Source organism: Flavobacterium sp. LC2016-01 (genome assembly GCF_009711135.1).
In the GTDB taxonomy this organism is placed as follows: Bacteria; Bacteroidota; Bacteroidia; order Flavobacteriales; family Flavobacteriaceae; genus Flavobacterium.
The window spans coordinates 346,028-461,370 of the sequence record NZ_WMIC01000004.1 but is presented as its reverse complement, the minus strand read 5'-3'; the positions used below and the strand labels follow the sequence as shown (position 1 = coordinate 461,370).

80 protein-coding genes (2 of these 80 running past the window's edge) are annotated in these 115,343 nt (G+C 34.8%); 25 read left to right on the top strand and 55 right to left on the bottom strand.

Annotation, left to right across the window (positions count from 1 at the left end):
* Positions 1-1,649 carry the 5' portion of a glycoside hydrolase family 2 TIM barrel-domain containing protein gene (locus GKZ88_RS11195; RefSeq protein ID WP_155102462.1) on the bottom strand. It extends 1,468 nt beyond the left edge of the window, so only the first 1,649 of its 3,117 coding nucleotides appear in the window; the start codon lies at positions 1,647-1,649; its stop codon lies beyond the left edge, outside the window.
* A gap of 411 nt (positions 1,650-2,060) precedes the next feature.
* On the opposite strand from GKZ88_RS11195, the gene GKZ88_RS11190 reads away from it, so the two are divergent.
* A complete protein-coding gene (locus tag GKZ88_RS11190; protein ID WP_155102461.1) occupies positions 2,061-2,582 on the top strand; it encodes a GNAT family N-acetyltransferase in 522 nt (173 codons plus the stop codon).
* Positions 2,583-2,602: 20 nt separating this feature from the next.
* On the opposite strand, the gene GKZ88_RS11185 is transcribed toward GKZ88_RS11190, so the two are convergent.
* The 8 genes from GKZ88_RS11185 to GKZ88_RS11150 form a co-directional block, all read right to left on the bottom strand.
* Positions 2,603-3,727 carry an ABC transporter permease gene (locus GKZ88_RS11185; protein WP_155102460.1) on the bottom strand — a complete coding sequence of 375 codons (1,125 nt, stop codon included), beginning with the start codon at positions 3,725-3,727 and terminating at the stop codon, positions 2,603-2,605.
* Entirely contained in the window at positions 3,724-4,830 is a 1,107-nt protein-coding gene (locus GKZ88_RS11180) for an ABC transporter permease (protein WP_155102459.1), read from the bottom strand. The genes GKZ88_RS11185 and GKZ88_RS11180 overlap by 4 nt, the downstream gene beginning before the upstream one ends.
* Position 4,831: 1 nt before the next feature.
* The gene (locus GKZ88_RS11175) at positions 4,832-5,575 is read right to left on the bottom strand and encodes an ABC transporter ATP-binding protein (protein ID WP_155102458.1); all 744 of its coding nucleotides are present in this window, start codon (positions 5,573-5,575) and stop codon (positions 4,832-4,834) included.
* Complete coding sequence (locus GKZ88_RS11170) at positions 5,565-6,515, bottom strand: ABC transporter ATP-binding protein (RefSeq protein WP_155102457.1); 951 nt, start codon at positions 6,513-6,515, stop codon at positions 5,565-5,567. The genes GKZ88_RS11175 and GKZ88_RS11170 overlap by 11 nt, the downstream gene beginning before the upstream one ends.
* A gap of 9 nt (positions 6,516-6,524) precedes the next feature.
* A complete protein-coding gene (locus GKZ88_RS11165) occupies positions 6,525-7,427 on the bottom strand; it encodes an HlyD family efflux transporter periplasmic adaptor subunit (protein WP_155102456.1) in 903 nt (300 codons plus the stop codon).
* A gap of 12 nt (positions 7,428-7,439) precedes the next feature.
* On the bottom strand, positions 7,440-8,681 hold the full coding sequence (locus GKZ88_RS11160; protein ID WP_155102455.1) for a TolC family protein: 1,242 nt from the start codon (positions 8,679-8,681) through the stop codon (positions 7,440-7,442).
* A 29-nt stretch (positions 8,682-8,710) separates the two neighbouring features.
* A complete protein-coding gene (locus GKZ88_RS11155) occupies positions 8,711-9,340 on the bottom strand; it encodes a TetR family transcriptional regulator (protein WP_155102454.1) in 630 nt (209 codons plus the stop codon).
* A gap of 137 nt (positions 9,341-9,477) precedes the next feature.
* Positions 9,478-10,488 carry a hypothetical protein gene (locus tag GKZ88_RS11150; protein ID WP_155102453.1) on the bottom strand — a complete coding sequence of 337 codons (1,011 nt, stop codon included), beginning with the start codon at positions 10,486-10,488 and terminating at the stop codon, positions 9,478-9,480.
* A gap of 325 nt (positions 10,489-10,813) precedes the next feature.
* Here GKZ88_RS11150 and GKZ88_RS11145 point away from each other — a divergent pair, with 325 nt between their 5' ends.
* Positions 10,814-11,584 carry a DUF2490 domain-containing protein gene (locus GKZ88_RS11145; RefSeq protein WP_155102452.1) on the top strand — a complete coding sequence of 257 codons (771 nt, stop codon included), beginning with the start codon at positions 10,814-10,816 and terminating at the stop codon, positions 11,582-11,584.
* 170 nt (positions 11,585-11,754) lie between these two features.
* Here the strand turns inward: GKZ88_RS11145 and GKZ88_RS11140 are convergent, their stop codons facing one another.
* From GKZ88_RS11140 to GKZ88_RS11085, 12 genes are all read right to left on the bottom strand, one after another.
* Positions 11,755-12,750, bottom strand: coding sequence for a N(4)-(beta-N-acetylglucosaminyl)-L-asparaginase (locus GKZ88_RS11140; RefSeq protein WP_155102451.1), 996 nt, complete (start codon positions 12,748-12,750; stop codon positions 11,755-11,757).
* 76 nt (positions 12,751-12,826) lie between these two features.
* Complete coding sequence (locus tag GKZ88_RS11135; RefSeq protein WP_155102450.1) at positions 12,827-13,729, bottom strand: ROK family protein; 903 nt, start codon at positions 13,727-13,729, stop codon at positions 12,827-12,829.
* A gap of 63 nt (positions 13,730-13,792) precedes the next feature.
* Positions 13,793-15,253, bottom strand: a complete 1,461-nt coding sequence (locus tag GKZ88_RS11130; RefSeq protein WP_155102449.1) for a glycoside hydrolase family 125 protein — start codon at positions 15,251-15,253, stop codon at positions 13,793-13,795.
* Between the two features lie 4 nt (positions 15,254-15,257).
* Positions 15,258-17,540 carry a GH92 family glycosyl hydrolase gene (locus GKZ88_RS11125; RefSeq protein WP_155102448.1) on the bottom strand — a complete coding sequence of 761 codons (2,283 nt, stop codon included), beginning with the start codon at positions 17,538-17,540 and terminating at the stop codon, positions 15,258-15,260.
* Positions 17,541-17,673: 133 nt separating this feature from the next.
* On the bottom strand, positions 17,674-19,950 hold the full coding sequence (locus GKZ88_RS11120) for a GH92 family glycosyl hydrolase (RefSeq protein ID WP_155102447.1): 2,277 nt from the start codon (positions 19,948-19,950) through the stop codon (positions 17,674-17,676).
* Positions 19,951-20,160: 210 nt separating this feature from the next.
* Positions 20,161-22,152, bottom strand: coding sequence for a glycoside hydrolase family 2 protein (locus tag GKZ88_RS11115; RefSeq protein ID WP_230392504.1), 1,992 nt, complete (start codon positions 22,150-22,152; stop codon positions 20,161-20,163).
* A gap of 430 nt (positions 22,153-22,582) precedes the next feature.
* Positions 22,583-24,100 carry a SusD/RagB family nutrient-binding outer membrane lipoprotein gene (locus tag GKZ88_RS11110; protein ID WP_155102446.1) on the bottom strand — a complete coding sequence of 506 codons (1,518 nt, stop codon included), beginning with the start codon at positions 24,098-24,100 and terminating at the stop codon, positions 22,583-22,585.
* 16 nt (positions 24,101-24,116) lie between these two features.
* Positions 24,117-27,206, bottom strand: a complete 3,090-nt coding sequence (locus GKZ88_RS11105) for a SusC/RagA family TonB-linked outer membrane protein (protein WP_230392503.1) — start codon at positions 27,204-27,206, stop codon at positions 24,117-24,119.
* A gap of 291 nt (positions 27,207-27,497) precedes the next feature.
* Complete coding sequence (locus tag GKZ88_RS11100) at positions 27,498-28,508, bottom strand: LacI family DNA-binding transcriptional regulator (protein ID WP_155102444.1); 1,011 nt, start codon at positions 28,506-28,508, stop codon at positions 27,498-27,500.
* A 194-nt stretch (positions 28,509-28,702) separates the two neighbouring features.
* The gene (locus GKZ88_RS11095) at positions 28,703-29,671 is read right to left on the bottom strand and encodes a type I phosphomannose isomerase catalytic subunit (protein WP_155102443.1); all 969 of its coding nucleotides are present in this window, start codon (positions 29,669-29,671) and stop codon (positions 28,703-28,705) included.
* A gap of 14 nt (positions 29,672-29,685) precedes the next feature.
* Positions 29,686-31,788 carry a glycoside hydrolase family 97 protein gene (locus GKZ88_RS11090; RefSeq protein ID WP_155102442.1) on the bottom strand — a complete coding sequence of 701 codons (2,103 nt, stop codon included), beginning with the start codon at positions 31,786-31,788 and terminating at the stop codon, positions 29,686-29,688.
* A gap of 142 nt (positions 31,789-31,930) precedes the next feature.
* The gene (locus GKZ88_RS11085; RefSeq protein WP_155102441.1) at positions 31,931-33,160 is read right to left on the bottom strand and encodes a PQQ-dependent sugar dehydrogenase; all 1,230 of its coding nucleotides are present in this window, start codon (positions 33,158-33,160) and stop codon (positions 31,931-31,933) included.
* A gap of 215 nt (positions 33,161-33,375) precedes the next feature.
* Here GKZ88_RS11085 and GKZ88_RS11080 point away from each other — a divergent pair, with 215 nt between their 5' ends.
* From GKZ88_RS11080 to GKZ88_RS11055, 6 genes are all read left to right on the top strand, one after another.
* A complete protein-coding gene (locus GKZ88_RS11080) occupies positions 33,376-34,269 on the top strand; it encodes a dienelactone hydrolase family protein (RefSeq protein WP_155102440.1) in 894 nt (297 codons plus the stop codon).
* A gap of 91 nt (positions 34,270-34,360) precedes the next feature.
* Complete coding sequence (locus GKZ88_RS11075; RefSeq protein WP_155102439.1) at positions 34,361-35,071, top strand: ATP-binding protein; 711 nt, start codon at positions 34,361-34,363, stop codon at positions 35,069-35,071.
* 101 nt (positions 35,072-35,172) lie between these two features.
* Complete coding sequence (locus GKZ88_RS11070) at positions 35,173-35,979, top strand: SDR family oxidoreductase (protein WP_155102438.1); 807 nt, start codon at positions 35,173-35,175, stop codon at positions 35,977-35,979.
* A 13-nt stretch (positions 35,980-35,992) separates the two neighbouring features.
* Positions 35,993-36,298, top strand: a complete 306-nt coding sequence (locus tag GKZ88_RS11065) for a hypothetical protein (protein WP_155102437.1) — start codon at positions 35,993-35,995, stop codon at positions 36,296-36,298.
* Positions 36,299-36,323: 25 nt separating this feature from the next.
* Entirely contained in the window at positions 36,324-37,238 is a 915-nt protein-coding gene (locus GKZ88_RS11060) for an AraC family transcriptional regulator (protein WP_155102436.1), read from the top strand.
* A 3-nt stretch (positions 37,239-37,241) separates the two neighbouring features.
* Positions 37,242-37,565, top strand: a complete 324-nt coding sequence (locus GKZ88_RS11055; RefSeq protein ID WP_155102435.1) for a MazG-like protein — start codon at positions 37,242-37,244, stop codon at positions 37,563-37,565.
* A 327-nt stretch (positions 37,566-37,892) separates the two neighbouring features.
* Here GKZ88_RS11055 and GKZ88_RS11050 read toward each other — a convergent pair whose 3' ends face one another.
* The gene (locus tag GKZ88_RS11050; protein ID WP_155102434.1) at positions 37,893-38,282 is read right to left on the bottom strand and encodes a helix-turn-helix transcriptional regulator; all 390 of its coding nucleotides are present in this window, start codon (positions 38,280-38,282) and stop codon (positions 37,893-37,895) included.
* A gap of 235 nt (positions 38,283-38,517) precedes the next feature.
* On the bottom strand, positions 38,518-38,922 hold the full coding sequence (locus GKZ88_RS11040; protein WP_155102432.1) for a hypothetical protein: 405 nt from the start codon (positions 38,920-38,922) through the stop codon (positions 38,518-38,520).
* A 356-nt stretch (positions 38,923-39,278) separates the two neighbouring features.
* Here GKZ88_RS11040 and GKZ88_RS11035 point away from each other — a divergent pair, with 356 nt between their 5' ends.
* The 3 genes from GKZ88_RS11035 to GKZ88_RS11025 are packed head-to-tail and all read left to right on the top strand — an operon-like array spanning position 39,279 to position 40,489.
* Entirely contained in the window at positions 39,279-39,770 is a 492-nt protein-coding gene (locus tag GKZ88_RS11035; RefSeq protein WP_155102431.1) for a hypothetical protein, read from the top strand.
* 14 nt (positions 39,771-39,784) lie between these two features.
* Positions 39,785-40,183, top strand: coding sequence for a hypothetical protein (locus GKZ88_RS11030; protein WP_155102430.1), 399 nt, complete (start codon positions 39,785-39,787; stop codon positions 40,181-40,183).
* Between the two features lie 36 nt (positions 40,184-40,219).
* Positions 40,220-40,489: a PrgI family protein gene (locus GKZ88_RS11025; RefSeq protein WP_155102429.1), complete on the top strand. Its 270-nt coding sequence runs from the start codon at positions 40,220-40,222 to the stop codon at positions 40,487-40,489.
* A gap of 230 nt (positions 40,490-40,719) precedes the next feature.
* Here GKZ88_RS11025 and GKZ88_RS11020 read toward each other — a convergent pair whose 3' ends face one another.
* The 7 genes from GKZ88_RS11020 to GKZ88_RS10990 form a co-directional block, all read right to left on the bottom strand.
* Positions 40,720-41,094: an STAS/SEC14 domain-containing protein gene (locus GKZ88_RS11020; RefSeq protein WP_155102428.1), complete on the bottom strand. Its 375-nt coding sequence runs from the start codon at positions 41,092-41,094 to the stop codon at positions 40,720-40,722.
* A 221-nt stretch (positions 41,095-41,315) separates the two neighbouring features.
* Complete coding sequence (locus tag GKZ88_RS11015; RefSeq protein WP_155102427.1) at positions 41,316-41,807, bottom strand: hypothetical protein; 492 nt, start codon at positions 41,805-41,807, stop codon at positions 41,316-41,318.
* Between the two features lie 38 nt (positions 41,808-41,845).
* On the bottom strand, positions 41,846-42,496 hold the full coding sequence (locus GKZ88_RS11010; protein ID WP_155102426.1) for an outer membrane beta-barrel protein: 651 nt from the start codon (positions 42,494-42,496) through the stop codon (positions 41,846-41,848).
* A gap of 537 nt (positions 42,497-43,033) precedes the next feature.
* The gene (locus GKZ88_RS11005) at positions 43,034-44,803 is read right to left on the bottom strand and encodes a RagB/SusD family nutrient uptake outer membrane protein (RefSeq protein WP_155102425.1); all 1,770 of its coding nucleotides are present in this window, start codon (positions 44,801-44,803) and stop codon (positions 43,034-43,036) included.
* 9 nt (positions 44,804-44,812) lie between these two features.
* Positions 44,813-48,097: a TonB-dependent receptor gene (locus tag GKZ88_RS11000; RefSeq protein WP_155102424.1), complete on the bottom strand. Its 3,285-nt coding sequence runs from the start codon at positions 48,095-48,097 to the stop codon at positions 44,813-44,815.
* Positions 48,098-48,172: 75 nt separating this feature from the next.
* Positions 48,173-49,096 (bottom strand): FecR family protein, encoded by a 924-nt coding sequence (locus GKZ88_RS10995; RefSeq protein WP_155102423.1) that lies wholly within the window; start codon positions 49,094-49,096, stop codon positions 48,173-48,175.
* An 83-nt stretch (positions 49,097-49,179) separates the two neighbouring features.
* Positions 49,180-49,704 carry an RNA polymerase sigma-70 factor gene (locus GKZ88_RS10990; protein ID WP_155102422.1) on the bottom strand — a complete coding sequence of 175 codons (525 nt, stop codon included), beginning with the start codon at positions 49,702-49,704 and terminating at the stop codon, positions 49,180-49,182.
* 267 nt (positions 49,705-49,971) lie between these two features.
* On the opposite strand from GKZ88_RS10990, the gene GKZ88_RS10985 reads away from it, so the two are divergent.
* On the top strand, positions 49,972-51,030 hold the full coding sequence (locus tag GKZ88_RS10985; protein ID WP_155102421.1) for a phosphatidylinositol-specific phospholipase C1-like protein: 1,059 nt from the start codon (positions 49,972-49,974) through the stop codon (positions 51,028-51,030).
* A 441-nt stretch (positions 51,031-51,471) separates the two neighbouring features.
* Here the strand turns inward: GKZ88_RS10985 and GKZ88_RS10980 are convergent, their stop codons facing one another.
* The 8 genes from GKZ88_RS10980 to GKZ88_RS10945 form a co-directional block, all read right to left on the bottom strand.
* A complete protein-coding gene (locus GKZ88_RS10980; RefSeq protein WP_155102420.1) occupies positions 51,472-53,397 on the bottom strand; it encodes a metallophosphoesterase in 1,926 nt (641 codons plus the stop codon).
* A 257-nt stretch (positions 53,398-53,654) separates the two neighbouring features.
* Positions 53,655-55,295 (bottom strand): glycosyl hydrolase family 18 protein, encoded by a 1,641-nt coding sequence (locus GKZ88_RS10975; protein ID WP_155102419.1) that lies wholly within the window; start codon positions 55,293-55,295, stop codon positions 53,655-53,657.
* Positions 55,296-55,478: 183 nt separating this feature from the next.
* Positions 55,479-58,127, bottom strand: coding sequence for a beta-1,3-glucanase family protein (locus GKZ88_RS10970; RefSeq protein ID WP_230392502.1), 2,649 nt, complete (start codon positions 58,125-58,127; stop codon positions 55,479-55,481).
* Between the two features lie 114 nt (positions 58,128-58,241).
* Complete coding sequence (locus GKZ88_RS10965; RefSeq protein ID WP_155102418.1) at positions 58,242-62,198, bottom strand: family 16 glycosylhydrolase; 3,957 nt, start codon at positions 62,196-62,198, stop codon at positions 58,242-58,244.
* 424 nt (positions 62,199-62,622) lie between these two features.
* The gene (locus GKZ88_RS10960; protein ID WP_155102417.1) at positions 62,623-65,550 is read right to left on the bottom strand and encodes a triple tyrosine motif-containing protein; all 2,928 of its coding nucleotides are present in this window, start codon (positions 65,548-65,550) and stop codon (positions 62,623-62,625) included.
* A gap of 305 nt (positions 65,551-65,855) precedes the next feature.
* Positions 65,856-66,506 (bottom strand): HAD family hydrolase, encoded by a 651-nt coding sequence (locus tag GKZ88_RS10955; protein WP_230392501.1) that lies wholly within the window; start codon positions 66,504-66,506, stop codon positions 65,856-65,858.
* A 76-nt stretch (positions 66,507-66,582) separates the two neighbouring features.
* Positions 66,583-67,047 (bottom strand): NUDIX domain-containing protein, encoded by a 465-nt coding sequence (locus GKZ88_RS10950; protein WP_155102416.1) that lies wholly within the window; start codon positions 67,045-67,047, stop codon positions 66,583-66,585.
* A 47-nt stretch (positions 67,048-67,094) separates the two neighbouring features.
* The gene (locus GKZ88_RS10945) at positions 67,095-68,015 is read right to left on the bottom strand and encodes a nuclear transport factor 2 family protein (RefSeq protein WP_155102415.1); all 921 of its coding nucleotides are present in this window, start codon (positions 68,013-68,015) and stop codon (positions 67,095-67,097) included.
* A gap of 331 nt (positions 68,016-68,346) precedes the next feature.
* Between GKZ88_RS10945 and GKZ88_RS10940 the strand changes: the two genes are divergently transcribed.
* Complete coding sequence (locus GKZ88_RS10940; protein WP_347343868.1) at positions 68,347-69,516, top strand: DUF4861 family protein; 1,170 nt, start codon at positions 68,347-68,349, stop codon at positions 69,514-69,516.
* 123 nt (positions 69,517-69,639) lie between these two features.
* On the opposite strand, the gene GKZ88_RS10935 is transcribed toward GKZ88_RS10940, so the two are convergent.
* Complete coding sequence (locus GKZ88_RS10935) at positions 69,640-70,647, bottom strand: LacI family DNA-binding transcriptional regulator (RefSeq protein WP_347343870.1); 1,008 nt, start codon at positions 70,645-70,647, stop codon at positions 69,640-69,642.
* Between the two features lie 467 nt (positions 70,648-71,114).
* On the opposite strand from GKZ88_RS10935, the gene GKZ88_RS10930 reads away from it, so the two are divergent.
* The 10 genes from GKZ88_RS10930 to GKZ88_RS10880 all read left to right on the top strand — a co-directional run bounded on the left by GKZ88_RS10930 (position 71,115) and on the right by GKZ88_RS10880 (position 86,221).
* Positions 71,115-71,564 (top strand): YhcH/YjgK/YiaL family protein, encoded by a 450-nt coding sequence (locus tag GKZ88_RS10930; RefSeq protein WP_155102414.1) that lies wholly within the window; start codon positions 71,115-71,117, stop codon positions 71,562-71,564.
* Between the two features lie 2 nt (positions 71,565-71,566).
* Positions 71,567-72,232 (top strand): bifunctional 4-hydroxy-2-oxoglutarate aldolase/2-dehydro-3-deoxy-phosphogluconate aldolase, encoded by a 666-nt coding sequence (locus GKZ88_RS10925; protein WP_155102413.1) that lies wholly within the window; start codon positions 71,567-71,569, stop codon positions 72,230-72,232.
* Between the two features lie 8 nt (positions 72,233-72,240).
* Positions 72,241-73,053 (top strand): SDR family oxidoreductase, encoded by an 813-nt coding sequence (locus tag GKZ88_RS10920; RefSeq protein ID WP_155102412.1) that lies wholly within the window; start codon positions 72,241-72,243, stop codon positions 73,051-73,053.
* Positions 73,054-73,176: 123 nt separating this feature from the next.
* Positions 73,177-74,361 (top strand): mannonate dehydratase, encoded by a 1,185-nt coding sequence (gene uxuA, locus GKZ88_RS10915; protein ID WP_155102411.1) that lies wholly within the window; start codon positions 73,177-73,179, stop codon positions 74,359-74,361.
* 140 nt (positions 74,362-74,501) lie between these two features.
* Positions 74,502-76,091, top strand: coding sequence for a right-handed parallel beta-helix repeat-containing protein (locus GKZ88_RS10910; RefSeq protein WP_230392500.1), 1,590 nt, complete (start codon positions 74,502-74,504; stop codon positions 76,089-76,091).
* Positions 76,092-76,221: 130 nt separating this feature from the next.
* On the top strand, positions 76,222-80,331 hold the full coding sequence (locus GKZ88_RS10905) for a two-component regulator propeller domain-containing protein (protein ID WP_155102409.1): 4,110 nt from the start codon (positions 76,222-76,224) through the stop codon (positions 80,329-80,331).
* Between the two features lie 666 nt (positions 80,332-80,997).
* On the top strand, positions 80,998-82,176 hold the full coding sequence (locus tag GKZ88_RS10895; RefSeq protein ID WP_155102407.1) for a glycoside hydrolase family 88 protein: 1,179 nt from the start codon (positions 80,998-81,000) through the stop codon (positions 82,174-82,176).
* Positions 82,177-82,280: 104 nt separating this feature from the next.
* The gene (locus GKZ88_RS10890) at positions 82,281-84,701 is read left to right on the top strand and encodes a glycoside hydrolase family 2 TIM barrel-domain containing protein (protein WP_155102406.1); all 2,421 of its coding nucleotides are present in this window, start codon (positions 82,281-82,283) and stop codon (positions 84,699-84,701) included.
* A gap of 314 nt (positions 84,702-85,015) precedes the next feature.
* Entirely contained in the window at positions 85,016-85,579 is a 564-nt protein-coding gene (locus GKZ88_RS10885; protein ID WP_155102405.1) for a DUF2911 domain-containing protein, read from the top strand.
* A gap of 162 nt (positions 85,580-85,741) precedes the next feature.
* Positions 85,742-86,221 carry a DUF1203 domain-containing protein gene (locus tag GKZ88_RS10880; RefSeq protein WP_155102404.1) on the top strand — a complete coding sequence of 160 codons (480 nt, stop codon included), beginning with the start codon at positions 85,742-85,744 and terminating at the stop codon, positions 86,219-86,221.
* 117 nt (positions 86,222-86,338) lie between these two features.
* Here the strand turns inward: GKZ88_RS10880 and GKZ88_RS10875 are convergent, their stop codons facing one another.
* From GKZ88_RS10875 to GKZ88_RS10865, 3 genes are read right to left on the bottom strand one after another with little or no spacing between them, the layout of a single operon-like run.
* On the bottom strand, positions 86,339-88,543 hold the full coding sequence (locus GKZ88_RS10875; protein WP_155102403.1) for a xanthine dehydrogenase family protein molybdopterin-binding subunit: 2,205 nt from the start codon (positions 88,541-88,543) through the stop codon (positions 86,339-86,341).
* 7 nt (positions 88,544-88,550) lie between these two features.
* Positions 88,551-89,531 carry a xanthine dehydrogenase family protein subunit M gene (locus GKZ88_RS10870; protein WP_155102402.1) on the bottom strand — a complete coding sequence of 327 codons (981 nt, stop codon included), beginning with the start codon at positions 89,529-89,531 and terminating at the stop codon, positions 88,551-88,553.
* Complete coding sequence (locus tag GKZ88_RS10865) at positions 89,528-90,166, bottom strand: 2Fe-2S iron-sulfur cluster-binding protein (protein WP_155102401.1); 639 nt, start codon at positions 90,164-90,166, stop codon at positions 89,528-89,530. Before GKZ88_RS10865 ends, GKZ88_RS10870 begins: the two co-directional genes overlap by 4 nt.
* 336 nt (positions 90,167-90,502) lie before the next feature.
* On the opposite strand from GKZ88_RS10865, the gene GKZ88_RS10860 reads away from it, so the two are divergent.
* Positions 90,503-91,639 (top strand): cysteine desulfurase family protein, encoded by a 1,137-nt coding sequence (locus GKZ88_RS10860; RefSeq protein ID WP_155102400.1) that lies wholly within the window; start codon positions 90,503-90,505, stop codon positions 91,637-91,639.
* A 108-nt stretch (positions 91,640-91,747) separates the two neighbouring features.
* On the opposite strand, the gene GKZ88_RS10855 is transcribed toward GKZ88_RS10860, so the two are convergent.
* Positions 91,748-92,350 (bottom strand): nucleotidyltransferase family protein, encoded by a 603-nt coding sequence (locus tag GKZ88_RS10855; RefSeq protein ID WP_155102399.1) that lies wholly within the window; start codon positions 92,348-92,350, stop codon positions 91,748-91,750.
* A complete protein-coding gene (locus GKZ88_RS10850) occupies positions 92,340-93,464 on the bottom strand; it encodes an XdhC/CoxI family protein (RefSeq protein WP_155102398.1) in 1,125 nt (374 codons plus the stop codon). Before GKZ88_RS10850 ends, GKZ88_RS10855 begins: the two co-directional genes overlap by 11 nt.
* A 224-nt stretch (positions 93,465-93,688) precedes the next feature.
* Between GKZ88_RS10850 and GKZ88_RS10845 the strand changes: the two genes are divergently transcribed.
* Positions 93,689-94,021 carry a YegP family protein gene (locus tag GKZ88_RS10845; RefSeq protein WP_155102397.1) on the top strand — a complete coding sequence of 111 codons (333 nt, stop codon included), beginning with the start codon at positions 93,689-93,691 and terminating at the stop codon, positions 94,019-94,021.
* A 71-nt stretch (positions 94,022-94,092) separates the two neighbouring features.
* Here the strand turns inward: GKZ88_RS10845 and GKZ88_RS10840 are convergent, their stop codons facing one another.
* The 11 genes from GKZ88_RS10840 to GKZ88_RS10790 form a co-directional block, all read right to left on the bottom strand.
* Positions 94,093-94,584, bottom strand: a complete 492-nt coding sequence (locus GKZ88_RS10840; protein WP_155102396.1) for a hypothetical protein — start codon at positions 94,582-94,584, stop codon at positions 94,093-94,095.
* 189 nt (positions 94,585-94,773) lie between these two features.
* Positions 94,774-96,711 (bottom strand): family 43 glycosylhydrolase, encoded by a 1,938-nt coding sequence (locus tag GKZ88_RS10835; RefSeq protein WP_155102395.1) that lies wholly within the window; start codon positions 96,709-96,711, stop codon positions 94,774-94,776.
* A gap of 232 nt (positions 96,712-96,943) precedes the next feature.
* Entirely contained in the window at positions 96,944-99,496 is a 2,553-nt protein-coding gene (locus GKZ88_RS10830; protein ID WP_155102394.1) for an alpha-L-arabinofuranosidase C-terminal domain-containing protein, read from the bottom strand.
* On the bottom strand, positions 99,496-100,866 hold the full coding sequence (locus tag GKZ88_RS10825) for a glycoside hydrolase family 27 protein (RefSeq protein WP_155102393.1): 1,371 nt from the start codon (positions 100,864-100,866) through the stop codon (positions 99,496-99,498). The genes GKZ88_RS10830 and GKZ88_RS10825 overlap by 1 nt, the downstream gene beginning before the upstream one ends.
* Positions 100,867-101,025: 159 nt before the next feature.
* Positions 101,026-103,401, bottom strand: coding sequence for a sugar-binding domain-containing protein (locus GKZ88_RS10820; protein ID WP_155102392.1), 2,376 nt, complete (start codon positions 103,399-103,401; stop codon positions 101,026-101,028).
* A 146-nt stretch (positions 103,402-103,547) separates the two neighbouring features.
* Positions 103,548-105,131, bottom strand: coding sequence for a glycoside hydrolase (locus tag GKZ88_RS10815; protein ID WP_155102391.1), 1,584 nt, complete (start codon positions 105,129-105,131; stop codon positions 103,548-103,550).
* 121 nt (positions 105,132-105,252) lie between these two features.
* Positions 105,253-106,890 (bottom strand): glycoside hydrolase, encoded by a 1,638-nt coding sequence (locus tag GKZ88_RS10810; RefSeq protein WP_155102390.1) that lies wholly within the window; start codon positions 106,888-106,890, stop codon positions 105,253-105,255.
* On the bottom strand, positions 106,891-108,492 hold the full coding sequence (locus GKZ88_RS10805) for a RagB/SusD family nutrient uptake outer membrane protein (RefSeq protein WP_155102389.1): 1,602 nt from the start codon (positions 108,490-108,492) through the stop codon (positions 106,891-106,893).
* Between the two features lie 11 nt (positions 108,493-108,503).
* Positions 108,504-111,515, bottom strand: a complete 3,012-nt coding sequence (locus GKZ88_RS10800; protein WP_155102388.1) for a TonB-dependent receptor — start codon at positions 111,513-111,515, stop codon at positions 108,504-108,506.
* Positions 111,516-111,558: 43 nt separating this feature from the next.
* Positions 111,559-112,956, bottom strand: coding sequence for a hypothetical protein (locus GKZ88_RS10795; RefSeq protein ID WP_155102387.1), 1,398 nt, complete (start codon positions 112,954-112,956; stop codon positions 111,559-111,561).
* 642 nt (positions 112,957-113,598) lie between these two features.
* Positions 113,599-115,343 carry the final stretch of a hybrid sensor histidine kinase/response regulator transcription factor gene (locus tag GKZ88_RS10790; RefSeq protein ID WP_155102386.1) on the bottom strand. The gene runs 2,296 nt beyond the window's last position, so the window shows 1,745 of its 4,041 coding nt (coding positions 2,297-4,041); its start codon lies off the right edge, out of view; it ends in the stop codon at positions 113,599-113,601.

The window sequence follows — 115,343 nt, the reverse complement described above, 5'->3', positions numbered from 1 at the left end:
CCACCGCTGTTCCCCATTGCATGCGCATATTCACACATAATATAAGGACGCTTTTTATCTGCAGTTGCATAACTTTTCATGCTTTTTATTCCTGGATACATTGGGCAAACAATATCTGTATTTCTATTTTCACCAGCCTGCTCAAATTGAACTGGACGAGTTGAATCAACTTGTTTTAACCAATCGTAAGCATCATAAAAAACAGGTCCGTTTCCGCATTCATTTCCTAACGACCAAATAATAATCGAAGGATGATTTTTATCAAATGCAAACATTCTTTTGATACGGTCTAAATGTGCCGGCGCCCATTCTGGCAAATACGCAGGATGTTTTTTCTGGTCAAACCAATTCTGCCATTCCGCTCCCATCGCGTGTGACTCGATATTCGCTTCATCAACTACATAAAAACCATATTCATCACATAAATCATAAAAATGCGTGTCGTGCGGATAATGACTCATTCTGATCGCATTGATGTTGAATTCCTTCATTAACTGTAAATCTTTCAACATCAATTCAGGACTTGGCACGTGTCCGTTTACATCATCATGTTCGTGAATGTTTACCCCTTTTACCATCACCGCTTTTCCATTAACCAAAAGTTGTGCGTCTTTGATTTCTACTTTTCTGAAACCTGTTTTTTTAGAAACCGCTTCAAGCACATTTCCTTTATTATCTAATAATGTAATAGTGTAACGATATAAATTTGGTGTTTCAGCATTCCATTGTTTTACGTTTTCAATTGTTTTTGAAAAGCTGATTTTCTGTTCTTTAGCATTTACTTTTTTGCTTTCAGAATAAACTGTTTTTCCTTCTTTATCAAACAATTCAACTTTAACCGATGGATTTTTAATTTTGTTATTTTCAAAATATTTCAAAGTAACATCCAGATCAAAAATTCCATTTTTGTATTGATTGTCCAAATCGCTTTTTACAAAATAATCCCAAACGGCAGTTTTAGGCATTGCCTGCAAATAAACATCACGCTCAATACCGCTTAATCTCCAGAAATCCTGATCTTCTAGATAACTTCCGTCGTGCCAGCGAAAAACCTGAACTGCAATTAAGTTTTCTCCTTTCTTTAAAAAAGAAGTAATATTAAATTCAGCTGGCGTTTTAGACGCTTTGGTCATTCCAACTTCTTTTCCGTTTAAAAACACTCTGGCGTAACCAGAAATTGAACCAAAATGAAGTATAATTTCTTTATCATTCCAAGAATCAGCAACTGTAAAATTGCGTCTGTAACTTGCTACCGGATTATAATCTCCTGCAATAAAAGGAGGATTTTTTGGAAATGGATAAGTGATATTCGTATAAATAGGAATATCATATCCTTGCAATTCCCAATTTGAAGGCACCTGAATCTCTTTCCATTTGCTGACATCCAAGCCAGCTTCGAAAAAATCCGTAGGTCTTTGTGACGGTGTTTTTACAATATCAAATTTCCAAGTTCCGTTAAGGCTTTGATACAATGCTGATTTTTTAGGATTGTTGTCCTTCAATTCATCTGCATTGCCAAACAAAAGAAACGAACTACGTCCTAATTCTTTTCCTCGGTCTAAAACTTGCGGATTTTCCCATTCATTGGTTTGTGCGAAATTAATCTGTGCACTTAAAAACAGCGCAGCTGCTAAAAAAATTTTCTTCATCTAACTATTTTTGATTGTCTAAATTTTACTATTGGAAACAGAAAAAAAATTGTCATTCCAAATTGGTTTAAGGCATTTCTTTATAACAAAATCATAAAAAGAACCTTCCTAACACTAACCAAATTTTAAAAACGTGTACCTCAAATAAATAAGGAATGACAAATTCTGGAACACAAATTTAGATAATCAGTTAAAAGACATGAGGGACATTTAGATATACTAGAAGGGGCATTTTAGTATGTAGAGCAGTTTTGTACAAATTTACCCCCTCTATTAAGGCGTTTTTTGCATTTCTTTATAAACAAATAGCATTTTATATCCTTTATCTTTGTTAAAAATTAAAATGATGGCAGAATAAAAAAAGCTTCAAAAAATTAAAGAATAATCAATTTTAAAGCATTAAAAAAAATAATGGATACAGTAAAAATTACTAAAGCCACGCTAGAAGATCTTTCAAAACTGCAGTTTATTGGCAGACAAACTTTCTCTGAAACTTTTGGTGATGTGAATACAGAAGAAAATATGATCAAATATTTGGATGAAAGTTTTTCAACTGAAAAATTAACTTCGGAACTTAAAAATGAACTTTCATCATTTTATTTAGCTGAAATAGATGAAAAAGTTATTGGTTATCTGAAATTGAATACAGGCATAGCACAAACAGAAATTCAAGAAAACGATGCACTCGAAATAGAACGAATTTATGTTGCTAAAGAATTTCACGGCAAAAAAATTGGACAGGAACTTTATAATCAGGCTTTGCTAACAGCAAAAGAAATGCATGCAGCATTTATATGGCTAGGTGTTTGGGAAAAGAATTTTAGAGCTGTACATTTTTATAGCAAAAATGGTTTTGTGCAGTTTGACACACATATATTTAGATTAGGTAATGACGAACAGACTGATTTAATGATGAAAAAAGTTCTCAACTAAAATATTTTAATCTCCTTAATTTAACTTGTTTTCCTATAATTATAAATTGCAAGTGCATTCAAAACAACAGCAAAAATAATCAGATACAATAACTCTTGTCCAACTTCTTTTAATCCGCTTCCTTTGAGAACAATAAGGCGAACGACTTTAATAAAATGTGTTACTGGAGTAAATTCAGACATGGTTCTTGCCCAATCTGGCATACTGTCGGTACTGGTAAAAAGACCGCTCATCAACATGAAAATCATCATAAAGAAAAAGGCGATAAACATAGCCTGTAATTGTGTATCAGCAAAAGTGGAAATCAAAAGTCCTAATCCTAACACCGCAATTAAATAGACTCCCGCAAAAAGATAAAGTACGGCAAGACTTCCTAACGGAAAAATGCCATAAACCAAATACATTACAGTGAGACCGACTGTAAAAACAATAATTCCGACAATCCAAAATGGTATAAGTTTTCCTAAAATAAACTGCCATTTTTGAATAGGCGTTACGTTAATCTGTTCGATGGTTCCTATTTCTTTTTCTTTTACGATGTTTAGCGAAGTTATAAATCCTCCAATTAATGTTAACAGCAAAACTAAAATTCCAGGAACCATATAATATTTATATTTGGCTCGCGGATTGTACCAATTTGTGCTTGTCAGCGTAATTAAGGAAGGCGATATTGAAGCCGACTGCTGTGGCAATTTGAACCGAATATCGAGATCACGGCTAAAATCATTCAATACAACATTTAAATAAGCATTTCCAATGTTTGATTTTGTTCCATTAATGGCATCTGCAGCAATATTAACTTTCTGACTTCCTTCTCGAACCAAGTTTCGTTCAAATCCAGAAGGGATTTCTAAAATTAAATCGGCATCACCGGTTTCAATCGATTTTAAACCTTCTAAATAAGAAGCTGGAGTGGCTTTAATATGAAAATATCCAGAAGAACCAATTTTGTTTATCAGCTTTTGAGAATACGAACTGTGGTCATGATCAACATAGACCACATTCACATTTTTAACCTCAAAATTAGCTGCCAAAGGCAAAATAATCAACTGAATAGTTGGAACAAAAAACATCATTGCCAAAATAGTTTTGTCACGAAATATTTGTCTGAACTCTTTCTGCAATATAAAACGAAGTACTTTCATGACAATCTTATTTTAAATTTTTTCAAAGCAATCGTCAATAAAAGCAGTGCCATTCCGGCCAATACCAGTGTTTCTTTCCACACATACGAAAATCCTAAACCTTTCAGCATAACAGCTTTGACAATAATATAATAATAGTGCGAAGGAAGTAAATGCGAAATCGCTTGAAAAATCCATGGCATATTTTCTAACGGAAACATAAAACCCGTGAGCAATAAAGTGGGCAGCATCATTCCCATCATTGAAATTAACATCGCTGTCTGCTGTGAATCGGTAACATTTGAAATCAGCAGACCTAAAGAAAGACAGGTAATAATAAACAAGATGCTTTCGGCTAAAAGCAGTAAAAAACTTCCTTTTATTTCAACGTCAAGAAGATATACGGAAAGAAATATGATGATTACAAAATTAATTAAAGACAATACTAAATACGGAATTGCCTTTGCAATCAAAACCATTATGGGCTTGAAAGGCGATACAAGCAAAATTTCCATTGTACCGAGCTCTTTTTCCCTAACGACAGAAACAGAAGTCAATGCGGTACAGACAATCATAAATATCAGTGCAATTACACCGGGAATAAAATTGAGTGAACCATTTTGCTGTTCGTTGTAAAGCTGTCGCAATTCGGGAACAATTTGGTAATTTGGTTTAACTGACGGGTTTAATTCCCGCTGATAATCAGTAACAATTGCATTTAAATAATTGGTGACTATTGTTGCTGTGTTTGGATCAGAAGCGTCTGCAATCACTTGAATTTTTGCTCCGCCAATGCGCTGTAAATCAGAACCGAAATTTGCTGGAAAAATAACCGCACATTTTATGCTTCCGTCCTTAAAACGATTCTCGATATCTTTATAATCAAGAATTGGAGCAGCGGTATTAAAATAAGAACTCGACTGAATTTTTCTGATAATCTTCTCCGTATGAACATCATGAGAATTATCCTGCATCGCAATTCCGATATTTTTGACTTCACTGCTCAATGCATATCCAAAAAGAATAATCTGCGCAACGGGAAGTCCAAAGAGAATCAGCAGTGTTCTTTGATCCCTGAAGACATGATAAAATTCTTTCCGAATGAAAACTAACAATCTTTTCATACTAATCTGCTGCTCTTTTGGCATTTCGTGCCAGTTCATAAAAAACTTCATCCATAGAACCCGTATTGAAACGATTTTTCAATGCAGACGGCGAATCTATTGCTTCAATTTTTCCGTCAACCATAATACTGATTCGGTTGCAATATTCGGCTTCATCCATATAATGCGTAGTTACAAATACCGTTATTCCATTGGCGGCAGCCTGATAAATCATATCCCAAAACTGTCTGCGGGTTATAGGATCAACGCCTCCTGTAGGTTCATCCAGAAAAACAATTTTAGGGCGATGAAATACAGCCACTGAAAAAGCCAGTTTTTGTTTCCAGCCCAAAGGCAGTCCGCCCACTAATTTTTTTGCTTCTTTTTCTAAACCTAAAGTCGACACCAATTCATTGCTTCTTTCTTTTATTTCAGGTCGGGAAACTCCATAAACACCGCCGTAAAATTCAATATTCTCAAGAACCGTCAAGTTGTCGTACAATGAGAACTTCTGACTCATATAACCAATATTCTTTTTGATTTTCTCCTGCTGTTTATAAACATCAAATCCCGCAACACTGGCTTCTCCCGAAGTGGGATACGAAAGTCCGCATAGGATTCGCATTGCAGTCGTTTTTCCTGCTCCGTTAGCGCCCAAAAAACCAAATATTTCACCTTCGTTGACTTCAAAACTAATTTTATCAACAGCTTTGAAATCACCAAATTGCTTGGTCAAATCTTTGCAAACTATTGCTTTATTTTCCATTTGACATTTCTTTTGGTTCTTTTAAGTCATTTTGTTCCCGCATTAAACGAATAAAACTGTCTTCAATAGTCGGCTCTATTTTTTTTACTTCGAAATTTTCAGGATGGTATTTTTCTGCAATAGAATGAACCATTTCTTCATTTGCTTTTTCTGATACAAAAGTTACATGAAGAAATTCTCCAAATGCATCACAGCTCTCAATTGCTGCGTCGTTTCTTAGATCTTGAAGCAGTTTATAAATATTTTTCGCTTTGACGGCAAAAAGCGGTTTCGGAAAACTTTTTATAATTTGCTGTGGCGTATCGACAGTCATTATTTTTCCGTTTTGCATCAGCGCAATACGATCGCATAATTTTGCTTCATCCATATAAGGTGTTGACACAATTATGGTAATATGCTGTTCTTTAAGCTTGCCCAGCATTTCCCAAAATTCGCTTCTTGAAACTACATCAACTCCGGTTGTAGGTTCATCTAAAAACAAAACTTCAGGTTTATGAATCAAGGCGCAACAAAGTGCCAATTTTTGCTTCATTCCACCCGAAAGTTTTCCGGCGCGTCTGTTGCTGAAAGGTTTTATCTGATCATAAATATCTTTAATCAATTCATAATTTTCCTCAATTGTGGTTCCAAAAATGGTTGCAAAAAAATTGAGATTTTCCTGTACAGTCAAATCCTGGTACAGCGAAAATTTTCCGGGCATATATCCTACTTTGTTCCGAATTTCCTGAAATTCTTTTACAACATCATGTCCCTGAACAGTTGCGGTTCCGCCATCTGCAAGAAGGAGTGTTGTCAAAATTCGGAAAATAGAAGTTTTTCCAGCTCCGTCAGGACCAATCAATCCGAAGAGTTCTCCCTTCTGCACTTCAAAAGATACGTCATCTACGGCAACAAAATCACCATATTTTTTAGTACTATTTTTTAGTGTAACTGCAGGCATAACATTATTTTATTTTGACCAAAGAACTTCTCCATACATCCCAATTTTCAAATAGCCATCATTCTTCACCTTTACTTTTATGGCATAAACTAAATTTGCTCTTTCATCTTTCGTTGGAATTGTCTTTGGCGAAAACTCCGATTTATCTGAAATCCAGCTAATGGTACCCTGATATTCTTTGTATTTCTTTTCCCCTTGATCAATTCGCACTTTAACTTGCTGTCCTATTTTAATTTGAGGCAATTGTGTTCCCGTAATGTAAGCTCTAAGATTCAACGATTCGAGATTTGCAATTTTGTAGAGCGGTTTTCCCACCATAGCCATCTCGTATTGTTCAGCATATTTTGTCAAAACAGTTCCTTTAATCGGGTTTACGATTATGCTTTTATTTAACTGATCCTCTACTCCTTTTAACTGAACGCCAACCGTATTTCCCTGTTCTGTCAAATTTTCGTTTGTAATTTCCAGAGAATTTTTCTGCGCGCTTATTTGAGATTGCAGCGTTGCCACTTTTGCATTGGCATCGTCTAATTGTTTTTGAGAAGCCACACCGCCTTTTACTAATTTCTCAGTTCGGTTGCGGTCAAGAAGTGCATTTGCAAGCTGTTTTTTTAAAGCGTCAGTCTGAATTTGTTCCTGTGGTCTTCCGCTTAAGATTGCTTTTTTGTTTTGTTTCAGCTGCATTTTATTAATCGCCAGCTGTGTGCTGTCAATATATCCCACTTTTTGTTCAGCTTCTAACTGCTGTCCTTCCTCAACATTTAATTGCAAAATCTGACCATTTGATTCTGCTGCAACAATAGTTTCTACAGCTTCAAAAGATCCTGAAGCATCAAAATCGTTTTCTTTATTATGACATGAAAACATACAGATCATTGGCATAAGAAAATAGAAAAGCTTTATCTTTTTCATAATATATGGTAATTAATTTCCTTTGATTATTTGGTACTCATAGGCCGTCATGAGCAATTGAACTTCGTGCAGTGCTTTCTCTGCACGTGCCGTTCCTTCTTTTTCAGTGGCATTCAGCAAATCTATTAATGGACCGGCACCTGTGTCATATTTTAACTGATAACCTTCACGTATGGTCTGGCGAAGTTTTACAAGAGTATCATCATCTTTCAAGATTGCCGTTTGTCTGTCGATATCGGTTTTTTTCTGATTCATTTGAAATCTGGTATTGAATAAAAAAGTTTCTTCCTGAACTTCAATTTTTTTCAATTCCTGCTGTGTCAGCTGTTTTTCGTTTGAATTTTTATACAACCCTTTTATATCCCAGCCTACGCTTACTCCGGCAACTCCAATAGTAGAAATTTTATTTGGTCCAAAATTAACTCCAGGTGCCAATACAACACCAGCGCCAAGCAATCCTACTTTTGGCATAAGATTGACTTTCTGCATATCAGATTGTGCATTTACCAAATTTCGCTGGCTTTCAAAGCGTTTCTGCTCCGGCCGATTGATCAAGGTGTCAATTCCCATAACATTTATAGGTTTCTCCAGTTGAGTATGGCTGATATTTTTGCCTGTCAAATAAGAAAGCATAGTTTGATACCCCTTTCTGGTATATTCAAAATCTGTTTTTTGCCTGCTGAGATTTAATTGCTCCGCTTTTATTTCATCGACATCCGTTTTGTAGGCGAGGCCATTTTCATGAAGTTTTTTTACCTTATCGATATTGTTTGCAAGAATCTTATTTTGTATTTCCAATTGTTTTAACTGTTCATCAATCAAAAGCATTCCAAAATAAAGCTGATTCACTCTTGAACGCAAATCGTAAAGCGAAACTTCGACAGAAGCCTTATCAACATTTGAAGATGCTTCGATGATCTTTTTTTGCGTTTTAGTTGCACCGCCATCCCAAATTACCTGATTTACTTGTCCCAAACCAATAAATTTAAATTTACTGTCACTTCCCGAACTTCCCATACTCGGGAAATCTCCAAAAACATAACCTTCAATAGCAGTAAGGCTTACTTGTGGCAAATAAGCTTTATTGGCATTGCTCAAAGTATATTCTTTGGTTTTTTCGATCAATTCGTATTGCTTGATTAAAGGATAATTTTCAACCGCCATCTGATAACTTTGATCTACTGTCAATATCTGAGCCTGGACATTTATAAAGGATAGAATTCCTATATATTTAAGTAAGTATAACTTTCTCATGTTGTACAAATAATTAAACTTCTGAATTATTATACAGCGCTAAACATCATATTGATCCACAGCGGGATTTTTTTCTTGCGCTCTTGCATCAAATGGTTAAATTGCTCCATCTGCAAATTTCTGCTTCCCATAATAATAGGTTTTGCAATAAATGGAAAAACCACTAATCCTAAAAGATTCATCAAAAAATGAAGCGGATTGGGTTCTGTTATTATCTTCTTCTCCACCAATTCCTGAAACTGTTTGATGAAAACCGAGTCATTTACAATTTCTTTGATTGGCAGTCTTTTTAAAAGACCATCAGGATTATTTCGTATTTCAGTCAGAATAAAGGTTGGAATTTCTGGTTCTACAGTAATAAAATCAATGTATCGATCTGCAATAATTTCTACTTTTTGCTGTAATGAGGTATTTTCGTCATTCAGTATTATTTTCATACTGCCGATAAACCCAGCAAAAGTTTCAGACATTATTATTTCAAAAAGCTTAGCTTTGCTCCTAAAATAATAATTGAGCAAAGCAAGATTCAAACCTGCTTCTTCGGCAATATCTCTAGTTCTGGTTGCCGTAAAACCTTTTTTATAAAAGACTGTTTTTGCCGCAGTTTTTATTTTTTCTTCTGTACTTGTATCCTTCTTTTTAGACTCTGAAACACTCATCTTTAATAATTTATATGCAAATGTAAAATATTTTTTAATACGTTAATCAAAATATTTAATCAAATGATTAAATATTTTGATTAATACTTACTTATAAAAAAAACGCTGTTATTCTTTTTGAAATAACAGCGTCCTTTTTATTTTGTCTTAACTTCTTTTACTTTCTTCATTATCTCAATAAATCTGTATTGCATAACTTCTTTTTTTCCGTCAGGCATCTCATTATAAGCTCCGTAAAAAATTTTGGTTTTTACTTTATCAAGTCCATTAAACGCTTTAGCTGCTTCAATTTTGACTTTTTCATTTTCAACCTTCAAAGCAACAGTGTCAGCCAATTTAATACTAGAAATATAACAAATCTCTGGCATGAAGCCATCTTTTGTCATTTGAGGAAAAATTCGAAATACTTTTGGTTTGCTTTCAATGTTTTCTAATGTAAAAGGCAAAGTAAATTTTGAGCTGGCTTCTTTAAATACTTTATCGCTAAAATCGTTTATTTCTTGTTCTTTCTGATATTTGAAGAATTCACTGGCCGGCTTTAAACATTGTTTCGCCACAGTCATATAATTTACAGCGTCAATTAAATAGCCTTTTTTATAGCTTTCCTGAGCCAATTTATAATAATCTGGCGCTGTTTTTTTCAATAAAGTATATTGTCCAAACTGTAAAATATTAATCTTCCACTCATTGCCGTACTTACCATAAATTACTGTTATCAATGCATCATTGTATTCACTAGTGGGCATCCATAATACAGTATACATCTCTTTATTTAATGCTTTGTAACCAATAGTATAGTCATTGTCTCCCGAAACTCCCGATATCAAAGTATTCGGAATATCCACAGATGAATTTGAAACATAATATTGATCAAGAATTGTATAGCTTTTAGACTGATAATTACTGCTTACTGTACCAACTAGCTTATCTAGATCAGAATTTACAACTGTAAGAAGTTTGTCTGACAGCAGTGCTTTTACGCCAGGAATATCATTATTCATTATCGCTTTGAATAATTTATCATTTAAAACCTTAATTTCCTGCACTTTACTTGCTTCAATACTTTCATTTTTCTGTGTTCCGTTGGTTCCAAAATTACAGCTTTGAAAAATTACCGCTGATAGAATAATTAGTAAAATTTTACGCATTTGCTTTAATTATTTGAGAATTTTTAATTTTTAAAACATCTTATTTTCCTTAATAAAGGAATAACGAATATAGCTTTTATTGAAAACAAATAAGTGTTTAAGGAAATTAATTTATTGGAAACAGAAATAGCTATTAGTACAAAGTCCAATCAAAATACCACTTTAAAAACAACATCTAAAACACTTATAATAAACAAATTACACATTCATAAACACTATAATTTTCACAAAAAAAGAGTACATTTACTTTATATTGTTTTGAATTACTGCCTTTTATCGATTCTAAAGAAATTTACTGATTCAACTAATTTCTATCGTACCCTATATGAAGAACAATTTTACGTGGATTTTAATCCTTCTTTTTCCAATTGTGGTTATAGGACAAACCGGCCAAAAAAAGGAAATTAACCAGCAGCTTCAAACCTGGGTTTCTATAAATACGGTAACGAAATTTTCAGATCACTGGGCTGTTATTGGAGATTTTCATATTCGCCGAAACGATTTTGTATCTGATCCCAGTTTTTACTTTGTGAGAGGAGGATTTAGTTATATACCAAATTCAAATGTTTCCTTTATTGCTGGATATGCACATATGTGGCTGGCACCTTCAAATGAAGACTGGAATACTTTTTCTGATGAAAACAGAATTTATCAGCAGGCGCAGTTAAATGCTAAAGTGGCAAATGTGAGTATTTTGCAACGCTTGCGAAATGAACAGCGTTGGCAAGAAAAAATTATTAACGATGAACCCACCGGAGACTGGCGTTTTACGAATAGAATACGGTATTTAATGAGTTTTACTTTCCGAATTTCGGATAAAAAATCATGGCCTCAGATGGTTCTTTCAGATGAAATTCTATTGCAATTTGGCCAAGAAGCGGTCTACAATACCTTTGATCAAAACCGGTTTTTCATCGGAATAAAAAAAACAATCAACCCAAAATGGAGTTACGATTTTGGGTATATGAATGTTTATCAGCAAAAATATTCCGGATATCAATATGATATGAATCATACCATCAGACTGTTTTTTTACTTGAGTACGAGTATTCGAAAAAAAGCACCTTCAACGACCGAAAATTCAGGTGATGAATGATTATTTTTTTAAACACATAGAAACATAGATTTTGGGCGCGTAAAAAAGGCGTTTCACTTATTTAAAACAAACATAGTTGGCTATGTGAAAGAAACTGGTTTCTTTTTTGTCCTCTTTTTTAAAAATAAAATCTATGTTTCTATGTGTTATAATTAATTACGCACAATAGGTTATTTCAAGAAATAATCAGCATCAATTAAACGGTTTCCTGTTTCGTCATAAACAGCATAATTAAAACCGCCCTGAACACAATACGAACCGTATTCGCCATTTTTATTCAAAGCAATAAAACCTACCTGAATATCTTTTAAATCTTTATTTCTGTTTTTGGTCAATTTCACAATTCTGGCTACTGCTTCCTCACAAGCTTTTTGAGGCGATTTCCCTTGACGCATCAATTCAACAACCAAATGACAGCCCGCAATTCTGATTACTTCTTCTCCGTGTCCAGTTGCAGTTGCAGCGCCAATTTCGTTATCAACATATAAACCTGCCCCAATAATTGGCGAATCGCCAACGCGTCCGTGCATTTTAAATGCCATTCCGCTTGTGGTACATGCGCCAGAAAGATTTCCGTCTGCATCTAAAGCAATCATTCCTATAGTATCGTGATTTTCAATATTTGCAATTGGCTTATATTTACTGTCTTTCAGCCATTCTTTCCATTCTTTTTCCGACTCTTCTAATAGGAGATTTTCTTTTTTAAAGCCTTGTTCCAATGCAAATTGTAAAGCACCATCACCAACAAGCATGACATGAGGTGTTTTTTCCATCACGGCTCTGGCAACAGAAATAGGATGTTTTATGTATTCCAGACAGGCAACTGAACCAATATTGGCATTTTCATCCATAATACAAGCGTCGAGTGTTACGCGTCCGTCTCTGTCTGGGCGTCCGCCGTAACCAACGCTTCTTTCTTTTGGATCAGCTTCCGGAATTTTTACACCAGCTTCAACAGCATCTAAAGCTTTTCCGTTTTTCTTCAAAACTTCCCAAGCTGCTTCATTTGCTGGTATTCCAAATCGCCATGTCGAAAGCACTATAGGTTTCTTTCCTTTTTTAGAAATTGTCTTTTCTTCTTTTTCTGACTTAGATTGAAAAGACTGCAATGCTACAGCAACTGAAGCTATTGCGGTTGTTTTTATAAAATTCCTGCGGTTTGTCATAACTTATATTTTTTTTAGCCATTCCCTATGGCCATTAGAAGCGACATAATTTATCTCTAATGTAAATTTAGAAAAACTATGCTTCATATAGCATACTTGCCGCGCCTAATAAAGCTGCAATTTCATTATCTGTAGAAACAGAAACATTAATTTCAATTCCTGATTGTTTTACTCTTTTATTGAAAGCATCCAAGAAAAATTCGCTTGCATTGGCAATTTTTCCGCCAATAATAAATCCGTCTGCTTCAAATTTTTTCAGCCAAGGAATTACCACTTCGGCTAAATCCTCTCCCATTTCTTCAAAAACTTTTTTTGCGATTTCATCATCGTCCAGAGCAAGATTGTAAAGTTCTAATCCGCTGTTGCTTTCTTTTCCTGCCAAAGTTTTGTAGTTAGCCAAAAGACCTCGTGCTGAAACATAATCTTCCGCAATTCCGTTTTTAAAAGCAAGATTCCAAATTTCTCCATCTTGAGGAACTGATTCTCCCAATGAAATTGAAATTCCTTTATCAATAAAACAAGCGCCAAGTCCAGTACCTAATGTAACTGCCATTACTTTTTTAGAAAGATTATCGGCGTTTTTAAACACTTCGCCTTTTCCAAAGCAAACGGCATCATTTTCAAAAAGAATAGGAAATTCACTTGAAAGATTTAAAGTTCCCTGAAATAAATAACGCACATTTAGACCATAAAAATGTTCATATTTTGACTGGTCTTTTATCCAGCAAAGCCCGTTAGTGTAATCAAAAGGTCCAGGCATACATATTGTAAGTCCTTTTATTGCTTCAACTTTTGAATTTTTAACCGATGTTCGGATCACTTGCTCCCAAATTAACATAACCTCATTTACAGGCAAATTGGAGTTAAAAGTTTCTTTATGCACCGAAAAATCAATTACTTTCATGCTTAAAAGATCTATAATTGCTGCAGTGATATGTGTTCCTCCTATGTCAATTCCAACGGCATATTCTTTATTCATTCTTTTGTATTTTGAACCATACGAGTGTAAATAATCTCTAATGGTATATTTTTTATTTTTATTTTAGATATTCTTGTCTTTTAAAATCTGCGGATATTTAATGCTTGTATGAACAATCATTTCTCCAAAAAGCGTGTTAGCCCATGCAAACCATTTTCGGGTAAATTTTGCAACATCATCTTTATGAAAAGATTCGTGCATGAAACCTGTATCGGCGTTTGTTTTAATCAAATTGCTGATACATGATTTGATCTCATTTTCATCAACACTTGTAATGGCTCTCAAAACAATACTCATTGGCCAGATCGTATCGGCTCCGGTGTGTGGACCGCCAATTCCTTCTCCTGCTTTTCCTTTGTAGAAAAATGGATTATTTTCTGAAAGAACTACTTTACGTGTATTCAAATAAAGAGGATTGTCTGGTGCAATTGCTCCTAAATAAGGAAGCGACAATAAAGAAGGTACATTTGCATCATCCATCATATGAAAACTGCCGTATCCATTAACTTCAAAAGCAATTATTTTTCCGAATTTTGGATGTTCAATTATTCCGTTTTCTTCTAATCCTTTTTGAACTTGAGCTCTTAATTCAGTGGCTTTGGCAACTAAATCTTTGTCTAATAAAGCCGGCAACGAGAAGATTTCGATTAAATAACCCAAAACTTCAATCGCAAACATATTACTCGGAATCAAATAACCAAATAAAGTGCTATCGTCGCTTGGTCTAAAAGTCGAAACTATTAAGCCACAAGGTTTTACTGGATAACCGTAACCGCTCAACGGAACTCCATCTGTCGCCCAAGCAGTTTCTCTTTGAAAGCTGTAAGGCCCTTTTCCGTTAAAACGCTGTTGTTCTTTAAAAGTCTGCAATACTAAAAGCATTGCTTCTTTCCATTTGCTGTCAAATAAACTTATGTCTCCAGTTTCTTTCCAATATCCATGTGCCAAACGAATTGGGTAACATAAACTGTCAATTTCCCATTTGCGTTCGTGAATTCCCGGCTGCATTTTAGTCAAATCATTTTTCCATTCACTTATTTTGGTAAAATCTTTATAAAAAGCATTGGCGTATGGATCAAGCAGAATACATTTTGTCTGACGGTTGATAACACCTTTTACCAATTCGGCTAATTTTTTATCTTCTTTTACAAACGGAATGTAAGGCCAAATCTGTGCGGTACTGTCGCGAAGCCACATTGCATCAATATCTCCGGTAATTACATAAGTATCCGGTTTTCCGTCGATAATTTCAAAATCAACTGTAGTGTCCAGGGTATTTGGAAAACAATTTTCAAACAGCCAAGCCAATTCTGGGTTTGCAATTTGTTTTTTGATTCTCACAATCGCAGCTTCAATCGCTGGACTGGTAAATTTTCTTTCTTTTAAAGGAGGTCTTTTGCTGATAAAATCTTTAAGAACAAAATTAAAACTGTCCGATTGCATTGCAAAAACATCTGTTTGAAGTGCTAATAATCCAGCTGAAAAAATGCCTGTATTTCTTATAAATTTTCTACGTGACTGCATAGTATTATTTTGAAGTTGAGTAAGAATATGGAAAAGCGTCTTTAGAAGTTCCTCTTTGTAAATTAGGTTCTGCCGACATATCAAAATTTAATTCGCCTCCTTTTAAAACATCAAAATGATTGATGTAATTTTTTGAATAAGAAGCGTTGTTCCATTTTAAATCATTTACATATTTGTTTATTTCCGAATTTTTTGAAGCGTTGATGATAAGCTGTTTTCCGTTTTCTAAATTCAGAGTCAGTTTTTTAAACAACGGTGCACCCAAAACATATTCATCTGTTGCTGGACAAACAGGATAAAATCCCATTGCCGAGAAAATATACCAAGCCGAAGTCTGTCCGTTATCTTCATCACCGCAATAACCGTCTGGAGTTGGTTTGTACAAACGATTCATCACTTCTCTCGACCAATACTGCGTTTTCCAAGGTTCGCCTGCATAATTGTATAAATAAATCATGTGCTGGATTGGCTGATTTCCGTGCGCATATTGTCCCATATTCATGATCTGCATTTCGCGAATTTCATGAATAACGGCGCCGTAATAACTGTCATCAAAAATTGGAGGTGTTGTAAAAACGCCATCTAACTTTTCGGTAAATTTCTTCTGTCCGCCCATTAAATCAATCAAACCTTGAATGTCATGAAAAACACTCCAGCTGTAATGCAATGCATTTCCTTCTGTAAAAGCATCTCCCCATTTTAACGGATTAAAATTCGCAGGGAAACTTCCATCTTTATTTCTGCCGCTCATCCATCCAATTGAAGGATTATAAAGATTTTTGTAATTCAGCATTCGTTTCTCGAATAAACTGATTTCTTTCTTCGGACGATTTAAGGCTTTCGCCAATTTCCAAATCGCAAAATCATCATAAGCATATTCTAAAGTTCTTGCCGCATTCTCATTAATTTTCACATCATAAGGAACGTAACCCAATGTATTGTAATAGGAAACTCCTTTTCTTCCAACTGCTTCTAGAGGGCCTTCATTATTTGCTCCGTGAACTAGAGCTTCATACAACGTATTGATGTCGTAACCGCGTAATCCTTTAATATAAGCCTCAGAAACTACAGAAGCCGAATTATTCCCAACCATTACATTTCTAAAACCAGGACTTGACCATTCTGGTAAAAACCCGCCTTCTTTATAATCGTTGATCAAACCTTCCTGCATTTCTTTATTTATGGAAGGATAAACCAAATTCAATAGCGGATATAAAGCTCGGAAAGTATCCCAAAAACCAGTTCCTGCATACATATATCCCGGCACAACATTTCCGTTGTACGGACTGTAATGTACCGTTTCTCCTTTGGCATTTATTTCATATTGTTTTTGCGGGAAACACGTAGCACGATATAAACAAGAATAAAATGTTTTAAGCTGCTCTTCATTACTGCTTTCTGCTGTAAGTTTTCCTAAGACTTTATTCCATTCGTTTTTAGAAGCCGCAACTGTTTCATTAAAAGAAGCATTTCCTAATTCTTTTAAATTAAGTTCTGCCTGTTCTGGGCTAATAAAAGAGGAAGCCACTTTTACGTTGACAATTTCTCCTTTTTTAGTTTTAAAACCTACAACTGCTCCTGCGTGATTATCCTGCAACTCCAGTTTATCTTTTTCTAAACCTTTATCATTCCAAGTCGAATTTGATGCAAAAGGTTTGTCGAAAACCAAAACAAAATAATTCTTAAAATTAGCTGGAACGCCACCGCTGTTGCGTGTTGTATAACCGATAATTTTATTTTCTGAAGGAATAATTTTGATGTACGAACCTTTATCAAAAGCGTCAATTACGATAGAAGATTGCTCATTTTCTGGAAATGTAATTTGAAAATGTGCTGCTCTTTCTGTTGCTGTAATTTCTGTTGTAACATCATAATCAGCTAAATAAACGCTGTAATAATAAGGTTTTGAAACTTCCGCTTTATGACTGAACCAGCTTGCTCTATCCGCTTCCGCGAAAGCCAATTTACCCGTTACCGGCATAATCGAAAACTGACCGTAATCGTTCATCCAAGGCGATGGCTGATGCGTTTGCTTAAATCCTCTAATTTTCTCGGCAGTATAAATGTAAGCCCATCCATCGCCCATTTTTCCGGTTTGCGGTGTCCAGAAATTCATTCCCCAAGGTCTGCAGATTGCCGGATAAGTATTTCCATTCGAAAGACTGTGCAATGATTGTGTTCCTATTAACGGATTTACATATTCTGCGGGATCTAATGCTTTAACCTGTGCATTTACAAAAAAGCAAAATTGAAAAACTCCGACGAAAATTAAACTCTTTATTTTCATAATTATATTTTATATGCTTTAAGCTTTAGGCAATAGCCTTTAAGCTAAAAACTGTGACTCAAGAATAAATGATTCTATACCTGCAAGATCTCAAAGCCTTGCCTGAAAACTGTAACTGAAAACTGAAAACTCTCTAAAGAGGTCTATCCGATTTCTTTACTCCAAAAGTTGCAGATGGTTTGCTTCCCATAAACAATTTCAGCTCTCCTCCTTTTACAATCATTTCTTGCGTGATATATGATTTTGTATAAGGTTTTCCGTTGAATTCTGCTTTTTGAATATAGATATTTGTTGCGCTGTTATCAATTGCTTTTATTGAAAATGAAATCCCTGCTTTATGATGAATTACTGCGGAATTTACAAGAGGACTTCCTAAAACGTAAACGCCATTTGCAGGATTAACCGAATAAAATCCCATTGACGACAATACATACCAAGCCGACATTTGTCCTAAATCTTCATTACCACACAATCCGTCTGGTTTTGTTGAGTAAAATTTATCATCAATTTCTCGAATTAATTTTGCAGTTTTCCAAGGCTGTCCAGCAAATGCATATAAATATGGAATATGATGATTTGGTTCATTTCCTTGCGCATATTGACCAATCAAACCACTGATATCTGGAGAAATTTCTTCGCCTTCTACTTTATCTGTGATTAGGAAAAGCGAATCTAATTTAGCCAAAAATTTACTTTCGCTTCCAAATAATTCAATTAAACCATAAGGATCTTGAGGAACTAGCCATGTATATTGCCAAGCATTTCCTTCTACATAATCATCTTTACGGTGCGCCGATGAAAGCGGATTAAATGGTGTTCTCCAATTTCCGTCAGTCAATTTACCGCGCATGAACGTTGTTTCTTTATCAAAATAAAGTTTGTACAAATTGGCTCTTTTTGTGAAGTAATTATAATCTTCAGTCTTATTTAAAGCTTTTGCCATTTGTGCAATACAATAATCATCAATCGCATATTCTAATGCATTTCCAACAGTTTCCAGCATTTTATCAGCAGGAATATATTGTAGTTTTTGAACGTAATCCATTCCGTCACGAGTCTGCATGGCTGTTTTTTTCATTGCTTCATAAGCCAATGCTACATCATAATCGCGATATCCTTTTAAGTAGGCATCAGCAATTACAGCGATGGAATGATTTCCATTCATTGTATTGGTTTCGTTGCCCATTAAATGCCAAACCGGTAATCTACCCTGCTGTTGATAAATTGCCAAAAATGATTTTACAATATCATTAATTTTATCAGGCTGTGTAATTGTATATAATGGATGAAGTCCGCGATACGTATCCCAAAGTGAAAAAGTCGTGTAGTTGGTGAAATTTGCTTTTTCGTACACTTTTTTATCCGTTCCTCTATAATCTCCATTGGCATCATTAAAAATAGAAGGCGCAAACATCGTGTGATACAAGGAAGTATAAAAAACTTTCATTGTTTTATCATTTCCCGTAATCTGGATTTTATTTAGTTCTTTGTTCCATTTTGAAGAAGCCGTTTTAGCCGTTTGATCAAAATCCCAATTCGGAATCTCCGCTTTTATATTTGCAGCAGCGTTTTCAGCACTTACTGGAGAAATTCCAACTTTTACTAAAACTTGTTTGTTTTTTAAAGCTGCAAAATCAAGAATTGCTTTCATTTTCAAACCTTCTCCTTCGTTACCGTTTACAGCAGTTTTATCATCGTATAAAGCTAAATTCGAAATTGGTTCAGAGAATTCGATCGTAAAATACACGCGCTGATCTGTCGCCCATCCAGCGGAAAAACGATAACCCGCAAGTGTCGTTTCATTTATCTTTTTGATGAATGTTTTTACAGGTTTATCCCATCCAATTCCGTCAGCAAGGTCTAATAAAACGTGATTATCGTTGGCCGTATTAAAAGTATATTTATGGAAACCAACTTTTTCGCTTGCTGTTAATTCGGCTTTGATTTTGTATTTATCTAATAAAACACTGTAATATCCTGGTTTGCTTACTTCATTTTCATGCGAAAAATAAGAGCCATAACCGTTTACCATATCTTCTTTTGTACCTTTAAACAAAGGCACTTTTCCTGAAACTGGAAGCAACAAAATATCATTTAAATCCCCAATTCCAGTTCCGCTTAAATGTGTGTGTGTAAATCCTAAAATGGTATTGCTTACATAATTATAACCGCTGCACCAATCCCAACCTTCAAAAATATTTACAGGACCTAATTGAACGGCTCCAAAAGGCACATTGGCACCCACAAAAACGTGACCGTGACCTGCTGATCCAATAAACGGATTTACGTATTTTGTGTAATCAGAAATTGCTTTTTTTGCTTTCTTTTCCTGTGAAATTACAGGATTAGCAAAAAATAGATTTAAAGCTAAGAAACCGCTAAAAGCTATTTTGTTGTATTTTGTAATCATATTTTTTTATTTGACTTGCGTAATTGCCCACGGATGAAACGGGTTGAACTGATTTACGCTGGTATTTTTTTATTTTAGAACTTTAAAACTTTGAGGAGACGCACTACTGTACGTCTCTACGGAAAGCCTTTGTCTCTTTGTCTCTTTGTCACTTTGTCTCTTTCTCAAAAACCTTAGAACCTCAGTAACTTAGAACCTTAGCACCTTTTTTTAGTTGTATCTTTGTAAAACCTCATAAAGCGAATAAACCTTCAAAACTGGTTTCTCCATTTTTCCTTCAAAAGTGATTGTTTTTTCTTCTCCGGGTTTTAAATCGAAATAATTATCGCTCCATTTTCCTGTATAGCCTTTTATGGAAACATTTACATATTTAGCCAACTTTGATGCTTTTAAAACTACTTTATTTCCTTTTATCTCCCAAGTGATTTTTGGGTCTTCCAATTTTAAATTAATAGGACGTGTTAAATCTATTTCCGGTGTTTTATCATCTCTGTAGGCTTCTTTCATAGCGTACCAAGCTGCTTTTGGCTGACGGTCATAATAATCCGTTACACTCCAGCTTGCTACCGGCCAGCAATCATTAAGCTGCCAAACTAAAGTTCCCATATTATATGGTGCTTTTGAGCGATGAATTCCGATAATATTTTTCAGAGAATAATATTGTAGACATTGTGTGAGGTACGTATAATCCTCAACATTCATCTTTTTTATTTTGGTCGAATCAATAAAATAACGATTCAAATACGAATCTAATTTCATGAATCCTTTACCTGCTTTTTGATGCGCTTCTAAAATATCTGAATATAAATATCGGTCTTCTGGCAACGTAATTCTTTCCATAGAAGAATAATTTGGCATTGCCTGCATTCCGTATTCGCTCACAAAACGGCCTGTTTTTTTCTGAACGGCTTCTACATCTTCTAATCCCCACCAAGTTCCCCAATAATGGCTGTCGCCTTCTGTTAGACTTTCAGGTCTTGACCAATGAAATCGTGGCGAAGAGCTAATATACGGACGTTTAGTATCGACTTCTTTTACCCATTTTGGAATACTGTCTTGAAACAAACGAACATAATCTTTCCACAAACGAATCGAATCTTGTTTAGACATGTTCATGCTCTTTTGCCATCCCCAGTTTTTAAAAGCTTCATCGGCTTCGTTGTTGCCGCACCATAAAACAATACTTTTATGATGACGAAGGCGTTTTACCTGATACTGAACTTCTTTTTTTACATTGTCAAAAAAGGCATCATCTCCTGGTACCATTGTCCCAGCGAACATAAAATCCTGCCAGATGTAAATTCCGTTTTTATCACATAAATCGTAGAAATAATCATCTTCATAAATACCGCCGCCCCAAACACGAAGCATATTCATGTTGGCATCTTTGGCCATACCGATTACTTTTTCATATTCTTTTTTAGTTACTCTGGAAAGAAAAGCATCTGACGGAATATAATTTGCCCCTTTCATATAAACTGGCTTTCCATCAATTTTAAAAAAGAAAGTTTTTCCGAGATTATCTGGCTGTTGCACTAATTCTATTTTGCGATCCAGAACATACGGTTTTTCTGGCGCTTTTTCGTCATAAACTTCTAAACGAGGCGTTTTCCAGATACCGCAGGTAGTGAATTTTGGTCCCCAATCCCATCCAAAATGATATTGCGCTTTACGTACATAAGCACGAGGATTGTCTGGAATTACAAAAGGAAGATCTTTTTTTGCCAAAGAATCCACAACATTTTGTGCCGATTTAAAAACGATAACCAAATCATTGTTTCCAGATTTAATCAGTTTCTTAACATCAACTCGCCATTGACGAAACATATTATCAGCTTTTAAAACCAATTGATTATTCAGATAAACCGTTGCGTACGTATCTAATCCGTCAAAAACTAATTCGGCATTTTTCTTCTTTAATGCTGCAGGAGTTACTTGAAAATTGGTTTTGTATTCCCAATCTTTTTTCTCAATCCAAACCAATTTTTTTTCATTGTCTCTATAAAATGGATCTTCTATCATCTTATTGTTCAACAAATCGGTATGGACTTCACCAGGAACTGTTGCCGGAAACCATTTTGCTGTTTTGGTTTCGCGAAATTCCCAGCCTGTTTTTATATTTATATTTTGGGCATTGGCAACAAATGAAAAACTTGCTGCACAAATGCCCAAACACCAATAAACTCTCTTTAAATGTTTCATTTTTGCTGAATACTAAATTATTATCGAATCAAATTGATCGCCGGCAGAGCGAGAAGTGCAATTGACCGCAATTGCTCTTCTCTTTTAGGTTTGCATTTTAGAATAAAAGTAACTAACAAAATATCCAGAAATAATTTCCCTTTTTACGGCTGCCAAGCTTAGTTTTTTTTTAGATTTTAGGTTTCTGTTTTTTAGATTTACAATTCTTAAAAATCTTAATCCTCCTAATTATATTCTTTTGAAAATAATCTCATCTTTTTCAGCACACGCCTTTTATCGTCTGCGAAAAAAATGATTTTGAAAACTGGAAAATAAATGGGTGATAAAATTCTTCTAATTTAATGAAAATCAAAATAGAAATTAAAAAATAAGCCGGGCGGTACAGGTATTCTACCCGGCTTAATTCAACTAACTAACCAATATTTAAAAACTATTGCTTATCCCACCAAATTCTGGTTGTCATTAAATCCAACCCTTGGCGTGAAATTGCTTCTTTATAATTTGCAGCGTTTGTAATTAATTCTGACTGATCATAAATTAATCTTCTCGGAATTGTTCCTTTAGTTTCTCCAGCAGGATCATTTACAGGAACTAAAACAGGAAATCCAGTTCTTCTGTATTCAGAAAATGCTTCAAAACCATTAAATAATAATACAATCCATTTTTGAGTAATAATCTGCTCAATTTTTTGTGCTTCAGTTCCAGCAGCATTAAACGGATTTGCTGTTATGTAAGTGTTGTATTCAGCAAGTGAAACAGCAGGCACTTTGTCTCCAAAAATTACCAAAACTTCCATTGCCGCTCTAACACCGTCTTCATATAATTTTTGTGCAGTTCCGCCAACATTCCAGCCTTTTACTGCTGCTTCTGCCAAGATGAATTTTACTTCGGCATATGACATAATCAAAGTTGGAGCGTCTAAACGCAATACTGTAGAAGTATTTGGATCTGAAAACAGTTTTTTGTCTCCTCCAGGAAATTCTTTTGCATCATTTGCAAGACCTTGCTGACTAGCAGGATTATTGTTTCCTGTCGCTTCCAATTTTGCATAAATTCGCAAACGAGGGTCATTACTGTTTTTCAATAAATCAATAAAGGTTTTGCTGTATTTTGTATTTGCATCTCCTCCATTCAAATCATTTCTAACCCAAGATGAAGTAATTGGATTTGTTTTAACTCCCTGTGGACCTGCATCATGTTTTAAAACAAGACTGTCATCATTTGAAGTAAAAACACCTTTTGCAACTGCTTTTTCAACATATTGTTTTGCTTTTGCAGGGTTCACTTTAGACAAACGCATTGCTACTCTTAACATTAAAGAATTGGCAAGTTTTTTCCATTTTGCAACATCGCTTTGGTAGTACAAATCGGCGTTGCCTACAAATGCTTTATTAGCATCTAAAGCATCTCCAGCTTCATCTAATTCTTTTAAAAGGTCATTGTAGATAGCTTCTTGTGTGTCATATTTTGGGGCAAAAATATTTCCGTTGTATCCTTTTCCGGCTTCGAAATAAGGAATTTCACCATAAGTATCTGTCAATTTTTGGAACAAGAAAACCTTCATGATTCGGCAGGCCTGAATTGCATTTGTGTTTTCTGGAGTGTCTTTAATAACCGACATCAATTGAAAAATTTGATTTAGTCCTTTTCCATATGATTCGCCAAAAAGAGAACCTGAATATTCCGAAGAATAAGTGTATTTAGAACCTGGTCCTCCTAGTGACGAAAAGTGCTGTACGATTTGAGCCGCATAGGCATTGTTTCCTCTTGTATTTGAATAATCTTGACCGTCAACATAAATTTCAGCAAGCGTAAACATTGATTTTACAGCCGGATCAGTCAAAGCATTAGGATTCGTATTCATTTCTTCGAATCCTTTATCGCAGCCTGCTAATGTCATTGCACTAACAATTGCGATACAAAATATTTTTATATATCTATTTTTCATCTTTCAATTTTTATGATTAGAATTTGACATTAAGCGTTAAGCCATAATTTCTTGTCAAAGGCATAGAAGCTCTTTCAAGACCTTGAGCATTACTGTTAGAGTAGTTAGACTCAGGATCGATGTTAGGCACTTTGTCATAAATTGTCCATAAGTTATGTGCAGAAAATGCTAAACTGATAGATTGAAATGGTGTTTTTTGCAAAGATGTTTTTGGGAAATTGTAAGCAAAAGAAATCGCTCTAAGCTTAACAAAATCAGCATCGTAAACAAAATTTGACGTTACATCACTGTAGCTTCTCCAGTAATCGTAAGCCGAAACTGTTGTGTTTACAGCATTTCCGTTCACATCTTTACCACTTACTGCAATTCCGCCTTCACGACCTGGAAGCGTGATTTCTGATAATCCGTAACGAGTTCCTAACTGATTTGTAGCCGAATAGATTTCGCCTCCAAATTTCGCATCAACAAAAACTGAAAGTGTAAAGTTTTTATAAGAGAAATCATTTGAAAGTCCCATTGAAGTTGGCGCAACACCTTGACCAGCAATAATTAGATCTCCTCTCATGAATTTACCATTTGTATCAAGAACAATATTTCCATTAGCATCTCTTAAATAATCATACGCTTTGATTACTCCAAAAGGCTGTCCTTTTTCTAAAACTACAGACGCTCTAGAATCTCTGTTTCCTTCTAATGATTTTGTTGTAATTTTATCAGAAAGACTAATTACTTCACTATCATTGTAAGCAAAATTATATCCTACGCTCCAAGAGAAACTTGGTGTTTTAACTGCTTTTAAATTCACAGCAAACTCCACCCCTTTGTTAAGGATTTCTCCAACGTTGATTTTAGTAGTTCTATAACCAGAAGCTTGAGAAATATCAGCATCAGCAATATCGTTTGTTGTTCTTTTTTGGTAAAAAGTCAAATCTGTACTTAATCTGTTATTGAAGAAAGTATTTTCGAAACCAAATTCGATTGTACTAACATTATAAGGTTTCAGGAATTTATTTGGTACTGTTTCTCCGTTAACACCTAAAATTGGCTGACCTTGAGAATCTGTTTGTCCATCTGGTGCAGTGTAAGTTAATGCCAATGCATAAGCATCTGGCAATGCACCTCCTACGTTACCCCAACCAGCTCTGAATTTACCGTAAGACATCCATTCTGGCATATCAATAACTTCAGAATAAATGAAACTTGAACTTACAGAAGGATAAAAAGTACTGTTGTTTGATGGATCTAAAGTAGAAAACCAATCTTCACGACCTGTTAAACTTACGTATAAGAAATCTTTGTATCCAATATCAGCAGAATAGAAAAGAGAGTTTACTTCGCTTTCAGAAAACAATTTTTCTGTTTTATCTGGCTGTGTATTTCCGTAGAAATATTTGAACGGAACAATGAAATTATTTCCTTTCATTTTGATACCGCTGTATCTGTTATGCTGACGGTTTGCTCCAACAAAAGCATCTAATGAAAGATTTTTTGCAATATCGCCTTTGTATCCTAAATAACCAGAAGCATTGTACTCTGTACGGCCTTCTACTCTGTTTTCATAAGATCCGCCTGGGTTATAGTTTATTCCAGTAGGCTCGATTTCAGTATACTCATAATTAATATCGTCAATACCAATAACACCTTTAGCATAAATTCTTTCAGTAATGTTATAATTTACTTTTGCAGAACCAATGAAACGTTTTCTAAGATCATCATTTAAAGGCTCTTGAGTAGCAAAATATGGATTTGTTTGATACGTGTTTGCACCAAAATAATCTGCCTCGCCTCCGTTTTCATCATAAGCATTATTGATCCATCTGATGTCTGTTCCCGGAGTCATGAAAGTAGTTGGGAAAGAAGCATTTCTAGGAGAGTCATTCAAATAAGGTCTATTATGACTTTTCTCTGTAATATACTGAGCATTAGACTCAACGCTTATTTTTTTGTTTGGAGCCGAATTTAAGCTTAATGCCACGTTGTTTCTTGCGAAATTTGTTCCCGGCATAATAGACTCATCTTTAGTGTTTCCGAAAGATAATCTGAAATTCGTTGTTTCATTTCCTCCTGAAAGTGCTAATGTATTGCTGAAAGAATACCCGTTTCTGTAGAAATTTTCAACATTGTCTTTTCCATATGCTTGGTAAGGTCTTGTTTTTCCGTCAAGCGAAAGAGAAGGCGTTCCGTCATATTTATCTCCCCAGGCAAAATAGTAAGAATCTCTAAGTTCCTGCAAATCGCTGAATCTTGTAGCAACGCCATTTACAGGCGCTCCAGCTCCATATTGATCCTGCCAGTGCAAAAGACTTGCCGGTGTATTAAAAGTAGAATTTGTACTGAAATCTACTCCTAAACCTGTTCCATTTTTACCTTTTTTTGTGGTAATCAAGATAACACCATTTGATCCTCTGTACCCATAAAGAGCAGAAGCGGCACTACCTTTTAATACTGACATCGACGCGATATCATCTGGATTGAACGAAGACATTCCGTCTCCTTTATCAGCTCCACCCCACATATTCGCATTTCCTTGCTGGCTGTTATCAATTGGAATACCATCAACAACATACAAAGGCTGATTTAATCCTGAAGCCGAAGTTGCTCCACGAATTACCACACGGCTCGATCCAGATGGACCTGTAACTGGTGCAGAAACGTTAACCCCAGCAATTTTTCCCTGAAGGGCGTTTCCTAAGTTAATTTCTTTATTCTTTGTAAGGTCATCTCCTTTCAGTTCTCCAACTGCGTAACCTAAAGCTTTCTTTTGTTTTTTAACTCCAAACGAAGTCACAACAACATCTTTTAACTCTTGTGCATTTTCGATTAATGCAACCGAAATTTTGTTTTCATTTTCCTGAAGCACTACTGATTTTGATACAAAACCTATAGAAGATACATTAAGCGTAACTTTACCTGCAGGAACGTTCATTTTAAATCTCCCTTCAGCATCGGTAACGGCGCTAAATGGTTTTCCTTGAACCTCAATGGACGCAGCAACAATTCCCTTGTTCTCTGCATCAGTAACTATGCCTGTTATTAATCGGTTTTGTGCCACAGCTCCAAGACTGCTCAACAATACCATTGCTAACACTGCTAAAATTCGTTTCATAAGCATTTTTTTTGGTTATTTGTTTTGATTTTTGTTTGTTTTAACGTGATTGTTTTTAAATAATTAATAATAAATTCGAACTCAATTGTAATATGGCACTTAAAGATCTCCACCTTTAAATACTATGCTTTTTTAATTTTTTGCTACTCTCCAAAAAATCAATATTTTATCTCGAAAAAATAAATTCTACTCTTATCTTTTTTTCTAAAATTTTACTAAAACGATTTAGTAAAACAGGTAAAAAAAAACGAAAAACGTTTTCTTTCTTTTTATTCCTTATTAACGTAAAAATTAAACCGACTCTCTAATAATCAAGTTTCCTTTTTTTAGACTTTTTTCAACTTTAAAGTTATCCATATCTGTCATCTGGCTCATTAACAATTGTATTGATTTAATTGCAATATCTTCAATTGGCTGTGCAACAACAGTAATTGTAGGTGTATGCAATTTAAAACTGTCATGATCATCAAAACAAATTACCGAAATATCTCCAGGAATATTGATTCCCATTCCTCTAAAAGCCTGAAGACCCGCAAGTCCCATATAATTCGCTAAAAACAAAACTGCATCAATACTTGGATTTTTTTCAAAAAAATTCACAATTGCAACAATTCTAGCTTCTTCATTACTATGATAATCAATATGAAGAACAAGCGCTTCATTATAATTTCCGTTTTCTTTTAAAGCATCTCTGTATCCGTCCTCCCTCAGTTTCATCTGAACCATTTCAGAGCTGCTGTTAACAACGGCAATATTTTTACAGCCTTTGTTAATCAAGAATTTTGTTGCCGAGTTTGCTGCTTCATAATTATCTACTACTACGTGACTTACTCGCTGTCCAGGAAAATATCTGTCAATTAATACAACCGGTTTTTTCAGTTTTAAAAGAAGATCGATTTTCTCTTCTAAATTTTGAGTCGGTGTAATAATAAAACCGTCAACATTTGCCTGCAATAAACTATGAATCAATTCTTCTGAGCGTTCATCATCATCACCTGTACTGCAGTAAAAAACTCTGTAATCAATATTTTTGGCTTCATCTTCAATCACACGCGCCAAATCAGAAAAAAACTGATTCGAAATGTCTTCTACTATAAGTCCAATTGATCTCGTTTTTCCAGTTCTTAAACTGGTCGCAATCATACTTGGTCTATAATTAAGACTTTCAGCAACATCCTGAACTTTTTTAATAACAGCAGCACTGATTCCCATTTTCTCGCCTTTTCCATTAATCACAAAAGATACCGTAGATATAGAAACTTCAGCTTCTGTAGCAATATCTTTAATTGTAATTTTTTTCATTTAGCGAGTTAATTTTTTATTAAGCTGTTATTAATTATTTCACAAATATATATTAAAAAGTATTACTAAAACGATTTTGTAAATATTTTTTTGAACGAATCATTTTTTTAGAGTTAATATAGCATACATTCCTCAGTATTTACAGGGATTATATGCTATATTAATTTTTTCTATCGGAAATTAAATGCCTTTTTTTATGAAATAAATACTTCTAAAATTGAAGCTGTTCCCTTTAATACCAACGTTTTTACCGCCGCGGGAATCAAAACTGTATCTCCTTTTATATACGAATAAATTTCCCCCTCTATTTCAATTTTAAAACCGCCTTCTATACACATATAAACGGTAAAAGTTTCTCCAGTTTTTGATAAATCAAGTTCTCCGTCAAGCGGAATGATATTGGTGGTAAAATAAGGGCAATCAACAATAACATTTGATTTATTTTCGACTTTCTCGTAATTTTTATACGTATACACTTTATTGTAGTTAATGGCGTCTAATGCCAAATCAACATGCAATTCACGTTTGTTTCCCTCTGCGTCTGTCCTGTCAAAATCGTATAAACGATACGTTATGTCTGATGTCTGCTGAATTTCGGCTACAACCAAACCTGCTCCTATCGCGTGAACTGTTCCTGTTTCTAAAAAGAAAACATCGCCCGCTTTGGCTTTTACATCATCTAAAATCGAAACCAATGTTTTATTGTTTAGATTTTCAAGATATTCCTCTTTACTTGAATCTTCTTTAAAACCAACAATAATTCGGGCATCTGTATCGGCCTGCATTACGTACCACATTTCCGTTTTCCCAAATGAATTATGACGTTTTTTAGCCAATTCATCATTTGGATGCACCTGAATTGAAAGATCTTCTCTGGCATCTAAATACTTAAATAACAACGGAAATTGTTTTCCAAATCGGGCATAAACAGCCGTTCCTAAAATTTCGTTTGGAGCATCTTCAATTAATTCGGTTAATGATTTTCCTTTTAGACTGCCGTTTGCCACAATGCTCACATCGCCCTCTACAGTAGATAATTCCCAACTTTCACCTGTAATCGAAGAAACAATTGGTTTATTAAGAATTGTTTTTAATTTTTCTCCTCCCCAAATTCTTTCTTTCAGAATTGGCTCAAATTGTAATGGATAATTTATAGTACTCATATCTAAGTTTTTATTTATTTTATTGAAATAGCCACTCCTCCGCTAGGAGCAAGTTTTTGTTTTAATTTACTTTTACTGTTTACGGTTATTTTTCGAATACTATACGATTGCGGATTTGTTTTATAATCAGCTGTTTTGCCGTCTTCATAAATAATGGCTGTAAATGATTTTCCTGCCGGAAGAAAACTAAAATCGATCAAAGCTGTACGTGAATTTTCATCTGTAATGCCTCCCACAAACCATTCTTGTTTTCCTTTTGTTTTTCTTGCAATAGTGATATAATCACCAGGTTCAGCTTCCAAAATATACGTTTCATCCCAATCTAAAGCAACGTCTTTTATAAATTGAAAAGCATCTTTAAATCGGATATAATTTTCGGGTAAATCAGCCGCCATTTGCAGTGGACTGTACATCGTAACATACAATGCCAATTGTTTCGCAAGTGTGGTGCTCAATTTATTTTTCTTAGATCCATAAACCGATAAATCACCTTGAAATATTCCTGGCGTATAATCCATTGGGCCACCCATTAATCTCGTAAATGGCAAAATAGTAGTGTGATCAGGATGAATTCCTTCCATTGATTCAAACTCAGTACCGCGCGCTGATTCCTGTGCAAACCAGTTTGGATAAGTTCTGTGCAAACCCGTCGGGCGAACCGCTTCGTGCGAATCGACCATAATTTTATGTTTTGCTGCTTCAGTGGCTACATAAGTATAATGATTCACCATTTGCTGACCATCATGATGTTCTCCTCGCGGAATAATAGGCCCAACATAGCCCGTTTTTACAGCATTATAATTATTTGCAGTCATGAAATCCAACGCGTCTTTTAATTGTCGCTCATATTCAGCAACCGAAGATGTAGTTTCATGATGCATGATTATTTTCACATTTTTCTGATGCGCATATTTATTCAGTTCTTGAACATCAAAATCTGGATATGCTTTTGTAAAACTGTAAATACGTTCTTTTTTAAAAGCAGTATTATCTTCCCAGCCTTCATTCCAGCCTTCGACTAAAACGGCATCAAAACCATTGGATGAAGCAAAATCAATATATTCTTTTACATGTTTGGTATTCGCACCGTGCGTATTATTTGGCTTTAACTTTGAAAAATCAGTTTTGCCAATCACAACATCCGCATTGTCAGAATACGCCCAAGTTGATCCTACACCTGTAAAATATTCCCACCATACACCAATATATTTTACAGGCTTAATCCAGGAAACATCTTCATATTTACAGGGCTCATTAAGATTTAATATCAGTTTTGATGCTAAAATATTTCGGGCATCATCGCTTACAACCACCGTTCGCCAAGGTGTAAAACTCCCCGTCTGGATATATCCTTTATTGCCGACTGCATCTGGAACAAGATGCGAACTCAGTGAAAAAGTTTTATCGTTCACATTCAAGCACATTGCTGGATAATTTTTTAACGCAGCTTCATGAATATTAATATAGAGTCCGTTAGTGGTTTTTATCATTAAAGGAGTTTGTGCCGCTAAGTTTTTAATGGTCGACTGCGCCGCCAAAGGAACATGTGTCGCATTATAAACCAAAGCCTGCATCTCTGATATCTTTGATGTTGTATAACTGTATTCATTTGTGTCATAATCTCCCGGAATCCAGAAAAGTTTATGATCTCCAGTTAAATTGAATTCGGTGGTTTCTTCCTGAATTATAAAATGACGCAAATTTTCCTGCACCGGAAATTCATATCGAAAGCCCAGTCCATCATTAAATAAACGGAAATAAATAGTGACTTGCCTTTTGCTTTTTTCCTGCAAAAGCACAACTTTCAATTCATTATAATTATTCCGAATTTCCTTTTGCTCGCCCAAAACTGGTTTCCAAATACTATCCTCGGACTGAAATTTGGTCTCGCTAATCTTAAAATCAGCATTCAGAAAAATATCTGATTTCAAAATAAAGCCCATTTTGCTGTCTTCAAGCACCTTTATTTCTTTAAAATTTAAAGAATATATTGGTGTTCCCTTCGTATCCAAATGAAATGTCAGCTTTAAATTTCCATCGGGAGATTTCAGTTCCTGAGCATTCGAATAGAGATTAAAAATGAACAAGAACAAGTAAGCAAAAACTATATTTTTCATAAATCAAATTAAATAAAACAATTCCTAAATCGATTTAGTAAAAATAGTAAAATTTATAAAACTCAAAAACTTTATTTTAAAAAAGATGATTTTAAATAAAAATGCGCTATTAAATTTTTATTCCAATAGCGCATTATAGATTTTATTTCTTGTCAATTTTATAAAGTCGGCCTTGATCTGTAACGGCATAAAGAGTGCCGTCATTTCCTTGTGTAATATCTCTGAAACGTTGATTTTCAGAAACCAGAAGCCTTTCTTCACCAATAACTTTATTATTTTCAATCGCAAGTCTTACAATATGCATACCGCTTAAAGCCCCTATAAATAAATTATTCTCCCACTCTGGAACGCGATTACCACTGTAAAAAGTCATACCGCTTGGCGAAACTACCGGATCCCAATAATAAACAGGCTGTTCCAGTCCGTTTTGTTGCTGAATTCCAGCGCCCACTTTTTCTCCGCTATATTCAATTCCGTATGTGATCGTTGGCCAGCCAAAATTTGCGCCTGCTTTTAATCGGTTTATTTCATCTCCTCCACGCGGACCATGTTCACTTTCCCAGATTTCTCCAGTAACTGGATGAAGCGCCAGTCCCTGTGGATTTCTATGACCAATAGAATATAATTCTGCCAAAGCGCCAGTTCCCGTAAAAACAGGATTTCCAGATGCCGGCTGTCCTTCTTTTGTTAATCGTACTACTTTTCCAAGGCCAGAAGAAACAGATTGTGCCAATGGTCTGGTTTCTAAAACTGAACGTTCCCCTGTACTTACAACAAGATTTCCTGTTTTATCAAAAAGAATTCGGCCTCCATAATGAAGATTGCTTGGATTTGCAGGTTTTGCACGATAAATTACCGTTGCACCTTCAATTGTTTTTTCGTCGGTTGAAAGTTTTCCTTTGGCTACAGCCGTATTATTGCCGCCTGTTGTCGCTTCAGAAAAAACCCAATAAATCATTTTATTTGAGGCAAATTCGGGATCAAGACATAAACCCAGCAACCCGCCCTGCCCTGAAGCATTAACGGCAGGAATTCCAGTAATTGGACTGCTGACAACTCCTGCAGTCGTTACAATGCGCATTTGTCCAGCTTTTTCTGTGATTAAAAGTCGGCCGTCAGGAAGCGATTTTACTCCCCAAGGAGCTGCCAGAGCACTTGTAACAACAATGCCTTGGTAGCTGGTATTAGTTTTAATTCCGTTAATTCTTGTCTGGCCTTCAAATGCAGGCTTATATGCACTATTTGGAGCATTTGTTTCTACTGGATCAGTTACTGTTCCGGGATCCACTGGTGAATCTTTGTCATTATTGGAACAACTAAAAGACGTTAAAAGTAAAGCAGAAAATGCGAGAAAGCAGGTTGTATTTTTCATCTTATTTGATTATTTAAAATTAAAAAACAGTTTGGGTTATGGTAATCAAAGTTCAGAAATAGAAATCATGTTAAATTACATAATTTCTATTTGATCTTATAGAATTATCTCTTATAACGCTGAAAGTGTGTACTGTATTTCAAAAACACATATAAATTCAAATCCTTTTACAAGTAATCGTTTTATTTTCTAAATTAGATTTAAAATTAAAAGCTATGGACAAACTAACCAAAGAAGATATAAGTCAGGAAGTATTTGATTTGTATGATGATTATGCACACAATAAAATCGACCGTCGTATATTTATTGAAAAATTATCCATTTTCGCGGTTGGAACATTGACGCTTCCATCGCTTTTAAGTTTTATGACACCAAATTATGTCGACAGTATCTTGATTCAGCCGACAGATCCACGATTGAAAACAGGTTATATTAATTATGATTCTCCAAAAGGCGGCGGAAGCATTAAAGGTCTTTTGTCACAGCCAGCAGAAACTAAAAAGAAATTGCCGGGAATTATTGTTGTTCATGAAAACCGAGGCTTAAATCCATACATTGAAGATGTAGGAAGAAGAGCTGCTGTTGAAGGTTTCATTACACTTGCGCCAGATGCACTGTCACCTTTAGGTGGTTATCCGGGCAATGACGATGCTGGAAGGGAACTTCAGAAGAAACGTACCCGCGAAGAAATGCTTGAAGATTTTATTGCCGCATACGAATACTTGAAATCACATAAAGATTGTAACGGTTATATAGGCGTTGTTGGGTTTTGTTTTGGCGGCTGGATTGCAAATATGATGGCCGTAAAAATACCATCTTTATCTGCTGCAGTTCCTTATTATGGAGGACAGCCAACAAAAGAGGAAGCAGAAAAAATCATTACACCTTTAATGTTGCACTACGCGGGTCTTGATACGCGCGTAAATGATGGCTGGCCAGCCTTTGAAGAAGTCCTTACAAAAAATAAAGTCGAACATACTGCTTATTTTTACGCCGGCGTCAATCATGGTTTTCATAACAATACTACACCCCGATATGATGAAGCTGCAGCAACTTTATCTTGGACAAGAACTATTGATTTTTTTAAATTAAAACTTAAGAAAAAGTAATTATAAAAATCTCTAAGTCAATTTTTAGGAAAGGAAATTAGGTGCGAATTATTGCAGAATAAGCTTTAATTTTACACCAAATAATTTTCAGATGAATCTACACGAGCTTATCATACACGACACCGAAAAAATTGCGATTGAAAATCTTTTTTTCAGCGAAGAAAATAAAGCCATTTTAGAGCAGACAATCAAAGAGCATAAATATATTGAGGAATTAAAAAAGTACAATCTTCCTGTAGATAATAAGATTTTGCTTCACGGTCATTCAGGCTGTGGCAAAACTACCACGGCAAAAGCAATCGCAACCGCTCTGAACAAAGAAATTATTATTGTAAACCTAAGCACGATTATAAACGCGAGAATTGGTGAAACGTCTAAAAATGTAAAAGCACTGTTTGATAAAGCGGCGAGAGAAAATGCTGTTTTGTTTTTAGATGAATTTGACCAAATTGCCAAAAGCCGTGAAAATGATGATAAAGATGTTGCCGAAATGAAACGTCTGGTTAACACCATTATTCAATTAATAGATTATTATCCAACGAATTCGCTGTTGATTTGTGCAACTAATTTTTTCAATAGTATCGATACGGCTTTACTGCGAAGATTTCAAATTAAGATTAAATTTGAAATGCCTGACGAAAAACAATTGGATCTTTACTACGATAATATCTTAAATACATTCCCTATTCATTTGCAGGATATTCCGAGAAAATATACCGTTTCCTACGCCGAAGCAAAAGATTATGTTCATACCACAATGAAAGGACTTATTATTGCGGAATTAGAAATTTTAAACAACTAAAATAGTATTCTCGTCATTTTGGCTTACACAACTTCCAAATTGGCTAAATAACACTTTACATTTCGGCAGACTTTTGCATTATAATTTTAAACAATTAAAAAATGCAAAAGACAATTTTTATTACAGGCACCTCATCAGGATTAGGAAAAGCAACAGCACAATTATTTCAAAGCAAAGGCTGGCAGGTTATTGCGACGATGCGAAATCCAGAAAAAGAAATGGAATTAAAGAATTTAGAAAATGTAATTCTGCTTCCGCTTGACGTTTCTAATTCCGAACAAATTAATTCTACTATTCAAAAAGTAATCCAAAATTATTCTGTAGATGTTGTCATGAACAACGCAGGTTACGGATTAATTGGTGCTTTAGAATCTCTGAGCGATGATCAAATTCAACGTCAAATTGCTACAAATTTACTTGGTGTTATTCGAGTTTCAAAAGCTTTTACATCTCATTTTAGAGAGAAAAAAAGCGGTATTTTTCTAAATATAAGTTCTACATTTGGATTAATTGGTTTTCCTACTTGTTCGATTTACAGTGCGACAAAGTTTGCTGTAGATGGCTTTTCTGAAAGTATGGCTTATGAATTGGCACAATTTGGAATTCAGGTAAAAGTAGTTGCGCCGGGTGGTATGCAGACTGATTTTGCGATTCGTTCTATGGAAGTGGGCCAGCACAATGCGTACGAAAAATTAACTGCAGAAGTAAGCAAAGGTTACAGCGCTGAACAAATCGCAAATTATTCAAAAGTGGAAGATATTGCGCAAATTATTTACGAAGCTGCGACAGACAGTAAAAATCAATTGCGATATGTTGCAGGAAATGACGCCAATACTTTGTACAATGAAAGAATAGAATTGGGAACTGAAACTCAAGTTCAGAAAATTAAAGAAATGTTTACTTTTTAAAAACTAAATCTTTATGAAAAACCAAGCTATAGAATTGACTACCTTTAAATTAAAAGGTTTTACGATTTCGCAATTTATTGAGGAAAATAAAGAAATAGATGCTTTTTTGAAACGTCAAAAAGGATTTCGTTCCAGAACTATTTCTGAATTAAAAAAAGGCGTAATTTACGATATGCTGTTTTGGGACAGCGTTGAAGACGGAACCGTAGCAATGCACCGATTAATGAGCGAACTCAGCGATTCGATCGTGCACGATATGATTGATCAAAGTACCGTGAGCTGGAATATTTCGGCAGTAGAACATTTCGTAAGTTTGTAAAACCAAGAGCAGTTCAAATTCAATTATGAAAAAACAGCCAAAAATATTCGATTCACTTTCAGAACTGCATAAAGCGATGGGACAGCCAAAACCAACGCATCCGTTAATTAGTATTTTAAATTATGGTGAAGCCGTTTTTGATCCAAAAGATTTTGAACAAGGAATTATTCTAAATTTCTTCAAAATATCTTTTAAAACTCATTTCTCTGGAAAACTGCGCTACGGACATGGTTTTTATGATTTTGAAGAAGGCGGAATGTCATTTGTTTCACCAGGACAAATTTTGCGAATGCAAGACGAAGAAGCTGATTATAGCGGTATGTCGCTGCATATTCATCCCGATTTTATTCGGCCTTATTCTTTAAATACTAAAATCAAGCAATACGGTTTTTTTGGCTATTCTGCTGCTGAAGCTTTGTATTTGTCTGAGAAAGAAAAAGAAACGATTCTGAGCGTTTTTGACAGTATAAAAAATGAATTAAACGAACGAATTGACAATTTTAGCCAAGATGTTATCATATCGCAAATCGAACTTCTACTAAATTACAGCAATCGTTTTTATAACCGTCAATTCTTGACTAGAAAAGCGATTAACCATGATGTAATCAGTAAATTAGAACGTCTTTTAGAGAATTATTTCAATAATGAAAAAGCGATAGAAAATGGAGTTCCAACAGTTCAATTTATTGCAGAAGAATTACAGCTTTCGCCGAGATATCTCAGTGATTTATTGCGCAATGTAAGCGGACAAAATACACAGCAGTTCATTCATGATAAATTGATCGAAAAAGCAAAAGAATATATTGCAATTGGAACTTTATCAATAGCAGAAATCGCTTATAAATTAGGATTTGAGCATCCGCAGTCCTTCAATAAATTATTTAAGAAAAAAACAAACCTTACTCCTGTCGCGTTTAAGGAATCATTTCATAAAAATTAAATTATGCCAAAAATAGATTTTGAACAATTGAAACAGCGTTCTCTAAAAATAAGAGCCGTTTACCACGAATTAGAGCGCGCGCATCACGGCAGTGAATGGACCGTTGAAGAAGATGCTTTGGCATTCTTGACCGATGCCGGTTTGGTAGGACGTCACACCATGTCGCAACAAGGAAGATGGCCAAAAGAAAATACAAAAGAAGAATTACAGCACAAATTGGGTGAATCGATTTGGTGGCTCACAGTTCTTGCTTCTAGAATGGATCTTGACATTGAAGACGCAACTGAAAAATTCCTTGCCAAAACTGAAAAATTATTAGGTCAATAAAAAACAACTTTAAACACAAATGATCTGATAATCAATAGCTCATTTGTGTTTTTAGGTTTTAAATCAAATCTCTTTTTTTGGGTTTTTAATTTTATTTCCTTTAAAAATTAAAACAATATTATATCACAATTTAACCCAAAAAATTGAATTAAAATAAAGCCGTTTTTCATCCAGTTTCATTTTTCAACAATATGTTTTTTTCTCTTTTCATAAGTGGCAAAAACTATAATTCGAATAAATTTTACACATCAGTATAAATAGTGATTTTTACTCTAAGGAATAATTTGCTTTAAATGTTTATTACTGAATTTTAATCTTTCAAAAAAATTAAAGCGGACCGTGTTTTTCTTTATAACGTTCCAGCTCAGATTCGGTTTTAGCGAGCAGTTTTTCCAAGAGTGTGATTTTATCTTCGTAAAGCAGTTTTAATGTCGTCGAATTTTGTTCCGTATTGATTAAGATGCTTCCGTTGTTGTTTCCTATTACTTTATTAAAACTGTTGAAATATCTTTCACTGTCAAAACTTATTATATCTTCTACGCTAACTTCTAGAATACGGGCAATTTCAACTAATTTTACATAGGATAAAACAGTTTTGCCTTTTTCAATTTTACTGTAACCTGCCTGAGTCACGCCAAGTTGTTCTGCCATATATTCCTGAGTGTAGTTTTTTAATTCTCGTATGCTTTTAATTTTATTTTTAATCGAAGTGGCCATATTGTTGATTTGGGGATCTGGTTTAGCGAATATAGCCCAATACTAAATTTTAGTATTGCAGCTAAACCGAATTTAAAATGTATTCTAACACAGCTTCAATAGAAGTGATTGATGAAGCCGTTTTTCGTTATTTTTTTTTAACCGTTATAATAAACCCATATACGATTGCAATAACGATAAAGGCCAAGTCGTATTGGGGAATTCCAAAAATTCTCATTTGCAAAGATTAAAAAAATTATGCTGTTTGCATTGTCATGCGCTCAAACTGATGATTAAAAAATTCGTCAATTTGTTTGCCCATATTATTTTTATCTTTGTTCTTAATTTTTACGATGATTTCTTTTTCATAACAATCTCGAACGAAGACATAATAATCGAATTCTGCCGGGTTATGAAGCCGTAAAATAATAAGAACGGTATAGGCTAAAAGTGCCGGAATAATATAATAAAGATCAGTCATTTTTGTAAAAATCATACAATAATAGGCAATTGCGGTGACAGCGATAAAAGTCGCATTTAGCAGAAAATAGTTTTTCTTTTTTCGAATTAAGCCGAGTTCGATTATTTCATCGAAAGCATAATTCCATCTCTTTTTGCGATAGCAAAAATGAACTTGAGTTGAAGTAAGTGTAAGGAACATAAAAATAGTAGGTAAAAAAGATTTAGGGATATTTTTTAAAGCTATTTGTCAAAATAAAAAGCTCAAACGCAATATTAAGCAAAACCTTCTTTTTTTTCTTACAATCTTTCTAATACAATATAACTGAGAGTTATAATTCATTACAAAAATGTAAAACATTCCTTATAATCTATTTTGAATCAATACAATAACTCATACTTTTCTACTGAGTTTCTATTTCCTTTAAAACTGGTTTTAATTTAAATAACTGTTAATTATGCAACTATAATTATCTTTCATGTAAGACTTTCCTTTGATTTGCTTGGTAAATTTGTAAAACACAAACTTTTAATTGAATAACTTAAAAGAGAAACGTTATGAAAAATGAGCAAAACCTAGATAATTATCAGAACGATCCTGATTATATCGATCAAAATATTCTTGTTGATGGAACTTCAAATGAAGATCAATTCAAGCAAGACATAAGGCTTCAAAAAAATCGTGAATTTGGCGAAAGCGATCCAGATTATATCGAACAAAATACATTGGTCGACAATGACAATTATGCGAGAGACGAAGATCCTTATCAATATCAAGAAGAATTTATAGAAGATCAAAAATACCCTGTAGGCGATTTTGAGCGCAAAGAAAGCGTACGTTTTGAAAATATTCCAAACCAAGAACGCATTATAAACGAAGACGATGCGATTACAAACGACGATCGAAAAGACGACTTTGACGAAGATTCTGATCCCGATTTGGATTATGAAAATGATGTAGAAAAAGATGGTGATCTAGACGATGATGACACTAAAGATTTAGATGATTTTGAAGCAGAACATTATCCGGAAAATCATCCGAGAGAATAATCAATTTCCTGCACATGGATTTAACCTCACAAATTATCTGGCTTTTTGTTTTAGCTGTTCCAATTGCCTGCATCAGCTGGACCGTTACACATGAAGAAATTTTTAAGGAACCCAGAGAATGGTGTGTCAAACACTCAAAATTTGATAAGGCAATTTTATCAAGAAAAGTATTTTATCTCTTTACGTGCGAATATTGTTTCAGTCATTATGTCACAATCGCATTTTTAGTGCTTTGTGATTATAAACTTTTGTTAAATGACTGGCGTGGCTACATTTTGGCAGGATTCTCGCTGGTTTTTATGGCAAATGTTTACATGAGCCTTTTTGCTTTGTTAAGACAAGCCATCAAGAAAGAAAAAGCAGAAATTGAAAAAATAGAAAGTGACACAGACCACGAAAATTCATTAAATTAGATACAAATAAGTATAAACAAATAAATTATAATAATTATGGAAAATTTGAATTTTATAGACCCTTTATTACATGGAATAACGCCAAACCCAGCGTCAAAATTATCAGTTAAAAATTTAGTTTGTGCGGGACTTGGCGCATTGCTTGTTGGTGCAGTTTTGAAAAAAACTGGACATAACAAAACTGCTGCGGTAGTTGGAAGTTTAGCAGTGCCTTTATTAACCACAGCATGCTACAAACAAATCTCAAAATCATACAAAGCAAAAAAAGAAAAAACAGACAGCAGCGGTATCGAATATAACCACTAAGAAGCCTTTTTGTTTCAGGTTTCAGGTTTCAGGTTTGAAGTTGAAATGCGACTTGGCTTGAGCTGATTTTTTAACGCAAAGTTCGCAAGGTTTTTTTACTCAGATTGTGTTTACAAACGCAAAAGAGTGCAAATCTTTGCGAACTTAGCACTTGTAAACATTAGCATTGATAAAAAAACCTTGCGAACTTTGCGTTAAATTTGCGACAAACTGCAACCCTGAGACAAAAATCAAGAAAGATTAATATTCCCCTCAACCCAGTTCAAGGCTTTATTGAAGTTTTCTTTTTTAAATCCGTGGAATTCTCCTGGAACAACAAAACTGAAGCCGTTTGTGAACGTAATAATTTCTTCGGAATCTGTAATTATTGCGGCGCGGTTCCATTTTCCCAAATGTTTCAAACCAAGCAGCGCATCTTCAAGCCACGCCCCTGAGGTAAAATTTTCAAGATCAGTATCGAGAACTAACAAAAAATTGATTTCGTGAGTCTGATTTACCAAGTGTTCAACCGCCGGAACGACCACTTTTAAAAAATCATCTTTTGTTACTTCTGCCAATGCTCTAAATGCGACTACATTATCTGTGGTGTCAATTTGATGTATCATGATAGTATTAATTTTGAATGTTATTTAATATTGAGATTATACAGAAAAAAAGTCTGCATAAAACTCCAATCAAAAATACTTCTTGAAGACCATTTAAGTCTTATAGCATCTGTTAGTATTTTTACAAAATAACAATGTTATTCTCCTAAAAATTAATCAATTGAAAAACTATCGAAGACAAGAAAGCGATAATTCGTTATGTGAATTATCGCTTTAAAATATTATATCTTACTATTGATTTTTGTTTTATCAATTTCATCAATAAAAGGAATTGAATTTTGAATTTCACCTCTTATTGTTACTTGCAGATATTGTTCTAACTGAACAAATTTTGCTGCATTTCGGCCACCAATTACTTTTTTTACTTTGCCGTAAGTTTTAGTCAGCAGTTTATCATAATCGGTTACGTTTTTTAAACTTGCTTCGGTCAATGCTGCCGCTTTTGTATCATCAAGCGTTGCATAATTGTTTCCGTAATCATTTATTATTTGCACTTTTTGCTGTCCTAATGCTTTACGTGAAACCTCATATTCATCGTATATCTTTTGAAATTCAGTTGCTTGAGGTTCTGACAAATTCATATATTGGCGAACTAAATCGGCTTTAGACTTGCCATAAATAGACTGTATAACTTCTACATCTTCTTTTAAAGTCGATTGCGCAAATGATTGTCCAGAGAAAATTATAAGTGCAAATAAAATTATTTTTTTCATGATTTAAATTTTAAGGTTAAAGTTGCTTTATCGCGATTTTATTTTTTAAAATCATAGCTTAAAACAGCTCCTATACCAAATTGAAAAGTAGAGGCATAATCAGTAACTGCCACAGGTCCCCAGTAGTAATCCCAATAGTAATCATATCCAACAGCCGCCGACATAGATTGCAAATAAGCATTAATATTAACTGAGAAAGCTGAATCTGTTTTTATTTTTACACCACCTTTAATTTCCCATGCAAAATAAGTACCACTGCCACTTTGTGGTGATTCAAGAATCGCAATACCGGCACCAGCTCCTAGAAATGGAACTGCTTTTTGAGAACTTGACCCGAAATAATACGTATAATCTGCTAATATATAATTAATAGCACCTTTATCATCTCCGGCATTAACTTGGCCTCCAGCAGGAATACCAAAACCAGGTAATGCAACCTTTGTGTATAAAGGCATATTTGTATCAAGTCTGTTATATTTTAATTCTATAGAAGCGTTTTCCATTATAAAATATTCCAAACCTGCACCATACTCAAAACCATCTTCCACTTTTGCGTATGAGGAATCAAAATCTACTTTGTCCGAAAAGGTATAACCTCCATATAAATTAAGTAAAAATGAACCTGTACTTTGCGCTGACATTGTCAGAGAAAATAAAAAAACAACGAATAATAAGTGATACTTTTTCATAATTTGATTCTTTTAATTTGTTTGTAATTTGGTTTCTTAACTCATAGCATTTCAGATAAAATAAAAAGTCCTGCACATCTTCTCTTCTTACAAGAGTATCTTCTTATTTATCAACAGTATAAACTGCTTTTTTTGATTAAGGTCAAAAGTATTCAAATTGACAAAGGCGGCCTTTAAAATGGAGTCCTATAATGGTTTCAAATTATAATTTGAAACCAAAAAATACTACAAAAACAAAATATGAAGAAAGTTTTTCTAATGGCTTGATGTGATTTTTAACGCAAAGTCCGCAAGGTTTTTTCATCTCAGTTTGTCTACAATAAACGCGAAGTTCGCAAAGCTTTGCGTCCTTAGCGTTTGTAAACACAATCAGAGTAAAAAAACCTTGCGAACTTTGCGTTAAAAAATCAGCCCAAACTGAGTATCATTTCAACTTGAAACCTGAAACTTGACACATCTAAAAAATAGAAGCCTGTCTTTTTCAAGACAGGCTTTTCTAATAAAAAATAAATAAAAAAATAAACTAACTAACACAACTTAGTTATAACCTTGATTCTGTGTAAATTGTTTCGTTACGTCGATTGTTGACTGTGGAATTGGAAACACTCTTCTAAATGGCTGTGAAGCTGATTTAGCAGTTCCTGGTAAATCAAATTTTCCAAAACGAATCATTTGTGGTCTTCTGTATAATTCCCAATACAATTCGAAACCAATTTCATTATATAATTGCGTCGCATCAAGTGATGTAAGTGCTTTTCCTGGTACACTTCCAAACAAAGCTTCTCTCTTTCTGCTTGTACGTAATTTGTTTAAATCATCCATTGCTAATCCTGTACTTCCTTTTCTGAAGTAAGCCTCAGCTCTCATTGTGTAAATTCCACCTAAACGGAATAACGGAATATCAACATTACTGTTTCCATTTCCTCCTTCTGGATCAAATTCATATTTAAAAATACGAGCACCTTGGTTAATTTCGTTTTGAGCAAAAACTGCCTGAGCTGGGTTTTTAAATGTTAATGACGGAGTAAAATCCATTCTTGTAGTTGTACTTTTTTCCATATATAATGGAGAAACTTTAATACGTCCGTTGATCATTTCTAAAGAACCTGATGATAATAAAATTGGTCCGTATTGAGGTCCGTATTCAATTCCTCTATTGAAATGGAACCAAGGCAAATTAGCGCTTTTAGGAACAATATCAGTTGCTGGAACACTTACATCTGTACCATCATTTTTAAACCATGTTCCATCTGCATATTGGTATTTTTGCTGAAATCTTGGGTCATCGTGATTTCCATCCCATGTGGCAAAAAACTCTGGAGTTGTACACGCTGCGTTTGTTCCTCTATTTGCTGCAGAAGTTCTCTGATTACGCTCCATACATACATAAGCAAAACTGTTTGAACCGTTTCTGATGTAATCTATTTTTTGAGAAATTGCAAAAATCAACTCTTTTCCATTGTCATTATCTCTTGCAAAGTTTTTGAAATAATCACTTTCTAAAGAATATTTTCCAGAATTGATCAACAATGAAGTATAATAAATTACACGATCCATATCCGTTCCATTTCCTGAAACTGCAGCTTCGCTAAAATTAAAATTAGAGTTTGCATTAAAACGATCTTTAAAAACAGCACGGTTCAAATACATTGTTGCTAAGAAACCATAAGCTGCTTCTTTAGTAAAACGTCCGTGGTGCGTTTGCTGTTCTCCCATACTTGCTAAATCTGGAATTAAAGCCTCAACATCTAAAATTAATTTATCGATTTGAGTATCTGCTTTTAAAATTTCCAAAGGCGCATTTGGGTTCATCGGATCTCTATACGGTGCTTGTCCAAACACATCTAAAGTCGTATATAAATAATAGTCTAAAAGTCCTTTAGCTTCAGCCAAAAACAATTTTTTCTGCGGAATTGAACTTTCTTGAACCGACTGAATTGCTGTTAACGAACGTGTAATTCCGTTTGTCAATTTATTCCAGTTGTCACCCACAACAGCATTATCTGATTTCCATGTAAACTCATGCATATCTCTCCATTTTCCACCATCTCCCCAGTCACTTCCTCGTGTTGGCAAAATAGCTTCATCAGTTGTATATTCCTGCAAAGAGAACATGCATCCGTGATCCGTAAAAGTTCCGTCTCCTAGTCTATCATAAGCTGCAGCAAGTGCTCCGGCAGGATTTGATGCATTGTCTCCCAAAACCTCGTCTAAAACAACTTCATCAAGATCTGTACAGCTTGCAAACAGCCATATAAACGAGAACAATGCGATTAATTTTATACTAAAAAATGTATTTGTCTTCATAATAATAAATTATAGTTTTAAAGTTGCTCCAAAACTGAACGTTCTAGAAGTTGGGTAAGCAGCATAATCAATACCAATTGACTGGTTTCCACCGTTTGATTTTGGACTGTTGATTAACGGATCAAAACCTGTATAATTTGTAATTGTAACTAAGTTTTGTCCTGTAACATAAAGTGTCAAACCATTAATCCAGTTGATTCCTTTTAAGTCAAAATTGTAACCTACACGCGCTGTATTCAATCGGATAAAATCAGATTTCTCTAAGAAAAGTGTCGATAAAATTGGTGAATTTGTTGCGTTTGCTCCAGACTCATAATAACCTGTTGCTACGTTTCTATCAGAAGCCAAGTTGTTTATGTTTAAAGCATTTAATCCTGTATTATTCAATAAATAACCACCTGTTTGTCCAATGATTGAGAAAGAGAACGTAAAGTTTTTGTATCTCATATCACTGTTGAAACCGTAATAGAATGTTGGCAAAGCACCCTCAATGATGATTCTGTCACTATTGTCAATTTTTCCGTCTCCGTTTTGATCTTTAAAAATATTTGCTCCGTTTGCATCAAAACCAATGTGCTGTAATAAGTAGAAAGATCCAGCTGCATAACCGCTTTTGTAAATATTCGCGTTAACTCCAGATTGTCCTGGTCCTGAAATAGTTCCTGTCAAAATTTCTGAAACTGGCAAGTCTTCAATTTTATTATTCAAAGTCGCACCGTTCAAATCAACATTCCAAGAAAAATCTTTTTTGTCAATCAATTTTGAACCTAACATAAATTCAAAGCCTTTATTGATGATTTTCCCGTCAATATTTGTCCAAATTGTAGTTGTTGGACTCAAAGCCTGAGATGGAACATTCAAAATCGCATCCGTTGTAGTTTTATTGAAATAATCTACTGTTCCATACAATTTATCTTTCCATAAATTGAAATCTAAACCTAAATTGTATTGCGTTACAACTTCCCATTTCAAATCAGGATTTGGTGTTCTGTTTACAGAAACTCCGTTTACCAAATTTAAATCGTTGTATAAATAATATCCATCAGCACCAGAAAGTGAGTAACTTGCCTGTGTAATTTTGTTTTCAACTTCTTGATTTCCTGTTTGTCCCCAGCTCGCTCTTAATTTTAAGTTGTCTACTGCAGTTACATCTTCTAAGAATTGTTCTTTAGAGATATTCCATCCTAAGGCTGCTGACGGGAAATAACCGTATTTGTTGTTTTTTCCAAAACGAGTCGAACCATCCGCTCTCATCGAAGCTGTCAAAAGATATTTATTGTTGAAAGTATAATTTACTCTTCCAAAATAAGACTGAAGCTCATTTTCCTGTGCATATCCTGAAACTCCAGATTGTGTTCCTGCAAAACCAGGATTAATTGCTGGCGGTACACCAACTCCTTGATTTGTGATTCCATCAACACTGAAAGCAGTTCCTGATCTTTCAAATTTTTGATATGAAAATCCGCCTAAAGCTTCAAGTTTATGTTTATCTAAATTCAAGTTATAGGTCAAATAATGCTCAATCAAAGAGTTTCTTGAATCTAAATTATTCTGAACATATTTCCCTTTTGGATTCAAATCGGTTAAGTTTGGAAAAATAGTCGTATTTCTTTCTGATGCAGAACGGTCAAAACCAATGTTTAATTTATATTCCAATCCGTTAACAATTCGTAACGAAGCTTCTAAATTTCCTAAAACTCTCAACGTACGCGTTACATCGTCATAAATGCTCAATAAATAAGCTGGATTATAATGCGCATTCATATTAAAGTTGGTGTAATTCCCATTTGCATCAAAAACAGATCTTGTTGGGTTTGCCATCAAAGTATGAACAATAAGCTGTCCGTTAGAACCTCCGTCATCACTTGTAGGAACTCCATTATCTTTCGTTTCACTTGCCGTAAGATTCATTTTTACTTTCAGACGTTTGTTATCCAAAAACGATTCTGCAGCATTAATTCTTCCCGACATACGTTTGAAATTACTCGTATTGATAATTCCTTCCTGGTTCATCTGTGCAATCGAAGCATAATAATTTCCAGTCTCCGTTTGTTTTGAAAAAGCCAATGAATTATTTGTTGTAATAGCTGTTCTAAAAATCACATCTTGCCAATCTGTATTTCCGCCGTGATCAAAAGCTGGATCTTTAATTGCTTTTCTATATTGGTCAGCATCTAAAACGTCTAATTTGTGAGCTACATTTGAAACTCCTGTGTATGTATCAAAAGTTAAAGTTCCTTCGCCTTTTGAACCTTTTTTAGTCGTAACCAAAACAACTCCATTTGATCCTCTAGCACCATAAATTGCTGCTGCCGAAGCATCTTTTAAAACTGTAATCGATTCAATATCGCTTGTATTCAAAAAGTTCAATGGATTTTTAGCCGATGAATTTCCGAAACCAACATTACTTCCTGACGGACTCACGTCATCATTTGACAAAGGCACACCATCAACAACAAACAAAGGCGTACTTCCGCTTCTGATTGAACCAACTCCTCTAATCGTAACATTTACTCCTGCTCCAGGCTCACCGCTTGTGTTAACCACACGAACTCCGGCGATTTTTCCCTGCATTAAATTATCCACAGAAATATTTACACCTTGCTTAAAACTTGCAGCTTCAAGCTGTGTAACAGCTCCAGTAACATCTTTTTTAGATTGTTTTCCGTAACCAACTACTAAAACTTCACTTAATTCAGCAGTATTTGGTTCTAACTGAATCGTCATAAAAGTTTTTTGTACAGCAACGACTTTATTTTTGTATCCTAAATAAGATACTTCGATTGTTTTTCCTTCTCCAACAGTAATTTCAAATTCACCGTCAAAATTAGAAACCGTACTGTTTGATGAACTTGTTTCAGTGATTGTTGCACCCGGAATTGGCAATTTGTTTTCATCAATTACTTTACCTTTTACTTTAACTCTGTCTACAGCTATATTTGTTGCCACTTTTGGCGAAGCTGTTTTCTGAATCAAAACTAATTTTCCGTTAATGTTGTAATTAAAATTTGCTTTTTTTGAAAGATCGTTCAAAATTGCCGAAACTGTTTCGCCTGCAAAATTTACTGTGTACGTTGTGTTATCAGCAATTACAGCTTGTCCGTAGCTGAATTTATAATCAGTTTGCTGACTTAGTTTTGAAAATATAGAAACAAGAGTTGCTTTTTCTATTTTATTTTCTATTTTTGATTTTTTTACTAAAACTGTTTTACTGTAACCTGTCTGTAAGGTCAGTAAAGCCAGAACTAAAAAGAAAAGACTCTTTAGATTTAAATAAGAAGTTTTAAAATACATGATTTAAGTTATTGGTTTTTTTTACGATACTTAATTTATTCAAAGGCAGTTGTTCTCAGCAGCTGCTTTTTTGTTTTAATCCACTTTTACTATTTCGCCATAAACTTTGAATTTTAGGTTTGTGATATAATTTATTTGCTCTAAAACATTCTCTAATGTTGCGTCTTTCTTGATAAATACCGTTAACGGCGTTGCTAATACGCGCTCATTATCATATTGAAATGAAACTCCATATTTATATTGTAAAATGGTAATAACTTGCTTCAGAGTAGTTTGATTTAAAGTCACATCGGTTGTGTACCAATTCACTAAAAGCGATTTATCGGCCAATTGTTTTGTCAGTTTATTTGATTCGAATAAAGCTTCGTCATTCGGAACCAAATCCACACTCTGTCCTTTCGAACTCACATTCACTTTTCCTGTTACCACGATCACTTCACATTTTGATTTTGACAACTGAATGTGAAATGAAGTCCCTACTACCCTAGTTTTAATTTCTCTTGAAGTAATTATAAAGGGATTTTTTTTGTCTTTAGTGATTTCAAAAAATGCATTTCCTTTTAAAAGAGTAACTTTTCTTTCATCTCCCTCAAATTTTTCAGGATATTGAAATAATGAATTTGCTGCCAGATAAATTTTCGAGCCATCACTTAACTTGATAGATTTGGGAATTGATGATGTTTTAAACGATAATTGCTTTTCGACAGCAATTTCTGGTTTAAGCCAAAAGCCTAAACCGGCAAGAACAAGAATACTGGCAGCTGCTATATATTTTAAATAAGGATTAAAGGTTTTCTTTTTTCCTATTCGAAACTGAATATTATCATATATATCTTGAGAAACTTCTTGAGAATTTCCCATCGAAAGCTCATCCCATTTCGATTTTTGATATTGTGTAAAAGCAAAATCATTAAGCAGATTTTCCTCGGCAATTGAAGTTTTATTTTGTGAACTTTTATCGATAAGATGTTCTAAACTATGTTTAATTCTTTTTATCATAATACTTATTGTTACCTATAAGTACCAGAATCTTGAAATCGTACTATCCAGAAATATTATGAAAACGTCAACAGAAAGTTATCTTAAAAGTTTTTATGAAAAATAAATAAAGGCGCCAGCCAGGCCAAGTCTTTCAAGCCTTCGCGCAATTGTTTTATTGCCGATGAAATTTGGTTTTTCACCGTTTGTTTCGAAATTCCAAGTTCATCTGCAATCTGATCGATTGACATATCCTGAAATTTGTACATTAATAAAACTTCTTTTCTTTTCTCCGGAAGTTGATCCAATAAGGCATAAAGCAAATCCATTAATTCTGGATCAATCGACGCAAAATTGTCAATAATGTAATCTTCAAACTGATCTTCCAGAATCGTCTTGTCAAACCTGTTGTTTTGATAATGCTTAAAAACCTGATTTTTTACCGCGCGAAATAAATACGGTTCAATTGCATTGATGTTCAAATCGTCTTTGCGTTCCCATAAATCAATAAAAACATCCTGCACTATATTCTGAGCCAAGTCTTTATCCTGAGTCATCGTATACGAAAAAGCATTAAGTTTTTTCCAGTATTGCGTATACGTTTGTTCAAAAATTTCAGGGTTCTTCATGGTATTTTTTGGTAGTATTTGGTGATGTAAATTAATAAAATACAATACCAATACTTTTTGTCTGAAAGTTATCTTTAAATTAAATTTCGACTCCACTTGTTTTATTAATACTACTATTTTCGACTAAAGATGACATTTGTTTTGCGATTTCTTTTACTTTAGCTAACACAAAAACCAAGTGCCAAGTTTACTTTAGTAACCTCTAAAAAAAGCAATTCTCTTTTGCTGCGTCCCCTTAATTCAATAATCCTAATTTCATTCAAAATCATGAAACAAATTTTGTTTACATTATTATTTGCTGGAACTTTTCAATTGAGCCATGCGCAAGATGACAATTTAAAAATCAACCAGATACAAGTTATCGGTTCGCACAACAGTTACCGCCACGCCATTGAAACTGATTTATACAATACCATTCAGGCAAAAGATACTACACGTTCGCTAAAAGGATTGCAATACACACACATAAGCCTTACAGACCAATTAAATAAAGGTTTGCGCAATTTAGAAATTGATGTTCAAGGTGATGTTCAAGGCGGAAAATTTGCACATCCAAAAGGTCTTGACATTGTAAAATCACAAGAAGCTTACGACCCAAATGGAGAAATGAAAAAGCCGGGTTTTAAAGTTTTTCATATGATTGATATCGATTTTAGAACTTCTTGCTACACGCTTCAAGGCTGTCTTGCTGAACTAAAAAAATGGTCTGACGCAAATCCTGATCATATTCCTGTTTTTATCACATTAGAACCAAAAGATGATGACAGTTATTTGGGTACAAAAGCAGAGAAATTTACACCTGAACTTTTTGATGCTTTAGACAAAGAGCTTCGTAAAGGACTAGGAAATAAACTAATTACGCCCGACATGGTGCGCGGAAAATACAAAACACTTGAAGAAGCTGTTTTAAACAATAACTGGCCAACGCTGAAAAAAGCAAGAGGAAAATTCTTGTTTCTTCTGGATAATAACGGCGCAAAAAGAGATTTGTACGCATTAAATCACCCGTCTTTAAAAGGACGCGCCGTTTTTATAAATGCTGAACCTGGAAAACCAGAAGCAGCGTGGCTATTTAAAAATAATTCTGAAGATCCAACAATCGCTGATTTGGTTAAAAAAGGTTATTTAATAAGAACCAGAGCAGATTCTGATACAAAAGAAGCCAGAGCAAATGATTATTCTCATTTTGAAGCAGCTAAAAAATCAGGAGCGCAAATCATTTCGACAGATTATTATTTACCGAGTACTTTCTTTAATTCTCCTTATCAAATTAAATATGATGACGGAACTTATGTGAGAGTTGACCCTGTGAATGGTACAAACTAGTTTCAAGTTTTATTTTGTTTCAGGTTTCAGGTTCTTATTGGGACTTGAAACTTGAGATTCAATTTAGTCCCTATGGGACAATTCTAGATGGACGTATATTTTTCCTACCAATATTCGACTCCTAACGGAGTATACCTCGGAGAGGTTTTATATTGGTAGAAATATTATACAGTAACATTTCTAAATTGTCCCATAGGGACTACATTTTTATATAAAGTGTGAAATAAAATTTAACCGCAAAGAACGCAAGTTTTTTTTTCAAAGATTGCGCACATAAACGCGAAGTTCGCAAAGCTATATGGATAAAGCTTTGCGAACTTTTTATATCATAAATCACGCTTAAAAAAACTTTGCGTGCTTTGCGTAAATCTTAGCGTTCTTTGCGGTTAAAATCATTTCATTATAAAACTGAAAACTGCGACTGTGACTGTGACTGAAAAACTATTTAACGCTAATAACTTCACCTGTTTTCAAATCAACCGTAAAATGATCTGCAGGAACTTCATGCATAAATTTATTGAAGATGGTCAGGAACAATTTCATCTGTTTTTGAAGAAGCGTATCATTTGAAGCAACAGCATTTTCTAAAAACATTTTCGATAAAACTTTATATTGTTTTGCTCTTTTCTCTCCAACATCGGCAAGAGCCAATTCATCGGCACTTCTAAAACGGTAAAAATCAATTAAAAGATCATTTCCTGTCCAATTGAAATCTTCTTTTTTGAGATTATTTTGTGCCAAAATTTGTTCCGATTTTGCTTCAGCTTCATTCCATTCTTTTTGAAATTCTGTTTTATTTTTCAGAATAAAATCAAAATCTTTATCGGATTTAATATTTGCTAAAACCAATAAATCCTGAGCCGAAACATTCAAAATAAAAGAAGCAAAATCAGCAGGCCAATCGTCTTTTAAAAAACGAAGACGCACTAATTCTTTCAAATGAAAATCGGTAAAATCATGGTAATTCTTTGTTTTCAGGATATCAATATTCCAAATATCTTTTGTGTTCTGACTTGCTAAAAACTGATATTCCATTTTATACAAATCAAAAAGTTCATCAAATCTCGGAACATCATCAATTGTAATCGTTTGAATATCGACCAAATTATCTTTTTGAATCGTCAATAATTTATAAGCCGGAATATACGCTGCAAGCGACGGCGTTTGAATATTGACTAAAGTATTGCCTTTTGCAGTCGTGCGCATTCCCGTATCATTGATATGCATATGGCCTCCAAAATGAATTTTCAATCCGGCATCGGCAAAAACCTGCGCCACTTCTTCAACAGGTACTCGGTTTAACTGCCATTTGTTTGGACCTAATAATTCTTTAATTTCCGCGGAAGCGTCATCATTAAAATCAATCATCGGAAAATGACTGAAAGCAACTAAAGTTTTTCCGCGAAGTTTGGCTTCCGCCGAGATATCCTGAACCCATTTTATAAGATGTTTTTTATTCGAAAGGACATTATTATAACCCGTACTCGCTTCCGAATAATTTTTAGAATCTTTAGGATCGCCATCGGTTTTCTTCGGAATATAAACATTCCCGTCAATGGCCATTAACCAAAGCCCGTCAATTGGTTCTACGACATAACTCACATCTGGAACTTCAAATCCAGGTGCAACATTATAAACTCTTTTAGTTAATTGCGAAGCTTCGACCGCTTTTTTGAAATCGTAATTTTGAGAAGTGTAATTGGCGAAAGGTGTCGACCAGAATTTGTATTTTTTATTGGGATAAAAACCAAAATTTTTAAGATCTTCTGTGATGCCAAAATAACCCATTTTAGCAATATCGGCTGTTATGACAACTGGCTGTTCGATATTCATGTTTGGCTTATACATGCCGTCTTTGCTAAAAATGGGTTGGCTTTTTCCTTCTTTACCTAAAAAATCTTCTTTACCCGATTCCTGAGCAAATGGTCCAACCGGATCATGATTTCCGGTGGTTATAAAAAATTCAATTCCGTATTTCTTTTGGTACTGATCTAAAATTTTCTGGAGTCCACGCACGTGAATTGGCTGTCCGTCATCCGTGTAATCGCCAGGAAGCGCAACGTATTTTATCTTTCTTTTTGCAATATCTTCAAGAGCGGCGATGAAGGCAAAATAATTTTCATTGAAAATTCTCGTCGAGTGCAACTGCGAGGCCATCGTTCTTATTAACGCATATTTTCCGGTTTTGGTATTCAAAATTCCTTTAAAATCGTTGTCTGAGAATGTTCCGAATAAATCCTGCAAATGAACATCGGATAAAAAAGCAACTTGAACACCTTCTAAATTCTTTTGATTTTGAGCTGAAATTGCATTATTGAAGAGTATTATAAAGAGTATAATTATTGAGGAAGTAAATTTTAAATTCATAGGTTTTAAGCTTTTTCAAAATGGGGAATTTATTAAAAGTAATAAGCAGCAATTTTATCGATTTAATGATGAAATGAGTTTATGTTATTGTTATCGAATGATAATGTTTTTATTGAGATTCTTTTTTACCGCAATCCCGATAACTATCAGGATTGCCGTAAAATTTTCATTATAAAAAAAGGCTGTCATTTCTGACAGCCTTTACATTAAAACCTAAAATTCAATGTATATAAAACCATTATGGTGAATGGTTATTATTATTTTTTAATAAAACGTCTTACTGTTTTTATTCCATCTTTCTCCAATGAAATCAGGTAAATTCCGCTTTTTAAATTAGAAACATTGATGCTGTTATTATTTACTGTTTGTGATGAAACTGTAGCACCGCCTTCAGAATTGATAACGCTTACATTTGCTCCAGAAACTTCTGAACTAAAGAAAAGTGTATCTTCCGTTGGATTTGGGTAAATAGTAACACTTGCAATATCTGTAGGAGTTTCGGCAGTTGGAGCAGCAGATTTTGCAGCTAAACCTGAAGCCGATTTAGTAATTCTAAACCAGTTGATATTTGCTCCTGAAGCTTGAATATAGATTCCGAAGTTATACGTTCCTGCATTTACGTTTACTGTTTGCGAAATAGTCTGCCAGTTTTGCCAACCGCCTGTATTTGGTACATTCACCGCACCAAGCTGAATTGTTCCTGCATTTAAATCAGATGAAATTCTGGCTCCGTTAACAGCACTTGCCACTCTGTATTCAATAACATAATTACCAGATGTTGGAAAGTTAATGTTGTAATATGCCATCCAGTCTCCTGTGTCACAGTAACCTACGTTTAATCCTCCGCCAGTATCGGTAGTAGCTTCTGTTTGAACACCGCTCATTGTATTGTAACTTTCAGCCTGAATTAAAGTTCCGGTTCCTGGAGGATTACTTCCTGTAATTACTTGATTAATTGCAGTTAGTAATGATTTAGAACCTGTTGCATCCTGAGATAATTCCCAAATCATAACGCCGCCTGCGTTTTGAATCGCAAAAGTCGTTTTTGCTTTAATTGTTGGAATTCCGTTATAATAAATCGTGTTTCCAACCTGATCCTGATTTTCTGCTCCCGGATATTGCGCTACGATATTAGCATAAGAAATTCCCTGATTTGCAGATGCTCCAAAACCGTATCCATAAAATGGTAATCCGATAATGGCTTTACTTGCAGGTAAACCTCTTCCTGTCCAATAATTAAATTGATTTACAGCCATACTGTATGGAGAATGCTGTCCCGGATTGTTTGGCTGCCATGGCCCAGTTGCATCATAAGCCATGATATTAATCCAGTCATAAGCCGCAAAAGTAGATGCAGGTACATTTGCACCACCATATCCTTCTGAAAGCGCTGCTGAAATCAGTTTACCATTGGCATGCAATTTATTCGCCAAAGCAATAACAAATCCGCCGTAATCGCCATTGATTGCCGGACCTTCTAAATCTACATCGATTCCATCAAAGTTGTGCGCCACAACATAATCGTAGAGTTTTTGAATAAAAGCCGTTCGGTTTGCGGGAGTAATTAAGTTAAAATAATTGTCGCGAATCGCGCCGCCTTCTGAAACAGAACCTCCTCCAAGGGAAACAAAAACTTTAATGTTTTGAGCATGTGCAGTATTAATAATGGCATTATTTCCAGAATTAAAACTTAGATACCCGTTTGCATCGGGATTTTCGAACGCAATATTAATGTGCGTTAATTTACTGTACTGGATAGTGCCTGCTAAAGCATTTAAATCGACCCAGTTCGGAACGTAAGCGATTACTTTTTTCTGCTGAGCTGCAGCTAAATTAAAAACGCTCAAAACTAAAATAATCATGCATTTCTGCAGCATTCTTCGGTAATTGTTTTTCATAATAATTGTTTTAATAGATTAATAAACTCGTAAATATTGGGGACGGTTATTGAGTTATTTTTTTTTATTTTAGATTTCAGACTTTAGATTTTAGATTTGACTGTTGATGCAATCTAATTTCGTAGAACTAACACTACCTAATTATTATCTAAAAATCTAAAGCCAGAAATCAGGTTTTTAAAACTATTTCTTTATGAAACGTTTGATCGTTTGTTTTCCATCTTTTTCAAAAACAATAAAATAGATTCCTTGTCTCAAATGCGAAACATCAAAACTATTATTATTGATTTTTTGAGATGCAACAGTAGATCCCGTTTGTGAATCGACAATTTTTACACTTCCGCCAGAAAGATCTGTAGTTACATAAAGTGTATTTTCAACTGGACTTGGATAAACATTTAAAACTGTTTCTACTGGAGCTTCTTCTGGAGCTTTCGCTAAAGCAGTTTTTGCTGCTGAACCTGTTTTTGTAATTTTTATCCAGTTGATGTTCATTCCGGTATTCTGAATGTAGATTCCGAAATTATAGGTTCCAGCATTTACATTTACCGTTTGAGAAACTGTCTGCCAGTTTTGCCATCCGCCTGTGTTTGGAATATCAACATTTCCTAAAAGAATTGCTCCAGCGTTTAAATCAGAAGATAATCTTCCGCCAGTCACTGCACTTGCCACTCTGTATTCAATTAAATAGGAACCTGTTGTTGGAAAATTGATGCTGTTATATGCTAACCAATCGCCAGTTTCTGTGTAACCAACATTTGAACCTCCGCCAGTATCTGTTGTTGCTTCAACCTGGATTCCACTCATTGCTGAGTAATCTTCTGCCTGAATTAAAACTGAAGTTTGAGAACTTGTAGCTGGAATTAATTTCCATTGTCCGCAAGTTTGGTTGTTGTTGTCCCATTGCTGAATAATGGCTCCTGAAGCTGTACTTGCTCCGGCAACCTCAACAATTCTTCCGCTGTGACGGGCTACAATTTTATAATATCCATCTCCAGTTGAAACTAAAATAAATTGTTGATTTGTAGTTGCATTGTATGGATATTGCTCTAAACGTGCTCCATTTGCTTTATTGAAATTGTTGATATCTAAAGATTGTCCGCTATGATTAGCGATGATTTTATACAATCCGTCACCTAAATGTGTAAACACAAATTTTTGGTTGTTTCCAGAATTCAATGCTCCTTGATTGATTCCCGCAGCATTTGCCATACTTGAATTCCAAACATCCATGTATAAACCGCTGTTTCTGTTTTGTAAAAAGAAAGTCTGGTTTCCTAAAGTTGTAGTTCCGTTTGCAATAACTCTTATCGAACTTACTTTATCATTCCAAGTTGTATTTAAACATGAATTATCCGAATTTATTACGGTTGAAGCTCCGGTAAAATTATCATCTTGATATAAAATCGCCTGATAACCCTGAGTGATTTTAAGTGATGAAATATCATCATTTAAAACACCTAAAGTATTTAAACGAGCTAAATTGTAATCTCCAATAGTTAATCCGCCTGAAAAACCTGTGTAGTTGCAATCTTTATAAACTGTAATAACATCTGTCGAAGCCGGAACTGTAGGAACTGTTCCTGCGTAACCTCCAAAAGAAGCAATAACTTTAGTAGGCTGTGGCGAATGAAGCGATGGCGACTGATCAGCAACATCATCATAAGCAAAACCATAAGCCAGATTATCAACATTTATCCCTGGTAAATGCCAGAATTTAGAATAATGATTTGTTGGATTTACCTGATAATATTTTGAAGCGTCGTACCAGTTTTGCTGTCCAGGATTTGTTGTTGTAACATTTACAACATGTCGGTTAATTGCCGCTGTTAATTGAGCTTGAATTACAAGATCTAAATCTCCATCGACCAATCTTCTGTCTAAAACACCTTTTCCTTCAAGAGCTTCCTGAGTACTTGGTCTGTATTGAACTCTTCCTGTACGGCCAACAAATCCTCCAGATTGTCCAACCATTTCTAGCTGTTCGCCAATAACTCTTCCTTTAAAAACTCCGGCATCTCCGGCATAAAATATTAAATCTTCGTTTTTGTATTTGTTCCAAATCGCGTCGATATACGATTTTAAGTAATTTTCGTATGGTCCTCCTTGTGCATAAGCTGGCGTTTTAGACGGCGCTGTAATTTCTCCTGTTGCATCGTTTACACAACCTTGAAATTCTGCCGGAACATTCGCTTTAAAAGCAGCAACGATATCAGCATGTTTTTTTAAATCTCCAACTCTTTTTTGGTAACCGTTTGCTCCAAATAATTCCAATCCCATTGGATATTTATATGAATCTACGCGTGTTGGATTTCCGAAGAAACCATATTGATTGTTAGTCAATTCGATCATTTCATATAAAATTCCCTGATTCGGATCGGTTGCGTTTTGCGGATTTGGCGAAGCATAACCCGATGGAGCGCCGTTTGCACCAAAAAAGTAAAAATACAACTGCGAACCTTTAGAAATAAAAACTCTACAACCTGCAATTAAAGGCAGTGTAAAAGTTTTATTTGGAATGTCACTTAGTTTAGTAAAACAAGCCGCATATTTTGAATTTTGTCCAGGTCCAGTATTTCCGCCAATTGTTGGTCCGGTAACAGTATTGTAAGACGAACTCATTGGTAAAACTTGACTCGTTTTAGCATCTACCCAAACATGGTCTCCGGTTGTATAATTTATTCCCACAATTGCAACATATAATTCATTGTCATTAAATGTAGAATTATTACTAATTGTAAAAGGAATAGCACCTTGTCCGTACATTAAAACAGATAGGAATGTCAGCATTACTGCTAAAAAAAACTTCTTTTGTAACTTAAAATTTCTCATTGTTTAGATTTTTGATTAATAAAAATTTGTTTCTAATTAGTAAGAATGAGAAAATAAAAATGTGTAAAAATTGGGTGTAACTATTTAGGATCATCACACCCAATTTGTTTTTAATTATTTCTTAATTAGCTTTTTAGTCCAACTTTTTTGATCTGATTTGAAATTCAGAATATAAATTCCTTCTCTCAGTCGGCTCAAATCAATTACACTTTCATTAGCTTCTTTTTCAGGTTTATTCTGAAGAATCAATGTTCCTGAATTGTCATAAATCGTGATGATTTTATTATCTAATTTTTCAGGAATTGCAACTTGAATATAGTCGCTTGCCGGATTTGGATAAATTGCAAAAACAACATTTTCCGGCGCACTTTCTTCAACTGTAACATTCGCTTTTTTAGCCGCAGATGCTGATCCGTAAGCTTCAATTTCATACAATGAATATCCGTAAGGAGCCAAAGCTTTTGATGTACACAAAATTCTAAGGTATCTACCAGTCCCGCTTATAGTTAAATCATCAGTTCCTCCGTCGCTGGCTGTTTGTGTATTGATAGTTTCATTTTCTGTGAAAACATTATCTGTAGAAAGCTGTACTTTGTATTGTGTTGCATAAGCTGCTTCCCATTTTAAAACCACGCGGTTCAAGTTATAATTACTTCCTAAATCAACATAAATCCATTCTGTAGCATTTGCAAAAGAACTCGCCCATCTTGAAACTGTTCCGTCTCCATCAGTTGCTTTACTCGCTGATAAAGTTGGATTTTCCTCAGTCGAAGCCGTTGCGGTTTTAGCTAAAGCTAAATTCACATTAGGATTTGGCGTAATATTTCGAACAATAACATCGCTGAAAACTCCTGTTCCTAAAGTTCCGTTTGCGTGAGACGTAACTGCCATTCCAACATAAATGGTGTTTGCCATTGTAATTGTTTTTGGAGTTCCAAGCTGTGTCCACGTTGTTCCATTATCAGAAGTGTAAGACGTAAATACATTTCCAGAACGTACTACGCGAACCCATTTTGGTGCAGTTCCCGCAGCAACATCGGCTACAGTTACTCCCGAAGTAGTATCTCGTGATAAAAACTCAACTCCCGCCGCTGGTGCCACATCGGTCATCGCATGTTTGGAAGTTGGTGTAAGCGTTTCACGAAACATAACACCCCCTTTGGCGTAAGTATTTGTATTAGTTAGCGAATTAACTTTGGCAATAATTTCAGCATCACCCGTAATGGATTGATTTACAAATTGAAATTGATCACTTGTTTCCCAAATATCAGTTCCAGAACCTTTTATTGTGAAAGTTCCGCTAGAATGTGTCGCTTCTCCCGCTGGTGTTACCGCACCTAAATCTGTACTAACCCATGGCGAAGGTAATCCTGCCGGAGTTTCTGTAGAAACTAAATTTAAAGCTCTCAGATTATCAAAATAATAGGTGTTTCCAGAATTTGTTCCCGGCTCGTATAAGAAAACAAAACGGTTTACTTCATTATCAGCTGTTGAAGCATCTGGCGTACTTACATACGTAAAAGTTACGGTATGCCAAGTATTCGTCTGTTTTACAACTCCTTGATAAATACTATGTCTTCCAACAGGATAGTTTGACGGAACCGAAGCACTGCTTTCTGCCTGCCATGAAATAATTGATCCAACCGGAGCTGATGTATAAACATCCATGGCGAATTTTTTAGTTCCCGCTTTAAAATCTCCAATATTCGTTAAAGTGGTATTGAAAGAGAAATTATCATACAATTCTGTTGATTTACGAACGTATCTTCCAACATTTGAAGATGTATTAATTCCCGTTGCGCTTGGATTTGCTACGTTTGCCGTATAAGTTCCGATAGCATCTCTAAATGTAATATTGTGAACCGTTTGATAATCTTCATAAACAACTCCAGGTGTATAAGTATCTGGAAGTTTGGTTGCTCCAATTCTGATGTTATCAATATAATACGTATCGCTTGTATAAGAACCGGAGTTAAACAAAAGAACCATTTGGTTAATTGCCAGGTTTGAAGTTCCGGCATCTGGACTTGAATTGTAGTAGAATGTCAGCGTTTCCCATTGATTTTGTTTCGTTGTAATCGCTACATAATTACTATTTCTTCCCGTTGGATAATTTGCCGGAAGCGAAGTCGCGCTGTTCTCAAAATTCATGCTAACAACCGTTCCAACTGGAGCCGTTGTATAAACATCAATCATGATTTTATTGGTTTGGTTTTTGAATAAACCAGCATCCTCAATCGAAGTTTGTGTATTAAAGAAAAGTACATCGTACTGTTCCGTTACATTTCGAACGTATCTCGCCACATTTGCAGACGAGTTAACAGAATTTGATCCCGGATTTGCCACAACAGTATAAGTTCCAGTTGTAGTTCCTTTTATAATTTTATTGATGCCGTCGTAGTTCTGCAATACATCTGTGGCAACAATTGGTTTTTCCGGAGTAGCTCTTGTCAACAAATTATCAAAATAATAAGTTGCTCCCGAATTTGAATTCGATTCAAAAAGTACAGCCACATTATTGATCGTCAAAGCACTTGTGTTTGGATCAATAATTTTTTCAAATTCAAATTCAATTGTTTCCCATTTATTCTGAACTGTTGTAGTCGCTTTGTAACCACTATGTCTTCCTGATGGATAATTAGTTGCTGTTGTAACATTACTATTTTCTAACTGCATCGAAATTTTTGTTCCAACTGGTGCCGACGTATACAAATCAAAAGAGATTCTTTTTCTTCCTGACACATAATCATTTGCATTGCTGATTACGATATTTTTGATATTGAAAACATCATATAATTCAGAAGAATTACGAACATATCTTCCAACCAAAGCTGAAGTATTAATTCCAGTTGCAGATGGATTTGCAATGGCTTCTGTTAAAACTCCTGTTTTATTTCCGTAAACAACATTTCTGTTCGTCTGAAAATCTTCCTGAATTTTCTCTACCGGAATTGCAGTTTCAGTCGCTACAGCCAATTTATAAGTATTTGCAGTACAGCCAGAAGTTGTTGCCGTTACCGAGACATCACCGCCTGTAGTTCCCCAATTTACTGTTACAGCATTTGTTCCCTGTCCTGCTGTAATTGTCGCTCCCGAAGGAACAGTCCAGTTGTACGTTGCGCCAGCAATAGCATTTATAGAATACGTTTTACCTGTTTCGTTTTGATACACTTTTGCATCACCAGCAACAGCATATTTATAACTTCCGTCATAAACACGAACGTAATCTACTTGTAATTTAGCCGGGAAATCTCCAGGAATTGGCGCAACACCCGCACCATTCACACTTGTATAAGGCGTTCCTGCACTACCTACAGCAAGATTTAAAATGATATAAAACTGACTATCATTAAATGGCCATCCGCCGTTTACAGTAGTATTTGGAGTTGCGGTGTGAAATAAAACATCATCAACATACCATTTTATAAAATTTGGTCCCCATTCTACTGCATAAACGTGAAAGTCTGTAGATAAATCTGTTGGCGAACTGTAGCTTCTTCCTGTAAAATGATATCCATTTCCGTCATAATGAATCGTTCCGTCTACAGATTGTGGGTTTCTGTGTTTGGCTTCCATAATATCAATTTCACCTGTATAAGGCCAGTTTCCGTTAACGGGAAGCATCCAGAATGCCGGCCATGCGCCTTGACCGTTTGATAATTTCATACGAGCTTCGACTCTACCGTATTTAAGAGAATACTTTCCTTCTGTAGTTAATTTTGAAGAAGCATAAGGCTGATCTGGAAATGATCCGTTTGGCTGGTATTTAGCCTCAATGTTTAAGTAACTGTTTGTTCCTTCTTTTACAATTGTGGCCTGATTTGGATCGTAACGCTGCGCCTCAGCATTTCCGAATCCGCAAAGCGAAGGACAACCGTTTCCTGAAATACTCTGCCATTTGGTTAGATCGACAGTAGTACCGTTAAATTCATCAGACCAAACCAATGTTTTACATTGCGCTTGAACTTTTAAGAATGGCAAAAGCACAAATATGGCTATGGCCAGAAATTGTTTAAAATAATAGAAATTATCTTTCGGTGGTCGGCCGAAAAAAGAGTCATTTTGTTTCATTTTTTTAGTTTTTTGTTAGTAAAGCTTATTACCATAATAAAAACCCATTTTGCAACAAACAGGTCATTATCTTAATAATAATCCGACAATATTAACAAATAAATCAGGCAGGACTTACATTTTTGAGTACGGTTTGACTACGGTGATTTAAAAAAAATGAAGCAAAAAGGCGTAAAACTACTTAGGATTTTACTTACGGGATAAAAATCCATTTTTTAGAAGTCATTCTTAATCTTAAAAGCTGCAAAAGATTTTAAAGGTGTGAAAAATTTTAAACACATAGAGACATAGGTTTTCTTTTTGCTTCATAATGGAGATTATAAAAAAAAGCTCGCTTTCACACATAGCTATGTGTATTTTAACTAGTGAAACGCCTTTTCTGTAGACAAAGTAAAACTATGTTCCTATGTGTTTAAATAATTTTCTAAAAATTTAGAATGAATTCGGTGATATTTGCATCCGAAGGAAGCTGTAATTTTTTTCGAATTCTGTATCGGGTATCTTCAACACCGCGAACAGAAATTCCTAAAAGTGGGGCAATTTCTTTTGTATTAAAGTTCATTCGCAGATAAGCACACAATCGCATATCGCGAGGAGTCAGTTCCGGATAAGTTGTTTTCATTCTCTGCATAAAATTATCATGGAGCTGATTGAAGATTTCTTCAAATTCGTTCCAGTGTTTGTCACCCTGCAATTCGTGATCGATTAGTTTGTTTATTTTTGTCAATAAATTAAAGTTCACATTTGGATCGTTTTTCTTATCCATTTGCCCAATTAATTCTTTTATCGAAAGCAAAATTTCATTTAAATGAATAAGATTCACGGTATTTGAAGCTACTTTGGCATTTTTCAGATTGATCGTTGTTTCGAGATTTTCCCGAACAATCGTCATATTTTCCTGTTCCAAATTCAATCTCTGTTCGTTAAGTTCAGCACGGGCGCGCAATAATTCTTTTTCCTGATTCAGAATTAACCGCTGACGATCACGCTCAGCCATAAATTTTTGATATTTAATAACCAAATAAATGACAACACAATAAAGTACAAAATACAAGATATAAGCCCAAATTGTTCTGTACCAAGGCGGTAAAACTTCAAAACGAAAAACCGTTTCTTCACTTACCACATCATATATGTTTTTTGCCCTTACGTGAAAAACATATTCTTTTTCAGGTAAGTTTGTATATTCTTTCTCGGTTTGCAGACTATATTCCGACCATTTCGGTTCAAAACCTTCCAGCCAGTATTCGTATTTTGTTGCATCGGCTTCATCGTAAAAAAGTGATGAAAAAGAAAAATGCAATGCATTATTAGAATGCGATAAAATAGGTGAGATTTTTTCTCCTGCTTCTTTTGTTTTATTCGGAAGCACATCATAACGGCTTGAAAATATCAAACTATCTTTTGGAAAAATACATTTCACTTCTGAAATTACCGCTTTATATTTCGTTTTGTATTTCTTGGTTTTTATGGCGTTATAATGAATTAAACCATCTTGTGTTCCAAAAAATACATCACCACTCGTTGTCGCTTGAATATTCTCAAAACCTGGAACATATGAATAACGAAGTTTTCTAAAAGGCAGTTCTTCAATTTCAAAACTTCCGTTTGGCTTTTTTGTCATTTTCCCGGTATTTTCTCCAGAAACATACCATATATTAGTTTGATTATCAGTCTTTAATAATCGAATATGATTTTCCATTCCCAGATATTTCCTAAAAACTGGTTCTGGAATCATTTTCTTCGAATGAGCATCTTGTTTGTAAACCCCTTTTGTAGTTCCAAAAAGAATCTGATTATGAATTTTAAACGTATTCAAAAACAAACTCGACGGGAAACCATTCTTTTGATTGTAAAATTCAACTTTTGAAACCGCATCAAATGCTTTATTAAACTGAATTTTATAGATTCCTTTGTATCCGTGGGCGATCCAGAAATTGCCGTTTTTATCCGTTTCAATGACTCGGCTGCTTTCTTCAAAACCTTTTATTTTATTTTGATAAACCCACGAATTATTTATTTTTTTTAGAAGATACATTCCGTTATAACCGCCAACAAGCAATAAATCAGGGTGATTAGGAACTAAAATTCCTTTCCACGCACCATCAACTTTTGCCAGTAATTTTGCTGAATTACCGGAAACTTCAAAGATTCCATTTTTTTCAAAAGCCAAAAGCGAATTTCCAAAAACACTAATATTCCAAACATTTTCAGACATTCCGGAAACGTGTTGAAAGTTCGCATTTTCGTGTTTTCCGTTTTTATAAGACTGCCAATCCATCCAAAATAAACCGTTATCTGTCGCGATATATAATTTATTCTGATAAATCTGACTGCAGTAAATTTTGGTTTCTGAATTTGAAGTGTCTAAAACTCTGGACAATGGCGAAGCAATCTGAATCAGTGAAATTCCTTCCTTAAGCGTAACCCACAAATTACCTTCTTTATCAACCTTTAAATTGGTTACATAATCGTTTTGTAAACCCATTTGTTTATTGATATGCTGAATCAAACGTCCCGAACCATCTATGACTATCAACCCGGTTTGTCGGGTTCCAATTCCGAAATATCCATCAGAAAGCTGAATACCTGTAGAAATTTGATTTTGCTTCAAAACATTGTCTGCTTCTGTTGCAAATGGCTTTAGCTGATTATCTTTAAAAGTAAAAAGTCCATTTTTTTGTGTCAGTATTAAAAGTCCGTTTTTGGTTTGAAAGATTTTCTTAATTTTCATTCCGGCAAACTTCTCTCCATTTGTAACCGGAATTAATTTATTGTCTGTTAATTTCAATAAACCTTTGGTATTATGCGAAATATAGATTTCTTTATTAACTTCGAAGAAATCATCAAATTTTTCTTTAGACTTTAAAACCTGGATTTTATTGTTATTGTAGATAAAAATTTCTTCATAAGAGAAAAAAACAACTTCATTATTTCGGATAACCGTATGTATAACATCACCAAAATTCCGAGCTGATTCCGGAAGCAATTTTACTAAAGATGTATATTGATACTGTCCGTTTGGCAATTGAATCGCATAACCAAAATCTCCCTGAGCACCAACATACATTTTATCTTTTTTATCGATGGCAAGCGAGCGAACCATACTCCTATTTTCCGGTTGTGTAACGATGCTCCAACGAACGCCGTCAAACTGCATAATCCCGAAATGATTGGCAAAAAACATCATTCCTTTAGAATCCTGCAAAACATCCCAGTTTTCAGAACCAGCTTTGTAAGTTTTCGGATTATAATTAATTATAAAAGGAACACCAATTTTTTTAATCTGCGCATTTAAAACTGGAGAAATGAGCAATATTGATAAAATTAAAATTCTTACAAATTTCGTCATTTTTATTTCTGTCTGTAGGTTATTTTGTGATTTTTGGAATCACAATTTAAAAAAAACGGCTCTTTGGGATAAGTCATTTTTTCTTTAGGCAAAACATTCAATCTTAAATGTATTAATAACAATTATTCATCATTATCAAACTAAAAAAGAGAATGTCGAAATTCAAATATATAAAAATTTATTTTAATGCAACAAATTACACTTTAATCAAACAATTTTGTAATTGTAAGATAAAATTTAAACTCTAATATTAGGAGTCAAGTCGAGGAAAAGTCTTGCAAAATCTCAAACTTGAATTCTAAAATCTAAAATTTTAGCAACTCACTCAACTCTTCATAACTATGAAAAAGAACTGCTCCTTCTTTTTCTAAATCTTGATTATTAAAACCATTCGCAAAACCGTACACTTTAAATCCGCCTTGAATTCCGGCTTTTACGCCTGCTTTGCTGTCTTCTAGAACAATACAGTCTTTTACATCAAAACCCATTTCTTTGGCGGCGTGCAAAAAAATTCCTGGTTCTGGTTTCCAGCTATTTATTTGATAGGAACTAAATATTTTATTTTCGAATTTATCCAATAAACCCGCAACTTCAAGATTCAGTCTTATTTTTTCAACCGGACCGCTGGAAGCTACGCAATACGGAATTTTCAATTTTTCAATAAAATCAACAACGCCATCCATTGGCTTGACCTGAGTTTTAAATGCTTCAAAACTTTTTTGGCGGTATTCGGTTTCAAACGAATCAGGAAGTTTTTGATCAATAGCTTCTTCAATATGCCGGAAACAATCTTTTAAGTTTCGTCCATTGAAATTGCGATAGGCATCTTCAATTTCCATATCAAAACCATGTTCTGATGCCATTTCAAGCAATATTCCATTGCCAATTTTTTCTGTATCAACTAAAACTCCATCGCAATCGAAAATAATACATTTAACCATTTTACTGATTTTCATTTAATTAAAATTTATACTCGCGGAAAAGACAAGTATTGAAATTTACGAAAATTGTCCTGTAAATCAAGAATGTTTTTTAAAGTGAAGCTGAAATTTTGGAAATCATTTGAACAATGAAATCAGATTGTGCGGGATTTATTTTCTTTAAAGCTTCGGCAGTTTGAAACCATTCGCCTTTGTCAACTTCGGGAAAACTTTCTAATTTTCCAGATTTTGGTGGCCATTCCATTTCAAAATCATTGCTTTTTATTAAAGTCTCATCAAGGTCAAATTCTACCGCCCAAGCATGAACAATTTTACCCGATTTAAGTTTTACATATTCCAGTTTTATAAAATCACCATCGACTTCAAAACCGGTTTCTTCTTTAAACTCGCGAATTGCTGCATCAAGGAGATCTTCATCTTCAGTAAATTCACCTTTTGGAATGGACCAGCTTTCTAAATCTTTGTTTTTCCAAAACGGACCGCCTGGATGTACCAAAAAGAAAAAAGTAGTTTTGTCAACGAATTTATACAATAATATTCCAGCGCTCTGTTTCATCTAATTTGTTTTACATAAATATTGTGATTTTTTTTGATATCAACAATTTAATTATGATTTACCATTTGGCGATAGAGCATTAAAATTCCGTTTTCGTCTCTTTTCCAGATATTTGTGCTTTTTCCTGTCACAATAGCTCTTCCCTTTTTATTATCCCACGAAACATCAACATAATAATAACCATATTCGATAACAAAATTATGAAGCGGAATCATTCTGCTAGCTTTTATGGATATCGAATCAATAGAAACTCCATTTGGCTTCTCGTGTTCTACAAAATAAGGCTTGATATTTTCCATACCAATGAACATTGGAGAATCGTAAGTTAGGTAAATAGCATCTTTTGTAAAAAATTCATCTGCATGTTTCTCGCCTTCTCTATTTGTTACAAGTTCGGCAATACGTTGATTTCGTTTATTGACTTCGTTTTCTAAAAATTTTTCAATTTGTGGTTTTGGAATCTCATTAGAATTTGTTTTTATAAATGAAAAATTAGAACCGTCAATTGCTTTATCTGCGCCCCAGATTTCTGATATCAAAGTTAATTTTACATTTTTTTCAATTTTCCAGACATTCAAATATTTTCCATCGTAAATTAATGTTTCACCTTTTTTATTTGCCGAATTAATATTGAAAGTTCCAATTTCAATTGCGTAGTTATCAATCTGTTTAACTTCATAAATAACCTTTTTATAAGCGTTTATTTTAAAATTAGAAAACCATTGCTGATAATAGGATTTTATATCTTGTTTAGTATATAAAGCTTTGTGATATTCGGGCATGCATACAGGTTGTTTATCATCATAGTATTTGATAATAATACTGCTGTCATTACGCAAAAAAGAATCTTCAAACTGATTATTTATTACTATGAGTTTTTCTTTTAATTGTTCCGTATTTTTAATGATTTGTCCTTGTAGATTCACAAAAACTGAAAACAATATTATTAATAAATATCTCTTTTTCATGCTTTTACAATATTAAAATGGATTGTTAAAAGTAGAAAAAGAAATTTAAAAAACTGCAAATCAATTCATTAAACAATGTTAGAGATATAGTACATTGGTTTATTTCTCAAACTTTTTACCTCGTACCATTTTACTGAATTAACTTTGAAATAACATTCTTCATACTTTTGAATTAAAATATCTGGTTCTAAAGTTTTGACATTCATTTTGAAAAACTCATTTCCTGGTTTCTGTACACAATTACCCCAATTCCGTATTTACAGTTGTTTTAGAATTTGTACTTTTATAAAATACTATCAAACTAATTTCCTAAAAAATTAAATTACAAATTGTGAAAAAGCATCTTTTACTAACTACTCTTTTGGCAAGCACTTTTGCCATGCATTCTCAAAACAAAACCATTACAATTACCAATTCGCTTAAAGTTGATCGAGAATTTGAAACAGTCGAATTAACTAAAAAAATACTTGGATTATCTGCCGATGCTAAACTTGAAAATTACACTATAAAGGATAAAAGCTCCAATTCATTTCTAGAAACCCAGACAGTCGATAATGACGGAGACGGAACTATGGACGTACTTTTATTTCAGCCAAAAATAAAAGCGAAGTCAAAACAGAATTTTGAAGTTTTAACAGGAACGAATCCGAATGCATCGCAAGTTGCAAACTGTTATTCTAGATTTGTACCAGAAAGAATAGATGATTATGCATGGGAAAACAACAAAGTTGCTTTTAGAGCGTATGGTCCTGTAGCACAAAAAATGGTCGAAGATAAAGTTTCTGGAGGTGCTTTAACGAGCGGAATCGATGCGTGGTTAAAAAGAGTTGAATATCCAATTATCAACAAATGGTACGATAAAATGACTACAGGAAAAGGAACGTACCATAAAGATACTGGCGAAGGTTTAGATAATTTTCAGGTAGGCGACAGCCGTGGAATTGGCGGAATTGCCGTAAATGTGGATGGAAAATATTATTTTTCGAAGAATTTCATCAGCTGGAAAACCATTACGACAGGACCAATCAGAACGAGTTTTATTTTGACTTATGCCGACTGGGATGCAAAAGGAAACAAAATCACCGAATCAAAATTGATCAGTCTGGATTACGGAAGCTATCTTTCGCGCTATGAAACAACAATTACCGGAACTAAAAATATTGCCGTTGGACTGACACTTCACGAGAAAAAAGGAACTACCGGAACTAATTTAAAAAACGGCTGGCTGAGTTATTGGGAACCAATTGACGATTCTGAAATTGGAATGGGCTTAGTTGCTCCAAAAAACACCCTGACAAGCTTTGATAATCACGTTACAAACGAAAAAGAATTAAGCAATTTGTATGGAAATATCTCAGTTAAAAACGGAAAAGCAATTTATTACACTGGTTTTGGATGGAAAAAAGGAAGTCCGTTTCAAACTAAACAAGAATGGGAAACTTATTTGACTTCTTTTGCTGAGAAAATTAATAATCCGCTTGTTGTTAAGGTGAAAAAATAAGGTTTTTGCCCACGGATTTTACGGATTTAAACTGGTTTGCACGGATTTTATTATTCTTTTTGATTGATAAAAAATAACCTGTGGCAATCTATTTAAATCCGTAAAATCCCCGGGCAAAACTCACTACTTTTTCGAAGGCAAATAGTTCTCTTTCAATATAATTTCTAAAGGAATATAATGAACATCTTCAACGGTTTCTTTTAGTACTAATTTTTTGTACAAATAATTAATTCCCATATACCCCTGCTCTTCGGGTCTTTGATTGATCAAAAAATCAATTATGCCTTTGTTTAGATATTCAATGTTTTCATTTAATAAATCGAAACCGATAATTCGCACACCTTTTATATTATTTTCTTCTAAAAATCGAGCCACTATATAAGCCCTTGAATTGGGAACAAAAACACTGTTAATGCCTTTAAACATTTCTAAACACAGCTGATCAATCCCAGAATCTTTAATGGTAATTTCAGAAAATTTAAAATTGGTAAGTTCATCATGATCTTTAAAATACGAATAGAATCCGTCAATTCGCTGCAGATAAACTGATGTGCTTTCGATTTCACGTGTTATTTTAAAAATCAAAACCTGTCTTTCATTTTTTACCGCAAAACTTATCAGTCTTCCAGCCAGATAACCGCTCTGAAAAGCATCCTGACCAACGTATGCATGTTTATTTTCTTCAGAAATATTAGAATCGATCATTACAACTGGAATATTTTTCTTCTCATATTCCGCTAAAAACCGAACCGAATCTTCATAAAAAATTGGCGCAAAAAGCAATCCATCGCAGTCAAATTCCATTACTTTTTTTAGCTCTTTCTGAAAAGATTCTTTATTAAAATCGTAGAAAAAATAATCCAGTACAATTCCGAATTTCACAAATTCAGCCGCTGCTTTTTCTACCCCAGAAATCTGGCTTTTCCAATATTCAAGATTTTCATATTTGGGTAAAAAAACCGCTATATGAAATTTCTTATTTAACGCCAGATTGCTCGCTAAAATATTTCGTTTGTAACCATATTCTTCAATAATGGCATTTACCTTATCTACATTTTCTTGAGCAACTTGTCCTCGATTGTGAATGATCCTATCAACCGTTCCAGGCGAGACATTTGCTAGCGCTGCTATTTTTTTTATCGTTATGATATCGCTGTTTTTTAAGTTAAAAAAATTTATTAGCCTCGTAAAATTATTATTATTTTCATCAAATATAAGTTGATTTACTTAACTTTTTATATACATTTGTAAAATACCGTGTGCGTACACGCAAAAATACATAAATGATAAAAACAAAAGCTGTTTCTTGTGTTTTTTTTGGTTTAATTGTTTAAAAAATCAGAAATCAATTAATTTAAATTAAAACTATTAATTATTTGATATTCAGATTCTTTTGCCATTTTATTAAAAGTAAAGATTTAAATACAATGAAACCTTAATAAATACTGTTTCAACTGTTTAAAGAAACTGTAAAACCAAACATAGCCGTTAGCATGACACAAATACACTAAAACACTAAAACACTAAAAACCAATAAATTAAAACATTTTATCTAAATAAACAATTAAACAAAAAACGTCTCAAATAAACCAAATAAAATGATAGTAGACTCATTACATAATGCAGCAAAATATTACAGTCTGCACCCCAATTTCAAAAAGGCTTTTGATTATGTAAGCCAAACCGACATCAGTAAACTTGAAGAAGGAGTCTTGGAAATTTCAGAAGGACTAAAGCTAATTGTAATTGCAGGAGAAGGAACAACAAAAGAACAAAGCATTAAAGGTTTTGAATGCCACGATAAAAACATTGACATTCAAATTGTACTTAATGGTCCTGAAACTTATGCATGGAAACCAAGAGAAAAATGCATTAGTCCAAACGGTGATTACAGTGACGAAAAAGACGTTCGTTTTTTTCATGACAAACCCGATATGTTTTTTCAATTACAGGAAAAACAGTTTGCGATTTTATTCCCAGAAGATGTCCACGCTGCTATGATTGGTGAAGGATTGCTAAAAAAACTTGTTTTCAAAGTAAAAATCTAAACATGAGCTCCATTCAAAATTCAATAGAAATTATTGCGCAGCAGGGAATGCTTCCTTTGTATTTCAATTCAGATGAAAGTGTCAGTATTGAAGTACTTCGTGCTTTATACAATGCAGGAATCAGAGCAGTAGAATATACCAACCGTGGTTCAGAAGCTTTAGTGAATTTCAAGAAAATGGTACAGGTCAGAAATGCCGAAATGCCAGAAATGCTTTTAGGGATTGGAACTATAAAAAATAAATCACAAGCCAAAGACTTTCACGAAATCGGTGCTGATTTTTTTATAAGTCCTGGTTTTGTTCCTGAAGTTGCTGACTTCTTAAAAAGTAAAAACGCGCTTTATGCTCCAGGATGTATGACACCAACAGAAATTATCGCTGCAGAAAATGCTGGTATTTCATTTATCAAGCTTTTTCCGGGAAATATTCTTGGCCCAGAATTCATGAGCAGTATTAAAGATGTTTTTCCGAATTTAACTTTTATGGTAACCGGAGGCGTAGATACCACACATACTAGCATCGAGAGTTGGTTTTCTGCCGGTGTATCTGCTGTTGGACTTGGCAGTAAACTGATAACAAAAAAACGCATGACCGAAGGTGATTATGCGACAATCGAAAATGAAACTAAAAAAGTACTGGACACCATTCAGACTTTAAGAAAACATTAATAATTTATATGGATTCAGTATTTAATTTAAAAGGAAAAATTGCACTTATAACAGGCGGTGCCGGCGTATTAGGAAGCAACTTTGCAAACGTTCTGGCTAAACAGGGCGTAATTGTCGGAATCGTTTCTCAATCACTTGAAAAAGCAGAAAAGACCGTAAAGAATATCGAACAAAATGGCGGACAAGCTTTTGCTGTTCAAGCCAATGTTTTAAATAAAGAAGAAGTAGAAAAAGCCAAAGATTTTATCGTTGACAAATATGGCCGTCTGGATATCTTAATTAATGCTGCGGGCGGAAATATGCCGGGCGCAACAATTCAGCCGGATCAGGCAGTTTATGACATGAAAACGGAGGATTTACAACAGGTTATCGATTTAAATATTATCGGAACAATGTTGCCTTCTCAGGTTTTTTCAGAACTTTTTGCAAAGCAGAAATCAGGAAACATTATCAATATTTCATCAGCATCTGCACAAAGACCGCTGACAAGAGTGGTTGGATATTCGGCTTCAAAAGCGGCAATCGACAATTTCACGCAATGGATGGCGGTTGAACTGGCTTCAAAATACGGCGAGGGAATTCGTGTAAATGCAATTTCACCGGGATTCTTTATTGGTGAACAAAACCGTGCTTTACTGCTTACTCCAGAAGGAAAATTGACGCCAAGAGGCGAGAAAATTATTGGTCAGACTCCAATGGGAAGATTTGGAAAGCCCGAAGATATTGACGGCGCACTTTTATACTTATGCAGCGATATGTCAAAATTCGTAACAGGAACTGTGTTAAAAGTCGATGGCGGTTTTGCTGCTGCAAGCATTTAAAATTCACTAAGCTCTTGCAAGGTTTCCAAAACCTTGTAGGTCTAAAAATATACGTTTACATAAATTAAAAAATACCTACAAGGTTTTGGAAACCTTACAGGAATAAACCAAAAACATATTAAAATGGAACAAACATTACGCTGGTTCGGACCAAATGACCCTGTTTCTTTACAAGATATTGCACAAACGGGAGCAACCGGAATTGTTACCGCTTTACATCACATTCCAAACGGAGAAGTTTGGAGCATTGAAGAAATCATTAAACGAAAAGTCGAAATTGAACATCAAGACGGAGACCCTAAAAAAGGGGCTTCTGGTTTGGTTTGGTCAGTTGTAGAAAGTGTTCCGGTACACGAAGACATTAAAAAACAAACGGGACGATATCTTCAATACATTGAAAATTACAAAGAAAGCATCCGAAATTTAGCATTATGCGGTATAAAATGCATCTGTTATAATTTCATGCCTGTTTTAGATTGGTCTAGAACTGATTTATCCTATACAGTTGAAGACGGTTCAAAAGCGTTGCGTTTTGATATTAATGCTTTTGCTGCTTTTGAATTGTTTATTTTGAAAAGACCGGGAGCAGAAAAAGAATATTCGGCAACACAAATTCAGAAAGCGACAAGTTATTTTGAAGCCATGACTCCAGAAGATAAAGTAAAATTACAGCAAAACATTCTGGCAGGACTTCCGGGCGCTGAAGAAGCTTACACAGTTGAAGATTTCTTAGTAACATTAAGTGCTTACAATCACATTGACAGACAGGCATTAAAAGATAATCTTTTCTTCTTTTTAAAAGAAATTATTCCTGTTGCCGAAAGTAAAGGTGTTTTGATGGCGATTCATCCTGACGATCCGCCCTACCCTATTTTAGGTTTGCCGAGAGTTGTAAGTACCGAAGAAGATTTGATCGAATTAATGAACGCAGCACCTTCAAAATCAAACGGATTTACGATGTGTACAGGTTCTTATGGTGTAAGAGCTGATAATGATTTACCAGGTATCGTTAGACGTCACGGCGATAAAATGAACTTTATTCACTTAAGAAGTACTCAAAGAGATGAAGAAGGAAGTTTCTATGAAGCGAACCATCTTGAAGGCGATGTTGATATGTATGAAGTCGTAAAAGCGATTCTTGAAGTTGAAAAAAGAAACAACAGCAAATTGCCAATGCGTCCCGATCACGGACACCAAATGCTGGATGATTTAAAGAAAAAAACAAATCCGGGTTATTCTGCAATTGGCCGTTTAAGAGGTCTGGCTGAATTGCGAGGACTGGAATTAGGGATTAAGCGATCCGTGTAAAATTTCACCGCAAAATCGCAAAGTACGCAAGAAATTTAAACTTTGCGTTCCTTGCGACTTTGCGGTGAAAAAAACTAACTAACCACAAAAACCACAAAACCATGATTCGCCAAACCTTTCTTATATTCTGCTGCCTTTTTATGAATACTTTACTGGCGCAGGAATTACCTAAAATTATTACTTCAAAAACAAATTATCTTCCCGATTTTAGTTTTGCGGGTTATCACTTCGGCGAAAGCCAACTTCCTGAAACTAATGGAAAAATAATTAACGCTGCAGATTTTGGCGTAAAAGCAAATGATAATTTAGATGATTCTAAAGCGTTACTTAAAGCTTTAAAAGCAGCCAATGCAGTTGATGGAAATGTAATTTTGCAATTGCCCGAAGGCCGAATTATTCTGAGTGATATTTTATACATCGAAAGAAGCAATTTTGTGCTTCGCGGTGCAGGTTCTGGCGAAAACGGAACTGAAATCTACTTTCCAAGGCCGATGATGTATCTTAAAGATCCTGAATCTTTAGCAGAACTTCGTGAATATCTGACCACTTTTGACAAAAGACAGCGCGAAAACGAAAACAATATTGATTTGCCTTTTTCTCAATATGCATGGTCTGGAGGTTTTATTTGGACACAAATTCAGGGTGAGCGTGTAAAATCATATTTGGATAAATACGAACCAGAATCTGCAATTTTAGCGAAAGTCAGTTCTGGAAAAATGGGCGAATTTACAATCAATGTTTCTGAGGTTAAAAATTTAAAAGCTGGAGATATTGTCGAACTGCAATTGTTCAATAAAGACGGTGAAAATGGCGAAATCATAAAAGATTTATATCAAGGTGCTAATGTAAAACCGGGCTCGCATCACTGGCAGTTTCCAAAACTTCCTATTGTGAGGCAACAGGTTGAAATTTTAAAAATTTCAGGTTCTAAAATCACCCTTAAAACGCCTTTGACAATCGCTGTTAAACCAAGTTATCAAGCACAATTGGTTGAATGGAAACACTTAAATGAAGTAGGAATTGAACATCTTCGTTTTACCTTTCCCGATATTCCAAGAGTGGCACATCATGTGGAACCCGGAAATAACGGAATTTTCTTAACTCGTTTGTTCAACAGCTGGGTTAAAGACGTAAAAATTACAAATGCAGACAGCGGTATTTTAGCCGAAGAAGTTTCAAACGTAACTATTCAAGACATCACAACTGACGGAACACATTTGGCACATTATACGGTGACTTTAGGCGGTGTTCATAATGTATTGGTGAAAAATCTGAAAATTTATAATTCGGCAGTTCATCCTTTAAGTTTCAACACTTTTGCGACTAAAAATGTGTATCAAAACTGCGAAATATTTACAGATCCAGTTTTAGACCAGCACTCTGGAGCCAATCATCAAAATTTGTTTGATAATATCACCGTACATCTAAAAACGGCTAAAAATAATAGTTATGCCCTATTTGGAGGCGGAGGCGCAGAATACTGGAAACCGTCTCACGGACCTTTCAGTACTTTTTGGAACTTAAATGTTCAGGTCGAAAACCCTGATTCATCAAAACCGGTTTTATTGTATGGAATGAAAGACGGCGCTTTTGCCAGAATCATTGGTGTGCACGGAAATACAAAATTTGAAATCAAATACGACGTCGATCCCTATATTGAATTTTTGAACACATCAATTGATAAAATTCCATCGCTATATGATTATCAGCTAAGTAAACGATTAAAATAGATACAAAGGTACAGAGTTACAAAGAAACAAAGGTTTCTTTGCACCTTTGAACCTCTGAGTCTTTGTCACTTTGAACCTTTGAACCTTTGCCACTTTGAAACTTTCTAACTTTAACCTAAAAATAAATGCTATGAAATACACGAGCGTCTTTCTAGTTTTACTTTTTATTTCAGGGAATTTGTTTTCCCAAAATAAATACCGTCTTAAAAATTTTTCAACAACTGACGGGCTTTCGCAGAATTCTGTTATTGCCATACATCAGGATAAGTTTGGGCAGATGTGGTTTGGTACGCGCGATGGTCTCAATAAATACGACGGCAGCCGATTTACCATTTTTAGAAATGATGTTGCCAATAAAACATCTATCAGTAATGATATCTTGGCTATTGAAGAAGATAATTCTGGAAAACTATGGATTGGAACTTATAATGGTTTGAATTGTTATGACCCTGTCAGCAATACTTTTAAGCGATATTTAACTGACAAGACGAATCATACCATAAACAGCAATACCATTTGGTGTATAAAGAAAGTTGGAGATGAAATGTGGTTTGGAACTTCAAAAGGGTTATCTGTTTATAACAAAAAAACAGGACAGTTTGCTTCTGCTATTCATTCTGCTACAGACAATACGACGATTCCAAGCAATAATATTCTGAGTATTTTTAAAACTAAAAAAGGTCAGGTTTGGATTGGAACGACAAAAGGATTGTGTGTTTTAACAAGCAGAAAAAACGGAAAATTCTCTTTTAAAAATTATCCATTAAATAATATTGATGTATTAAATGTGTCAGCAATTGCTGAAGACCGCTTCAATAATATCTGGGTTGGGACAAAAAACAAAGGACTTTTAAAATTTGATTCATCAACAAAAAGCTTTGTTTCATTTTTATCTGATGAAAAACGCAAGGAAATCAACAATGAAATCCGTGCTTTGGCTATTGACCGCAAAGGCTCGATCTGGATTGGTGCTTATGACGGGATTTATATTTTAGGAGAAGATAAGAGTATTCAAAAGATCAATAATAACAATAGTTACAGCAATAGCAATCATAACAGCGGGATCGAGAAGGTAAAATCAATTTTCATCGATAAAAACGGTTCTGTTTGGATTGGCTGTTATTATAAAGGCGTAAATATGTGGGATATTTCGAACGTAAATTTCTTCAATTACGATCAGAATTCGAAAAAGATTCCAATGAGTTATGATGTGGTCAGTTCGATTGTAGCCGATAAAAATCAGAACATTTATTTTGGCTCCGAAGGTGGCGGCATCACCGTTTACAATAAAAATACAGAAGCTACGAGCTACCTTAACAACAAAATTGGGCAAACACCTATAAATGATATTAAATCAATGTGCGTTGCAGAGAATAATATTTTGTGGATGGGAACTTTCTCTAAAGGAATTTCGGCTTATAATACGCTGACTAAATCATTTGAAAGCGACAGAATTTCACCTCAATTAAAGGATTCAATAAAAGATGTTGGTGTTTATTCCATCAAAACAGAAGGAAATGGAGTATTGTGGATGGGTACTTTTAGCAAAGGATTAATTCGTTATAATACTGTTTCTAAAGCTTTTCAATTTATTAGAAATGATATTACCAAGGCAAATTCTCTAACCAATAATTATGTTCGAACGGTCCTAGTTGACAAACAAAAAAGACTTTGGGTAGGAACACTGAACGGTCTGAATCTTATTGGACTTCAAAATTTTCAACCTAATAAATACGTTGTAAAACATTTCCTTTTTGATGATGTTGCTTTAACCGGAGATGATATTCTGACATTGTTTCAGGATTCTCATAATAAAATCTGGGTAGGTACAAAAGCAAAAGGATTGCATTATTTTGACGGAAAGAAATTCAACAGAATCAACCTAAAAATTGGAAATACGGTTGTTACATCGATCCATTCTATTTTAGAAGATGATGATAAAAATTTATGGATCAGTACCAATCAGGGAATTATAAAATACAGTACGATCCGAAAAACCGTTGCCAATTATGATCAAAAAGACGGTATTACAAATAATGAGTTTAATGATAATGCGGCTCTAAAACTTGACGGCAATAAATTTTATTTCGGAAGTCCTTCTGGAGCAACTTATTTTGACTCTCGAAAAATTTCCAAAAATCAATACGCTCCTCAGGTTTTAATTACGGATTTGAAAATCCAGAATGAAAGTACAAATCCAAATGATTCGTTAGGCATTTTGGAAAAAAGTATTGGATATACCAAAACCATTACTTTGGATTATGACAAAGCTAATTTCTCGATTAGTTTTGCGATTCCGAATTACATTCGTTCAAAAAAGAATCAGTACAGCTATCGTTTAACCGGACTGGAAAACAACTGGACGATAACCAAAAACAGCGAAGCTAATTTTGCTATTCAAAATCCGGGAACGTACACTTTTGAAGTACGCGGTGCGAATAATGACGGTGTTTGGAACAAAAACCCAACAACCTTAACTGTGATTGTAAATCCTGCTCCATGGCGCAGTATCTGGGCCTTTTTATTGTATGGAATTATAATAGGTTTAGGCTTATACGGTTTAATCTGGATTATGAAATCAAAAGCCAGATTGAAACAAAAATTAGAACTGGAATATCTGGAAACCAAACGTATAGAAGAAAACAACAAACTAAAACTGGACTTTTTTACGAATATTTCGCATGAATTCAGAACGCCACTAACCCTAATTTTAGGTCCATTACAGCAAATTTTAGCGGATTATAATGGTACGAATGAAATGTATAAAAAGCTTCTAGTTATTGAAGGAAGCGCGAACCATCTTTTAGGGCTTATTAACCGCTTAATGGATTTTAGAAAACTTGAAAATCATCAGGTTGCACTTGAATCTGCAAACGGAAATATTGTAAAATTCACAAAAGAAATCTTTTTATCGTTTATTGAATATGCCAAAGATGGCGGTTATGATTATACTTTTGAAACGTCAAACGAAGAAATTCTGATATATTTTGACCGATACAAATTGGAACGTGTTTTTTACAATTTGATCTCGAATGCATTTAGATACACTCCAAAAGGCGGATCAATCAACATTAAAATCAGTAATGACACTGAAAATCTTTTTATTGCTGTTGAAGATTCTGGAGTTGGAATTTCGGAAGAACATATTCATAAAGTTTTTGACTTATTCTTTGAAATTCCAATGCACAATCAAGTTCAGAAAAACTACAATAAAGGCACTGGAATTGGGCTTTCGATAGTAAAAAACATTGTCGAACTGCACAAAGGAAAAATTGATGTTACCAATAAACCTTCAGGCGGCGTTATTTTTAAAGTTGCTTTGCCACTTGGCCGTGAACATCTTTCAGACAGCGAAATTATTCCAGATTTCAGAATAAGTGATGATATTGCGCAATATCAAGCACAATTAGAACCTTCGGAAATAGTGGAAAGCGAAGATCTTGAAGATTTAATTGTAAACGAAGAAAAACAAACCATTCTGATTGTTGAAGATCACAAGATTTTGAGAAAGTTCATGAAAAACTTACTCAAAAAAGATTACAACATTATTGAGGCCGAAAACGGAAAAATTGCTTTTGAAAAAGCGTTAAAATATACGCCGAATTTGATTATCAGCGATGTTATTATGCCTGAAATGGTGGGAACTGAGCTTTGTTCTAAAATAAAACAGAACATCAAAACAAGTCATATTCCGGTTATTTTACTGACTTCAAGATCTTCATTGGTTTATAAATTTGAAGGATTGGAAAGCGGTGCCGATGATTATATCAGTAAACCATTCAATTTAATGGAATTCAAACTTCGCGTTAAAAATTTACTGAATACTCAAGAACGTTTAAAAATCAAGTTTTCAACGGAAGACAGTTTTATTCCTTCAGAAATTACGGTTTCCTCTTTAGATGAAGAACTTTTGAAAAAAGCATTTAAGATTGTTGAAGAAAATATTTCGAACGAACAATTTGATATTCCGTTTTTCTGTTCCGAATTAGGTGTCAGCCGAACCATGCTGTTTTTAAAAATAAAAGCTTGGACAAACTGTACGCCAAATGAATTTATTCATGAAATTAGATTAAAACGTGCCGCTCAATTTTTGGAACAAAACAAATTAACCGTATCGGAAATTAGCTACAAAGTAGGCTTCAATAATCCGAAATATTTCAGTAAATGCTTCCAGAAAAAGTATGGAGAAACGCCAACACAATATGCCGACAAATTTTATAAATCTACTGTCGTAATTTAAAAAACCTACTGTTTTAAGGGTTTAAAAAGGGTATCTGTATTTTTAGATACCCTTTTTTGTATTTCTATATCGTTTTCGGCATCTAAATTTGCCGTATGAAAATCAAAAAAGGAAACTTCTTATTACTTCAAATTTTATTTGTCGTTCTGATAATAGGAATGAGTCTTTTGCTTTTCTATTTTATCTAACACTAACCTTAAAACCAAAAAATGAATGTTAACAAACCAAAAAATCAAATCACATAAATGGTTTTTGCCAATATCATTTTTATTAGCAGTGCTATTTGACCCTGCTAGTTTAAAACTTTGGGCTGATTTTACTCCAGACGAAAATGATTTAAATAGTCATTACCGGGAACTCAACTGGTCATACATCCGGATTTAAAATCAAACCGTTAAGGTTATTAAAACATTATAATTCATTAAATTGCTGGGTGTAAACATTTTAACACATAAAATTACATTTTAAATTTTGGTTAAATAATAAAATAAATGACAAGTCATTGCGCATAATCAGCTGTGTTTTAATAAAGTGAAACACATTATCAAGCTCTGACAACCACGTCTCTATGTGTTAAAATTACATCCGGTGTTTAAATAAACCAAAATTCGAAATTCAATTCTAAAACCAAAGAATATTGGTTATTAAAAAAGCAGATTAATTAGTATGAATAAAGTTAGTTTCATTTCTTTAATTTTAGGGTTTGCATCGCTGGCAACAGCGTGCAAATCCGGAATTAATGCTCAATCAAAAAACAAAGTGGCAGTGACCAATACTCTTTTGGAAACGCGCTATAAAATGCTGCTCGATTATCCTGTCGATTCTTTGTCGATGCCGAGAAGCATGAATATCAAAACCAATGAAATACACAAAGTTCCTTCACGGGACTGGACAAGCGGTTTTTTTGCCGGAAACCTTTGGCAATTGTATCGACTTAAAGGTAATTCACAATACAAAGAACAAGCTCAAAAATGGACTGCTTTCAGCAAAAAAGAAAGTGTCAACAAAAACTCGCATGACGTAGGTTTTAAAGTGTATTGCAGTTTTGGAGAAGCGTTAAAAGTGGAAAAAAACAAAGAGTATGAAGCCGTAATTATTAAAGGAGCCGAAACTTTATGCACCCGTTTTAATGAAAAAGTAGGTTCTATTCGTTCTTGGGATTTCAATAAAGAAATTTGGGATTTCCCGGTTATTATTGACAATATGATGAATCTTGAACTGCTTTTTGAAGCTTCAAAATTATCTGGAAACCCAAAATACCGCGACATAGCCATTAAACATGCCAATACCACTTTAAAAAATCAATTTAGAGACGACAACAGCTGTTATCATGTTATTGATTATGATCCAAAAACTGGTGATGTTAGAAAGAAGACAACACTTCAGGGTTATAATGATGATTCGGTTTGGGCGCGCGGTCAAGGATGGGCTGTTTACGGTTTTACCATGTGTTACCGTTACACGAAAGATCCTGCCTATTTAAAACAAGCTGAAGCTACTGCAAAGTTTTTTATGAACAATAAAGATTTGCCTGAAGATGGAATTCCGTATTGGGATTTTAAAGATCCAAGTATTCCAAATGCTCCTCGTGATGTTTCAGCAGCAATGGTTATGGCATCTGGTTTATATGAATTGTACAGTTATACAAAAAACAAGAGTTATTTGGCTTTCGCCGATAAACTAATGACTTCGGTACAAACCGATAAATACATTTTAAATCCAGATATCAAAGCTCCTTTTGTGCTCGACCACAGCACCGGAAACTGGCCAAAACACGACGAAATTGACGAACCAATAATCTACGCTGACTATTATTTTCTTGAAGCATTATTAAGAAGAAAGTAACGAAAAAAGTAGCAAAGAGACAGAGGTACAAAGTGACAAAGGTTTTCAGCCTTTGAACCTTTGCATCTTTGAGTCTTTGAACCTAAAAAAAAGCTTTACACTTTATGAACAACCGACCAAACCACTATAATACATTTCAATACTTTGCGCTTTTTGTTTTTTTTCAGATTTGTCTGAGCAGCAGTTTTGCTCAGGCAAAGCTGAATATTAATAACGATTGGCTTTATTTAGAAAACCACACTTCAAACCTCAACGAAGCACAAAAAAATCAAAATTGGGTTTCTCTGAATTTACCGCATACCTGGAATGCCGAAGATGCAACCGACTTATATCCGGGTTACCGACGTGATGCGAGCTGGTATCAAAAGAAACTTACTATTCCGCAAATTGATAAAAACAAAGTCTATTCTTTATACTTTGAAGGTTCAAATGTTACGACAAAAGTGTATGTAAACGGCAAAGAAGCCGGAAGCCATATTGGTGGTTATATTGGCTTTTCAATCGATGTTACAAACCTCATCAAAGAAGGGAATAACGACATTTTTGTTCGTGTTGATAATAGCTACGATATCGAAATTATTCCGTCTCAAAAAAGTGATTTCTATATTTACGGAGGAATCACGCGCGATGTCTGGTTGGTTTCAAAATACAAAAATCATATTGACAATCTAAAAATTTCAACACCTGAGGTTGCTGCTAAAAAAGCTTCTGTTCAGATTATTTCTTCAATTGTAAATTCAGATAATTCAAAAGATCTAGCTTTAACCATAACTTTAAAAAATCCGAAAGGAAAAAAAGTAGCAAGCAAAACGATTTCGGTTGCTGATAAAACTACTACAATTACTTTCGAAAACATCAAAAACCCAGAACTTTGGGATACTGATACTCCAAATTTATATTCAATAACTGCTGTTTTATCAGAAAAAAATCAAATTAAAGACAGCGCTTCTGAAAAAGTTGGTTTCAGATGGTTTGAGTTTAAAGATCACGGTCCGTTCTATTTAAACGGAAAACGTTTAATAATTCGCGGAACTCATCGTCATGAAGAACAAGCTGGAGTTGGCGCCGCAATGACAAACGAACAGCATTGGGCCGATATGAAATCGATTAAAGCTATGGGAGCAAATTTTGTCCGATTGGCTCATTATCCGCAAGATCCTGAGGTTTACAAAGCCTGTGATGAATTAGGTATATTAGTTTGGGACGAATTGCCTTGGTGCCGTGGCGGTATTGGAAATGATGTTTGGAAAACAAACACCAAAAATATGCTCGTGGAAATCATCAATCAAAATTATAATCATCCGAGTATTATTATCTGGTCTCTAGGAAATGAAATAAACTGGCTTCCAGATTTTCCTGACGGCGATAATGATGTCAAAACAAATGCTTTTTTAACCGAATTAAATGAGCTTGCACATAAACTTGATCCGTCAAGAAAAACGGCTATCAGAAAGTATTATGAAGGTTCACATATTGTTGATGTCTTCTCGCCTTCTATCTGGTCTGGATGGTATTCAGGAAGTTATAAAAGCTACCAAAAAGCAATTGACGTTTATAAAAAAGAATACAAACATTTTATACATGCTGAATATGGCGGTGACAGTCATGTTGGGCGTCACAGCGAAAATCCTGTTACGGGAGAAAATGTGATAAAATCTGAAGGCTGGGAAGAAGCAATTGTTCAGACTAAAGTAGCAAATATCGCTCAAATTGGAGACTGGAGCGAAAATTATATCGTTGATTTATTTGACTGGCATTTGCATATATCCGAGAATGATCCATCGTTTGTGGGAAATATTCAGTGGGCATTTAAGGATTTTGCAACGCCGCTCCGACCGGAAGATGATATTCCGTATATGAATCAAAAAGGACTTACCGACCGAAACGGAAATCCAAAAGATGCGTATTATGTTTTTAAAAGTTATTGGGCAAAAGAGCCTTTTACTTACATTGAATCGCATACTTGGACAGAACGTCAAGGGCCTGAAAATACGCCAAGAACAATCAGCGTTTTCAGCAATTGCGAAAAAGTGACCTTATTCCATGACGGAAAAGATCTTGGGGAAAAACAAAGAAATATTACTATTTACCCTGCATGTGGTTTAACTTGGGATGTTAATTTCAAAAAAGGAGAAAATACTTTGGTAGCTATTGGAAAAACTAAAGACGGTAAAACAGTTTCTGACACAATAAAAGTCAACTATCGTTTCAATAAAAATGATGCCGCTTCTTCATTGCAATTATCTGCCGAGAAACTAAAAAACGGTCATTTTTTGATAACGGCTATCGCGATTGACAATCACAATTTGCGTTGTCTGGATTATGAAGAAAGCGTTTATTTTCAATGTCTGAAAGGTGGAAAAACTTTAAAAAATCAAGGAACGCCAACAGGAAGTGAATCGATCAAAATGGCCAACGGAAAGGCTTCTATTGAAGTTATTCCAGATGGATCAAATGAACCTATTGAAATGACGGCGTTGAACCAAAGTTTTAAAGGAGAATATTTAAAGATTACTGTTAATTAAGGTTTTGTTTCACGCAGATTTAGCAAATTAAACAGATTTATTCATTATTATGCTAAAGTACAGTTTGTCATTTCGAGGAACGAGAAATCTCCACGAGTAGCTCTACAAAGATTGGATTCACGTTGTGGAATTTCTTGTGGAGATTTCTCGTTCCTCGAAATGACAAGCTGTGTCTAAAATTAATTTGTTCAATCTAAGTGAAACATTAAAACTACAATAACCGTTATCAATTCATTAACAAAAAACAGGCTCAAATTTCACGATTTTTCTTAATTATTAACTTACTTTGTAGTTATTCTAAAAATTGTAATCCTATGAAAAAAATTTATTTATTGGCAGTTGTAATGTTTACTGCCTTTTCAGTTCAAGCTCAAGATGTGGTGAAATTTTCTCCATTAGACGCTAGTCCAGTTGATATTTCTTATTTCCCAAACAGATCCGTTAAATTCAAAAAAACAGATACTCCAAATCCGGTTGTGAAAGTTCTTTACTCAAGACCTTCTGTAAAAGGGCGTGTTATTTTTGGTGATATTGTAAAGTATGGTGAAATTTGGAGAATTGGTGCAAACGAAAACACTGAAATTAAGTTCTTTAAAGCGGTAACTATCGGTGGTAAAAATATTCCAGCTGGATATTACAGTTTATTTGCTATTCCTGAAAAAGATAAATGGACCATCATTATCAATAAAGAACTTGATATGTGGGGCGGATATGCTTACGATGAAAGCAAAGATGTTGTGAGAGTTTCAGTTCCTGTTAAACCAGTATCTGATGTGATCGAAGCTTTATCTATTGCTTTTACAACTCAAGGTAATGTAGCTAATTTGGTTATTGGTTGGGATAAAACTACTGTTGAATTGCCTATTACGGTTAAATAATTAATCGTTTTTTAGATAAAAAAAAGAGGCATTTAAAAATGTCTCTTTTTTTTTTATCTATATGTTTCGTAAAATATAATTATGAGACTCCTTTTAGCAAGAAACGGGTTTTAAATAAAGCGAACAAAATAGAAATTTGATCAAATTTAAAATAAATAAATTATGAGAAATTTTAAGATTGTTTCGCTTTCAAAAGAATTTGCCAGCAAAATTCGCAATACTAATACAGATAATTTCGGTAATCAAATATATGAGCAATTAGCATCTGGAAAAGGTCCTTGCAGAGTTTCCCTAAAACCGTTTAATATTGGCAAAGATATTCGATTGGTTTTTGCTTACAGCCCATTCTCAAAAAACAATGCTTTTAATCAATCCGGACCAATATTTATTCATAAAAATGAGGTGGAAGAATATTCAGATATTTATAATTTTCCACCAGAAATAAAAGCTGATAAAGAAAATTTTCCTTTATCCCTAATTGGCTACAGTAAAGAACAAAAAATGATTTTTACAAAACTGGTTGGTGATAATGATGTTGATCAGTTAATTTCTGAAATCTTTGAAAGTGAAAATAATGTTGAATATCTTCATGCTAGAAATTCAGAAGCTTGTTGCTTTATTTGCAAAATTGAAAGAGTCTAATCGATGTCAATTTAGGCATTATTAAACGATCATGATCCGCATCCCCGTGGTTGAAACCGCGGGCTATATTTGAAAATAGGTTTAAAAAAAAGAGGCATTGAAAAATGCCTCTTTTTTTTAAACCTTCACAGTCTCTATAATTTTATCCAATGTAATTGGTAAATCCCTAACTCGTTTTCCGGTTGCATTAAAAACGGCATTTGCAATTGCTGGCGCCATTCCAACTAAAGCAGTTTCACCAAGTCCTTTAGTTCCCATTGGATTGCTGATTGGGTCTTTTTTATTGACAAAAAACACTTCCTGTTTTTCAATATCAGCATTTACTGGAACATGATAATCAGCGAAATTATTATTGATTGGACGACCAAAACGATGATCAATTTCTAAGGCTTCCATTAATCCCATTCCGATTCCTCCTACTGCACCTCCATACATTTGCCCGGCTGATGTTTTTTGATTGATAACCGTTCCAATATCAGCACAGGAAACCACATGCGCCAATCTAATTTTTCCTAAATTCGGATTCACCAATACTTTTACAAAATGAACTGAAAACGAATAAATCGAATATTTTCTTGCTTCTTCATTTCCTTTTGACTGGTTTTCAACTTCAAAATTTTCCGACTTATTTGCGCTCATCAATGACGCAAGTGAAACTGTTTTTGAATTATCTTTAGATGAAGAAATTACACCATTTGCAAAAGTCAAATCTGTAATTGGAATTCCTTTAAAAATTGGATTTTCAGCAGCTAATCCAACAACTTTGCTTACCAATAAATTACAAGAATCGTGCACCGCAGAACCAACTGACGAAGTCGTAGCCGATCCTCCTTGTGTAGGGCCTTTTGGCAATCCGCTTTTTCCCATTTCAATAATCACATTTTCCGCTGGTAAACCTGTAATCTCGGCACCAATTGCTGTCATCATTGTTGCAGTTCCAGGTCCCATATCATTTACACTGCATTGCAGAACTAAATTTCCATCGGGCAAAAATTTTGCTTTTACCGATGTCGGGCTTCTGTAACAACCAAATGTTCCTGTTCCCATTCCGTAACCCACCAACCAGTTTCCTTCTTTAACAGAACCCGGTTCATTTTTACGGTTTTTCCAACCAATGCGTTCCATTCCTCCTTCATAACATTCTAAAAGAAATTTACTGCTCCAAGGCTTGTTTTGTTCCAAATCTTTTTCGGCATAATTAAGCTTTCTAAATTCAATTGGATCAAGATTTAATTTATGTGCCATTTCATCCATTGCACATTCTAATGCAAAAGATCCCGTCGCTTCGCCCGGGCCACGCATCCATATTGGCGTGCAGGTATCCAAAGGCACAATTCTATATCGTGTTGAAACATTGGAACAATCATAAATAAATCGGGACATATTTACGGTTCCTTCCATGAAATCTTCATAAGACGAAGTCATTGCAACCGCCTCATGCGTCAAGCCGGTTAATTTCCCCGCTTTTGTTGCGCCTAAACCCATTTTCTGAATGGTGTAAGGTCTGAAACCAACATTTGTAAACATTTGTTCACGATGTAAAACTAATTTCACCGGACGATTTAATTTTTTTGCGCCAATTAATGCTGCAATTTCGTAAGGCCAAGTGTGTAATCCCATTCCGAATGCACCTCCAAGATATTCCGAAGTCACCTCAACATCTGCAGGCGGAATTCCGAAAACTTCACCAACGCTTCTTCTTGTTCCTTCAACACCTTGACTTTTGGTATATAAAATAGGTTTATTTCCCTCCCATTTTGCAATAATATTAGCCAATTCCATTGGGTTGTGAACTTCAGTCGGAATCGTATATTCTGCTTCTAAAACAACCTCAGCATTTTTATAACCGTCTTGTTCACCTCGATGGTAATCATTTCCTTTATCAGTTTCTACTTTTTTCTCTTTATCAGCCGCTTTTTTAAGTTCAGTCGAATGTTCTTCTTTTATATAATCTGCTTTAATTAAACTCGCTGCATATTGCATTCGCTCAAAAGTATCAGCAATAACCAGCGCAATTGGCTGATCATAATATAAAACCGAATCGTCCTTGAAAATCTGCAGTGGCTGGCCAAAATTGTGTTTGTCTTTTGCTTTTTGATAGCCAGCAGGTTTGTCTACATTTAAATGCGTAATAACCGCCAGAACTCCCGGTGCCCATTCTGCTTTTTTAGTGTCAATACTTTTAATTTTTCCTTTTGCAATTGTACTTCCCACCAAACAGGCATAAACAACGCCCGGTGTTTTATACTCAGCCGAATACGTTGCTGTACCCGTTACTTTAGCAAATCCATCTACTCTATTAATATTACTTGTCTTGCTCATAATTCAATTATTTAGATGATGCTATAGTTAATGCTTCTATAATCGCATTTGGTCCCAGAGTTAATTTAAAATCATTATCTCCGTAACTTTTGGCACCTTTCATAGCCAAATCGGCTGCTTGTTTAAAAATCGTTTCAGAAATTGTTTTTCCTTTCAAAAATTCTTCCGATTCGGTCAATCTCCAAGGTTTGTGCGCTACACCGCCCATTGCCAGACGCGCATTCACAATTGTATTGTTTTGAATATCCAAAGCCACAGCAACAGAAACTAATGCAAAAGCATAACTGCTTCGGTCACGAACCTTTAAATAATGAATATTTTTCGTGAAATTATTATCTGGAATTTCAACAGAAGTTATCAATTCCTTGTCCAGAAGTGTATTGTCTTTTTCTGGTGTATTTCCAGGCAGACGATGAAAATCAGTAAATTTAATTTGTCTTTTTCCTTTTGGACCTTCTACCAAAACTGTTGCATCGAGTGCCGCCAGCGCCACACACATATCACTAGGATGTACGGCAATACAGCTTTCAGAAGCACCAAAAATTGCGTGCATTCTATTTGAACCTCCAATAGCGCCACAACCGCTTTTAGGAACTCGCTTGTTGCAGGGCATATCGGTATTGTAAAAATACGAACAACGCGTTTTCTGAAGCATATTGCCTCCAACTGTTGCCATATGCCTGATTTGCTGTGATGCACCAGCCGCTAAAGCCAATGCCAGCAAAGGATGTTTTTCTTTTATAGATGAATCTTCAGCAACTTGGCTGTTTTTTGCCAATGCTCCAATTGAAACTTTTCCGTTCAAAAATTCAATTTTCTTTAAATCTAATCCCGTGATGTCGACCAGTTTATTTGGCGAAACAACATTCTTTTTCATTAAATCTACCAAATTTGTACCACCGGCAATAAACTTGGCAGACGATTCTTTGCTGATGCTTGTAACTGCCGAAGACGGGGACAACGCTTTAATTATTTGAAAGTTTTTCATGACAGCATCCCTCCTTCCTTCACTTCGGTAATTGCATCGACTATATTATGATAAGCACCGCATCTGCAGATATTGCCACTCATATATTCTCTGATTTCTTCTCGGCTGTTGGCATGGCCTTCTTTTATGCAAGCAATTCCAGACATGATTTGTCCAGGAGTGCAATAACCACATTGAAAACCATCATTTTTGATGAAGGCTTCCTGCATTGGGTGCAGTTTTTTTCCTTTTGAAAGTCCTTCGATAGTAGTCACCTGTGCATTTTGCTGCATGGTTGCTAAAGTTAAGCAAGACAAAATTCGAGTTCCGTTTACATGAACCGTACACGCACCGCATTGTCCATGATCACAGCCTTTTTTAGTTCCTGTAAGCTGTAATTGTTCTCTTAACAAATCAAGAAGCGTGGTTCGAGGCTCGATGTTAAGAGTGTGTTTTTTGCCATTTACTTCAATAGAAAGCGGTACTGTCTCTAAATATTCAGCAATTTTTTCATCCCATTTATTCTCGGAGGCCATTACCAATGAAGGCGGTGCCAAAGCGAGAGCGGTAAAAAGTCCCGATTTTTTTATAAAGTCCCGACGAGAATTTGCATCTTCATTGGTTGCTTTATTCTGATTTGTTTTTTTAGAAGCCATTCAGTCTATTTTTTAAATTAGCAAAAACACCTTTATTATTCTAACAAATTTAACAATCTTAAAGAACAAAAAATTATAAAATTCAAACATTAGCTTTATTTAGAATAATTACAATTTCGTAATGTGGGTTTTTAACGCAAAGCGCGCAAAGGTTATTTTTATCTTCGTTGTGTAAAGCAAACGCAAAGTTCACAAAGCTTTATCAATTTCAACTTTGCGAACTTTGCGGTAATTCAGATTACTAACTTTAAAAAAATCTTTGTGCGCTTTGCGTTAAAAAAACAGCCGTACATTTTTATTTTGAAAATTGTATTTTTACAAGATTAACCCAAAAGTATGTCTCAAAAGCAAACCATCTATCTCGATAATAATGCCACAACCCGTGTTGATGAGCGAGTTTTGAATGCAATGCTTCCTTATTTTTCTGATATTTATGCGAATGCTTCAAGCAGTCATCTTGCCGGATTGACGGTAAATGAAGCTGTTGAAAATGCTGCATGGCAAACTGCAAAACTTATTGGCGCGCAGGAAGACGAAATTATTTTTACTTCTGGCGCAACAGAATCTATTAATCTGGCTATAAAAGGCTTAGTAAATCAAGACCGTAAACATATTGTCACCGTTTCTACGGAGCATAAAGCTGTTTTAAAAACCTGTCAATTCATGGAATCTATAGGTTTTGAGGTTACTTATTTGCCCACAGCTTCTAATGGAATTTTGAATCTTGCTGTTTTAAAACAAGCAATAACCGATAAAACATTATTAGTCTGTGTTATGATGACTAATAATGAAACGGGCGTTCAACAAAACATAAAAGCGATTTCTGAACTTGCTCATGCTAAAAATGCACTTTTCATGTGTGATGCAACACAAGCTGTCGGGAAAATTCCGGTGAATGTTAAATCCCTTGGAATTGATCTTTTACCTTTTTCTGCACATAAATTTTATGGTCCAAAAGGGATTGGTGCGCTTTATATTTCGGCGAAAGCCAAAATTAAATTAGCACCGCAAATACACGGAGGAGATCATCAACGAAAATTACGGAGCGGTACTCTTAATGTTCCTGGAATTATTGGTTTAGGAAAAGCAAGCGAAATTGCTCTAAACGAATTGAAAAGTGATGCGGAACAAATTTTAAAATTAAGAAATCAACTGGAAACAGGCTTACTCCAATTTGAAGGTTCTTTTATAAATGGAGACACTGTTGAAAGAATTTACAATACCACAAATATCTGCTTTCCGGGAGTTAATTCTGAAACATTAATAATTGCTTTGCAACATATTGCGGTTTCAAATGGTTCGTCTTGTTCTGCTGTAACATCTGAACCTTCGCATGTTTTAAAAGCTTTGGGATTATCCGATGAAAATGCTTTGAGTTCTATTCGTTTTAGTTTGGGGCGTTTTACTACTTCTGAAGAAATCGAAGAAACTATTGAACGTGTTTTGACTTTAGTTCGACAATTAAGACAATAGATTTTTTCAAAAAGTTATTGGCTCTCGCAGATTCTGCAGATTGTTCAGATTTACATAGATACTTTTAATAAATAATCTGTTAAATCTGCAGAATCTGCGAGAGAAAACTCAAAACTCAGACATCAGTTTGTTGTAATCGTCTTCGGTATCAATATCTATATTTCCTTTTTCAAATAAAACCGAAACGACATCATCTGAAAATGTATTAATTATTTTTTTTGCTCCTTCCTGACCTTGCAGTTCTAATAATTCATTAAAGTATTTTTTATTGAAAAGAACCGGAGTTCCCAGTGTCCCAGAATATGCCGAAGCCGCAATTCCTTTTCCAGTTTTATAATGTTCTCCAATCAGATTTTCAAAAATCAAACTTGAAACATACGGTTGATCACAGACAGCAAAAATGCAGTTTTCGCTTTCGGGATATAATTCTGATAATTTCTTCAGTCCGCAAATAATTGAAGATGACATTCCGGATTCCCATTCGGGATTAAAAACTATTTTTATTCTCGAAGGGTCAAGTTCTTCTTCAATCAGATGATTATTAGCGCCTGTAACGACAATGATTTTCACTTCTGGAACTAGAGAAGCTTCTGCAATTGTATTTTTAAGAAGCGTCGAATCTTTATAGCCAAGAAGCTGTTTTGGCTGGCCTAATCTTGATGAATTGCCTGCTGCCAAAATGACAATAACTGTTTTATTTTTAGATTCCATAATGAATTTCGTCGTGAATTTTCCCTGTCTTATATTTTAAAGAAGTTCCGTTTTTTCCAGACTCAAAAGCCTTTATTTCAGCAACAATCGATAAGGCAATTTCTTCTGAAGTTTCTGCGCCAATGTCGAGTCCAATTGGGCTATGAATTCTGCTTAACTGTTCTTCATTTAGCATAATTCCTTCTATTTGAAGATCATCCAGCATTCGGTTCAATTTTGATTTTGGTCCGAGAATTCCAATGTAACGGCAATCTGTATCCAATAATAATTTTAAAACTGCCAAATCATATTTATAATTGTGCGTCATTAACACAAAATAAGTTTGGTCGTCAATTGTGATATTATTTAAAAAATCCTCTTGTTTAACGACTAAAACCTGACTTGCTTCTGGAAAACGCTTTTTTGTCGCATGCACGTTGCGTCCGTCACCAATGATTACTTCCCAGCCTAACAAAGCGGTCATTTTTACCAATGGCTGTACATCATTTCCGGCACCCGCAATTATTAACGAAATTGGCGGATGTACATATTCGATCAACGCTTCATCCTCTGTGTTTTCCTGAAGTTTTTTCACAGACGTTTTTTTCGTCAAAAGCACTTCTTTGGCATCTGAAATTAAATTCAGTGCATTGTTATTGTGATGCAAAACAGGACTGTCTTTTCTGAAAAACAGACTTGTTCCTATTTGCTCTGCTCCTCTTTTTAAAGAAAAAATAGTAATAATTACAGCTTCTTTTCTTTCTGCTTTAAGTTGTTTTAAAAGCTGAATTGGATTATTTTCCAATTCATTGTCAATATATTCAAACAAAATATGAACGATTCCGTTGCACCCCAGCTGAAGGCCAATTTCGGCATCGTCTTCATTGCTGGTATTATAAGTGACCAATTTATTTTGTTGCTGATGTATTGAAAGAAGTGCTTTTCTAAGTGCATCGCCTTCCAGACAGCCTCCGCTTATGGCGCCAGTAAGCAGACCATCTTCGGTAACGAGCATTCTTGCGCCCGGCTGTCTATAAGAAGAACCTTCGACTTTGACAACTGTTGCCAAAGCTGTTTTTTTTTCTGCTGCTTTTGCTTCTGAATACGCTTGTAGAATTAGGCTGATTTCTTTCATAAAATAATAATTAACCAGCAAAACAAACTTCTGATGATTCTTTAACTGTCTAAAAGTAAAAAATATTATAAAATGAAGCGCAGGAAAATCATTTAAGTTTTAAAAAATGCTTCTGTATTTAACAATCTCGAAACAATTATTTTTTCTTACAATATCATTTATATCTCGAAGTTTTGTATTTTTATCTGAAGCAAAATAAATTAGTTAACTTAAAAATAAACTGCATGGGAAAATTTGTAATTACTAAAAGAGCCAACGGAGAATTTCAATTCAATTTAAAAGCTGGAAACGGGCAAACGATTTTAACAAGTGAAGGTTATACTACTAAAGCTGCCGCTACTAACGGAATCGAATCTGTGCAAAAAAATTCGCAAGATGATAGCCGTTTCGACAGAAAAGAATCAAGCAATGGCAAACCTTATTTTAATTTAAAAGCAAGCAACGGACAAATTATTGGATCTAGCGAAATGTACGAAAGTGTTGCGGCTAGAGAAAACGGAATCGAATCTGTAAAGAAAAATGCTCCTGATGCTGAAACTGACGATCAGACGGCTTAAGGCTTATTATTTATACTAAAAAAAGCGGTTTCTAAAATAATTAGAAACCGCTTTTTTTGTAATCTTTAAAATCAAGAAAGTAACTTTTTCCAAGATTTTATATAATCTACTTCAAACATAATCCGACGGCCATTTTGATCTTTAATTACAAATTCACCTCCTTTATTAAAAATTGTCGGATAAAAATGAAAGGATGCAAATGAAGTTAGTGACCATCTGTATTCTTTTTTATTGGAACAGATAAAAATCAGTTCGTCATCTGTTATACATAATTTTCCAGAAATTAAATCATCTTCAACCTGATGATTGGCAATACCTTCTAGTTTAGAATTAACAATATCCGTTTCTTGAAAAGTAATCGCTTTGAGTAATTTTTCTCTTTTTGTAAATCGGCTATAAATAAGACCATTAATTATTAAGGTTATTAAAGCAACGGGAATCGAAACTTTTAGCACACTTTTAGACGACATACCACCAATAAATCCAATAAGGTGACACAGTAAAAAATAATAAATTCCATAAGCTATTCCGTTGCCAAAAATCTTTTTAAATTTATTAATCATAGTTCTGCTTATTTTTTTATAAATGCTTTACCAATTTTAAAATGCATTTTTTGATAAAGTAAAGATGCTATTTTAAATTAATTCCACTTTACGTAAAACCTCATTTTGTTAAAATTAATTTTTAAAATAAAAAAGCTGTTTCTAAATTGTAGAAACAGCTTTTTTTATTGAATAACTAAACGCTAAATATTACTTTTTCAAAGCAGAAATTCCCGCATGTGTTGGAACGACCTGCTTAATACTTCCATCTGCATTGAATTCTAATTTATCCATACAAACTTCGCGGTGAAAACCTCCGGCTTCACCCATTTTTATTCCGGTTGGATATGAAAAACGGTGATACGTAATGTACCATTCATCTTTGTTCGGGATTTGTAGAACCGAATTATGTCCCGTTGCATAAATTCCCTGATCTGGAATTCCTTGAATTACTATGTTGTCTTTCGGAATCTCAATTGGACCAAGCGGCGATTTTGAAGTTCCGTATCTTACTTTATAATTTGGACTTCTGGTATCGTCTTCACTCCAAAGGAAATAATACGTTCCTTTTCTGTAGAAAATATAGGTTCCTTCGCGGAAAGTTTTATCTACTTTAATCACTTTGTTACTTCCTTCTTTAAACGAAATCATATCATCGTTTAATTCGGCTACAGCCATATATCCGTTGCCCCAGTACAAATAACTTTTTCCGGTTTTAGGATCTGTAAAAACATCTGGATCAATTTCCTGACCGCCTTTTATGCCTTCTGGTTTTGAGCTTATCAATGCTTTTCCACTGTCTGTAAATGGTCCTGTCGGACTATCTGATGAAGCCACACCAATTTTCTGTGCTGCCGTGAAAAAATAGAAATACTTATATTTTCCTTTTATTTTTTTCTCTACAATACATGGCGCCCACGCATTTCTGTTTGCCCAAGTAACATCTTTTTTAAGATCGATAATAATGCCTTCGTCTTTCCAGTCGGTTAAATTATCAGATGAAAATGTTTTGAAATAATATCCTGACCAGCCATCAAAACCGTCGCTTGTTGGGTAGATGTAATATTTCTTGGTTTTGTTTGAATACAGAATTTCAGGATCGGCATAATAACCTTCTAAAACTGGATTATTATTTACTTTTGGAAGTTGTGCCGGCGTTCCCCATTTTGCTGTCAATCGTTTTAATTCAGAACGCGTAATTGGTAAAATGGTTCCGTGACGCGGATTAAAATCCATTGAAATTTCATTATCAATCACACTAAAGTTTTCTAAATCTTTGCTTTTTGTAAACTGATATCTTCCTTTTGTATAAACGTCATACATCAAAATATAATCGTCAGAATTGTTTAGTTTGAAAACACTTGATCCTTCAACACCGTCGTTTGTTTGTTGCAGATAATTATCATTTTCTGTCCAATTTCCAGAAGTTAAATCGGTTGTTGTAGCGACTTTAATTCCAGCTTTTCCGCCTTCGGTTTTATAAAAAAGATGATACACACCATCTTTTTCAATAATATCACCATCAATACAAGCTCGCTCTGACTTTGGAACAAACAATAATTTTGGTGTGCTTTCTAAAGCTGTAAAATCCTTATTTGCATAAGCGTAATAAATTTTATCTGGTCCACCCGCATATTGCAAACTAAAATAAATTAAATATTTTCCGGCTTTTGCGTCATAAATAGTCTGTGGAGCCCAAACGCGTTTTAGGTTTTCATTTCCTGAAAAAGCAGTCTGAATATTGACAACATTGCTCGTCCAGTTTACCAAATCCGTGCTTTTAAGCAAAACCATCGCACGGTTGCTGTCCCAGCCTTTTGATGAAGTCATATCGGTCAAAACCATATAAAAAGTTTTACCGTCGTCGCCTCTCAAAATATGCGGATCACGAACGCCTCCAGTTGAACTGATTACTTTGCTGTCTAAAACTGGTTTATTGTCATTTAAGTGATAATAATGATAACCGTCTGAACTTACGGCATAACGAACCGCTTCTTCTTCGACTTTATTGCCTGTGAAATAGACAAATAAATAGGCTGTTAAATCTTTTTCGGCAATAACAGGTGGTGTTCCTTTTTGGTTATTCTGAGCTTGTATAACACTAAAAAATGATACTAGTGCAACAAGAGTTAATTGTAATTTTTTCATTTTTTATTCTTTTTAATTTACTGCTTTTTTCTTTTTTGGTGCGAATTTATTTAAACACATAGAGACATAGTTTTACTTTGTCTATAAAAGGCGTTTCACTTATTTAAAACAAACATAGCTATGTGTAAAAATGTATTTTTCTTTTAGCTATTTTAGATTAAAACTATCCCGAAACTTCGGGACTATGTGTTTAATATTTTTCATGAATTCATTGAATCAAAAGCAATACGGTTTATTTTGTTTTGGCGCGTATTACAACAAATGAATACGGAGGCAATTCTTTAGAAAATGCCTCTTTAATTGCTATTTTCTGAGTAACTGGTCTTGCTGTTGTATTTTCTGGAGTACCAGATAATATTGTATAATCAACATTTTCTATTAGAGATAAATTTGATAATTCAATTGACGGCGTTACGGCAACCGGAAGCACATTGACCAACTTTATAATCAAATCTCCAGAAGTATTGTCTTTTACTACAGAAGCTCCAATGCGCTTATTTACTTCATCATTCTCTGAAGTTTTGATAGTTCTTTCTATATAAATATCACCCGGGTTTTGACCGTACAATTTTTGTACAAAATAATTTACGGTAGGTTTTACTTCATTTCCTGTAAAGTAAATCAAATCTGGATTCCATTGTGTATGCTTTTCTCTAGCCAATAATGGCGCATACGAAGCCATTTCTACAACATCGCCATTGCGTTCCACTCCAGTTAAATATAAAGCTTCGGCCAATGCATTGTAAAATTTATTGCCGCGTGAAGCATATTCGCCTAAATACACTTTTGATTTTGAGCGGTCATAACTATCATAAAAATCCTGATTATTAATAAACCAGCCCGGCGTTTGATAATAATGTTCATCAACAATTGGCAATTTTAAATCATCAGCAATTCTCCAGCCTTCATTGTAATCTGTACCTTCAAAAAATGGTCCAACGGTACCAATCACAATAATTTCAGGATATTTTTGCTGAACCGCTTTTACAATCATTCTGTAACGTTCTTCAAAAACATCACTGATCAAATCTTCATTTCCAATTCCGATATATTTTAAATTGAAAGGTTTTGGATGACCAGCTTCGGCACGTTTTTTACCCCAAACGGTATTCACACTTCCGTTGGCATATTCGATTAAATCTAAAACATCCTGAACATATTCGTCCATATCTTCCATCGGGATTCCGAATTGCTGTCCTGAACCGCCATCAGATGAATTTTGACACGGAACTCCAGCGGCTAAAACCGGAACGGCCTCATCACCTAAATCTTCACAAAACTGAAAATATTCAAAATAGCCCAATCCCATTGATTGATGATAACCCCAAATATTTCGCATTGGAATTCGGCTTTCAAGAGGACCAATGGTGTTTTTCCATTTATAAATATTGTGTAGTCCGTCACCGTGCGCCACGCATCCTCCTGGGAAACGTACAAATTTTGGATGCATGTCTGCAATCGCATCTGCAAGATCTAAACGGAGTCCGTTTTTGCGATTTTTGAATGTTTTTTGAGGGAAAAGCGAAACCATATCAACAGCAGTTTCGCCATTAGTACTAATTTCTAAATGAGCATCATTTACCGTTTTTGAAACTTTCAAAACAAGGCTAAATTTCTTCCAAGAATTTGTTGGTGTAAAATTGGTTTCGGCCAAAGTTTCTCCGTTAGAAGATTTTAATCGAACGGTTGATTTTGCACCTTTTGCAAAAACACTAAAATCATATTTTTCATTGGCTTTTACTGCAATTCCATCAAAACCAGAATTATTAATATTTCCTTTTGAAATTACTGCATAATTTGGATTATTAGCATGAATTGGATTTTCTTTAGCAATTTTAAAATCACCACTCCAAGCCATAGTTGCGTTCCATTTTTCGTCTCTTTCCTTTTTATCGTGAAGCGCATATTCGAAATCACGATTCTGAATCAATTCGCCGTATAAACCGCCATCAGCAGCATAATTGATATCTTCGAAGAAAACACCCGTCAACATATTGCTGATTTTTTTTGACTGCTGACCGTTGATCTTAATTTCGGCTTTTACTGGTTTCAAATTAGCAAATAGCAAACTGTCGCTCTTTGGAGAAGTATTGTCTTTTTTGTCTCTAAATTTAACCGATTCCATGTTTTTGATCATGGCATCAACCAAACTCCAGTCAACTTGATGCAATGTTCCCTGCAAAATCTCGCCCTGCAAAGTGATTTCGCTTCGCAGTTTTAAAGATGAATTTGCATCAATTACTGTAGAACCGTAATTTTTAAAGTCTTTTGTAGCACTTGAATAATTTTTTCCGCTTTCGCTGAAGTGTACCAAATATTGACCTTCTTTTTGACTTATCTGCACATTTTGGATAACCGATTTATCTTCGCCTTTGCCAACAAAATTTTTCATTCCTTGAATATAATTCTGTCTTCCCCAACTCACTAAATCCTTACTTTCAGAATGTGCAAAAACGTTGTCTTTTACACTCCAGAAACAGTGAAAAATTCCAGCATTATCTTGAATCAAAAAAGGTTCTGACATGCTTTTTCCTGTTGGTCCCCAGCTTCCAAAATCTGATTTCAGAAAACTAAATTCCGGACCAATTGAAAACCAGTTTTTCTGATCCGTACTCCATGCAAAATGAAGTCCGTTTTTGCCATTATTCTTCAAAGTCGAATACGCAAATAAATATACTTTATCTGGTTTTTCGTTCATTGGCTTTAAGCCAAAACCAGACAATATAAAAATAATGGTAAAAAGTAAAATCAGGCTAAAAATACTGCGCAGCAAAAATGTCTTCATTATTTCTTGCCTTTTAATTGATATAAAACTGAAGCATGCGCTTTTAAATCGGCAGTAATTTCGTTTGAAGACAATTTAGATTTTTCGCCTGTCCACATATTTAAAATTTCAACTGAACCTGAAAGCCCTAAGTCTGCAAGATTTACTGAAACTTTTTCTGAAGCTTTTTCTGAAATATTAAACAAAGCCAAATAAACACTTCCGTCTTTAGCATTTTTTGAAGTCACTGCAATTTTTCCGTCTTTCTGAAAAAGCTGTTTTACTGCTGTGCTTTCATTGTGCATTTTTACAACATCTTTGTTCGTTAATAATGACAAAGTGAATGCATCATTGCTTGGCAAATCTCCACCAAAAAATAAAGGCGATTTGAAAATATTGAAGAATGTAATTAAAGTATATTGTTCGTCTTTTGTCAAACGCGTCATTCTGTCTTCACCGCGTTCTCCACGCACTGAAATACGTCCAAGCGGAATCATATCACAATCTGGCCATGTTCCTGGCGCAATGTAAGGATACCATTTTTGCGCAACATCCATTAAATGTGTGATGTGTGGCCAAGTGTCCCAAACGTCGTCAACCATTCTCCACATATTTGCATGCGTGCTTACGTGCGGTGCGGCAGAAATTGGCGTTTCACCTGGCGAAGTACTCAATACAATTTTGCGTCCGCATTTGTCAATTGCATTTCTAATCAGGTTAATTTCTCCCTCGTGATAAGGTCTTGACAAATCGTCAATTTTAATAAAATCAACGCCCCATTGTGCGTATAATTCGAATATAGAATTGTAATATTCCTGAGCTCCCGGTTTGTCTGCCACAACGGTATAATTATCTCTCAGCCATTCGCACTGTAAAGTTGTTGAATAAATTTGGTCAGCCGTAATTCCGTTTGCGCCTTTAATTGGCATTTTTTCTTCAACCGCTTTTTTAGGAACACCACGCATAATGTGGATTCCGAATTTCAATCCTTTTTTATGAATATAATCGGCTAAAGGCTTAAAACCCTGTCCGTCTTTTGCAGAAGGAAATCTGTTGACAGCTGGCAAGTATCTTCCAAATTTATCCATCACATAACGTGGATCAGTCTGATTGTAACCGCCCGCTTTGTCATTTTCTACAAACCATCTGATATCCACAACAATATATTCCCAACCATATTTTTTAAGCTCTTTTGCCATATAATCGGCATTGGCTTTTACTTCGTGTTCTTCTACAGTTGGTCCGTAACAATCCCAGCTGTTCCAGCCCATCGGCGGTGTTTGCGCCCATTGCTTAAATTCTTCTTTAGCGAATGTTTTGTTTTGAGCATTAGAAGAAATTGATACCAAAACAACTCCTAAAATCAGAGTAATTTTATTCTTAATTTTCATTATAATGTGGTTAGATATTAATAAATGTAAAATTTACACTTCAAATATAATAAACTTTAATCGTAAAATGCAATTAACCTGCCTGTAAACCAAAAATACAGACAGGTTAATTGAAAATTTAAAATAACTAATTAATAATTTTCTAACTTAGAAAATACCTTATTTCACGTTAATTGTCACTTCTACAGGCTTTAACCATTGGCTTGTAAAAGTAACTTTGATAGGCTGTGCTTCTCCATTCGCTTGAATGTAAGCCGCAATATGCCCGTGAAAAACTCTTTGAATATTATCTGTATAATCTGTCATGTCACTGTTATTTCCAGCTTCAAGACCTAATAAAGTTCCTGGTCCGCTGATGGTACAAGTCACTTCATTGTCTGAAAGCATAACCGGAAGACCATTTTGATCCTTAACCTGAACCATAATTTTTGCAACGCCTTTATCTTTGCTGATTGTAATGTCTTTTTCGGCAATTGTTAATTCTACTGGCTGTTGTGTTGAATTTATTGCATAACGGCTCACTTCTTTATCATTTGCATCTAAACCAACTGCTTCTAGTTTTCCTGAAGCAAACGGAATATCCCAATAAATAATTCCCGTTTTTTCGTCATATAATTTCGTTTCGCCAACTACTTTTCCGTTTAATTCCAAACGTGCTTTTGCAGCATTTGTATAACAAACTACACGAATTTTTTGTCCAGCTTCGTAATTCCAGATTGCCCATGCATCTTTAGAAACATCTTTCTCATTTTTCAACGGATAAGTTCCAACATATGTCATTGGTTTATCTGACCATAATGACTGACGGAAATAACCGCGAGGTTTGATAACACCCGCAAAATCAACTAATCCAGAGTAAAATCCTCTAGAAGGCCATCTCCCAGATTCACCTAAATAATCGATTCCTGTCCACAAGAACTGCCCGAAAATATGTTTGTTGTTTTTAACTGCCAACCAAGGAGCCATATCATGAACATTCTCACTTCCGTAGATTACTCGGTTTGGATATTTTTCATGATCTGTTTGGTACTTGCTTTCTGTATAATTGTATCCTGTAATATCCAAAGCTCCCGGATATTCCGTTTCGTTAGACATTGCAACGCCAGCTAATCCGGCTGTTGTAGGACGCGATTTATCATATTTTTTAACTGCTGCAACTAAACGTTTTGCAATCACTCCAAGACGCATTGCATCTGGTGCATCTTTTTTATAACCTCCGTAAGCTGCTTGTCCAAATCCGTCTTTACCTTTATCTAAAACGGGATGTGAATAAGGATCATTCGGGTAATCAACTTCATTTCCTATACTCCATGCAAATACAGAAAGATGATTTCTGTCACGGCGTACGAAATCTTCCAAATCTTTTTCGGCATAATCTGCGAAAATATCAAATGAACCTTCAAAACCTGGAGTTCCGTAATTCCAGCCTTCTAACCATTTACGCTTTGGAAATTCCCATTCGTCATACGCTTCGTTTAAAACCAATAACCCTAATTCGTCGCAAAGTTCGTAGAAATCTGGAGCTTGAGGATTATGACTTGTACGAATGGCATTTACACCTATTTCTTTCAACGTTTTTAATCTGGTTTTCCAAACTTCTCTTGGAACAGCAGCACCCAAAACTCCTGCATCATGGTGCAAACAAACACCTTTCATTTTCATCCATTTTCCGTTAAGCGCAAAACCATTATTTGGATCGAATGTGAAATCTCTAAAACCAGTTTTTGTCACGGTTTTGTCAATCTCTTTTCCGTCTTTTAAAACTGTTGTTTTAAGTTCGTATAAATTCGGATTCTCTAAATCCCATAATTGCGGGTTTTTGACATTTATTTTAGCCGAAATTTTTCCGTTTTGGTTTGCTGCAACCTCAATTTTAGAAGTTGCTTTTGCTACTGATTTTCCATCTTTTGAAAACAATTCGTTTACAACTGTTAAAGATGATTTTGAAGCAGAACCGTTTTCTACATCAACCTCAACATTCAAAGTTCCTGCTTCTTTTTTAACTTCTGGATACGCATAAACCCCCCATTGTGCAATATGAACCGGATTTGCATAAACTACCCAAACGTTTCTGTAAATACCTGAACCGGTGTACCATCTTGAATCGGCACTTTGGCTGTGATCTACGCGAACAGAAATTGTATTTTCTCCGCCGTATTTTACGAATTGCGTTGCATCATAAGCAAAAGAAATATATCCGTTTGGACGTTTTCCTAACGAATGTCCGTTGATAAAAACTTCGCTTCTGTTGTAAACACCTTCAAAATACAAATACACTTTCTCACCCGATTTGCTTTGCGGAATATTGATTGATTTTCTGTACCAAGCAATACCGCCTGGCAAATATCCTTGACAGCTCGCTAAAGTTGGACTCAATTGTCCTTTTACGCTCCAATCATGAGGTACATTTACATTTTGCCATTTGCTGTCATCAAATGTTGTGTTTTTTGCATCTGGAGTTTCCTGAAGATTGAATTTCCAGCTGTCATTAATTTTCTTTGAATCTCCAAACGATACTTGACTGCTCGCAGACAAACATGAAAAGAGTAAAACGGGGATTAGAATTTTCTTAGTTAACACTATATTTTTATTTTTAGTTAATTTTTTTTTGTTTCAAGTTTCAAGTTTCAAGTTTCGCGAGCAAACGTGAAACCTGAAACTTGAAACTAATAAAACTCCTACTATTGCATTTCTCCCACAAACGTCACTACTGATCTCGCAGGAATCTCTAAATTATCAATTTTCTGAATATCACTTCTTTTTAAATTTGAAGTTTCAGATGTAATATACGGAGTAAACTCATTGTTTTTTAAAGTTCCTTTTGATAAATCGAACTTATATTTTTGAGCCGATTTTCCGCAGTTTACGGCAACTACAATCAGTTTTTTGTTTTGAACATCTTTATACGCCGTCAGCATTACATCATTTGCGGCGTCTAATTCGTTTTGATTTGGAACATCAACGCGCTGCATTCCCGGACGTACAAAAAGCGAATAATTTCCTAGAGCCCAAAGCAGTTTTGAATCGTGAAATTCTCCATCGTTTCGCACATAATTTGGCTCCGTTCCGCCTTTGCTTTTTCCATCATCCAAATAAATCAAACCATCTTTATAATCAACGCGAGTAATTGATGTCCACCATTGCCAAGAAGCTGCATTTGCCACTGCAATATCATTATGAATCAAACGCGCCACAAATAAAGCGGTCTGCATTCCTAAATCTCTTCCACCGCCTGAACCGCCCGGAATTTCATTTTCTCCCGGATTCTCTAAAATACAATATTCCGATTGCCAATATTTCAAACCTGGATTTCTTTTTATTTCCGTAGCAATTAATTTTCTGCTTAAAACTTGTCTTTCAACTGGCCAAGTGGTGAAATAACTATGACCGAGAATCACATTTTTTACATTGGAGAATTTCGAAACGTTTGTTTTTGTTTTTCCAAAGAAGAAATCAATTTGGTTGTCTCGATCTTCTTTATTTACATTTTCATACAAATAATCAATTTGCGCCGCTTCAGCAATTACAATTTCAGTATTCATTTTGTTAGCTTTCAGTTTTTCTGAAAGTGATTTGGTCAAATCATAAATTTCCTGATTGGTTGCCGGAGTTCCTTCCTGACTGTTCGTGTCACCGTGTTTTGGCATCCATTCCCACTGAGGTTCGTTTATCGGACTAACGTAATCGAATTTTATTCCTTCTTTTTTCTCTAGTCCCTGAATACTTTGAACTAAGAAATCGGCAAATTTTGGAATTGCACCATCTTTTAGATTCAGTTTATTCTTTTGAGAGGCAAAAGACAAACCGTTGTTTGTCATATAAACCGGCGGACTATTTGTAAAAATCAAGAATTTTTCGACACCGCGTTTTTTAGCGGCCTGCAAAAACCATCTTTGTCCTTCTTGTTTTGTGAAATCATAAGTTCCGTCAGCATTTAGGAAACACTCGCTTCTTCTCCATTCGTCAGAAACTTTGCTGTTTTCACCTTGTTCCGTACTTCCAGCACCAAGATTGAATCTCCAGATCGAAAGTCCAATTCCTTTTGGATTTCCCTGCGCATCAATTTCTTGACTGAAAAGCAAATCGGCAATGGCATTCTTTTTTTGTTCTGGCCAATTTTTTCCCACAAACTGTGTTCGCCACGCATCAGAACCTCCAAAACCGTCCATTGTCTGAACGACTTTATCTGTACTGATAATGGCAGTTCGCTGTGCAAATGACAGCGAACTCATTACCAGAAAAAGTGAGATATATACTTTTTTCATTTATTTTATTTTATTTAACCGCAAAGGGCGCTAAGTTTTACGCAAGGTGCGCTAAGTTTTGCATAAGCTTTGCGAACTTTGCGTATTTTCTTTGCGAACTTTGCGGTTAATTTTTTTATTCCTACTTATAATTCCCAACGTACGTCACCACTGACCTAGCCGGAATTTCTAAACTCCCCGCATCAACCGCTATTCCTTTCTTCAAACTTAAAGTTTCAGAAGTTGTATAGGGTATTAATTTATTATCCGTCAAAGCTCCTCCTGCAAGATTCAATTTATAGGCTTTCGCCGATTTGCTGATGTTAACTGCAACGATTACTAGTTTTTTAGTAGCTGCATCTTTGTAAGCGGTTACCATAACATCATTTAAAGCAGTTGCATTATCAACACTTGGAATTTGAACTCTTACCATTCCTGGTTTTACGAAAAACGAAAAGTTTCCTAAAGCCCAAAGTGTTTTTGAATCTCTGATGTATCCGTCGTTTTTGCAGTAATCAGCGTTTCCAGCTCCGTTGCTTGCATTGTCATCAACATGAATCAAACCGTCTTTATAATCACCACGGCTAATTGCTGTCCACCATTGCCAAGAAGTTACACCTCCAAGCGCGATATCAGTGCTGATAATACGCGCGGTCCAAAGTGCAAGAGGCATTCCTAAATCTCTTCCTGCTCCTGCCCCGCCAGGCAATTCGGCAGTTCCTGGGCTTTCTAAAACACAATATTCAGAAGACCAAAGACTAACACCGCCAACCGACTGAATTCTTGAAGTAGCAGCTTGTCTAGAAGAAACCATTTCGCTCAAAGGCCAAGCTTGCCAGTAGCTGTGTCCAGAAATAGTTTTCTTTACATTGCTTAAACCTGTGATTTTTTTAGTAGAATTAGAAGCAAAGAAATAATCAATTTGATTTGATCTGCTTTCTTTTCCAGAAACTGTTTTGTAAAGCGATTCATAAGATCCTGCTTCTCCAACAACAATCTGAGCACTAAGTCCTTTTGACTGTAATTTTGGAGACAAAACATTTACAAAACTGTAAATATTTGCATTTGTAGCTGGCGAACCTTCTTGTGCGGAACCGTCCCATTCGTATTGTGGTTCGTTAAACGGACTCACATAATCGATTGTTAAACCTTGTTCTGTTTTTAATTTATCTAAAGAATTAACCCAGAAATCAGCCAATTCTGGCATTTTTCCATCTTTCAAATTATAAAATTCTTTGATACTTGCGTGTGCTTTTCCGTTTTGCGTCAAATACACTGGTGCACTGTTGGTGAAGGCCAGTAATTTTTCAACGCCACGTTCTCTAGCTGCTTTCATAAACCAAACCTGACCGGCTTGTTTATTCATATTGTAACTTACACCGTCAGTTGTAAAACATTCTGTACGTCTCCATTCATCCGTAATATCACTTGCATCGCCTTGTTCTGTACTTCCTGCTCCAAGGTTAAAACGCCATAATGATAATCCGATTCCTTTTGGATTTCCATCTGCATCAACTCCTTTGCTGAATAATAAATCGGCAATTTTATTTCTTTTATCAGAAGGCCAATTTCTTCCAATAAAATTACACTGCCAGGCATCTGAAGCTCCAAAACTTTCCATAGTCTGAAGGGTCATATCCAGATTTACATTTAATTCTGCAACCGTACTTTCTGAAGCTGCATTATCCGATTTTTCAGAATCACAACTCACAAATATAGTGCTTGCGAAAAGTAAGCCTGCACACAGCAGACTTACTTTATTTTGATTAGCAAACTTCATTTAGTATCCAGGATTTTGCGTAATTAAACCACCACTTAAGTCAATTTCTAACTGCGGAATTGGCCACAATAAGTTTTTTGCAGGGTTAAAATTGATTCCTTTATCCTGAGGTTCTCTCAAATTTGTCGTTTCGTAAGGATCTGTTGAACTCAAGTTGTATTTAACAAAAGTTCCATTTGGTCCCATTAAAGATTCAATAACTGGTCTTCCTGTTGTTGGATCTTTCTCACGGCGAATATCATATAAACGCATTCCTTCAAAAGCCAATTCTAAACGGCGTTCTTTATAAATTTGTCTCAGTAAAGTTGGTCCAGAAAGTCCAGTTTTAGGATCTAATTTTACACGCGCTCTGATGATGTTGATATCTGCTAAAGCGTCTCCACCAGTATGGTAGCTAGCTTCGGCTCTTGTCAAATACATTTCAGCTAAACGAATCAACGGAATATTTAATGGCAAGTGACCATCTTTTTTATCTAATGAACGGCGTGTTGCAATTGGAATATAATATTTACGGCAGATACGGCCTGATTTATTATCATTTAAGCTGAATTTGTGCGTTGGGTTCAAAACCTCATCACCGTAAGCCGCTTCACCCCATTTCGTAATAGTGCTTCTGCGACGGATTACATCATTTTCAGATAAATAAGCATTTTCTAAATCACTTGTTGGCATACACCATCCCCAACCGTCAAGAACATCAGCAGCATCATTGCTTGGGAAATTCTTTTTGTCTTCGCCTCTTGCTCCTGCCAAAGTAGGAAGCATAGAACCTAAACTTTTATCTTGAACCGATGAAGATTGTGCTTCAAGAATTGACTCCACTCCATTATGATTGTTTACATTCCAAATATTCAAGAAATCAGCTTCTAGCGCGTAAGGCCCTTCTGTAATTACTTTGTTTGAATATTGTTTTGCATCAGCCCATTTTTCTTGGAACAATGTTACACGAGCCAATAATGCATAAGCGGCCCATTTGTTTATTCTTCCTTGTCTGTTAACCGGGATAGTTTCTAATTTTGCAGCCGATTCTTTTAAATCAGCTTCAATTTGAGCATAAACATCAGCTTTTGGACTGCGTTTTAATTTCAAATCGCCAGTTCCTAAAGAGGTTGTGTACAAAGGAACATCTCCAAAAAGATTTACCAACTCATAATAACAGTAAGCTCTCACAAAAAGAGATTCACCCATGTATTGATTTTTTTGAGCTTCAGTAATTGGCGCTAAAGTCATTTTCTCTAATCCAAGATTAGCCGACTGAATGGTATAATAATGCGCCGTATAAATACTGTTCATATCACCCATATTATCTGGCGTAATAATGTATTGTGAAGCCGGTCTATGCGCTCCGCTGTCTTGTCCTGTGTTACCCATCCAGGCATCATCAGTCGACATTTCGTTGGTAACTCTCGGCGCAAGTAACGTCCACCAGTCATTCGAAAGTAACAACCTGTGGGTTAATTCGTTTGTATAGTTTTCGCACTCTTGCGCTGTTTTAAAGTAATTTTCTAAGGTTTGTGTTCCTCTTTGTTCTTTTTCAATAAAATCGCTGCAAGAAACTGCCAATAGCGAAAAAGTGATTATTGATACTATTATTTTTTTCATGATCGTTTTTATTAAAATGCTACATTAAGACCCATCAAGATTGTTGGCTGAACTGGATAATTCCATCCTCCAAAACCTGATCCTAAAACTCCTCCACCTACTTCAGGATCAACACCTGTGTACTTTGTCCATGTCCATAAATTTTGTCCAGACAATGAGATTCTTAATTTATCTAAACCAAATTTGTTATAAAATGAAAATCCAACTTGTAAGTTTTTCATACGTACATATGAACCGTCTTCAACATAAAGAGAAGAGAATTTTGTAAAGTTTTCGTTGTTATCGTCTTTAGACAAACGCGGAATAGAGTTTGAAGTTCCTTCTCCGTGCCAAGCCATTTCTGATAAGTTACTTACTTTGTTCGTCAAACTTGCACCATTGTATAAGTCTGAAATATTCTGGTTAACCAAATCATTTCCAATACTTGAATAGAAATTTGCTACCAAATCAAATTGTTTGTAAGCAAAAGTCAAATTAAGACCCACATTATAATCAGCCCAAGGAGAACCAATTTTAGTTCTGTCTTTGTCGTCTATTTTTCCATCGCCATTGATATCTTTAAAACGAACATCTCCAACTTGTGCATAAGGCTGTAATTTTGTTCCGTGCTCATCAGTATGAGAGTTTAATTCTGTTTGATTTTGGAACAATCCATCAGCAACATATCCATAAAAATATCCAGGCTCATTACCTTCAACAGTTAAAGTTCTGTTGCTTGAGCCGTATAATTTTTCTCCTTCAGCAGATAAATCCAGCATTTTGACATTTACAGTTGTAAAAGTTACATCAGCACCGTATGAGAAATCTCCTTTTTTATCTTTGAATGAAACTAACAAATCAATACCATTTGATTTCATAGAACCTACGTTTGTCCACATTGTAGAATATCCAGGGAAACCGCTGTAAGTTGGAAATTGTTTTAAGAAAAGCATATCATTTGTTTTCTTTTGGTAATATTCCAAAGATCCAGAAAGCTTGTTTTTCCATAATCCGAAATCAAGTCCAAACGAAACATCTTCAACTGTTTCCCATTTAATGTCTTTGTTTGCCATTGTAGAAGGATAAGAAGTATCAGCAATATCACTTCCAATAGGATAAAATCCTTGTCCAATGTTTGACTGATAAACTGCACTTGGTAAATTTTGATTTCCTACTTTACCCCATCCCGCTCTAAATCTAAGATCGCTCAGAACATCTTTAGCAGATTCCATAAAATCTTCGTTCAAAATTCTCCATGAAACCGATGCAGAAGGGAAATTTGCCCATTTGTTGTTTTCCATGAATTTTGAAGAACCGTCACGTCTGAAAGTACCTGTGAAATAATATTTTCCGTCATAGTTATAAGAAAAACGAGAAATATAAGACATCAAAGAATTTGATGTTTTATTACCACTGCTATTACGGTTTTTAGTAGCAGCATCTAATTCTCTCATAGTATCAGAGTTGTTTGGAACTCCTTCTCCGTAACCCCAAAGCTTACTTTGGTTGTATTCTTCCATTGTATTACCTATCATTAAAGACGCATTATGTTTTTCTGCGAATGTTTTAGTGTAGGTAATTGTATTTTGCCAAGACCAGTTAACATCAGTAGTGTTCCATTTTTCAACACTGTTGATTTCTGCTTTTTCGTGTGCCGCATCAATCACAAAATCTGGGCTGAATTTATTTCTTACAATATCGCCTACTTCAATCGAAGCCTGTGAGCGAATCACTAAACCTTTGATTGGCGCATATTGCAAATATCCATTTGTGTTTAAATTGTACTGATCTGTAAAATCATCATAACGTTTTACAGCTGCAACTGGATTCCAGATATACGACGGAGAACGTGCGTAAATACTATATTCGTTTTCTGTTCCGTTCAATTGATCAGCTGGTTTGTAAATTGGCGTAATTGGATCAATTTTATCAAAATCAGCCCAGTTTCCTGGAGAACCATACGTTTCATAACGAGGGTTTAAAGTAATTCCAGCAGAGAATTTATCCGAGAATTTAAAATCGTTTGCAATTCTCATTGTGATTCTTTCCCATCCTCCAACTTCATACATCGATTCAGAGTTGTAATAGTTCAAGCTAACTGCGAAAGTATGTTTTTCAGAACCTCCAGTTACTCCAAGAGAAGCATTGGTTACAGGGCTTGCTTTTCTAATTCCGGCATCCCACCAATCTGTTGTTTTTCCTTTGTATTGAGAAGGGTTTGGCAAATAATCAGCATAACCAGAATTCTTGTTTGCCGTATTCATCATGGTTGCATAACCTTCGGCATCAGCCATATTGTATGGATTATTCATCAATTGCATACCAGAACTCATGTCAAAGTTGAATCTTGTTTTACCCGCTTTTCCTTTTTTAGTCGTAATCAAGATAACCCCATTTGAAGCTCGAGAACCGTAAATTGCACTCGCAGAAGCATCTTTTAAAACTTCCATCGATTCAATTTCGTTATTGCTCAAAAAGTTGATACTTGTTCCCATCGGGATTCCATCTACCACATAAAGCGGATCTGTACTTAAGTTTACCGTAGAAATACCACGAATTAAAACTCTAGGCTGTGCTCCAGGTCCGCCAGCGCCTACAACCTGTACTCCAGAAACTTTTCCTTGCAAAGACTCAGCTACGTTACCTACCGTCATCGTTTGAAGTTCTTTTCCTTTTACTGAAGAAATTGAACTCGTTACGTCGCTCTTTTTTACGGCAGCATAACCTACCACAACAATTTCATCTAAAGCTTGGCTAGATTCATCTAAGACAACATCAAAAGAAGTTTTATCTCCAACAGAAATTACTTTATTGGCAAAACCAACAAAAGAGAATTCGATCTGTGCATTTTTATTTGGAACACTGATTGTAAACTTTCCGTCAAAATCAGTTGATGTAGTGGTTGAAGTTCCTTTTACAAGTAGATTTACTCCGGGAATTGGCACCGCACCTTTATCTTTAACAGTACCTGTTATTTTTATTTGTCCAAATGATACCGCAGTACACATTAGGGCAATAAAAAATCCTATATATTTAAATTTCATATTAAGCTGTTTTATTAATTAAATGTCACAACAAGAGCCGCAACTATTTTTTTGTTATAAATACTCTTTCTAACTCGGTATCAAGAACTACTTTATAAACTCCTGCAGCTGCCGGATATTTAGCATTTCCATTCTCTCCCGGCGTCATTGTACAGATTCCGTTTTTGATTAATCTCCAAGAAGGATCCCACCATTGGCCTGTAAAAGTTGCTTCTAAAGTTCCTGTTAAAGTGTATTCACCAACTAATTGATAAGGATTTGCCGAATTATTGCTTAAGTGAAGTCCAGTCATAACCCATGCATTCCAAGTATCCCAGTTTGCATCTTTAATTCCGCCACCGCAAACACTTACAAATGGTCTTCTTAAAGCAGCGTCATCATGCCATAATCCGTTAGCAACATCAGCCCATACTTTGCTTGTTGGCGTGTATTTCTCAACTGTATATTTTAAAGTATTCGGATTCACTTTAATTTTATAATACCCTTTTGTTGGTAAAATAATTGGTGTTGAAGCAACATCATCAACTAATTCTCCTGCAGTATTTAAACCAAAGCAATGTGGAGCAAAATCAGATTCCTGACCTAAGAAATAAACTTCTTTATTGTCTTTATCTGCATAATATTTGAATTCAAAATCCTGTCCGCTTTTTTCATGGAAATACATTGGCACACCAACAGCATCAGTAGTCAAATTTGTTCCTTTTGGCTGATCACATAAATAGATTGCCGGATACTCATTTGTAGCCACAATATTTACATTTAATGATCCTGTATTCGGGATTGCAAATTTATCTTTAGCTGTAATTGTCAAAACATAATCTGCAGCGGTTACTGGCAATGTATAGGTTTTGTTGAATGTATAAGACTGAGGTGATCCTGTTAGCTGAACAGTTTCATTAATTCCTAATGCAGCACACTGTACTTGAACATAATCAATACCTGAATCATCATTCACTACAAAGTTTACTGGCATTTTATTGCTTGTTGACAATAAAATAACCGCTCCTTCTTTTGGAGAAACCATAGTAATTGACGGTGCAGCAAATTCTCCGTCTAAACGAAGATTGATTTCTTCATTTACAGCATTTCCAGAAACGTCTGTAATCGTCAGTTTTATTTTGAAAGCTTCAGAAGTCCCTCTATTAGCAGGAACTTCGAAAAAATAACTCAAATCATATTTAGTAAGTAAGGGATCTGCAGCAAACGTAATTACTTTGTCAAGTGACAATTCAGGAATTTGAATTTCTACGCTTTTTAATCCTAGATCGTCTGCAAGAGCCGCTTTAATTTCAAATTTTCTGTTTGGCGCGCCATAAATTTCTTTAGTCGCCACTACTACTGTAGGATTATCAGATGGGGCAAAATCTGATTCGTTATTTTGACATCCGGTAAACAAGATGGCAAAAAGGGCAAGAAAAAATAAAAATATATTTTTTTTCATTTCTTAATTTTTAAGGTTAGGTCGGTTCGTTTGTTTTATTAGTAAAGTGAATGTTGAAATAAATGAGTCAGACTCAATTTTGAAGAGCTGGATTGTGCTTTCTTTTTTGGCAAGGAAAGCAGACAATGAAAAATCGGTGGTTTGGTTTTTGTCATGTTAGTAAAGTTTGATTAATATTCTTTTTTTTATTTTCTTCCTCTTAAACAATGAAGTTTTATTTTTTTTGGCCCGCGGTTTTTTCCGCGAGCCAGATAAGTAAATACGTAAAACCAACTCTTACCATCACATTTTAAAGAAGGCTCAATTCTTTAAGCGGATAAAAAACTTATCAAAAAAATAACACTTATAATTTTACACAGTAATACAACTTAACTATTACTATAGGTGCAAAGAAATGTTTAAAACACACTTCTAAGGAGGGGTAAAATGGAAAAAAAAGGAGGTCAAAATTGTAATTAAGTATTATTTTGTATTAAAACTTACAGAGTATTAAAAAATATCGGTATATTTTTACATAATCTGCAATCATTGAAATATTCTTTCTTTTAAGACTAAAACGTTTGAAATTTTTCAAAAAAATGTACCCTCAGCCACAAAATGCGATTGAGTCTTTAAGAAAATGTAAAGTCTGATAAATGATTTTTAACTGATAATATTCAAATCGGAGTTAAAAGAGCTCTTATATTTTTTAATATATTCTGAAGGCGTCATTCCAAAAAGTTTCACAAACTGCTGTCTAAAATATTTAGGATCTTCAAAACCAACTTCGGCACTTGCCTGCGCAATATTCATATCTTCAGTAAGCATTAACATTGCCGCTCTCCGAATTCGAAGTGAACGGATAAAAGCATTTAAAGTCTGTCCAGAAATAATCTTAATTTTAGTATAAAGCGTTCTGTGGCTCATTCCCATTTCCTGAGCGAAGGTTTTAATCGTAAAATCTTTTTTATGAATATTAGCTTCTACAATATCAATACACTTTTTCAAGATAAACTGATATTCCGCCGGAACTTTTTGGGTATTCTCTCTTAGTGTAATACTGTCTAAGAAATAAGTACGGAGATTGCTTCTGTTCCGCAACAGCGATTCGACGCGGGCCACAAGAATATCATCATCAAAAGGTTTCATGATATAATCATCGGCACCATCGCTGATTCCCTGCAAATGTGTTTCAGGATTTTTTGAAGCCGTTAATAAAATAACCGGAATATGCGACAAATCATTGCTTTCTTTTATTTTTCGGCACAACTCAAGACCATCCATCTGTTCCATTGTAATATCACTGATAACGAGATCAGGCATGTGTTTTTTGGTCAGTTTTAAGCCTTCTTCCCCATTTTCAGCGCTGTACACCATGTAATTTTCTGAAAACAATTTGATCAGATAATTTCTGATATCATCATTATCATCAATAATCAAAACACTTCGTTTATCGGTGAGCATTACCGTTTGAAAATCAGTTTCCGAAACCTGATTATTAGCGGTAATATTCTCTTCAGTATCATCAATATTCAATTCATCAAAAAGCTGGCTTCTCTGCTGCACATCATTAGATATAACGGCGTTTTCAAAATGACTGCTTCCTTTTAAAAATGTCAATTTAAAAATACTTCCTTTTCCAATTTCACTGCTGCAGCTTACTTTGCCTTTGTGTTTGTCAACAAAATATTTCACAATAAAAAGACCAATTCCAAAACCAGTTCCAATAGAAACTTTAGAATTAATTTGTTTGAATTTCTCAAATATAACCTCAATATCTGCTTTGTCGATTCCTTCTCCGCTGTCTGAAATTTCCATTTCCACATCCGAATTTGTTTCCGTTAATTTCAGATTAATTTTACCGCCAATTGGAGTGTATTTAAATGCATTTGACATTAAATTGAACAATGAAATTTCGATTTTTTCATAATCGCCAATAATTTCAATTTCATTATCCGGAATAGAAAAATTGTAAGTGATGTTTTTATCTTTTGCCTGATTTACAAAACATTGATATACTTCATTGCAGAGTTTATTGACATTTATAGGTGATAATCGCAATGAATCGGCATCATTTTCTGCTTTTCTAAAAAGCAAAAGCTGATCAACCAAACTCAATAAGCGTCTGGCATTTCGATGCGCAATAGCCAAATCACTTCCTGAAGATCCATTTTCGACACGTTCTTTCTGAACGGCTTTTTTCAGCGGATTAATAATCAGCGAAAGCGGCGTTCTGAACTCATGCGAGATATACGTAAACATTGACGACTGTTTCTCGGCAATTTCTTTTTCTTTTTTGCTTTCTAATTCGGCAATTTTGACTTTATATTTTAAAGCTTCTTTATTTTTCTGATAATCCGAATAAACAAAAAGTCCGCCCGCAATCGCTAGTAAATACAGCGTATAAG

What these genes read in the sequence shown, in the direction of transcription:
- GKZ88_RS11190 (WP_155102461.1), top strand. Translation starts at nt 2,061, where the DNA reads ATGGATACAGTAAAAATTACTAAAGCCACGCTAGAAGATCTTTCAAAA.
- GKZ88_RS11185 (WP_155102460.1), bottom strand. Translation starts at nt 3,727, where the DNA reads ATGAAAGTACTTCGTTTTATATTGCAGAAAGAGTTCAGACAAATATTT.
- GKZ88_RS11180 (WP_155102459.1), bottom strand. Translation starts at nt 4,830, where the DNA reads ATGAAAAGATTGTTAGTTTTCATTCGGAAAGAATTTTATCATGTCTTC.
- GKZ88_RS11175 (WP_155102458.1), bottom strand. Translation starts at nt 5,575, where the DNA reads ATGGAAAATAAAGCAATAGTTTGCAAAGATTTGACCAAGCAATTTGGT.
- GKZ88_RS11170 (WP_155102457.1), bottom strand. Translation starts at nt 6,515, where the DNA reads ATGCCTGCAGTTACACTAAAAAATAGTACTAAAAAATATGGTGATTTT.
- GKZ88_RS11165 (WP_155102456.1), bottom strand. Translation starts at nt 7,427, where the DNA reads ATGAAAAAGATAAAGCTTTTCTATTTTCTTATGCCAATGATCTGTATG.
- GKZ88_RS11160 (WP_155102455.1), bottom strand. Translation starts at nt 8,681, where the DNA reads ATGAGAAAGTTATACTTACTTAAATATATAGGAATTCTATCCTTTATA.
- GKZ88_RS11155 (WP_155102454.1), bottom strand. Translation starts at nt 9,340, where the DNA reads ATGAGTGTTTCAGAGTCTAAAAAGAAGGATACAAGTACAGAAGAAAAA.
- GKZ88_RS11150 (WP_155102453.1), bottom strand. Translation starts at nt 10,488, where the DNA reads ATGCGTAAAATTTTACTAATTATTCTATCAGCGGTAATTTTTCAAAGC.
- GKZ88_RS11145 (WP_155102452.1), top strand. Translation starts at nt 10,814, where the DNA reads ATGAAGAACAATTTTACGTGGATTTTAATCCTTCTTTTTCCAATTGTG.
- GKZ88_RS11140 (WP_155102451.1), bottom strand. Translation starts at nt 12,750, where the DNA reads ATGACAAACCGCAGGAATTTTATAAAAACAACCGCAATAGCTTCAGTT.
- GKZ88_RS11135 (WP_155102450.1), bottom strand. Translation starts at nt 13,729, where the DNA reads ATGAATAAAGAATATGCCGTTGGAATTGACATAGGAGGAACACATATC.
- GKZ88_RS11130 (WP_155102449.1), bottom strand. Translation starts at nt 15,253, where the DNA reads ATGCAGTCACGTAGAAAATTTATAAGAAATACAGGCATTTTTTCAGCT.
- GKZ88_RS11125 (WP_155102448.1), bottom strand. Translation starts at nt 17,540, where the DNA reads ATGAAAATAAAGAGTTTAATTTTCGTCGGAGTTTTTCAATTTTGCTTT.
- GKZ88_RS11120 (WP_155102447.1), bottom strand. Translation starts at nt 19,950, where the DNA reads ATGATTACAAAATACAACAAAATAGCTTTTAGCGGTTTCTTAGCTTTA.
- GKZ88_RS11115 (WP_230392504.1), bottom strand. Translation starts at nt 22,152, where the DNA reads ATGAAACATTTAAAGAGAGTTTATTGGTGTTTGGGCATTTGTGCAGCA.
- GKZ88_RS11110 (WP_155102446.1), bottom strand. Translation starts at nt 24,100, where the DNA reads ATGAAAAATAGATATATAAAAATATTTTGTATCGCAATTGTTAGTGCA.
- GKZ88_RS11105 (WP_230392503.1), bottom strand. Translation starts at nt 27,206, where the DNA reads ATGAAACGAATTTTAGCAGTGTTAGCAATGGTATTGTTGAGCAGTCTT.
- GKZ88_RS11100 (WP_155102444.1), bottom strand. Translation starts at nt 28,508, where the DNA reads ATGAAAAAAATTACAATTAAAGATATTGCTACAGAAGCTGAAGTTTCT.
- GKZ88_RS11095 (WP_155102443.1), bottom strand. Translation starts at nt 29,671, where the DNA reads ATGAGTACTATAAATTATCCATTACAATTTGAGCCAATTCTGAAAGAA.
- GKZ88_RS11090 (WP_155102442.1), bottom strand. Translation starts at nt 31,788, where the DNA reads ATGAAAAATATAGTTTTTGCTTACTTGTTCTTGTTCATTTTTAATCTC.
- GKZ88_RS11085 (WP_155102441.1), bottom strand. Translation starts at nt 33,160, where the DNA reads ATGAAAAATACAACCTGCTTTCTCGCATTTTCTGCTTTACTTTTAACG.
- GKZ88_RS11080 (WP_155102440.1), top strand. Translation starts at nt 33,376, where the DNA reads ATGGACAAACTAACCAAAGAAGATATAAGTCAGGAAGTATTTGATTTG.
- GKZ88_RS11075 (WP_155102439.1), top strand. Translation starts at nt 34,361, where the DNA reads ATGAATCTACACGAGCTTATCATACACGACACCGAAAAAATTGCGATT.
- GKZ88_RS11070 (WP_155102438.1), top strand. Translation starts at nt 35,173, where the DNA reads ATGCAAAAGACAATTTTTATTACAGGCACCTCATCAGGATTAGGAAAA.
- GKZ88_RS11065 (WP_155102437.1), top strand. Translation starts at nt 35,993, where the DNA reads ATGAAAAACCAAGCTATAGAATTGACTACCTTTAAATTAAAAGGTTTT.
- GKZ88_RS11060 (WP_155102436.1), top strand. Translation starts at nt 36,324, where the DNA reads ATGAAAAAACAGCCAAAAATATTCGATTCACTTTCAGAACTGCATAAA.
- GKZ88_RS11055 (WP_155102435.1), top strand. Translation starts at nt 37,242, where the DNA reads ATGCCAAAAATAGATTTTGAACAATTGAAACAGCGTTCTCTAAAAATA.
- GKZ88_RS11050 (WP_155102434.1), bottom strand. Translation starts at nt 38,282, where the DNA reads ATGGCCACTTCGATTAAAAATAAAATTAAAAGCATACGAGAATTAAAA.
- GKZ88_RS11040 (WP_155102432.1), bottom strand. Translation starts at nt 38,922, where the DNA reads ATGTTCCTTACACTTACTTCAACTCAAGTTCATTTTTGCTATCGCAAA.
- GKZ88_RS11035 (WP_155102431.1), top strand. Translation starts at nt 39,279, where the DNA reads ATGAAAAATGAGCAAAACCTAGATAATTATCAGAACGATCCTGATTAT.
- GKZ88_RS11030 (WP_155102430.1), top strand. Translation starts at nt 39,785, where the DNA reads ATGGATTTAACCTCACAAATTATCTGGCTTTTTGTTTTAGCTGTTCCA.
- GKZ88_RS11025 (WP_155102429.1), top strand. Translation starts at nt 40,220, where the DNA reads ATGGAAAATTTGAATTTTATAGACCCTTTATTACATGGAATAACGCCA.
- GKZ88_RS11020 (WP_155102428.1), bottom strand. Translation starts at nt 41,094, where the DNA reads ATGATACATCAAATTGACACCACAGATAATGTAGTCGCATTTAGAGCA.
- GKZ88_RS11015 (WP_155102427.1), bottom strand. Translation starts at nt 41,807, where the DNA reads ATGAAAAAAATAATTTTATTTGCACTTATAATTTTCTCTGGACAATCA.
- GKZ88_RS11010 (WP_155102426.1), bottom strand. Translation starts at nt 42,496, where the DNA reads ATGAAAAAGTATCACTTATTATTCGTTGTTTTTTTATTTTCTCTGACA.
- GKZ88_RS11005 (WP_155102425.1), bottom strand. Translation starts at nt 44,803, where the DNA reads ATGAAGACAAATACATTTTTTAGTATAAAATTAATCGCATTGTTCTCG.
- GKZ88_RS11000 (WP_155102424.1), bottom strand. Translation starts at nt 48,097, where the DNA reads ATGTATTTTAAAACTTCTTATTTAAATCTAAAGAGTCTTTTCTTTTTA.
- GKZ88_RS10995 (WP_155102423.1), bottom strand. Translation starts at nt 49,096, where the DNA reads ATGATAAAAAGAATTAAACATAGTTTAGAACATCTTATCGATAAAAGT.
- GKZ88_RS10990 (WP_155102422.1), bottom strand. Translation starts at nt 49,704, where the DNA reads ATGAAGAACCCTGAAATTTTTGAACAAACGTATACGCAATACTGGAAA.
- GKZ88_RS10985 (WP_155102421.1), top strand. Translation starts at nt 49,972, where the DNA reads ATGAAACAAATTTTGTTTACATTATTATTTGCTGGAACTTTTCAATTG.
- GKZ88_RS10980 (WP_155102420.1), bottom strand. Translation starts at nt 53,397, where the DNA reads ATGAATTTAAAATTTACTTCCTCAATAATTATACTCTTTATAATACTC.
- GKZ88_RS10975 (WP_155102419.1), bottom strand. Translation starts at nt 55,295, where the DNA reads ATGAAAAACAATTACCGAAGAATGCTGCAGAAATGCATGATTATTTTA.
- GKZ88_RS10970 (WP_230392502.1), bottom strand. Translation starts at nt 58,127, where the DNA reads ATGAGAAATTTTAAGTTACAAAAGAAGTTTTTTTTAGCAGTAATGCTG.
- GKZ88_RS10965 (WP_155102418.1), bottom strand. Translation starts at nt 62,198, where the DNA reads ATGAAACAAAATGACTCTTTTTTCGGCCGACCACCGAAAGATAATTTC.
- GKZ88_RS10960 (WP_155102417.1), bottom strand. Translation starts at nt 65,550, where the DNA reads ATGACGAAATTTGTAAGAATTTTAATTTTATCAATATTGCTCATTTCT.
- GKZ88_RS10955 (WP_230392501.1), bottom strand. Translation starts at nt 66,506, where the DNA reads ATGAAAATCAGTAAAATGGTTAAATGTATTATTTTCGATTGCGATGGA.
- GKZ88_RS10950 (WP_155102416.1), bottom strand. Translation starts at nt 67,047, where the DNA reads ATGAAACAGAGCGCTGGAATATTATTGTATAAATTCGTTGACAAAACT.
- GKZ88_RS10945 (WP_155102415.1), bottom strand. Translation starts at nt 68,015, where the DNA reads ATGAAAAAGAGATATTTATTAATAATATTGTTTTCAGTTTTTGTGAAT.
- GKZ88_RS10930 (WP_155102414.1), top strand. Translation starts at nt 71,115, where the DNA reads ATGATAGTAGACTCATTACATAATGCAGCAAAATATTACAGTCTGCAC.
- GKZ88_RS10925 (WP_155102413.1), top strand. Translation starts at nt 71,567, where the DNA reads ATGAGCTCCATTCAAAATTCAATAGAAATTATTGCGCAGCAGGGAATG.
- GKZ88_RS10920 (WP_155102412.1), top strand. Translation starts at nt 72,241, where the DNA reads ATGGATTCAGTATTTAATTTAAAAGGAAAAATTGCACTTATAACAGGC.
- uxuA (WP_155102411.1), top strand. Translation starts at nt 73,177, where the DNA reads ATGGAACAAACATTACGCTGGTTCGGACCAAATGACCCTGTTTCTTTA.
- GKZ88_RS10910 (WP_230392500.1), top strand. Translation starts at nt 74,502, where the DNA reads ATGAATACTTTACTGGCGCAGGAATTACCTAAAATTATTACTTCAAAA.
- GKZ88_RS10905 (WP_155102409.1), top strand. Translation starts at nt 76,222, where the DNA reads ATGAAATACACGAGCGTCTTTCTAGTTTTACTTTTTATTTCAGGGAAT.
- GKZ88_RS10895 (WP_155102407.1), top strand. Translation starts at nt 80,998, where the DNA reads ATGAATAAAGTTAGTTTCATTTCTTTAATTTTAGGGTTTGCATCGCTG.
- GKZ88_RS10890 (WP_155102406.1), top strand. Translation starts at nt 82,281, where the DNA reads ATGAACAACCGACCAAACCACTATAATACATTTCAATACTTTGCGCTT.
- GKZ88_RS10885 (WP_155102405.1), top strand. Translation starts at nt 85,016, where the DNA reads ATGAAAAAAATTTATTTATTGGCAGTTGTAATGTTTACTGCCTTTTCA.
- GKZ88_RS10880 (WP_155102404.1), top strand. Translation starts at nt 85,742, where the DNA reads ATGAGAAATTTTAAGATTGTTTCGCTTTCAAAAGAATTTGCCAGCAAA.
- GKZ88_RS10875 (WP_155102403.1), bottom strand. Translation starts at nt 88,543, where the DNA reads ATGAGCAAGACAAGTAATATTAATAGAGTAGATGGATTTGCTAAAGTA.
- GKZ88_RS10870 (WP_155102402.1), bottom strand. Translation starts at nt 89,531, where the DNA reads ATGAAAAACTTTCAAATAATTAAAGCGTTGTCCCCGTCTTCGGCAGTT.
- GKZ88_RS10865 (WP_155102401.1), bottom strand. Translation starts at nt 90,166, where the DNA reads ATGGCTTCTAAAAAAACAAATCAGAATAAAGCAACCAATGAAGATGCA.
- GKZ88_RS10860 (WP_155102400.1), top strand. Translation starts at nt 90,503, where the DNA reads ATGTCTCAAAAGCAAACCATCTATCTCGATAATAATGCCACAACCCGT.
- GKZ88_RS10855 (WP_155102399.1), bottom strand. Translation starts at nt 92,350, where the DNA reads ATGGAATCTAAAAATAAAACAGTTATTGTCATTTTGGCAGCAGGCAAT.
- GKZ88_RS10850 (WP_155102398.1), bottom strand. Translation starts at nt 93,464, where the DNA reads ATGAAAGAAATCAGCCTAATTCTACAAGCGTATTCAGAAGCAAAAGCA.
- GKZ88_RS10845 (WP_155102397.1), top strand. Translation starts at nt 93,689, where the DNA reads ATGGGAAAATTTGTAATTACTAAAAGAGCCAACGGAGAATTTCAATTC.
- GKZ88_RS10840 (WP_155102396.1), bottom strand. Translation starts at nt 94,584, where the DNA reads ATGATTAATAAATTTAAAAAGATTTTTGGCAACGGAATAGCTTATGGA.
- GKZ88_RS10835 (WP_155102395.1), bottom strand. Translation starts at nt 96,711, where the DNA reads ATGAAAAAATTACAATTAACTCTTGTTGCACTAGTATCATTTTTTAGT.
- GKZ88_RS10830 (WP_155102394.1), bottom strand. Translation starts at nt 99,496, where the DNA reads ATGAAGACATTTTTGCTGCGCAGTATTTTTAGCCTGATTTTACTTTTT.
- GKZ88_RS10825 (WP_155102393.1), bottom strand. Translation starts at nt 100,866, where the DNA reads ATGAAAATTAAGAATAAAATTACTCTGATTTTAGGAGTTGTTTTGGTA.
- GKZ88_RS10815 (WP_155102391.1), bottom strand. Translation starts at nt 105,131, where the DNA reads ATGAAAAAAGTATATATCTCACTTTTTCTGGTAATGAGTTCGCTGTCA.
- GKZ88_RS10810 (WP_155102390.1), bottom strand. Translation starts at nt 106,890, where the DNA reads ATGAAGTTTGCTAATCAAAATAAAGTAAGTCTGCTGTGTGCAGGCTTA.
- GKZ88_RS10805 (WP_155102389.1), bottom strand. Translation starts at nt 108,492, where the DNA reads ATGAAAAAAATAATAGTATCAATAATCACTTTTTCGCTATTGGCAGTT.
- GKZ88_RS10800 (WP_155102388.1), bottom strand. Translation starts at nt 111,515, where the DNA reads ATGAAATTTAAATATATAGGATTTTTTATTGCCCTAATGTGTACTGCG.
- GKZ88_RS10795 (WP_155102387.1), bottom strand. Translation starts at nt 112,956, where the DNA reads ATGAAAAAAAATATATTTTTATTTTTTCTTGCCCTTTTTGCCATCTTG.